Genomic DNA, 112,232 nt, shown 5'->3' on the forward strand with positions numbered 1-112,232 from the left:
ATGCCCGAGTAGGCGGCGAGGATGACGTCGGGCTGGGCGTCGGCGATGGCCTCGTAGTCGTAGCCGTTCGACTCGTCCATGAGAACGGGCGTCTCCGCGCCGAGCTCGGCCAGCTTGTCCTTCGTCCAGGGGAGGAGTCCGTCGCCGTCCTCGTCGCCGTAGATGATCTTGGGCATCGCGACCGGGACGACCCCGAGGGCCAGTGCGACGTCCTGGTTGCCCCAGTCGACGGTGACGACGCGCTCGGGCTTGGCGTCGATCGTGGTTTCGCCGAAGACGTTCTCGATCGTGACGGGGAATCCGGCGTCTCCGGACGCGGCTTGCTCCTCGCCCGGGGCGGCTGAGGTACCGGCGCAACCGGTGAGGACGAGGGCGGAGCCGGCGGCGAGGGCCGCCAGGGCGCGGAATCGGGACACGAAGAGCCTCCTGCGTGTTAGGTAAGGATAGGCTTAGTTTAGGTCAGACGTCGGGTGAGATTGCAAACCCGGAAGCCGATCGCCCGGGCCGTCGTCTTGACGCCGAGACAACGGCACCCGGGGCGTTCGACCAACCTCGGTGTCGGTGATCCGCTCGCGAAGACCGCGTAGGAGCAGCGTTGTCGGCGGGCTCGCAAGAGGTGCGCCGTATACTGGGTGGCTGGCCTCTCTCGGCCACTCACCCTTCCCCGACTGAACGGACGTTCGCTGTGCTCGCCGTGCACGACCTCGAGATCCGCGTGGGCGCCCGCGTGCTCATGTCCGACGTGGCGTTCCGCGTCTCCGACGGCGACAAGATCGGCCTCGTCGGGCGCAACGGTGCCGGCAAGACCACCCTCACCAAGGTGCTCGCCGGCGATCTGCTGCCCTCGAACGGTGGCGTCGACCGCTCGGGTGAGCTGGGCTATCTCCCGCAGGACCCGCGCTCGGGCGACCCCGAGATGCTCGCGCGCACGCGCATCCTCGACGCGCGCGGTCTCGGCTCGCTCGCTCTCGGGATGCACGAGGCGTCGATGGCGATGGGCGACGACGACGCCGCGGTCGCGGCCAAGGCGATGAAGAAGTACGCGCGCCTCACCGAGCAGTTCGAAGCCGCCGGCGGATACGCGGCGGAGGCCGAGGCGGCATCCATCGCTCACAACCTGTCGCTGCCCGACCGCATCCTCGACCAGCCGCTGAAGACCCTCTCGGGCGGTCAGCGTCGGCGCATCGAGCTCGCGCGCATCCTGTTCTCGGACGCGCAGACGATGATCCTCGACGAGCCGACCAACCACCTCGACGCCGACAGCGTCGTGTGGCTGCGCGAGTTCCTCAAGGGGTACAAGGGCGGCCTCATCGTCATCTCGCACGACGTCGAACTCGTCGGCGAGACCGTGAACCGCGTGTTCTACCTCGACGCCAACCGCCAGGTCATCGATGTCTACAACATGAACTGGAAGAACTACCTGCGCCAGCGGGTGGCCGACGAGGAGCGCCGCAAGAAGGAGCGCGCCAACGTCGAGAAGAAGGCCACGGCGCTGCAGCTGCAGGCTGCCCGGTTCGGCGCGAAGGCCTCGAAGGCCGCGGCCGCGCACCAGATGGTCGCGCGCGCCGAGAAGATGCTGTCGGGCCTCGACGACGTGCGCCAGGACGAACGGGTCGCCAAGCTCCGCTTCCCCAAGCCCGCGCCGTGCGGCAAGACGCCGCTCATGGCTTCAGGCCTGTCGAAGTCGTACGGATCGCTGGAGATCTTCACCGACGTCGACCTCGCGATCGACCGCGGCTCGCGCGTCGTCATCCTGGGACTGAACGGTGCGGGAAAGACGACACTTCTGCGCATCCTCGCGGGCGTCGACCAGCCCGACACCGGGCAGCTCGAGCCGGGCCACGGCCTCAAGATCGGCTACTACGCGCAGGAGCACGAGAACCTCGACGTCAACCGCTCGGTGCTCGAGAACATGATGTCGTCGGCGCCGCACATCACGGCGACCGAGGCGCGCAAGGTGCTGGGGTCGTTCCTCTTCGTCGGCGACGACGTGCTGAAGCCCGCGGGCGTCCTCTCGGGCGGCGAGAAGACGCGTCTGTCCCTCGCGACGCTCGTCGTCTCGTCGGCGAACATGCTGCTGCTCGACGAGCCCACGAACAACCTCGACCCCGCCTCGCGCGAGGAGATCCTCGGCGCTCTCGCGCACTACGAGGGCGCCGTCGTTCTCGTCTCGCACGACGAGGGCGCCGTCGAAGCGCTCAACCCCGAGCGCGTGCTCATCCTGCCCGACGGCGTGGAAGACATCTGGGGCCGCGATTACGCGGACCTCATCACGCTCGCCTAAGAGGAGTCGATCCCGGATGCCGTGACCCGCGGCATCCGCTCGCGCTCAACGGGCGTCGAGCAGGGCGTCCTCGTCGTCGGCATCGCGGTCCTTCGGGCGCTTGCGCGAGCGGTGGAGGGCCACCGGGTCGACGCGGCGTCGGTCGGGCGTCGCCGCCGAGGTCGCCGCTGCGGGGACGCTCTCGGGAAGCTCGTCGTCGTCGGCTTCCTCCCGGCGGAGCTTGCGCTCGTTGATGATGACGTACGTGATGAAGCCGAAGCCCATGACGGCGAAGAGGATCCACTGGATCGCGTACGACAGGTAGGGTCCCGGGTCGTTGCTCGGCGGATCGATGGGCAGGGGGGCCGTGGCCGGGGCGGGGGACTCCGACATGAGAAGGCCGTACGCGCCCTGCTCGAGCGGTCCCGTCTGCGCGGCGACGAGCCCGAGGTTGATCGTCGGCACCTGACCGGCCTCCGCGGTGCGGCCCGACGTCGGTGCCGCCTCGCCGGGGCGGAGGCGCACTTCCACGACCACGTTCCCGGACGGCGGGGCGGGGATCTCGTCGGGATCGGCCTGGCGGTTGCCGGGAGGGAGCCAGCCGCGGTCGACGAGGAAGACGCGTCCGTCGGTCAGGCGGAAGGGGACGAGCTGCTCGTACGCGGCCGAGCCCCCGTGCGCGCGGTTACGGACCAGGAGCTGCTCGTCGGCGAGGTACTGCCCCTCCAGGCGCACGGGGCGCCACTCGTCGGACGGGGTGAGGTCGGCACCGGGGGCGAGGAGGTCACCGAGGGCGACGGCGGGCGCGTCGTAGTTGTCGGCGACGAGCTGCAGCTGCTCGCTGCGCTCCGCGTTGCGGGAGAACTGCCAGTTCGAGAGGAAGGCGCACGCGATGGCGAAGACGATCGCGACGCCGACGTACATCGCCCAGCGGGCGAAGGCGGGCATCTCGCGGGCGCTCACGCGGACCCTCCGTCCTCGCGCGCGCTCCGCGCGGTCTTTCCGGGTCGTGCAGCCACGTCATCCAGCGTACGTCGCACGGGCGCTCAGACCGATTCGGCCGCGAGCGCAGCGACCTCGACGGGGAAGTCGCGCGCGGTGAGGAACTCCCGCAGGTAGGCGACGTGCTCGTCGCACGCAACCCAGATCTTGCGGCGGTCGGCGCTGTGGATCCGCGGATTGCGCCACCGGATCGCCCACACGGCGGTGTCGCGGCATCCGGCCCGGGAGCACTCGGCGGCCGCGTCGCTGGTGGGCGCGTCGGCGAGGGGAGGGTCGCCGGCGGGCGCGTCGCTCTCGGGCGCGTCGCTCACGGGCGTTCGTCGCGGGGCGCGCCGAGGCGCGGGGTCTCGGCGATGCGGATGACGACGGGGCCGTCGGGCGCGGCTGCGGCAGGAGCGGGTGCGGGGCGGGGGGCCTCGATCGCGCGCTCGGGACTGATCGCGGTGGTGTCGGCGGCGTCCTGACCGACGTTGGCGACGATGACCGCGAGGTAGGGGAGGAAGATCGCGCCCGCGGCGAAGACGAAGGTGTACCAGCCGTAAGGCGTGACGACGGCCATCGCGATGAAGCACGCGATGCGGATCCCCATCATCATCATGTATTTGGCGAAACGGCTGTCGGCGTCCTCCCGGGGAGCCTTGGGGAGAGACGTCGCGGATTGAGCGGCGCGGTTGGTCTTCACAGTGGTCTCAGGGTACGCCCGCGCGGACGAGGGTCGGCGCGTTCGGGCGACGGTCTTCTCGATGTCATGACAAGCGGAGGCGGATCGTCGGAGGATCCGTCACGCCGAACGCGGACGCGAGCGGTCAGACGCCGTAGCGCGAACCGGACGACCCGGCGGTGACCGCGACCAGGATGACGAAGCCGATGACGATCAGCGCCCCGAGCCCGAGGCTGATGTAGCCGATCAGCAGACCCGCGAGGCCCATGCCGCGCCCGCGCTCGCCCGAGGTCTTGATCTGCTTGAGCGAGATGTGCCCGGTGACGATGCCCACGATCTGCCCGATGACCGGGATGACGAAGATCCCGACGAGGGATGCCACGAGGGACACGATCGCGAGGGGGTTCGTGCGGGTGGGCGCGGTGCCGTACCCGTACGAGGCCGTGCCGTACGCAGACCCGCCGTATGCCGGGGCGCCGTACGCGGGAGCGCCGTACGCGGGGGCGCCGTACGTGGAGCTCGCGGTGCCGGTGGTGTCGTAGGGCGGGGTGGCGGGCTCGCCGGAAGCGGCAGCGGGGTACGCGGGAGTGCCGGAGGGCGACGCACCGTACGCGGCGGCGGCATCGGGGGCGTCGTACGAGGCTGCCGGGGCGGACTCGCCGTACGCCGAAGCCGTGTCGTGTGCCGGGGTGTTCACGTCGTCACGGCTCTCATCCGCATCCGTGCGCGCGGTCGCGTCGTGGTCCGACGCGTCGTCGCGCGGCGCGTAGGGCGATCCCGACGGGTCGGGAACGGGCGTGCCGGCCCCCGTCGCCTGCTCGGGCTGGTTCGGGGCGGGGGTGCGGTCGTCGCTCACGGTGGTCCCTTTCTTCGCGCTCCATCCAGCGTTTCAGCGGCGCTCGGCCCGTGTCAAACCACGCGACGCTGCCGGCCTGACGGCGCGGCGCCGTCGGGGAGACGGCGCGGCCGGGGGACGCGGCTGTCGGGGAGAGGGCGCGCGGTCGATGCGCGACGCTGTCGACGGGGCGCTGTCGATAGGCTGAGGCGGTTCCGTCTCTCGCAAGCCCAGGAGTTCCGCCATGTCTCAGGACCGCGTCGTCGTCGTCACCGGAGGGAACCGGGGGATCGGTCGCGCCATCGCCGAACGCTTCGTCGCCGAGGGGTGGAAGGTCGCCGTCACCGCCCGCTCGGGCGAGGGCCCCGAGGGGACGCTGACCGTGCGCGCCGACGTGACGGACGCGGCAGCCGTCGACGCCGCCTTCTCGCAGGTCGAGGCCGAGCTCGGTCCGATCGCGGTGGTCGTGGCGAACGCCGGCGTCACCAAGGACACACTGCTGCTGCGCATGAGCGAGGACGATTTCGACAGCGTCGTCTCCACCAACCTCGGTGGGGCGTTCCGCGTCGTCAAGCGCGCGTCGAAGGGCATGCTCAAGGCGCGCTGGGGCCGCGTCATCCTGATCTCCAGCGTCGTGGGGCTCTACGGCTCGGCCGGGCAGATCAATTACGCCGCGTCGAAGAGCGCGCTCGTCGGCTTCGCCCGCTCGCTCACCCGCGAGCTCGGCGGCCGCGGGATCACGGCGAACGTCGTCGCTCCCGGCTTCATCGAGACCGACATGACGGCGGAGCTGCCCGCCGACACGCAGGCGGAGTACAAGAAGAACATCCCCGCGGGCCGGTTCGCCTCGCCCGACGAGGTCGCGGGCGTCGTCACCTGGCTGGCCGGGGACGATGCGGCCTACATCTCGGGCGCCGTCATCCCGGTCGACGGCGGCCTGGGCATGGGGCACTGACCGTCCGCACCCACCGGATGCCCCTCGCGCGGCGCCTTTGAGGGGCGCAGCGCGACCGTGCTCACCGCACGGCGGTGAGGTGCTGCGTCACCGTGCTCACCGCACGGCGGCGGCGAGGCGCTGTGCGAATCGTTCGGGCTGCGAGAACTGCGGCCAGTGGCCGGAGTCGAGGTGCACCACCTCGGTGTCGCGTACGCGGGCGAACTCCCGCGCGAAGGCGTCCCAGTCGGCGAGCATGCGCGGAAGCGTCTCGGCGTCGAGGCGGCCGGAGAGCACCGTGACGGGGATGTCGTAGCGACGCTCGTCGGTGAGGGTCAGGGACGAACTCGGGACGCGCCCGGGCACGTCGACCACCTGAGCGGCCGCGCGGCGGCGGGTGTCGTCGTCGAGGTCGGAGACGTCGTCGTCGTCGAAGAACTCCCACCCCGGGAAGGGGACGACGCCGTCTTCGACCGGGAACTCCGAGATCATCGCGCCCGGTGGCGGGACGACGGTGTCGACGAGCACGATCCGCCGGACGCGCTCGGGGCGACGATCGGCGGCTCCCCACACGACGTTGCCACCGCCGGAGTGGCCGACGAGGACCACCGGGGCGTCGAGCCGGTCGATCTCGGAGACCACCGCGTCGACCCAGTCGTCGACGACGAGGTCGCCGACGGCCGGACCGGGCAGGGTGAGGGGAAGCGGGCGGTGGCCCGCGCGGCGGAGCGCGGGCAGCACTGCATCCCACGACGACGCGTCGAGCCAGAGACCGGGTACGAGGATGACGTCCATGACGGCAGCGTAGGACGCCCCTCCGACGTCGGCCAGGGGCGGCGTCGGCGCGGGGTCACGGCACGACGTCTCGCGGCCCGGGGTGCGGGGAATGCCCCTCGGATGCCGACGCGCTCAGCGGGGGAGGACGGCGATGACCTGCGCCAAGTCGACGTCGCCCACGACGAGGTCGGCGCGCTCGCGCACGGCGGGCTTGGCGTTGAAGGCGAGACCGAGGCCCGCGACCTTCATCATCTCCAGGTCGTTCGCGCCGTCGCCGATCGCGAACGTCAGTCGCAGGGGGACGCCGTGCTCGTCGGCCCAGCGGCGGAGCGTCTCGGCCTTGGCGGTGGCATCCACGATCTCGCCGTCGACCTCGCCGGTGAGCGCACCGTCGGCTGCGACGAGACGATTCGCGCGCCAGACGTCGACGCCCAGGCCGGGGGCGACGGTGTCGAGCACCTCGTGGAAGCCGCCCGAGACGACACCGACCACGCCACCCCGCTCGTGCACGGCGGCGACGAGGTCGTGCACACCCGGGGTCGGTTCGATGCGGGCGATGGCCCGGGCGAACGCGTCGGTCGACACGCCCGCGAGCGCCTTCACACGGGAGCGGAGGCTCGCGGCGAAGTCCACCTCGCCGCGCATGGCCGCTTCGGTGGCGGCGGCGACCTCGTCGCCGCGACCCGCCTCGTCGGCGAGGAGTTCGATGACCTCGTTGCGGATGAGGGTCGAATCGGCGTCGAGCACGACGAGGAAGCGAGCGGTCGAAGTCACGCGCTCGACCCTAGCGCGTGGCGTACCGGCCCGCGGGCGCCGGGCTGTCGCACGCCGTCACGGTCGGGGCCGGCCACGGACGGCGGCCGTAGGCTGGAAGCTTCCGCCGCCTCCTGAGAAGGGACCTCCCATGGCCGACGTCGAAAGCTTCACCCTGGACCACACCGCCGTGCTGGCGCCCTACGTCCGCCTGATCGGCACGGAGTCGGGCCCCCGCGGCGACGTCATCAGCAACTTCGATCTGCGTCTCGTGCAGCCCAACGAGCAGGAGATCCCGACCGGTGGCCTGCACACCATCGAGCACCTGCTCGCGAGCCTCGTCCGCGACCGCATCGACGGTCTCATCGACATCTCGCCCTTCGGCTGCCGCACCGGCTTCCACGTGATCATGTGGGGCGAGCCCGACGTGGAGGCGCTGGCGAGCGCCATCACCGACTCGCTGCGGGCCATCGCCGACGACGTCACGTGGGACGACGTCCCCGGGACCGACGCCTTCAGCTGCGGCAACTACCGCGACCACAGCCTGCACAGTGCGCGGGAGTGGTCGAAGGCCGTGCTCGAGAAGGGCATCTCGCGCGACGCGTTCGCGCGCGTCGGCGTCTGAGAGACCCGCAACGAGAGAGGGCGGTGACCGTGGTGGTCACCGCCCTCTCTCGTTTCGCGAGTCAGGCGTGGACGTGCACGTCTTTGCCGACGACCGTGATCCCCGTCTCGGTCACCGTGAACCCGCGTGCGAGGTCGCGTTCGCGGTCGACGCCGATCGTCGCCCCCGGCTCGAGAACGACGTTCTTGTCGAGGATCGCGCGGTGGATGCGGGCGCCCGCGCCGACCTGCACGCTGTCGAAGAGCACCGAGTCGGTGATCGTCGAGCCTCCGCCGGCGAGCGCCCACGGGCCGACCACGCTGCGTTCGAGGTGGGTCCCCGACAGCACCGAGCCGAGCGACACGATCGAGTCGATCGCGTTGCCGATGCGTCCGACCGAGTCGCGCACGAACTTCGCCGGCGGGGCGTTGAAGGTCTGCGAGTAGATCGGCCAGTCGGTGTTGTAGAGGTTGAAGATGGGCAGGGTCGAGATCAGGTCCATGTGCGCGTCGTAGAACGACTCGATCGTGCCCACGTCGCGCCAGTACGACTGGTCGCGCGGGGTCGACCCGGGCACGTCGTTGCGCTGGAAGTCGTATACGGCCGCCTCGCCGCGGTTGACGAAGTACGGAACGATGTCGCCGCCCATGTCATGGGCCGAGGTCGGCAGCTCGCCGTCGTGGGTGACGGCTTCGACGAGCGCGTCGGCGTCGAAGATGTAGTTGCCCATCGAGGCGAGCACCTCGTGCGGCGAGTCGGCCAGCCCCTCGGGGTTCTGCGGCTTCTCGAGGAACGCGCGAATCTTCGTGGGGTCGCTCGGATCGGTGTCGATCACGCCGAACTGGTTCGCGAGCGAGATCGGCTGACGGATGCCGGCGACCGTCGCGCGCGCATCCGAGGCGATGTGGGCGTCGAGCATCTGCTTGAAGTCCATGCGGTACACGTGATCGGCGCCGATGACGACGACGATGTCGGGCTTCTCGTCGCGGATGAGGTTCATCGACTGCAGGATCGCGTCGGCGGAGCCCGAGAACCACCGCTTGCCGAGGCGCTGCTGGGCGGGGACGGATGCCACGTACGCGCCGAGCATGGGCGACATGCGCCACGTCTGGGAGATGTGGCGGTCGAGGCTGTGCGACTTGTACTGCGTGAGCACGACGAGCTGGCGCAGACCCGAATTGATGAGGTTCGAGATGGCGAAGTCGATGAGGCGGTACTGGCCGCCGAAGGGGACGGCGGGTTTGGCGCGATCCGCCGTCAGGGGCATGAGTCGCTTTCCCTCGCCGCCGGCGAGGATGATTCCGAAGACCTTCGGCGCTGCAGGCATGGCACCACACTAGGGGGCGGAACAGGATGCCGGAACACGTCGTCGGCGTGCCTTCCGCTGTACTACGGTTCGTCTCATGCGCGTCGACATCGTGACCAAGGAGTACCCGCCGGAGATCTACGGGGGAGCCGGAGTCCACGCCACCGAGCTGGTCAAGGCGCTGCGCGCCGAGGGCACCGAGGTGCAGGTCCGCGCGTTCGGCGCGGAGCGCGACGAGGTCGATACGACGTCCTACGGCGTCCCCGCCGAGCTCGCCTCCGCGAACGGCGCGATCCAGACCCTCGGCACCGACCTCGAGATCGTCACCGACGTCGCAGGCGCCGAGGTCGTGCACTCGCATACCTGGTACGCGAACTTCGCCGGGCATCTGGCATCCCTCCTCCACGGGATCCCGCACGTCGTGACCGCCCACAGCCTCGAGCCGTTGCGGCCCTGGAAGGCCGAACAGCTCGGTGGCGGCTACGCCGTGTCGAGCTACATCGAGAAGACGGCGTACGAGGGGGCCGCGGCGGTCGTCGCGGTGAGTTCGGGGATGCGCGACGACATCCTGCGCAGCTACCCGTCGCTCGACCCCGCCAAGGTGCGGGTCATCTACAACGGCATCGACACCGAGGCGTGGCATCCGGTGACGAACGACGCGTTCCTGGAATCGGTCGGGATCGATCCGTCGCGTCCCTCCGTCGTCTTCGTCGGGCGCATCACCCGGCAGAAGGGCCTGCCGTACCTGCTGCGCGCGGTCGAGCAACTGCCGCCGGACGTGCAGGTGATCCTGTGCGCGGGCGCGCCCGACACCCCGCAGATCATGGCCGAGGTGCAGGAGCTCGTGCGCGGCCTGCAGGCGACCCGCGACGGCGTGGTGTGGATCGAGCGTCTGCTTCCGCGCGACGAGCTGTGCGCCATCCTCACCGCGGCGACGACGTTCGTGTGCCCCTCGGTGTACGAGCCGCTCGGCATCGTGAACCTCGAGGCGATGGCGTGCGGAGCGGCCGTGGTGGGCACCGCGACCGGGGGCATCCCCGAGGTCGTCGTCGACGGCGTGACCGGTCGTCTCGTGCCGATCGACCAGGTGCAGGACGGCACCGGCACGCCCGTGGACCCTGACCGCTTCGTCGACGACCTCGCCCGCGTGCTCACGGAGGTCGTGGCGGATGCCGAGACGGCCCGCGCGTTCGGCGAGGCGGGGCGCCAGCGCGCCGTCGACGCCTTCAGCTGGGGCGCGATCGCGCAGGAGACCGCGGCGCTGTACGCCGAGGTCGCGGGGGCGTCGCGGTAGCTCTGCACGTCGGCCGTGTGGCATCCGTGACGTGTGCTCGGGCAGGAGACCGCGGCGCTGTACGCCGAGGTCGCGGGGCGTCGCGTTCTCTCCACGGCCCAGCCGTGTGGCATCCGGGCGGTGTCGTCGCGCCCGTTAGGCTAGCTGCATGCCTCAGGTGCTCGAGTTCTCCGACGTCGTCGTCCGCCGGAACGCGCGGGACATCGTGTCCCACCTCGACTGGACGGTGTCGGATGACGAGCGCTGGGTCGTGCTCGGGCCGAACGGCGCCGGCAAGACCACCGTTCTGCAGCTCGCCGACACGCTGCTGCACCCCACGTCGGGGGCCGTGACCATCCTGGGCGAACGACTCGGGCGGACCGACGTCTTCGAGTTGCGTCCGCGCATCGGCTTCGCCTCGTCGGCGATGGCGCGACGCGTGCCGCCGAAGGAGACCGTGCTCGACGTCGTGCTGACCGCGGCCTTCTCGGTCGTCGGGCGCTGGCGCGAGGACTACGACGACATCGACGAGCGACGCGCGCTGCGCGTGCTGGCCGAGTGGAAGCTCGACCACCTCGCCGACCGCACCTTTGGAACGCTCAGCGACGGCGAGCAGAAGCGCGTGCAGATCGCCCGCGCCGTCATGACGGATCCGGAGCTGCTGCTGCTCGACGAGCCGACCGCGAGCCTCGACCTGGGGGCGCGCGAAGAGCTGCTGAGCCTGCTGTCGGGCTACGCGCAGGCGCCGACGACACCCGCGATGGTCATGGTCACGCACCACGTCGAGGAGATCCCCGTCGGGTTCACGCACGTGCTGCTGCTGCGCGACGGCGAGGTCGTGGCATCCGGACCCCTCGAAGAGGCCCTCACGGCCGAGAACCTCTCGGCGACGTTCGGTCTCGACATCACCCTCACGCACGACGCCGGTCGGTACGCCGCTCGCGCGGTGTGATCCCGGACGGCGGGGCCTCTCTCGGCGTCGGCCTCGGCTCGGGCCTGGTAGACTCTTCCGTTGGTGCCTCCGGCGCCGCAGACTTTGACGTCCTGGCAGAATCCAGGGCACCACTTCTCAAAGGACCTCCCATGCAGACTGACATCCACCCCACGTACAAGGCCGTCGTGTTCCGCGACCTCGGTTCGGGCGACACCTTCCTCACCCGTTCGACCGTCTCGAGCGACAAGACGATCGAGCTCGACGGCGTGGAGTACCCCGTCATCGACGTGGAGATCTCGTCGGCCTCGCACCCGTTCTACACGGGCAAGCAGCGCATCATGGACTCGGCCGGTCGCGTCGAGAAGTTCAACCAGCGCTTCAAGAACTTCGGCGGTCGTTGATCCTCAGCGGTTTCGCTTCGCGAGCCCCTCGTCCTTCGAGACGGGGGGCTTCGTGTTTTCCGTGGGCGGGCGTGGCCGGTGCGTGTTCGCCCGTCATGCGTCCCTCGCGGGCAGCAATGGCTTCGGCGGGTAGGTGCTGAGGACGAGCGACGTGGTCACCGGACCGAACCGCGCCAGGGCGTCGACCACTTTCTCCAGCCTCGCGGCGTCCGGGCAGTTGACGTCGAACAGCAGGCAGTCGTCTCCGGTCACGCGGACCATCGACGTGATGTCGGGCAGACGCTCGGCGAGCTCCCGGGCCTGAGCGAGCAGCGCATGCGTGGTGCGCAGCCGGATGACGGCGTGGATGACGAGCCCGACCGCAGCGGGGTCGATCACCGCGCGGTACCCCGCGATGACGCCCGCGCGTTCGAGGCGCAGGATCCGTGCGCTGGCGGCGGGCTGAGAAAGGCCGACCCGACGGCCCACCTCAGCTCCCGACAATCGCCCGTCGTTCTGCAGCAGTTCGAGGATGCGGCGGTCGATCGCGTCGAGTGATTCCATCGTTCTGGGTTCCGATTTCCTATACATCGCTTGCGAGAGATGAATTCATCGAGTGGATCCATCATGATCGCGGACAGGATGCCGCGCGCGGGCGCGGTGAGCGAGTGAAAAGGCGGCTTTCGATGGTTGCATACGTCGTCGTTCCCGGCATCGGAGGATCGGGCGCGCAGCACTGGCAGACCCTCTGGGAAAGACGGTGGGGTGAGGCGGCCGTGAGGGTGTCGCCCCGATCGTGGGATGAGCCCGACCTCGACGACTGGGTGGAGGCGATCGATCGAGCTGTCATCGACCGCGCCGCATCGAGCGAGGATGTCATCGTGGTCGCGCACAGCCTCGGGTGCTGGGCGGCGGCCGAGTGGGACGCGCGGGTGAAGCGCGCGACGGTGGCGGGCATGCTGCTCGTCGCGCCTCCGAACCCGGCGGGTGAGCGGTTTCCCCGGGCCGCCGCTCCGAGCTTCGCGGGCGTCGAGGCGCGACCGCTCACGTGCCCGAGCGCGGTGATCGCCGGCTCCGACGATCCGTACTGCTCGATCGATGTCGCGGAACGATTCGCGTCCGCATGGGGGAGCGCCTTCCGCAACGCCGGGGAGTTCGGGCACCTGAACGCCGCGAGCGGCCTCGGAGAGTGGGGATGGGGGAGAGCGGTGCTCGCTGACCGTGAGCGCGGATGGGGGTGCCTGCGCCGGGTGTGATGGGGGGCCTGCGTCGGGTGTGATGGGGGGCTGCGTCGGGTGTGATGGGGGGCCTGCGCCGGGTGTGACGGGGTGCCTGCGCCGGGCGCGCTGAGGGCGCTCCTCCGGTCAGCGCGCCGCGTCGGCCGTGTGGAACGACCCCACGGGGCGGTGGGGGCCCAGCTCGTCACGATGATCCGCCCACATCCGCTGGCGCGCGCGGGTCTCGCCGACGACCTCCGCGCTGAGGTCGGCGAACGCGACGTGCTCGCCCTCGCCGACCGCGGCGATGCGTCGGCCGAGCGGATCGAAGACGGCGGAGCCGCCGATGAAGGCGTGCGGCCCGCCGAGGAGGCCGCTGAAGACCACGTACATGCCGTTGTCGAGGGCACGGGCGGCGTAGTGGAGATCGCGACGGTGCTCGCCCCCGGGAAAATACGCGCCGCTGTTGAGGTAGACGTGCGCTCCGGCCCGGCCTGCGGCGGCAGCGTGCTCGGGGAAGTTCGCGTCGTAGCAGACCGAGAGGGCGAAGCGCAGGCCGTTCAGGACGAACGAGGCGCCATGATCGCCGGGTGTGAAGAGCGTACGTTCGCTGTCGTGCAGGTGCTGCTTGTCGTAAGCGGCGAGGGGGTCGCGACCGGGGGCGAGGATCACGTCGCTGAGGGCGCGGCATCCCTCGCGCTCAAGGGCGGTGTTGACGACGGCGACGACGCCGGTGCGGTCGACAGCGTCTTGCACGGGGGCCCACCACCCGTGTGGGCGGAGCTCGGGGAGGGCACCGGTGAACGCGCGGACGTCGTACCCGGTGACGGCGGCCTCGGGGAAGAGGGCCAGATCTGCTCCTCCCGCCGCGGCGTCGTCCACGAGGCGGGCGATGAGAGCGACGTTCGCGTCGATGTCGCCCGGAACGGCTTTCATCTGAATGGTCGCGATGCGGCAGGTCACGGGACCAGTGTGGCATTCCCGTGGTGCGGGCCCGTCCAGGAGACGGTGGGCGGCCGGGTAGGGCGCGTGCGCCGGCGGGGTGGTGTGGAGGCGGGCTGGTGTGGGCGCGGGGTGGTGTGGGCGCGGGGTGGTGCGGGCTCGGGGTGATGCGGAGGCAGCTTTGTGCGGGTGCGGGTGCGGGCCGCAGGGCGCGGGTCCGGGGCGGTGCACGGCGAGGGTGATGCTCGCCTCGCGCTCAGAACGGCGGCGGATCGGTGTCGTACGTGCCGCCGAGGGGGGATGTCCATCGCAGGTCGCCTGTGGCGGGATCGTGCGTCGGCGTCCACCGCGTCCCGTGTCGGAGGCGGTGGTGGTGGCGGCACTCGGGCGCGAGGTTGTCGGCATCCGTGGTGCCGCCGTCGGCCCAGGCGGTGAGGTGGTCGAGGTCGCAATCGCGTGCGGGCCGATTGCAGCCGGGGAAGACGCAGGTCGGTGAGGTCACGCCGAGCCATCGTCGGAGGGCCGCGGGAACGCGGTACGTCTGTCGATCGAGCACGAGTGGTGCTCCGGTGACGGGGTGTGTCAGCAGGCGCACCCACGAGCTCGCTTCACCGGCGAGACGGCGCGCGGTGTCGAGGTCGATGGGGCCGTAGCCGTCGAGGGTGGCGGGGCGGTCGTCAGCACCGAGGAGGGTGAGCGCGGGGATGGTGACGACGACGACGGTGGGCGAGGACGGGTGGGTTCGGACGGGCGGGGGTGCCGGTGGAGGTGCTGGCAGGGGTGCGGGAGCGGGCGGGTCTGCGGGCGCGGCAGTGTGTCGGGAAGTGGCGTCGACTTGGGGCCCGGAGTCGTTTCTAGGCGCGAGGGCGGTCGGAAGATCGACCGCAGCCGCATCGGGCGTGGGAGTCGTCACGAGGTCGGCGAGAACGTCGGCGCGCAGCTGAGCCAGCGTGCGCTCCTCGTCCGGTGCAGCGCATAGGTGCCGAGCGGCGAGATCGAGGCGCGTCATGATCCTGCGCGCCCGCTCGGCGGGGAGAAGGGCGTTGAGCGAGGCCATCCCGTCGAGTTCCGGCGTCATCCACACCCCGCGATCGCGCGCGGCGCGGCGATGACGGACGTCGATCGACTCGGCGTGCACGCGCTCGCGGAGAGCACGCGCGGCGACGGTGAACTTCGTGGGCGTCAATCTCGCCGCGGTCTCGGCGACGCCGTCGTCGAACGCGCTCCACGCCGTCTCGTCGTCAGGGAGGGAGGTCGCGAGCCGTGCCGCCTCGACGGCGTGGCGTTCCGACGTCCGTCCGGCGGCGAACTCGTCCCACAGCCGGGGGCAGCGCTCTCGGAGCGCCTCGACATGCGTGGCACGCGTGCGGATGGTCTGCTCCGACAGGCGCAGACGCACCGCCATCTCGGCAGCCGCCGCGCGCTGCGCGAGATCGACGCGGTCGCGTCGCACCGCGGGGGCCGTGCGGCCCCGCGGATCGCTCCACGCCAGGTCGAGGGTCGGGTCGGGGCCGACCCAGGGCGTCGGGTCTGCGGCGGCGTCGCGCAGGACCGCCGCGATGAGACGGCCCTCGTCGGCCGCGAGACGGTGGCGCTCGGCGGCGATCAGCTCGAGGTGGCCGAGGATCGCGTCGAGATCGGAAGCTGAGGCACTCGCGGCATCGAGAGGGGCCGCGAGCGCGTCGGGGAGGACGTCATCAGAAAAGAACGCGTCGCCGGAGTGCCGTTCCGCGCCGAAATCGAGCAGACGGGCCCACGCGACCTCGTCTTCGAGCTCATCGTCGGTGGGCCACGGAACTCCGTCCCACGACCGCGCAGCCGGTGACGGCCGGTCGGCGAGAGGGGCGGAGGTGTCCATGTCGAAACGCTATCGGGGACCTCCGACATTGCCGCGAAGGGCCGGAATCTCGGGGCGGGCGCGACGGTTGGATCGTCGACGAGCTGATGCCGCAGGGGGAGCGCGCCCCCGATTCTTCGACGGGCGGATGCCGCACACGCGAGAACGACGAAAAGAGGTGGTACTTCGGCGCGGTGGTGTCGCGTACGTGGGTGACCTGGGGGCGGTGCTGAGTACGGCGTCCGCGAGCCCTTTTGCGCGCTCGCCCGGCCTCGCTCGCTTCTCAGCGGATCGGCCACGCTCCGTCGAGCGGGGGAGCCGTGGCATCCAGGCGTCCGATTCTGACGAAGTACTCGGTGAGACTCGCCGCTTGGGCCCGGGCCCACGAGATCTGGCGCGTGTGCAGCTCCTCGAGCGTGGCGGGGAGCCAGGGGCCGAAACGGTCGGCGAGAGCGAGCGCGAGGCGCCCCGCGGCGACCGCGTCGGCGCACGCCTCGTGGGCAGACTCCAGCGGTACCGCGTAGTGCTCGGCCACGACCGACAGCGTGCGCTTGCCGCGGCGGTAACGGTCGTAGGTCTTGTCGACGACGAGAGGGTCGATCACCGGCGACGGGGCATCGATCGGCGGTACCCCGTGCCGGACGGCTTCGTGCTTGAGCATCGAGAAGTCGAAGGGGGCGTTGTACGCCACCACCGGGATCCCCGCGGCGAACAGGGCGCTCAGCGCCTCGACCACCTCGGCCACGACCCGTGGTGCCGGAGCGCCGTCGGCCCGCGCCCGCTCGGTGGTGATCCCGTGGATCGCGGCCGCGCCGTCGGGGATCTCGACCCCGGGATCGGCGAGCCAGTCGCGCGCGTCGACGACGTGGCCATGGGCGTCGATGACGCCCACGTGCGCCGTCACGATGCGATCCGTCTCGACATCGACGCCGGTCGTCTCGAGGTCGAAGACGCCGACGAGACGCGTCCATTCGGGAGCTTGGAAGAGCGGGAGCGGCTCGGCCTGCCACAGGGTCATGGGGTCACCGTAGATCGGAGGTCCGACATGGACGGCGAGGCGCGCAGAGGCGGGGGAGGGATGCCGGGGTCCGGGTGTTGTGGAGGGAGAGTGAGTGGTCTGCCGTGGGCGGGGAGGCGGGCAGGGACGGGGGAGGGATGCCGGGGTCCGGGTGTTGTGCAGGAAAAGTGCGCCCCCGGGCGACTGGGGTACCCAGGCGGATGTCGGAACCCCCACCTAAAATCGAACCCATGCCGAACCCCTACGCCGACCTGCTCGCCGCGATCCCCGTCGAGCGACGCGAGGTCGAGGTGCTCGGGGGCACGACGGCGTACTGGGTCTACGGGAACGACGACGCCGCCACCACGATCGTCGCCGTGCACGGCTTCCGCGGTGAGCATCACGGGCTCGATCCGGTCGTGGCGCATCTCCCCGGCATCCGGGTCGTGTCTCCCGACCTGCCGGGGTTCGGCGAGACGGCGCCCTTGGCGGGGCGTCGGCACGACCTGGAGGCCTACGCCGCGTGGCTGCGGGCGTTCGTCCACGCCGTCGCGCCAGGAGCGGTCGTTCTCGGGCACTCGTTCGGATCGATCGTGTCGTCCGCGGCGGTGGCGGCGGGCCTCGAGACGCCGAAGCTCATCCTCGTCAACCCGATCGGCGCGCCCGCGCTCGAAGGTCCGCGCGGTGTCCTGACGCGTCTCGCGGTGTTCTACTACCTCGCGGGGGCGAAGCTGCCCCGGGCGATCGGTGACGGACTGCTGCGCAACGGTCTCATCGTGCGGGTGATGAGCAACGCCATGGCCAAGACGCGCGACCCGGAGCTGCGGCGCTTCGTGCACGAGCAGCACGACGAGTACTTCTCCCGCTTCGCCGACCGCGACGTGCTGCACGAGGCGTTCGTGACGAGCGTCTCGCACGACGTCCGCGAGTTCGCGCCGCGCATCGCGCAGCCGACGCTCCTGATCGCGGCCGAGAAAGACGACATCACTCCGATCGAGGCCGAGCGGCACCTCGCGACCCTCTTCCCCGATGCGGAGTTGGTGGAGATCCCCGAGGTCGGGCACCTCATCCATTACGAGACGCCCGAGGCGGCGGCATCCGCGATCCGGACGTTCCTCGGCGACGAGTGACGCGAGCTCTGCCGCGCCAGAACCGCACTACGCCGTCTCGGCCTTCCGCTTCCGATAGGCGTTGACGTTCATGCGGTTGCCGCAGTTGCCGGAGTCGCAGTAGCGCTTCGAGCCGTTCTTCGAGAAGTCCACGTACACGCCGTCGCAGTCGTCGGCGTCGCACACGCGGATGCGGGCGTACTCGTCGGCGCGGATGACGTCGACGAACGCCATGGCCGTCTCGACGAGCATGCGCTGGGCGAGGTGGTCCGACGCCTCGGACGCGTGGATGTGCCAGTCGAACTCGTCGTGCCGCACGAGCTGCGGGAGGGCGCGTCCGTCGCGCAGCATCGCGTTCACGAGGGGCACCGCGTCATCGCGATCGACGTTCCACAGCGCTTGGATCCGGCGCCGGATGCCGCGCACGGCGGCCAGCTCGCGCTCGTCTCGCGCGCGCGAACCGGTGTAGGTGTGCCGCTCGGCGAAGTCGTCGAGCTCGGCCATAGTCGTGAGGGTGTCGACCCCGCTGACCTCGGTGTGAGGGAGGGTGTTGACCAGTTCGACGGTCGCGCGCAGCACCAGTTCGGTGTCACGGATGAAGACCATGTTGACTCCTGACATTCTCAGGTCGTACTGTCACGAGTGTACTCACTCTTGACTCCTGACAGCAGGCCCGCATGACCACGTCGTCCGTCACCCTTCCCCGTCCCGTCCGCCACGGCTCCGGCGCCGTCACGGGGCTGCTCATCGCCGTCGCCTCGGCGCTGGCGTTCTCGTCCAGCGGCCCCTTCGTCAAACCGCTCCTCGACGGAGGATGGTCGCTCGGCGCCGTGCTCCTCGTGCGCATGGGTGTTGCGGCACTCCTGCTCTCACCGGCGCTCATCACGGCGATCCGGCGGCAGCGCGGGTTCCTCCGGCGCCACGGCCTGCTCATCGTGTCGTTCGGCCTGACCGCGGTCGCCGGCTGCCAGCTGTTCTACTTCGCCGCGATGCAGAGGATGCCGGTGGCCGTGGCGCTGCTGATCCAGTACATCGCCCCGGTGCTCATCGTGATCGCCGTGTGGGTGCGCACCCGCCGCGCGCCGTCGAAGGCCGTGCTCATCGGCTCGGTCGTCGCGATGGCCGGACTCGTGCTGGTCGTCGACATCAGCGGGGCGCGCTTCGACCTGCTCGGCACGCTCTTCGCCCTGTGCGCCGCCGTCTGCGCGGCCGCGTACTTCGTGATCGCCGGTCGCGCGGGCGACGACCTCCCACCCCTCGCCCTCGCCGCCGGCGGCCTGCTCACCGGGACGCTCCTCATGGGCCTGCTCGTGGGGGTGGGCGTGCTGCCCTTCGCCGCGCCCTCGATCACGGTGTCGCTCGCGGGGCTCCAGGTTCCCGGCATCCTGCCCCTGCTGTGGGTCGGCGCGGTCGCGACCACCCTCGGCTACGCCCTCGGGGTGATCGCGGTGCCGCTCATCGGGTCGCGCCTCGCTTCGTTCGTGGGGCTCAGCGAGGTGCTGTTCGCGCTCGGCTTCGCGTGGCTGCTGCTGGGCGAGACGCCCGCGCCGATCCAGTTCGTCGGCGGGGCGCTGATCCTCGTCGGGGTGGTGCTGGTGCGACTGGATGCCGGGAGCCCGGCCGAGCCGACGACCGAGACGGCGAGCATCCCGGTGGTGCCGGCGCCGTAGCGCCGGGTCACCGAGCCACGAGGTCCGGCTCCGGGAGGAGCACGATCTTCCCGGGAGAGTGCGCCGACATCAGCATCTCGTGGGCTCGGGCGGCCTCGGTCAAGGGGAGTGTGGCGGATACGAGCACGCGGAGGGATCCCTCGCCGGCCATCTCCGCCAGTCGTCCTCGGGCGCCCTCGCGCACCGCAAACCCCGGGTCTTGGCCGGGACCGTAGCCGAGGAGCGCGATGCCGGTACCGTTGCGTCGGTCCGATCCCACGATCGAGGCGATGCGTCCCGGGTCGTCGACGACCGCCAGGGACACATCGAGCGCTTCGTCCGTTCCGGCGGCGTCGACGGCGGCGTCGACCCCCGTGGGGGCCGCCTGCCGGACGCGATCGAGAAGGCCCGGCCCGTAGGCCACGGGGGTGGCGCCGAGCTCCTGCAGCAACGCATGGTTGCGCGGCGACGCGGTGGCGATCACCTGCGCTCCGGCAGCGCGGGCGAGCTGAACGGCCATCAGCCCGACGGCTCCCGCTCCGCCGTGCACAAGGACGGTGTCGTCCGCGGCGACCGCGATCGCGCTCAGGGCATGGGCAGCGGTCGTTCCGGCCAGCAGAAGCCCCCCGGCCTCGGCCCAGCTGAGACCGACCGGTTTCGGGATCAGCGACGTGGCGGGGACGCACACGACATCGGCGTACGCCGCGGTCACGGGGTAGACGATCACCTCGTCGCCGATCGCGGCGGTGGTGACGCCGGCGCCGACCGCGTCGACGACGCCCGCGCACTCCAGGCCGAGCGCGGGAAGAGTCGCGTCGTTGCCGTGGAAGCTTCCGCTGTACACCTTCCGATCGATCGGGTTCACTCCGGCCGCTCGCACGCGCACGACCATCTCGCCGTGCTGCGGGACGGGCATGGGCGTGTCGGCGACGACGAGGACGTCCGGGTCTCCGAAAGCGGTGGGTCGAATGGTGCGGGGCATGGTTCCTCCGGGTTGTCGGTACTTCTCGAGTCTGAGTCGCCCCGTACCTTTCGGGAAGCGCAACGTCGGCAACCCACGTTTGCGTGCCGCACAATCGTGGTGTGGACGACATCGACCTCAACCTCCTCCGCGTGTTCGACGCGGTGATGGATGCCGGAACCGTCACCGGCGCGGCCGAGAAGCTGCACCTGTCGGTCGCGGCCACCAGCAGGGCGCTCGGAAGGTTGCGTCACGCGATGGGGGACCCCATCCTGGTCCGGGCCGGTCGCGGGTTCGCCCCGACGCCGTTCGCCGAGCGGAGCGTCACGCGCGTGCGTCGCATCCTGCACGAGACCGATCTGCTCCGGCGGGACACCGGCGGTGAGCCCCGGACCTGGCACCGCACCTTCGTCATCCGCATCAACGATGCGCTCGCCCCCGCGTTGATTCCACGGCTGCAACGGAGTGTCCAGCGAGAAGCGCCAGGCGTGCGCCTGCGGTTCGAGGCGCAGGAGTCGAAGACCGCGGAGGCGCTGCGCGACGGCTCGCTCGACCTCGATGTCGGCATCGTCATCCACCCCGCACCCGATGTGCTGTCGGAGGCGCTCTTCACCGATCGCTTCGTCGCCGTCGTCTCGGAGCAGAGCTCGTTGGGGCGCGCCGCGCACGTCTCGATCGACGACTTCTGCTCCGTCCCGCACGTCTCGGCGTCGCGTCGCGGGCTCGCGCGGGGGCCGGTCGACGACCTGCTCGAGGCCGGCGGGCGCCGACGCGAGGTCGCCGTCGTGGTGCCGAGCTATATCGTCGGCGCGCTGACGGTGCTGGGAAGCGATCTCGTATGCCTGCTGCCGTGGGTCCTGGCATCCCATCTCCGGGATGACGGGATGCCGCTACGTATCCTCGATCTCCCGCTCGAGCTGCCGACCGCGCCCGTGGAGCAGCGGTGGCACCGACGCGTCGACGACGACGAGGCGTCGCGCTGGTTGCGCTCCACCCTGGTTCATGTGGTGCGCGACATCGCTCCGGGTGACGCCCCGATCAGGGGTGCGTCCGCGCGAGGTCCATCAGAGGGGCCACGCGATAGCCGATGACCTCGCCCATCACGAGCGAGGTCTCGGTGCGCTCGACGCCCTCGATCGCGAGGATGCGCGCATCGGTGTCGAACAGGTGCTGGGTATCGCGGCACGCGACGCGCACGAGCAGGTCGACCTGGCCGCTGAGGCCGTGGGCCTGCAGCACCTCGGGGACCTTCGCGAGCTCCTCGCGGATCGCGGGGAGCTCGGCCTGACGCACCGTCACCTGCAGGAACGCCTCGATTGGAAAGCCCAGCGCCTCGGCCGACAGTGTGCGCTCGTACGACAGGAAGACGCCGCCGCGTTCGAGGCGGCTCATGCGGGCCTGCACGGTGTTGCGCGAGAGGCCGAGCTTCTCGGCGAGCGCGACGACGGTGGCGCGCGGGTCGGCGGACAGGGCGCGGAGGAGGTCGAGGTCGACCGCGTCGAGCTTGCTCATGGTGCGAAACATTAGCAGTGTCACCGCCCTCCGCAATGGGCACCTTGCTCAATATGACGGCGAGGTCTTGAGCGGGGTGCATTCCGCGCGTACGGTCGGCCTCGTCGGCGGAGTTGCCGACACCCGGACCGCCCCGGCTCTCACGAGGAGCCCCGGGCCGCACCTGGAGGGATGACGATGACGTACACCCAGACCACGCCGGAGCAGGGAGCCGCCGACCGCGGACCCACCGGCACCCGCGGCGACGTCGACGACGTCTCGCGCCTGCTCGAGCCCGACGGCTCGCGGATCCCGGATGCCGAGCTCGACCCGTGGATCGCCGACCTCTCGCCGCAGGAGCTGCGCGCCCTCCACCGCGACATGGTCCTCACGCGTCGCCTCGACGCCGAGGGCGTCGCCCTGCAGCGTCAGGGTCAGCTCGCCCTGTGGGCCCCATGCCGTGGCCAGGAGGCCGTGCAGGTCGGCACCGCGCACGCCCTCGCCCCCGGCGATTTCGTCTTCCCCAGCTACCGCGAGCACGGCGTGCTGCTCGGCCGCGGCGCCCAGCCCGCCGACTACGTGCTCGCCTGGCGCGGTGAGGAGCACTCCGCCTACGACCACACCACCATCAACGCGGCGCCCCCGCAGATCATCATCGGCGCCCAATCGCTGCACGCGACCGGCTGGGCCATGGGCGCGCAGCGCGACGGCTCGACCGACGTGGCCGTGGCGTACTACGGCGACGGCGCCACCAGCCAGGGTGATGTCAACGAGGCGATGATCTTCGCCTCGTCGTTCCGCGCCCCCGTGGTCTTCGTCTGCTCCAACAACCAGTGGGCGATCAGCGAGCCCGTCACCGTGCAGGCGAAGTACCCGATCGCGGGTCGGGCGCCGGGGTTCGGCATCCCGAGCATGCGCATCGACGGCAACGACGCCCTCGCGTGCGTCGCCGCGATGCGGTGGGCCCTCGACCGCGCGCGTCGCGGCGAAGGCCCCTCCTTCATCGAGGCGGTGACCTATCGCATGGGCCCGCACACCACGAGCGACGACCCCACGCGCTACCGTGACGCCGCCGAGGTCGAGGCGTGGTCGCAGCGCGACCCGATCGCCCGGTTGGAGGCCTACCTCCGTGCCGAGGGCGTGCTCGACGACTCCGCCCTCGACGAGGTGGCCCGCGCCGCCGACGCCCTCGCCGCCGACGTGCGCGCGGCCTGTATCGGCGCGACCACCCGTTCGCCCGAGACGATGTTCGACCACGTGTACGCCGAGCCGCACCCCGGCCTGGAGTGGCAGAAGGCGGAGTACGTCGCGTACCTCGCGGGGTTCGAGAAGTGACCGCGCTCAGCGTACGGGCGACCGACGCACGCACGGTGGATGGAAAGGAGATCTCGCGATGACCGCGCTGACCCTCGGTTCCGCGATCAACGCGGGCCTGGCCAAAGCCCTCGAGAGCGACGAGAAGGTCCTCCTCATGGGCGAGGACATCGGCGCCCTGGGCGGCGTGTTCCGCGTCACCGACGGCCTGCAGCAGCGCTTCGGCGCGCAGCGGGTCGTCGACACCCCGCTCGCGGAGGCGGGCATCGTCGGCACCGCCGTCGGCCTCGCCCTGCGCGGGTACCGCCCGGTCGTCGAGATCCAGTTCGACGGCTTCGTCTACCCGGCCTTCGACCAGATCGTCTGCCAGGTCGCGAAACTGCACTACCGCAGCAACGGTCGGATCCGGATGCCGCTGGTGATCCGCATCCCGTGGGCCGGGGGAGTCGGCGCGGCCGAGCACCACTCCGAGTCGCCCGAGGCGTACTTCGCCCACACCGCGGGACTGCGCGTGGTCGCCCCGAGCACCCCGCAGGACGCCTACGTGATGCTGCAGCAGGCGGTGGCATCCGATGATCCCGTCGTCTTCTTCGAACCCAAGCGCCTCTACCACTCGAAGGGCGAGGTCGACCTGGACGCCGACCTCGCCGACGCGCCGCCCCTGCACCTCGCGCGCGTCGCCCGCGAAGGCACCGACGCGACGATCGTCACCTACGGCGCCCAGGTGCGCACGGCCCTCGACGCCGCCCTCGCCGCGGGGGACGAGGGTGTCTCGCTCGAGGTCATCGACCTGCGCTCGCTCTCGCCGATCGACATGAACACCGTTGCGGCATCCGTGCGCAAGACCGGGCGCGTCGTCGTGACGCACGAGGCCGCACGTCAGGCGGGGATGGGCGCGGAGCTGATCGCGAGCATCACCGAGCAGTGCTTCGAGTACCTCGAGGCGCCTCCCCAGCGCGTGACCGGTCACGACATCCCGTATCCGCCGTCGAAGCTCGAGAAGCACCACGTGCCCGACCTCGACCGCGTGCTGCACGCCGTCGACCGGGTGCTCGAGCGCGACGCGCCGGGAACCGCACCCGGCGGCTCGCACGCATCGATCGTGGGCGGGGGTGCGCGATGATCGCCGAGTTCCTGCTCCCCGACCTCGGCGAGGGGCTGCCCGAGGCCGAGATCGTCGCGTGGCTCGTCGCCGAGGGCGATGTGGTGACCTTGAACCAGACGATCGCCGAGGTCGAGACGGCCAAGGCGGTCGTGGAGATCCCCTCGCCCTACGCCGGAACCGTGCAGGGCCTGCACGCGGCCGCCGGCGATGTGGTGGCCGTCGGCTCCCCGCTGGTGTCGTTCGCCGTGGGCGGGACGGATGCCGACGACCCGGCGCCGGCCGCGACACGGACGGAGCGTGCGGCGGCGACGGAGCGCGAGGACGCGGACGAGTCCGCGGCGCCTCCCGCGGTGGCGGCAGCGGCCGAGGCCGAGCGGGCGACGCCCAACCTGGTCGGTTACGGGGCCGCGCCGGTCTCGGGCAGTCGGCCGAAGCGCCGCGCCCGAGCCGCCGCCGGCACGGCGACCCTCGACGCCGACACGGCGGTCCGCGAGGCGGCGCCCCATGATGCGGTGCGCACGGGTCCCATCGACCTACCGCTCGAGCGTCCTCGCTCGACGCCTCCGGTGCGCAAGCTCGCGAAGGACCTCGGGGTCGATCTCGTCCTCGTCGCGGCCGCCCACCCCGGGGAGGCGGTGACGCGCGCGCACGTCGAGGAGTACGCGGCACGGGTGCCGGTGGCATCCGTCGCTCGCTCCGTCTCCGCGTCGACGGTCCCCCCGGCCGCACCCGCCTCCACCGCCGCTCGCCCGGATCCCGGCGAGCGGGTCACCCGGACGCCCATCCGCGGCGTGCGCAAGCACACCGCCGCGGCGATGGTGCAGAGCGCCTTCACGGCGCCGCACGCCACGACCTTCCTCACGGTCGACGTCACCGCCACGACCGAGCTGCTGGCATCCCTCAAGACCGACCGCGCCCTCGACGGGCATCGGATCGGCGTGCTGGCCGTCGTCGCCAAGGCCGTGTGCCTCGCCCTCGGGCGCACACCGGCGCTGAACGCGCGGTGGGACGAGGCCGCCGGCGAGATCCTCGAGCACCACTACGTGAATCTCGGCATCGCGGCCGCGACGGATCGCGGTCTCGTCGTGCCGATCGTGCGGGATGCCGAGCGCCTGCCGCTCGTCGACCTCGCCGACGCGATCGCCGAACTGGCCGGCACGGCGCGCGCCGGCCGCACGGCCCCGGCCGACATGACGGGCGGGACGTTCTCCATCACCAACGTCGGAGTCTTCGGGGTGGATGCCGGGACGCCGATCCTCAATCCGGGGGAGGCCGGGATCCTCGCCGTCGGCGCCGTGCGGCGCACGCCGTGGGAGCACCACGGCGAGATCGCCCTGCGCGACGTGCTCACCCTCAGCCTGTCGTTCGACCACCGCGTCGTGGACGGGGCCGAGGCCGCGCGATTCCTCACCGACGTCGCGGGCGTGCTGCGCGAGCCCGGACGGGCGATGCTGCTGCGGTGAAGGTTCCGGGCGCCGTCAGGCGGCGGCGCCCGGTTCTCGGCGCGGGCCGCGCGCGCTCGAGCGTGCGGAACACCCGGAGGGGGTGACCGGGGCCTCCGCTGTCGTGGACGCGCGATCCCGGAGGGGCGAGCGCGCTCAGGCCGTCAGTGCGGCCAGCGCCATGCGCGTGAGCGTCGGGCGCACGCGCGATGCGGGCACGCCCCGCACGCTGTGCGGGGTCGAGTTGATGAGGCCGAAGCACGCGAGGGCGCGCACCCGACGTTCGGCGGGGGACTCGGCACCCGGGGTCTGCGCGTGCCGGTCCCGCGCGTGTGAATCCGGGGACGCCAGCGCGTCGGTCCACACCTCGACGTACGCGTTCTGCAGGCGGCGCACCGCGCGGCGGTCGTCGGGCGCGAGGCGATCGAGGTCGCGGTCCTGCACGCGGATGACGTCGGCCTCGGCGAGCGCGAACGCGACGTGGAAATCGACGAGGGCGGCGAGGACCCCGGATGCCGGGCGGGCAGAACGGCTCGAGACGTCGGCGACACGCCGGTCGGGGGTGCCCGAGGCGCCGGGGGTCCCGCGGGTGGCCACGTCGGCGGCGGGCGCGGGACCATGCGCGGCCGCGACGGCGCGTCCGCCGGTGAGGAGGCGCTCGCTGACGTCGACGAGGATCGCGCCGAGCAGTGCCTGCTTGCTCGCGACGTGGCGGTAGACGGCGGGCCCGCTGACGCCGGCGGCCTCGCCGATGTCGCCGAGGGTCACTCCGTCGAATCCCCGCTCGGCGAACAACCGTGCGGCCGCGGCGAGCAGCGCCGCCCGGCGCTCGGCCTTGGCGCGGTCGCGCGCCGTGGACGGGGCCGTGGCGCGGGCTGCCGCCGGGGGAGTCGCCGTGTCGTCGGCGGCCGCGGCGCGGGAGGGGTCGAGAGGTCTTGTCATCGGCATCCGCTCGGGTTAGCCTGGGGACTCAGTTAGCCAACATTAACTGAAATCGACGGGGCTGTCGACGACGCGGCCACCGGAACGGAAAGCCGCCATGAGCACGACACCGGACTCCTCCGCAGCGACCGCGACCGCGGAACCCGCACCCGCGGAGGTCTCAGCCGCACCGCCCGCGGTCGACGCACCTCGGCGCGCCGACCTCGGCGCCCGAGGCACCGCCACCACGCAGCGCGATCTCGCCGCCGAGCTCCGCGCCACCCTCGCGCGCACCGCCCGCGGGGGATCCGAGGCCGCCCGGGAACGCCACTCGGCTCGCGGCAAGCTCCTCGCACGAGAGCGCGTCGACCGCCTCCTCGACGAAGGCAGCCCGTTCCTCGAGGTCGCCCCTCTCGCCGCCCACGGGCTCTACGACGGCGGCGCTCCGGCCGCGGGGGTCGTCGCGGGCATCGGTCTCGTGCACGGGCGCCACGTCATGGTGGTCGCCAACGACGCGACGGTGAAGGGCGGTGCGTACTTCCCCCTCACCGTGAAGAAGCACCTGCGCGCGCAGGAGATCGCGCTCGAGAACCGCCTGCCATGCGTCTACCTGGTCGACTCGGGTGGCGCCTTCCTGCCGATGCAGGACGAGGTGTTCCCCGACCGCGAGCACTTCGGTCGCATCTTCCGCAACCAGGCGCAGTTGTCGGCGCGCGGTGTCGCGCAGATCGCCGCGGTCATGGGCTCGTGCACGGCGGGCGGGGCGTACGTGCCGGCGATGAGCGACGAGAGCGTGATCGTGCGGGGCCAGGGCACGGTCTTCCTCGGCGGACCGCCCCTGGTCAAAGCCGCGATCGGCGAGGACGTCACCGCCGAGCAGCTCGGCGGCGGCGATCTGCACGCGCGCCGCTCGGGCGTGGTCGACCACCTCGCCGACGACGACGAGCACGCGCTCGAGATCGTGCGCGACATCATCGCGACTCTGCCCCCCACCCCGCCTCCGGTGTGGGAGATCGACGCCCCGCGGGATCCGTCTCGCGCGCCGGAGGATCTCTACGACATCGTCCCGGTCGACGTCGCGCAGCCCGTCGACATGCGCGCGATCATCGACACCCTGGTCGACGCCGACTCCTTGCACGAGTTCAAGGCGCTGTACGGCGAGAGCGTCATCACGACCTTCGCCCGCCTGCACGGGCATCCGGTCGGCATCATCGCGAACGACGGCGTGCTCTTCAGCGAGTCGGCCCTCAAGGCGGCGCACTTCATCGAACTCGCCGACCAGCGCGGCATCCCCCTGCTGTTCCTCCAGAACATCACCGGGTTCATGGTGGGGCGGGATGCCGAGGCCGGAGGCATCGCGAAAGACGGCGCCAAGATGGTCACCGCCGTCGCCACCACGCGCGTGCCCAAGCTCACCGTCCTCGTCGGCGGGTCGTACGGAGCCGGCAACTACGCCATGTGCGGCCGCGCGTACGACCCGCGGTTCCTGTGGAGCTGGCCCGCGAGCCGGATCTCGGTCATGGGCGGAGCGCAAGCGGCATCCGTCCTCTCCACCGTCCAGCGCGACCAGCGCGCCGCACGGGGCGAGGAGTGGACGGATGCCGAGCAGCGGGCGTTCGAAGACCCGATCCGCGCCCGCTACGACGAGCAGGGCGACCCGTATTACGCCACCGCGCGCCTCTGGGACGACGGCGTGATCGATCCCGTCGACACGCGCACGATGCTGGGGCTTGCTCTCGACGTCGTCAGCCGCGTGCCGCTGGCCGACCGGGGCTTCGGCCTCTTCCGGATGTGACCATGAGCGTTCCCGCTTTCACCAGCCCCGATCCCCGCACCCCTGACGTCACCACCCCCCGGCCGGAGAATCCCCCTTTCTCCTCCGTTCTCGTCGCCAACCGCGGTGAGATCGCCCGCCGCGTGTTCCGCACGCTCCGACGCCTCGGCATCCGTTCCGTGGCGGTGTACACCGACGCGGATGCCGGCTCCCCCCACGTGCGAGAAGCCGACCGCGCGGTGCGGGTGCCGTCGTATCTCGACGTCGACGCCGTGGTCGACGCCGCCGTGTCCAGCGGAGCGGATGCCGTGCACCCCGGCTACGGCTTCCTCAGCGAGAACGCCGGCTTCGCCCGCGCGTGCACCGCGGCCGGTGTCGTGTTCGTGGGCCCCGGTATCGAGGCGCTCGAGGTCATGGGCGACAAGATCCGCGCCAAGGAGCACGTCGCCGCGCACGGAGTGCCGATCGTGCCGGGCTTCTCGGCGGCGGGGTTGAGCGACGACGAGATCGCCGCCGCGTCCGACCGCGCCGGGTATCCGCTGCTCGTGAAGCCTTCCGCCGGCGGCGGCGGGAAGGGGATGACGGTCGCGACCGGCCCCGCCGACCTGGCCGATGCGCTCGCCACGGCCCGTCGGGTGGCCGCCGCCGCGTTCGGCGACGACACCCTGCTGCTCGAGCGGCTGCTGGAGCGCCCGCGGCACATCGAGGTGCAGGTGCTCGCCGACGCGCACGGCACGACGATCTCCCTCGGAGAGCGCGAGTGCACCCTGCAGCGACGTCATCAGAAGGTCGTCGAGGAGGCGCCCTCACCCGTGGTGGATGCCGCGACGCGCGCGCGCCTCGGAGAAGCCGCGGTGGCCGCCGCCCGCAGCGTCGGCTACCTGGGTGCCGGGACGGTCGAGTTCCTCGTCGCCGGCGACCGGATCGACGAGCCCTTCTTCATCGAGATGAACACGCGCCTCCAGGTGGAGCACCCCGTGACCGAGATGGTCACCGGGATCGACCTCGTCGAACAGCAGCTGCGCGTCGCCGCAGGCGACGCCCTCGACCTGCCCGAGATCCGACTCGACGGGCACGCGATCGAGGCGCGCGTGTACGCCGAGACGCCGGCGCGCGGATACCTCCCCGCCACCGGGACGGTGACCGCGTGGCATCCGGGACCCGCCCGCGTCGACAGCGCCGTCGAGACGGGGACCGTGATCAGCTCTCTGTACGACCCCATGATCGCCAAGGTCATCGCCCACGGCCCCGACCGTGAGACCGCCCTGGCGCGCCTCGACGCCGCCCTCGCCGAGACCGTCGTGCTCGGCGTCGACACCAACATCGCCGACCTCCGCGCACTCCTGGCCGAACCGGCGGTGCGCGCCGGCGACCTCGACACGGGCGTGCTCGACCGCAGAGGCACGCCCGAGTCTCCGGAACCGTCACCGGCTGCGCTCGCGGCGGTGGCGCAGCGGGTCGTGGATGCCGCCGCTCCGGCCGAGGGCTCGGTCTGGGGCCGCGTCGGGGCGTGGCGCGCCGGGGGAGCGCGGGCGCATCGGACGGTATGGCTGCAGGATGACGCGGGGCGCGTGCACACGGCATCGCCCGCCGCCGGTGCTGCGCGGGTCGTGGGCGGGCCGATCGAGTACTGGGCGCACGCCGAGGGCGCGGCCCATCGCCTGCGGGTCGTCTCGCGTCGGGACACCGCCGCGCGCCGCCGCGCGAGCGCGGGACGCGCACCCGGCGCCGTCGATCCCGAGCTCGTCGCCCCGCTGCCCGGCACCGTCGTCGCGGTGCACGGCGCGGACGGAGACGCCGTCGAAGCGGGCGCCCGACTCGTCACCATCGAGGCCATGAAAATGGAGCACACCGTGACCGCACCCCACCCCGGGGTGCTGCGCCTGCACGTCACCCGCGGCACCCAGGTCGCCCGCGACGCGGTGGTCGCGACGGTGAGCCCGGCGCCCGAGGTCCCTGCCCCCGAGGTCCCTGAGCCTGTCGAAGGGACCGGCACCCCCTCGGCCTCGGGGCCGTCGACGGGGTCCGCCTCCTCCTCCGCCGCATCCCCGGCATCCACCCCCATCCCATCCCACAAGGAGACCCACCCGTGAGCATCGACAGCCAGCAGGCCTTCACCGACGACGAGCGCGAGCTGAGCGCGATGGTGCGCGAGTTCGCCGACGAGGTGATCGCGCCGCGCTCGTACGAGGCCGATCGCGCGCACGAGCTTCCCCTCGACATCGTCGAGCAGATGGGCGAGCTCGGCCTCTTCGGCCTCCCGTTCCCCGAGGAGGTCGGCGGACAGGGCGGCGACTACGCGAGCCTGTGCGTCGCGATCGAGGGCGTCGCGCGCGTCGACCAGTCGATGGCGATCACCCTCGAGGCGGGCGTGGGCCTGGGTGCCATGCCGATCTACCGCTACGGTACCGCCGAACAGAAGGCGCAGTACCTCCCCGACCTCGTCGCGGGGCGGGCGCTCGCCGGGTTCGGCCTGACCGAGGCCGAGGCGGGCAGTGACGCCGGCGCCACGCGCACCACCGCGCGTCTCGAGGGCGAGGAATGGGTGATCGACGGCTCGAAGCAGTTCATCACCAACTCCGGCACCGACATCACCCGCTTCGTCACGGTCACCGCGGTGACCGGTCGCACGGGCGATCGCCCCGAGATCTCGACGATCATCGTCCCGAACGGCACACCCGGCTTCACCGTGGGCCCCGCGTACGACAAGGTCGGCTGGAACGCCAGTGACACCCACCCTCTCACCTTCGACGGGGTGCGGGTCCCTGCCGCGAATCTGCTCGGTGAGCGCGGCCAGGGCTTCAAGAACTTCCTGCGCACGCTCGACGAGGGCCGGGTCGCGATCGCCGCCCTCGCCACGGGCGCCGCGGAGGGGTGTCTCGAAGCCGCCGTCGACTACGCCCACAGCCGCACGGTCTTCGGCGAGCGCCTCTCGACGCGGCAGAGCATGCAGTTCCTGCTGGCGCGCATGCACGCGCGCGTGCACACGGCCCGCCTGGCGTGGGTGCATGCCGCCCGCCTGTGCGACGCCGGAAAGCCCTTCTCGGTGGATGCCGCCGTCGCCAAGATGACGGCGAGCGACGCCGCGATGGCCAACGCCCGGGACGCGACGCAGGTGTTCGGCGGCAACGGGTTCATCAACGAGTACCCCGTCGCGCGGCACTACCGCGACTCGAAGATCCTCGAGATCGGCGAGGGCACCACCGAGGTGCAGCTCATGGTGATCTCGCGCGCGCTGGGACTCACCGGTACCGTGGCCGCATGATCGAGCAGCGGGGCCTGTATCTGGAGGAATTCGTCGTGGGGGAGAGGTACGCGCACCGACCCGGCCGAACGGTGACCGACGCCGACAACGTCCTCTTCACCACCCTCACGATGAACCCGCAGGCGCTGCACCTCGACGCCGCCTACGCCTCGTCGCAGCCCTTCGGACGGCCGCTCGTGAACTCGATGTGGACCCTGTCGACGCTCGTCGGGCTGTCGGTCGCGCAGCTCACGCAGGGGACGCTCGTCGCGCAGCTCGGTCTCACCGATGTGAGCTTCCCCGCTCCGCTGTTCGTCGGCGACACCCTCACGGCCGAGACCGAGATCGTCTCGGTGCGGCCGTCGGCATCCCGCCCGGGTCAGGGGGTCGTCGTCATGGCGCACACCGGTCGCTCGCAGAACGACGAGGTCGTGGCGACCGCGACGCGCACGGTGCTGGTGTGGGCGCAGGAGGCGGCGGCGTGAGCGGCGTGCACCCCGACTCGCGCGCGGCGACGCGACCTTTCGCCCTGGGGCCCGCTCTGCTGTTCGTACCCGGCGACCGCCCCGAGCGGCTGGCCAAGGCCCTCGACCGAGCGGACGCCGCGATCCTCGACCTCGAGGACGCCGTCGCCCCGGACGCCAAGCCCGCCGCTCGCGAGGTGATGATCGCCGCCGATCCCGACCCCGACCGCGTCATCGTGCGGGTCAACGGCCCCGAGACGCCGGAGTTCGCGCGCGATCTCGCCGCTCTCGCGCAGACGCGCGTGCGCACCGTGATGGTCGCCAAGGCCGAGGACACGGCATCCCTCGCCCCCCTCGAGGGCTACGACGTCGTCGCCCTGTGCGAGACCGCGCGCGGGGTCGTGCACGCGGAGCAGCTCGCCGCCGTCCCGCAGGTCGTCGCGCTCATGTGGGGCGCCGAAGACCTCGTCGCGAGCCTCGGCGGCACCTCGAGCCGGTTCGCCGACGCCACCTATCGCGACGTCGCGCGCCTCGCCCGCGCCCGGGTCCTGCTCGCCGCGGGAGCTGCTGGCAAACGTGCGATCGACGCGGTACACGTCGACATCGGAGACCTCGAGGGTCTCTCCGCCGAAGCTCAGGATGCCGCGGCCTCGGGGTTCGCGGCCACCGCGTGCATTCACCCGGGCCAGGTCGAGACCATCCGTGCGGCGTACGCGCCGACGCCGGAGCAGCTGCGCTGGGCGCACGGCGTGCTCGCGGAGGCCGAGGGCGGCGCGTTCCGCTTCGAGGGGCGCATGATCGACGAACCGATCCTCCGCCACGCGCGCGCGCTGGTCGCGCGGGCGGGCTGAGCGGCGCTCGCCGGCGCGGCGGTGAGCGGGTCTCGGTCCCTTCGACGGGCTCAGGGACCTCTGGTCGCCGCTCCCGTGATCCAATCCGGCCTAGCCCGCGACGCCCGCGTACGCGAGCATCTCCCACGCGTCGCCGTCGAGGCGGAACGTGGTCGCCGAGCAGTTCGGCAGCCGCTCGCCCTCGCGGGGGAACTGCCCGTCGGTGGCGTGCATGATGACCTCGCGGATCAGCGCGCCGTGCGCGACGGCGATCACGTCGACGTCGGCGGGGGTGGATGCCACCACCTCGGCGATCGCGGCGAGGGCGCGCTCGCGCACGACCGGCCAGGCTTCTGCGCCGGGCACGTCGGCGGCGTGCCACGGTCCGTAGGTGTCGTAGAAGGTGGGGGCGTCCATCCCCTCGGCCTCGCCGTAGGAGCGCTCCTGGAGTCCCGGCATCCGTCGGCTCACCGTGGTGCCCAGGGCGGCGGCGATGACGTCGGCCGTCTCGGCGGCGCGCGACAGGTCGCTCGAGACGACGACGACGTCGCGTCCGGCGAACTCGGCGGCGAGCGTCTCGGCGATGCCCTGAGCCTGGATGCGACCCGTGTCGTTCAGGGGGATGTCGGTCGAGCCCTGGATGCGGCCCCCGTGGTTCCAGGCCGTCTCACCGTGTCGCACTAGAGTCAGGATCGTCACCGTCCGAGCCTAACCGGCGGCACGCGGTGAGGGTTCCGGGATCCCGGGGGCGACGGGCGGAAGCTCGCGGCGCGTCGGCGTCAGAGCAGGCCCGGCAGCCGTGCGGCGAACGCCTGGAGCACCTCGGTCGTGCTGCCGTCGATCTTCACGCTCGCGCGCTGATCGGCCCGCGTCTCGCCGCGGTTGACGATGACGACCGGCAGGCGCTTGCGGCGCGCCCGCTCCACGAGCCGGATGCCGGAGTTCACCACGAGCGATGACCCGGCCACGACGAGGGCGTCGCTGGTGTGCACGAGCTGCTCGGCCTCGCGGAACCTCTCGACCGGGATGTACTCGCCGAAGAAGACGACGTCGGGTTTGAGCGTGCCGCCGCACACGGAGCAGACGGGGACGACGAACCCGTCGGCGGACGCCGGCGTCACGTCGCCGTCGGGTCCGAGCTCGACGTTCTCGGGGAGGGTGATCCACGGGTTGTCGGCTTCGACGCGCTCGGCGAGATCGCGGCGGTCGAACACCTGCCCGCAGTGCAGGCACCCCACCCGGCGCATGGTCCCGTGCAGCTCGACGACCCGGCCGCTGCCCGCCCGCACGTGCAGACCGTCGACGTTCTGCGTCACGACGCCGTTGGCCACCCCTGCGGCCTCGAGCGCCGCGAGGGCCCGGTGACCGCCGTTGGGCTCGGCCGCCGCGAACACCTTCCACCCGAGATGGCTGCCGACCCAGTAGCGCCGGCGCGCCTCGGCGCTCGCGAGGAACTGCTGCGCCGTCATCGGCGTGCGCGTGGGGGCGCCCTTGCCGCGGTAGTCGGGGATGCCCGAGTCGGTGGAGACCCCGGCGCCGGTCAACACGGCCACCCGGCGGCCGGCGAGCACCTCGACAGCTCGATCGATGGATGCCGAGAACCCGGCATCCTCCGTCGTGTCGGTCATGCGCACCTCCATCGAGTCGAGTCTATGGCGGGGCGCCGACACCGGCTCACGCGCTCGTGATCCCCGCCGGGCCGGCCGGCGCCGCGGCCTCGCGTTCCCGAGACACCGACGGAGCGACCGCGGGTGCCGCGTTTCTCGCGCGCTCGGGGATCGGACCCCGACAGGAGGAGAAGGGGGCGGTGCTGGCACGATGGGACGATGCCCGTCATCCCGCTCGACTCCGCCGACGACCCGCGTCTCGCCGACTACCGCGACCTCACCGACGTGTCGCTGCGCCGCGTGAGCGAGCCCGCGGGCGGGCTGTACATCGCGGAATCGTCCAAGGTCCTCGACCGGGCCCTCCGCGCCGGACACCGTCCGCGCTCGGTCCTCGTGCAGGAGAAGTTCCTCGCCGACGCCCTCGCGCTGGTGGGGGAGGATGCCGAGGTCTACGTCGTCCCCGCCGAGATCGCCGAGCAGGTCACCGGGTACACCGTGCACCGCGGGCTGCTGGCCTCCATGCATCGGCCTCCGCTGGCATCCGTGGCCGACGTGGTGAGGGACGCGCGGCTCGTCGTCGTGCTCGAGGACATCGTCGACCACACCAACATCGGGGCGGCGTTCCGGTCGGCCGCCGCACTCGGGGCGGATGCCGTGCTCGTCACTCCGCGATGCGCGGACCCGCTGTACCGGCGCAGCGTCCGCGTGAGCATGGGCACGGTCTTCCAGGTGCCGTGGACGCGGCTGCCCGAGTGGACGGATGCCACCCCCCTCCTGCACGACGCCGGCTTCCACCTGGCCGCCCTCGCGCTGTCCGACGACGCGGTGGCGCTCGACGCGTTCTCGGCCGCGGGACACGAGCGCGTCGCCCTGCTGATGGGGTCCGAGGGAGACGGGCTCAGCCGCTACGCGCTCGCCGCGGCCGACACCGTGGTGACGATCCCCATGGCCGGAGGAGTCGACTCGCTCAACGTCGCCGCGGCGAGCGCGGTGGCGCTGTGGGAGCTGGGGCGCGGGCACCGCGGCTGAGACCGAGGACCGCGCGTCGGCTCAGCCGGTCGGGTCGTCGAACCCGCCGACGCGCATGCGGCGCTCCGAGGCGGCGGCGGCGCTGACGCGTTGATCCGGGTCGCCCTCGAGCACGGCGAGCATCTCGTCGGGCAGGTCGGGCTCGCCCACCAGGAACCACCGCTCGACGACGCTTCCCTCGGATGCCACGCGGCGGTCTCGCGCCTCGTCGCGCGGCAGGCCCTCGGATGGAGAATCTTCGCGCTCGATCGCGAGGTGCAGGTGGGGCGGGAGCGTGCCAGGCCCGGCGGTCATGGCGGGCGCGGTGAACAGCTGCACGACGACACCCTGCCCACGCCAGAGGAGCCAGTCGACCGGCTCGTCGTCCCACCGCGGGTCGTCGGCGCTCCAGCCCGACCAGTCCGGACCCTCGGTGTCGAAGACCCAGCGGTGCGGTTCGGCGTGCATCGTCGCGACGATCGAGAGCGCGTCGCGGCGCACGTCGAGCAGGTCGCCGTCGCGGAACACCGACACGTTCGGCGGCCAGGCCGACGACACGACGTCCCACCCGTCGGCGCTGAAGCGACCGCTTTCGACGTCGGGAGCCCACCCGGCGTCTGCGAGCGCGTCGGCGAGGGCGTCGGCGTCGCGCAGGAGCGTGTCGGCGTCCGCTGCTCGAAGCAGCGCGGTGACCGCGTCGGGGAGAGTGCGCACGGCGTCAGACCTGCGTCTCGCGCGGGCCCGCGGCATCCGGCCCCGGAGCGAGGGTCACCACGGGGAGCGGCTCCGGACGTTTGGGCAGGATGTGATCGCCCGATGACTGGTGACGCAGCCGTCGGAGGACCCAGGGTACGAGGTACTCGCGCGCCCACACGAAGTCCTTCTCTCGAGCGGCGCGCCAGGTCATGATCGCCTGGGTCTCGGCTTGCAGCGGCTCGAGGTCATTGGGGACGTTCAGCGCACGCAGCACCATGCGGGCGACCTCGTGATGACCGAGGGCGTTGTAGTGCAGACGGTCGTCGTCGAAGAAGCGCATGTCCTGCACCTCTTTGAGCCCCCACTGGTCGGCGACGACGCAGTCGTACCGATCGGCGATCGAGCGGATGTTCTCGTTGTAGATCGCGACCTTGCCCCGGATGCCGCGGAACACCGGGGTGAACTCGGTGTCGATCGCCGTGAACACCACGACCGTCGCCCCACCGCTGCGCAGGCGCGCCACGGCGTCCTCGAACTGGCGCGAGACCGCGTCGGGGTCGCTGCCCGGGCGGATCACGTCGTTGCCGCCCGCCGAGATCGTGATGAGGTCGGGCTTGAGCGCCAGCGCGGGCTCGATCTGGTCGGCCACGATCTGCGCGATGAGCTTGCCGCGCACGGCGAGGTTGGCGTAGGCGAAGTCGTCGACCTGCGCGCCGAGCACCTCGGCGACGCGATCGGCCCACCCGCGGTGACCGCCGTCGGGCAACGGGTCGCCGATGCCCTCGGTGAACGAGTCACCCAGGGCGACGAAGCGGCGCCACGGATGCGGACCGGCGTTGTCGGGCGTGGACGAGGTGCGGGGCGAGTGCGGATCGAGTGTCATCGAAACCTCCGTCTTCCACGGTACCCCCGGCCTCCGACACGGCAAGGAGGGATGCCGAGGACGGGCCCCGCCGCGACTCCGATGAACGCGATTCGTGCGCAGAAACGCTGCGTCGACGCGTTTCTGCGCACGGATCGCGTTTATGGCCGGTGGTGGGACGGATCCGTCCCCAGCCCGGGCATGTCGCACGCCGAGGTCGCCTATCGTTGATGTTCGCGCTCGCGAGGGATGGAGGTTCGATGCTGGAAGAAGAAGCCCGCACCCCGAACCTCTCCCACGCGGATGCCACGGCCCCGGCACCGCGCATCGCGAGTCCCGGTCCCGTGGCGAGTCCCGGCCCGGTCGCGAGTCCCGGTCCCGTGGCGAGCCCCGGCCCCGTGGCGAGTCCCGGCCCGGTCGCGAGTCCCGGTCCCGTGGCGAGCCCCGGTCCCGTGGCGAGTCCCGGCCCGGCCGCGAGCCCCGCCCCCGCCGCGCACGCCCCCGCCGTCGCGACCCCCGACGCCGCCTCCACGGCATCCGCCCCGATCGACCCCTCGCACGCCACCGCGCCCGTCGCCGACGACCCCGCTCCGGGGGCGACGCCCGACCCGGCGTTCGACGGAGCCGTCGACGGCACGGAGCCCCACTTCGGTTCTTTCGCCGCCGAGCACCTCTCGCCGTCGTTCCCGCAGCGTGCGCCGTGGGGGACCGCCCAGCGTCTGCGTGCCTGGCAGGCCGAGGCGCTCGACCTCTACTTCGGCCTCGACGGACCCGACGGCGAGGGCAAGGGCCCCCGCGACTTCCTCGCCGCGGCCACCCCGGGCGCCGGCAAGACGACCTTCGCCCTGCGTCTCGCGTCCGAGCTCATGCGGCGGCGCGTCGTCGACCGCATCGTCGTCGTCGCCCCCACCGAGCACCTCAAGACCCAGTGGGCCGAGGCGGCCGCGCGGGTCGGCATCCGTCTCGATCCGTACTTCTCGAACCGGCACGCCACGCCCTCGCGGCAGTACCACGGCGTCGCGGTCACGTACGCCCAGGTGGCGGTCAAGGCCGAGGTGCACCAGCGCCTGACGATGGATGCCAGAACCCTCGTCATCCTCGACGAGGTGCACCACGGGGGCGACGCGCTGAGCTGGGGCGACGCCCTGCGCGAGGCGTACAACCGCGCCACCCGGCGCCTGCTGCTGTCGGGAACGCCGTTCCGCAGCGACACCGCGCCCATCCCGTTCGTGGAGTACCACCCCAACGCCAAGGGCATCCGTCTCTCCCGCACCGACTACGCCTACGGCTACAAGCGCGCCCTCGAGGACGGCGTCGTCCGGCCGGTCTTCTTCCTCGTCTATGCCGGGCAGATGCGCTGGCGCACCAAGGCGGGTGAGGAGATGGAGGCCCAGCTCGGCCAGGACAACACCAAGGACATCACCTCGCAGGCCTGGCGCACCGCGCTCGACCCCAACGGCGACTGGATCCCCGCGGTCCTCCGCTCCGCCGATCGTCGCCTCACCGAGGTGCGAGAGACGGTCCCGGATGCCGGGGGACTGGTCATCGCGACCGACCAGACCGCCGCGCGCGCCTACGCCGCCATCCTCGAAGACATCAGCGGCGAGAAGGTCACCGTCGTCCTCTCCGACGAGGCGGAGGCCTCGGGCCGCATCGAGACGTTCTCGAAGGGCACGAGCCGGTGGATGGTCGCCGTCCGTATGGTGTCGGAGGGCGTCGACGTTCCGCGCCTCGCCGTCGGCGTCTACGCCACGAGCGCCTCGACGCCGCTCTTCTTCGCGCAGGCCATCGGCCGTTTCGTCCGCGCCCGCCGCCGGGGTGAGACGGCGAGCGTGTTCCTCCCGAACGTCCCGCAGCTGCTCGCGCTCGCCGGTGAGATGGAGGCGCAGCGCGAGCACGCCCTCGACCGCGACAGCGACGCGGACGACCAGTGGAACGCCGAAGAAGACATGATGGATGCCGCCGAGCGCGAGGACAAAGCCTCCGACGCGCTCGAGCAGGAGTTCGAGTACCAGGCCCTCGGCTCCCTGGCGCACTTCGATCGCGTGATGTTCGACGGGCAGGAGTTCGGTCAGCTGGCCGTGCCCGGGACGATCGAGGAGGAGGAGTTCCTCGGCATCCCCGGGCTCCTCGAACCCGAGCAGGTGCACGAGGTGCTGATGTCGCGCGCCACGCGGCAGTCGCGCCACCGCTCCACCCGCGAGGCGACCGAGAAGGAGAACGGCGTCGAGCCGCCGTCGGTCGACGAGGGGGGTCTTCCCGGTCCCCTGCACCGCACGCTCAAGGAGCAGCGCCAGCTGCTGAACACGATGGTCGGGCTCTACGCCCGTCAGACCGGGGAGCCGCACGGACTCGTGCACGCCGAGCTCCGGCGCCTGTGCGGCGGACCCGCCGTCTCGCACGCCACGGTGGCGCAGCTGCAGGCGCGCATCGACCTGCTGCGCAAGCGCGTGCGCTCCTGACCACCGGATGCCGCGCCGCGGCGCGCGCCGGAGCCGCCCCCTCTCGTGGGCACGAGACAGCACCCCGCCGACGTCTCGGCGACATCATGCAACCGAGATGTCAGCCACGTGCCGTCTCGACGCCGGAGGAGCCGTGAGACCTGGGTCTCGCGAGACCGCTTTCGCGCCCCCGAAATGCTGGCATCCGCCCCTCGGCATCCGCGTCGTTCCGGGCTTCGGAAGCCCGAAATGCTGGCAGTATCGATCGACGCGCCCGGGGGTCGGATTCCCGCTCACTACGGTGGGGACGACCCGAAGGAGCCCCCGTGACGACCTCCGCCACCCCCACCGCCCGCGACCGTCGCCGTTGGGCGCGTTATCTCGTCGACGAACGCGCTGAAGCCCGCGTGTACCGCGAGCTGGCGTCCCGTCGCACCGGCGAGGAGCGCGACATCCTGCTCGAGCTCGCCGAGGCCGAGGGGCGACACGAGCAGCACTGGATCGACCTGCTGGGGGAGACCCCGAAGCGCCTGCCCTCGCCCGGGATCGGCACGCGCCTGCTGGCGTGGATGGCCCGCCGTTTCGGGTCGATCTTCGTGCTCGCCCTCGCGCAGAACGCCGAGGCGCGATCGCCCTACGCCGACGAGCCCTACGCCACCGCCGCGATGGCCGCCGACGAGCGCGTGCACCACGAAGTCGTCCGCGGGCTCGCCGCACGCGGGCGTCGACGCCTCTCCGGAACCTTCCGCGCCGCCGTCTTCGGCGCCAACGACGGCCTGGTCTCCAACCTCGCCCTCGTGATGGGCGTCGGCGCCACCGGCGTGGCACCCAGCTTCGTGCTGTTCAGCGGCATCGCGGGCCTGCTCGCGGGCGCCCTGTCGATGGGCGCGGGCGAGTTCGTCTCGGTGCGCTCGCAGCGCGAGCTGCTCGAAGCCACGGAAGAGAGCGACTTCGCCGACTCCGCCCTTCCCCACCTCGACCTGGATGCCAACGAGCTCGCCCTCGTGTACCGCACGCGCGGTATGGATCCCGACGCCGCCCTCGACAAGGCGCGCGAGGTCGTCACCGCCGCCCAGGCCGGCAGCGCGCCCGTCGCCGCGGCCCCGGGGGAGTCCTCGCACGACGTCGTCGGCAGCGCGTGGGGTGCGGCGCTGTCGAGCTTCCTGTTCTTCGCCTCGGGCGCGATCATCCCGGTGCTGCCGTGGATCTTCGGCGTGAGCGGCTTCGGCGCCGTCGCCCTCGCCCTCGGCCTCGTCGGCATCGCGCTGATGGCCACCGGTGCGATGGTCGGTCTGCTCTCGGGCGCCTCGCCCCTGAAGCGCGGGCTGCGTCAGCTCGCGATCGGCTTCGGCGCCGCCGCGGTGACCTACGTGCTGGGTCTGCTGTTCGGGGTGTCCGCGGCCTGACCCGCGCCACCCGGCGCGTCGCCCCGGAGTCCACCGGCACGCCCGGCACCGTGGCATCCGGTGATAAACGCCCGCTGCACTGAGGCACGCTCTCCGCGAGCGTTTCTCCGTGCAGCGGGCGTTTATCGGGGTGAGTTCAGCCGCGCCGGTGCCGCAATCAGCCCCGTCCTGCCGCCGCCACCCGCGCGGCCTCGCGCACCGCGCTCACGTTCTTGCGTCCGGCGCGCGAACCGGCGAGCTTCGCGGCGATGTGCTCGCGCACGGTGACCGGCTCGTACAGCGCGGGCGCCTCCTGCGAGACGAAGCTCGGGAGCGGGGCGATCACGGCGTCCGCGTTGCCGTCGTGGAAGAACGCCGCCGACCGCCGCCGCTCGATGGTGCCGTCGATCACCGGGGGCTTCACCCGGTGCAGCGTCGAGAGCCACTTGTCGTTGGTCAGCCGGGCGGCCACATCTCCCAGGTTCACCAGCAGGGCGCCCTCGGCGGGTGAGACGTCGTTCCACGACCCGTCGAGTCCCAGCACCTGCAGGCCCGCGACGCGATCCGCCCATAGCACCGTCACCAGTCCGAAGTCGGTGTGCTCGCCCATGCCGGTCAGCTCGGCGCCCAGCTCGATCGAGCCGGGCGGCAGGGCGTAGTTGTTCATGCGCAGCACGTCGATCGAGTGGTCGGTGACGTCGCCGAAGAAGTCCTCCGGCACCCGCAGGGCGGCGGCGAAGATGCGGGTGAGGGTCTGCGCCACCCGACGCGCCTCGCCGTAGTAGGCGGTGACGGCGGCTTCGAAGCCGCCGGCGTCGTCGGGCCAGGTGTTCTCGGCGTAGTCCTCGACGGTCGCTGTCGTGCCCGGGTACTCGCGCCACGACGTGCCCACGTTGAACGCCTCGAAGAAGTCGTTCATGCGGGTGACCGGGTCGACCCCCAGGCTGTAGCTGAGCGATTCGCTCTTCGGTGGGCTGTACCCGCGGTTCTCGCCGCCGGGGCGCACGTACTTCTTCTTCGCCTCCAGTGGCAGCGCGAAGAACTCGTCGAGACCGCGCTGCAGGTCGTCGAGGACGACATTCGGGATGCCATGCCCCACGATCTGCATGAACCCCACCGTGCGGCACGCGTGGTCGATCGCCGCCACGACCGCCGATCGGGCGTCGAGCGAGCCGGGGCCCACCCATGCCGAGATGTCGATGGTGGGGACGTGGAGGCGAGCCATGCGTGATCCGATCTGCCGGGGACGCCTCGACGCTAGGCGCGCCATGTCACGCCGGTGTTTCCTCGGGGTCACGGCGTGAAGCTACCCGCGCAGACAACGACAAAGACCCCCGGGGATGAACCCCGGGGGTCTTTCTCATTCTGTGCGCGAGGGGGGACTTGAACCCCCACGCCCTATACGGGCACTAGCACCTCAAGCTAGCGCGTCTACCTATTCCGCCACCCGCGCATCTGGGTGTTTTGTCGCTTTCGCAACGAGGAACGACATTACCACGCCCCGGGCCCCGCCTCGAACCGACGGTGACGCCCGGGCGCGTCCGGGTCCGGAGATCACCCCGCATCACGTTCGTCTCATGACGACGCGCGTCGGGGGAGCGCCCCGGCCGCCGGTACCGTAGTGCGCATGCCCGAGCTCGAAACCGACGTCCCCGAGGTCGCCCGCATCGCATCCGACCTCATCCGCTTCGACACCTCGAACTACGGCGGGGGTCGCGCGAACGGCGAACGCGAGGCGGCCGAGTACGTCGGGGCCTACCTCGAGGGTCTCGGTCTCGACACGGCCTACTACGAACCTGTCGAGCGGCGCACCAACGTCTGCGCCCGCGTCCCGGGACGCGACCGCGACAAGCCGGCGCTGATCCTGCACGGACACCTCGACGTCGTCCCCGCCGTCGCCGAGGACTGGAGTGTCGATCCGTTCGCGGGAGAGATCCGCGACGGCATTCTGTGGGGCCGCGGCGCGGTCGACATGAAGGACATGGATGCCATGATCCTCACCTCCGTCGCCGACCTGCTGCGTGCGGGGGAGCAGCCCGAGCGCGACGTGATCGTGACGTTCTTCGCCGACGAGGAGAACGGCGGCGTCGAAGGATCGGCGCGCGTCGTCAAGGACCGCCCCGAGTGGTTCGCCGGCGCCACCGAGGCCATCAGCGAGGTCGGCGGGTATTCGATCTCCGTCGGCGACAGGCGCGCCTACCTGCTGCAGGTCGGCGAGAAGGCCCTCATGTGGATCAAGCTCGTCGCCCGCGGCCGGGCCGGCCACGGTAGCGGGCTTCACGTCGACAACGCGGTGACGAGCCTCGCGGCGGCCGTCGCTGCCCTCGGCCGCACCGAGTGGCCGATCCGGCTGACCGACACCACGAGTGCGCTTCTGGCGGGCCTCGCCGAGATCACGGGTGACGACGCGGGCGATCCCGACACCCTCGCGAAGCGCACGGGCGCGGCATCCAGCTTCATCCGCTCGACGTTGCGCACCACGACCAACCCCACGGGCCTGACCGCCGGGTACAAGCACAACGTCATCCCCGACCGCGCGGAGGCTCTCATCGACGTGCGCGTGCTGCCCGGTACGGAAGAGGCCGCTCTCGCCGACATCCGCCGCATCGTCGGCGACGGCGTCGAGATCGAGATCGTTCATCAGGACATCGGCCTCGAGGTGCCCTTCTCGGGCGGCCTCGTCGACGCCATGGTCGCGCAGCTCGGCCGTCACGACCCCGGCGTGCCGGTCGTGCCGTACCTGATGGGAGGCGGCACCGACAACAAGGCGCTGTCGACCCTCGGAATCTCCGGTTACGGATTCGCACCGCTGCGACTTCCCGCCGGTCTCGACTTCACCGGGATGTTCCACGGTGTCGACGAGCGCGTCCCCGTCGACGCGCTCGAGTTCGGTCGACGTGTTCTCGCCGACCTCCTCCGGACGTACTGAAGGACCGCATGCATATCTTCGAGGTCATCATCCTCGGGCTCGTCCAGGGCCTGACCGAGTTCCTCCCCATCTCCTCCAGCGCGCACCTGCGCATCGTGGGGGAGTTCCTGCCGTCGCAGACCGATCCGGGCGCGACGTTCACCGCCATCACGCAGATCGGCACCGAGCTCGCCGTCCTGATCTACTTCCGCAAGAAGATCGGCCGCGTCATCTCGCGCTGGTTCCTCTCGCTCAGCGGCAAGGTGCCGCGCAACGACCCCGACGCCCGCATGGGCTGGCTCGTCATCCTCGGCACGATCCCGATCGCCCTGCTCGGCGTGCTGCTGCAGAGCCTCATCCGCGACAACTTCCGGAGCCTGTGGATCACCGCGATCGTGCTGATCGTCTTCGGCATCCTGCTGGGTCTCGCCGACCACTACGGCAAGCGCCGTCGCGACCTCGACGACCTCACCTACCCGCACGGCATCGCCTACGGTTTCGCGCAGGCGCTCGCCCTCGTGCCCGGCGTCTCGCGCTCGGGGGCGACGACCACGCTCGGCCGCGCCCTCGGGTACAAGCGCACCGCCGCCGCGGAGTACTCGTTCCTGCTCGCGGTGCCCGCCGTCTTCGCCAGTGGTCTGTTCGAGCTCTACAAGAGCTTCGACGAGGGCACCGGCCCGTACAACCTCGGTGAGACCGCGATCGCCACGGTCATCGCGTTCGTGGTGGGCTACCTCGTGATCGCCTTCCTCATGCAGTACCTCAAGCGCGGCAGCTTCCTGCCGTTCGTGGTCTACCGCATCGCGCTGGGTCTGCTCATCATCGTCCTGCTGCTGACCGGCGTCATCCCCGCGGTGTCGACGGTCATGACCAGCTGATCCCGGGATGCCGTGACGACGGCGCCGTCCCTTTCGGGGCGGCGCCGTCGTCACGTGCGGGCGAGGCGGGTGCCGATGGCTTCGACGGGCTCAGCCACCTCGGTTCGGTCCGTGTGTCGGTGCGAGGTCCCCGAGCGTGTCGAAGGGACAGGGCGTTTCGCGACGGAGGCTAGCGACGCGGCGGGTCGTCGCGACCGGGCTTGGAGGGACCTTCGCCCCCGCGGCGCAGATAGCGCTCGAACTCCTGGGCGATGGCATCGCCCGACGCCTCGGGAGAGTCCCACGTGTCGCGGGTCTGCTCGAGCTGGCGGATGTAGTCGCTCATCTCCTCGTCATCGGCCGCGGCGGCGTCGATCGACGCCTCCCACTGGCGCGACTCGGATTCGAGGTCGCCGCGCGGAACGGTGATGCCGGTGATCGCCTCGAGCCTTTCGAGCAGCGCGAGCGTGGCCTTGGGAGAGGGGGTGTGTCCCGCGACGTAGTGCGGGACGCTGGCCCAGAGGCTGGCGGTCGGGATGCCGACCTGCTCCGAGGCGTGACCGATCGCGCTCAGGATGCCGACAGGCCCCTCGTAGAGGCTCCGTTCGAGTCCGAGCGACTGCCGCACGCCGTCGTTGTCGCTGCCGGCGAAGACCGAGATCGGGCGCGTGTGCGGTACGTCGGACATCATCGATCCGAGCGCGACGAAGCCGGTGACGTCCTCCCGCAGAGCGACGTCGATGAACTCCGCCGCGAACGCCTGCCAGGCGCGCGCGGGCTCCACGCCGACCAGCAGCCAGATCTCCGCATCGCCCGACCGCTCGGTCGGACGCAGCAGTGTGGCCTCGGGCCAGGTGAGCGTGCGCCGACCCTCGGCATCCAATCCGATCTGGGGGCGCGTGTACTGGTAGTCGAAGTACAGCTCGGGGTCGACCGTGTGCACGACCTCGTACTCCGCGTCGGCGCGCAGAAGCGCCGCCGCGGCGGACGCGGCTTCTCCGGCGTCGTTCCAGCCGTCGAAAGCGGCGACGATGATCCGGCGACCCAGTGCGTCCACGCAACCTCCTCTGCCCCGTCGGGGCTTCGTTCCAGGATAGGCGCACCCGCGCGGGGGCGGTCGGACCGGGCGACCCCGCGGGCGCGGGGGAGGAGCCGCGCCTTCCATAAGATGGAACGATGACTTCTTCCGCCCTCGCTGCGGTCCTGTGGGACATGGACGGCACCCTCGTCGACACCGAGCCCTACTGGATGGCTGCCGAGGTGCCGCTGGTCGAGCGGTTCGGGGGCACCTGGTCGCACGAACAGGCCCTGGGCATGGTGGGCCTCGCGCTCGAGGACTCCGCGCGCCTGCTGCAGAACGCCGGCGTGCCGTGGGGTGTCGACGAGATCATCGCCCACCTGACCGACGAGGTGCTGCGCCAGCTCGCGAGCACGGGCGTGCCGTTCCGACCGGGCGCGCGCGAGCTGCTCGCCGACCTCAAGGCGCACGGGGTCAAGACCGCACTGGTGACGATGTCGATGCGGCGCATGGCGCTGTCGATCGCCGAGCTCATCGACTTCCCCGCCTTCGACGTGGTCGTCGCCGGCGACGACGTCGAGCGGCCCAAGCCCCACCCCGATCCCTACCTACAGGCGGCCGAGGCCCTCGGTGTGGACATCCGCGACTCCCTCGCGATCGAAGACAGCCCCAACGGCCTGCGATCGGCGATCGCCAGTGGCGCGGTCTCGCTCGGCGTCCCCCTGATGGTCCCGCTCGAGGGCGTCGGAGCGCACGCGCTCTGGTCGAGCCTCGAGGGGCGGACCGCCGCCGATCTCCGCGCCCTCCACGACGCGCACACCCCGACCCGACTCCCCGAAACGCGAGTGAACCCATGAGCGAGACCCCTCACCTGAGCGGACCTTTCCGCATCGGCGACCGCGTGCAGCTGACCGGACCGAAGGGCCGCATGCACACGATCACCCTGCGCGAGGCGGGAGAGCTGCACACCCACAACGGCGTGTTGAAGCACTCGCTCCTGGTCGGGCAGCCCGATGGCAGCGTCGTCACCAACAGCTCCGGCCACGATTACCTGGCCGTGCGCCCCCTGCTGCGCGACTTCGTCATGTCGATGCCGCGCGGAGCGGCGATCGTCTATCCCAAGGACGCCGCGCAGATCCTGGCCCAGGCCGACGTGTTCCCCGGCGCGACGGTCGTGGAGGCCGGCGTCGGCTCCGGTGCCCTCTCCCTGTGGCTGCTGCGAGCGATCGGCCCGGCCGGTCGCCTGCTGTCGTTCGAGCGCCGCGAGGAGTTCGCCGAGGTGGCCCGCGCCAACGTCGAGACCTTCCACGGCGAGCACCCCGCCACCTGGGAGGTCGTCGTCGGCGATCTCGTCGAGAGCCTCCCGAACGCCGTGGCTCCGGCCTCCGTCGACCGCGTCGTGCTCGACATGCTCGCGCCGTGGGAGTGCATCGACGCCGTGGCCGACGCGCTGACCCCCGGCGGCGTCGTGCTCTGCTACATCGCCACCGCGACGCAGCTCAGCCGCGTCGCGGAGTACATCCGCGCGACGGGCCTGTTCACCGAACCGGATGCCAGCGAGACGATGGTCCGCGGATGGCACGTCGAAGGCCTCGCCGTGCGCCCCGACCACCGCATGGTCGCCCACACCGGCTTCCTCATCACCGCCCGTCGTCTGGCGCCGGGCGCGATTCCGCCCGAGGTCAAGCGCCGCGCGTCGAAGTCGAGCTACGGCGACGAGGACGTCGAGCTGTGGACGCCGGGCGCCGTCGGCGATCGCGAGATCACCGACAAGAACCTGCGCAAGCGGGTGCGCGAGGCGCAGAAGTCCGCGGAGGGCGTCCGCCAGTCGGTGGCGGGCGCGACCGCGCCCACGGAGGGTGCCCCCGCGCCGGAGTGACCAGGGTGGGGCGGCGGGTGAGAGCCGCGCGAGCACCTAAACTGTTCCGGTGCGCAGACTTCCCGCTCTCGTTGCCGTGACCGCTCTGGCCGGATTCGGCCTCGTCGGGTGCTCGGCATCCGCCGCCTCGTCGTGCCCGACGCCCACCGACGCGAGCATCTCCTCGGTCGTCGAGGCGACCGGCGATCTCGGCTCGGCGCCCACCGTCACGGTGCGCTCGCCCTTCCTCCCGGCGCAGGCCGGCACCGACACCCTGATCGCGGGCGACGGGCAGCGCATCACCAGCGACAAGCAGCTCGCGCTGGTCGACGTCACCGTGCTCGACGCGGCGACCGGTGAGCAGCTCGTCGCCACGAAGTACGACGCCGATCTCGCGACCGCGACGCCGCTCCCGCGCCTGACGCAGGCCGTGCCCTCGATCGCTCCCCTGCTGAACTGCGTGGCCGAGGGCTCGCGCGTGGCCGTGGCCATCCCGGGCTCCGACCTCGGGGCCGACGGGGCGAAGGCGCTCGGCGTCACCGAGGGCGACGGCGCGGTCTTCGTCTTCGACGTGCGCAAGGTGTTCCTGCCCGCTGCCGACGGGGCCGACCAGTACAACGCCGACTCCGGCATGCCCTCCGTCGTGCGCGCGCCCGACGGTCAGCCGGGTGTCGTCATCCCCGCCGGTGACGCCCCGACCGAGGTGCGATCGCAGGTCATCAAGAAGGGCGACGGCGATGTGCTGACGGCCGACTCCTCGGCCATCATCCACGTCCAGGGCGTCGCCTGGGGCGCCAAGACCACCTTCGCCTCCACCTGGAAGAACGGCGCCCCGGGCCAGGCGAAGGTCTCCGCGCTGCCCCCGGCCCTCGCCTCGGCTCTCGAGGGCCAGCCGGTGGGCTCGCAGGTCCTCGTCGTCGTGCCCGCCGACCAGACACAGCAGGACCAGCAGGCGCTGCAGGCCCCGGCGAACACCGCGCTGGTGTACGTCGTCGACATCCTCGGCACCATCGGCTGAGTCCGCGCCTCCCCGTCGTTTCGGGACCGGCCCGCCGTCGCCGTGCGCGCGCGGGCCGGCCTCGGCGGTTCGGCCCCGGCCCCGGCCTAGGATGGGCGGGTGCCCGCCGCTTCCCGCAACGCTCCCGAGGAGCGTCTGGTGAACCTCGTCGTCGCGCTCATGGCGACCGAGCAGGGCCTGACGAAGGACACGATCCTGTCGTCGGTGGCCGGGTACCGCGAACAGCTCGATGCGGGGGCTTCGAAAGACGCGCTCGAGAAGATGTTCGAGCGCGACAAGGAGAACCTCCGCGGGCTGGGCGTGCCCATCGAGACGATCGGCAATCGCACCGACCCCGACGACCTGCGCGAGGCCCGTTATCGCGTGCCGACCGCGGAGTACGCGCTCCCCGTCGACATCTCCTTCAGCCCCGCGGAGATCGCGCTGCTCAACCTCGCCGGCGGGGTGTGGGGCAGCGAGTCGCTCTCGGTCGACGCGCGCAGCGGCCTCCGCAAGATCCGCGCCCTCGGCATCGCCGTCGACGAGCCGATCATCGGCTACGCCCCGCGCATCCGGGTGCGAGACGCCTCCTTCGGCGCGTTGCAGCGCGCGATCGAGCAGTGCCGCACCGTCATCTTCACGTACCTGCGCCCGGGCGATGCGCAGCCGCGCGAGCGCCGTCTGCGTCCTCTCGCCCTCGTCGAGTACGAGGCGCGATGGCACGTCTTCGGCTTCGACGTGAACGTCGGCGCCGATCGCACGTTCCTGCTGTCGCGCATCGTCAGCGACGTCACCCTCACCCGGGAGAAGTTCCCGCCCGCGTTGCGCGAGGGGGCGGGGGAGCGCGCTCTCCGGGGACTGGACGACGTCGCCGCGCGTCAACGAGCTCTGCTCGAGGTGCACCCGGGCACCGAGGCCGCATTGCGTCTCGCACGGCGGGCGGAGGAGGCGCCGCAGGGCATCGTCGTGCCGTACGTCGATCTGCACGTCTTCGCCGACGAGTTGGCCTCCTACGGCCCCGAGGTGCGCGTGGTGGCCCCCGCCGACCTGCGCACCGAGGTCATCCGGCGCCTGCGGGCGACCCTGGAGCGGCACGGGGGAGCGGCATGAGCGTCGATCGTCCCGGGGGCGACCGCCCGATCGCGGCCCTCGATCGCGCCGCGCTCCTGCTGCAGCTCGTGCCGTACCTTCTGGGCAAGGGCGAGGTGAGCGTGGCGGATGCCGCGGCCGAGTTCGACGTCGCGCCCGAGCAGATGCGCGCGATGGTCGAGCGCCTGACCGTGATCGGCCTGCCCGGGGAGCAGGGGTACTGGCAGCTGCCGCACGACCTCTTCGACATCGACTGGGACCTGCTCGACCGCGACGACGTCATCGCCATCACGAACACGGTCGGGCTCGAACGCTCCCCGCGGCTGACGGCCCGAGAGGCGGCAGCGCTGCTCGCCGGTCTGCAGCTCGCCCGCAGCCTCCCCGGCGTGGGCGACACCGACGTGGTCTCGGGGCTGCTCGAGAAGCTCGCTCGGGGAGCGGCCGCCGCTCCGCCGCCCGTGATCGTCGCGCCCGGACCCGTCGACGGCGTCCGCGACGTGGTCGACCGCGCCCTGCGCGAGCGCGTCGCGGTGACCTTCGTGTATCGCGCCCCGGGTGCCGCTCCGGCCTCGCGCACCGTCGACCCGATCAAGGTGCACATCGCCAACGGCCAGTGGTACCTGCAGGGCTGGGATCACCTCCGCCAGGCCGTGCGCACCTTCCTCCTCGACCGCGTCAGCGAGCCGACCCTCACCGACATCGCGGCCGTCCACGGTGCCGACCCCGTGCCGGAGCTCTTCGCTCCGGGCGACGACGAGGTGGTCGCGCGTTTCCGCTTCCCGCGCGCCGTGGCGCCTTTGCTGGCGGACTACCTCGACCGCGCCGAGATCGAGGATGCCGACGACGACACGGCCGTGGCATCCCTGCGCCTCGCCGACGAGCAGAGTCTGAAACGGCTCGCGGCCCGCCGCGGGGGAGACGTGGAGCTGCTGGAGCCGCTCGGCGCGCGGCGCGCGGCGGCCGCGTGGGCGGCGGCGGGGCTGGCGCAATACATCGACGAAGACTGATCCGCCGGCGGTGTACCTGGACGCTACGGGGATTTCCCCGCGGGTCGGGTCGCCCGTCGTGTGCGCGGGTTAGACTGATGACTCGCCCGAACGAGACGAGGAGTCCTCATGTTCCAGGGATTGACCGGATGGCACCTGCTAGTCGTTCTGGCTGTCATCCTCCTTCTTTTCGGTGCCGCCAAGCTCCCCGCGCTCGCGAAGAGCGTGGGTCAGTCGGCCCGCGTGTTCAAGAGCGAGATGAAGGAGATGAAGCGCGACGACGAGGTCGCGTCCGCGCAGTCCTCCGACGTTCCGCGGCCCGCCGACAGCGGTACCGCGCCGTCCGTGGCACCCGAACCGCGCAGGTCGACCGACCCCACCGTCTGACGCGTGGCGACGGCACGATCGCCGCGGATCGACCTCCCCGAGGAACCGCGGCGCGATAAGCGCATGTCGATCGGGGCGCACCTGGTCGAACTGCGCAAGCGGTTGATGATCGCCGCGCTCGCCCTCGTGGTCGGCATGGTGGTCGCGTTCATCATCACCGATCCGATCATCCACCTGATCACCGAGCCGATCCGCGAGATCGCCGCGCGGCGAGGAGACGACTTCTCGGCGCTGAACTTCACCTCGGTGACGTCGGCGTTCGACCTGCGCATGCGGATCGCCTTCTCGATCGGCATTTTCCTGTCGGCACCGATCTGGCTCTGGCAGATCTGGGCGTTCATCATGCCCGGTCTCACGCGCAAAGAGATCCGCTACACGGTCGGCTTCGTGGCATCCGCGGTTCCCCTGTTCTTCGTGGGGTGCTGGGTCGGTCTGCTCATCGTCCCGCACGTGATCGAGCTCATGTGGGGCTTCACCCCCGAGGGCGGGGTCAACTTCTACAACGCCGTGGACTACTACGACTTCGTCTTCAAGCTGTTGATCGTCGTGGGCGTCTCGTTCGTGCTGCCGGTGTTCCTGGTCGCCCTCAACGTCGCGGGCGTCATGAGCGGCAGGGCGATCTTGAAGGGCTGGCGAGTCGCGATCCTCATCGCCGTCATCTTCTCGGCCCTCGCCACCCCCGCGGCCGACGTCGTGAGCATGCTGATGCTGGCCGGCATCCTGATCGTGCTCTTCTTCGCCGCGGCCGGACTGTCGTTGCTGTTCGACCGCCGCAAGGCCCGTCGCGTCGCCGCGGAGATGGCGCCGGGGCCCATCGCGTGACCTCCCCCAGCCCCGCGGAGCGCTTCGCCCGCGCGAGCGCTCGCTCGTCGCACCCGCACACCGCCGACTTCGCCGAGATGCAGCGGTTCGAGCTCGACGACTTCCAGATCGCCGGATGCCACGCCCTCGAGGACGGGCGGAGCGTCCTGGTCGCCGCGCCCACCGGTGCCGGCAAGACCATCGTCGGCGAGTTCGCCATCCACCTCGCGATGCTCGAGCCGGGCGACAAGGCGTTCTACACCACGCCCATCAAAGCGCTCTCGAACCAGAAGTTCCACGAGCTGCAGGAGGTGTACGGCGACGACGAGGTCGGCCTGCTCACCGGCGACACCAACATCAACGCCTCGGCGCGCATTGTCGTGATGACCACCGAGGTGCTGCGCAACATGCTCTACGCCGATTCACCGGCGCTGCGGGGCCTGCGATTCGTCGTGATGGACGAGGTGCACTACCTCGCCGACCGCTTCCGCGGCGCCGTGTGGGAAGAGGTCATCATCCACCTCCCGCCGTCGGTGAAGCTCGTGTCGCTGTCGGCGACCGTGTCGAACGCCGAGGAGTTCGGAGACTGGCTCGACACCGTGCGCGGCGACACCGAGGTCATCGTGTCGGAGACGCGTCCTGTTCCTCTGGAACAGCACGTGCTCGTGCGGGGCGACCTGCTGCCGCTGTTCGACGACCGCGCCGGCGTGGCCACGGCCCAGGTCAACCAGGAGCTGCTGCGCATCCGCGGCGGCAACGCGGGCGGGTACGAGAACAACCGGCGGGCCCAGGAGTACCGCTCCGCCCGCCACGCCGGAGGCCCGCGCCACGCGCATCAGCGCCGCGGCGGACACAAACCGCTGCGCGCGCAGCAGGGCCCGCGCATCGAGCGCATCGACCGTCCCGAGGTGGTCGAGCTGCTGCAGCGCAACCACCTGCTGCCGGCGATCTTCTTCATCTTCAGCCGCGCCGGGTGCGACGCGGCCGTTCAGCAGCTGCGCCGCGCGAACGTGCGTCTCACCTCGGCGGAGGAACGCGTCGAGATCCGCCAGATCGTCGACGAGCTGACCTTCACCCTCAAGGACGAAGACCTCGCCGTGCTGCATTTCTGGGAGTGGCGCGACAACCTCGAGCGCGGAATGGCGGCCCACCACGCGGGCCTGCTGCCGGCGTTCAAGGAGGTCGTCGAAGAGCTCTTCCGCCGCAAGCTCGTGAAGGTCGTCTTCGCGACCGAGACGCTCGCCCTCGGCATCAACATGCCCGCGCGCACCGTGGTGCTGGAGAAGCTCGAGAAGTTCAACGGCGAGGCCCGCGTCGCCATCACCTCGGGCGAGTACACCCAGCTCACCGGCCGTGCCGGCCGTCGCGGCATCGACGTCGAGGGCCACGCGGTCGTGCAGTTCACCGAGGGGCTCGACCCGCAGTCGGTCGCGGCCCTCGCCTCACGTCGCACCTACCCGCTCAACTCGAGCTTCCGCCCCACCTACAACATGGCCGTGAACCTCATCGACCAGTTCGGGCGGGCCCGCGCGCGCGAGATCCTCGAGTCCTCGTTCGCCCAGTTCCAGGCCGATCGCTCGGTCGTGGGTCTGGCGCGTCAGGTGAAGGATGCCGAGGAGTCGCTCGACGGCTACGAGAAGGCGATGACGTGCGACCGCGGCGATTTCCGCGAGTACTCCACGATCCGCCGCGAGCTCAGCGACCTCGAGAAGATCAACCGTCGCGACGCCACCGCGCCCCGGCGCCTGAGGGACGAGCGCCAGCAGCAGATCCAGTCGCTGCGCAAGCGGATGCAGCGGCATCCGTGCCACTCGTGCCCCGACCGCGAGGCGCACGCGCGCTGGGCGGAGCGGTACTGGAAGCTCAAGCGCTCCACCGACAAGACGCGGCAGCAGATCGATCAGCGCACGGGCACCGTGGCGCGCGTGTTCGACCGCGTCGTCGAGGTGCTCGCCGCGCTCGAATACGTGGCGATCGAGGCCGACGGCGCGACGGTGCTCACGCGCGCCGGCCGCACGATGCGCCGCATCTACGGCGAGCGCGATCTGCTGGTGGCCGAGTCGCTGCGCCAGGGCCTGTGGGAGGGGCTGGACGCCCCCTCGCTCGCGGCCCTGGCCTGCTGCCTCGTATACGAACCGCGTCGCGACGAGGCGGGGCCGGGGGAGCGAGGACTGCCCCGCGGCGCGTTCCGGGGAGCCCTGGATGCCACGCAGACGCTGTGGCAGGAACTCGACGACCTCGAACGCGACCACCGCCTCCCCGGCTCGGAGAGCCCCGCCTCGGGTCTGGCGCCGGCCATGCACGCCTGGGCGCGCGGGCTGCCGCTGGACAGCGTGCTGACCCTGGCCGACATGGCCGCGGGGGACTTCGTGCGATGGGCCAAGCAGACGATCGACCTGCTCGACCAGATCTCGCTCGTCGCGGAGCCGCCGCTCGCGAAGACCGCGCGCACCGCACTGGACGCGGTGCGTCGGGGCATCGTGGCGTACACGTCGGCATGAGCGGCACGACCCCGCCGCCGCGACCTCTGCTGCGTCTGGCCTTCGCCGCGCCGTTGTCGGTCGTGGCGGGACTCCTTCTCGTCACCGCCTATCCCGCGCTCGCGTGGTGGCCCCTCGCGTTCCCGGCCGTCGCCCTGGCCCTGCTGACGCTCATCGGCCGCCGGTTCTGGTCGGCCGTTTTGATGGGCTTCCTCTTCGGCGTGGCCTTCTTCTCGGTCAACCTGCTCTTCACGGCGCGTTACCTGGGACCCATCCCGTGGGCCGCGCTCTTCGTGCTCGAGGCGCTGCTGACGGCGGTGCTCGCGGTGCCGATCGCCCTGGCGTACCGGTGGGTGCCCCGAGTGGCCCCCGGGGTGCTCGGCCGCACGCTCGCGCTCCCGGCGCTGGTGGCGGGACTCTGGGTGCTGCGCGAACAGATCGTCGGCTCGTGGCCCTACGGCGGCTTCCCCTGGGGGCGCATCGGCGTGTCGCAGGTGAACGGGCCGTTCGCCGAGGTTGCGTCGTGGGTGGGGATGTCGGGCCTGTCGTTCCTCATCGTGCTGCTGTGCGCCATGGTGATCGAGCTCGTCCGTCTCCACCGTTTCCGCAAGCCGCTCGCCGCCGTCCCCGCCGCCGGGTTGCTCGTGGCGCTGCTGGTGCTCCCGCAGTTCCCGACCACGGCGGCCGGGTCGCTCCGCGTCGGCGCGGTCCAGGGGAACGGCCCGGCCGGGTACTTCGACCAGAGGGCGCGCAATGCCGTGTTGAACGCGCAGCTGGCGGCATCCGCCCCGCTCTTCGGCCAGCAGATGGACGTGCTCCTCTGGCCCGAGGGAGGCGTCGACTCCGACCCGACCGCGAACAGCTCGAACTCCGCGGTGCTCGAGGAGCTGTCGCGCCGCGTCGACGCGCCGCTGCTCGTGTCCGCGGTGACGGAGCGCGGGCCCGACCTGTTCAATTCGGCGCTGCTGTGGACGGCCGACGGGCAGTCCGGTGCGACGTACGACAAGCGGCATCCGGTGCCGTTCGGCGAGTACGTGCCCGACCGGGCGTTCTGGGAGCCCTTCGCACCCGACCTCATCGGGCTCATCGGTCGCGAGTACACGCCGGGCACGGCGAGTCCGCTCATCGACATCGATGGCGTGGGCGTGGGGCTGGCGATCTGCTTCGACGTCATCTACGACGACGTCGTGTGGGACGGGGCCGACGCGGGCGCCCAGGTCTACATGTTCCAGACCAACAACGCCGACTTCCGCGGCACCGACGAGAACCTGCAGCAGCTCGCCTTCGCGCAGATGCGCGCGATCGAGACGGGGCGTGCGGTCGTGAACCTGTCGACGGTCGGGACCAGCCAGGTCATCGCGCCCGACGGGTCGACGCTCGATGCTCTGCCGATCGACGAGGCCGGCCACATGCTGACCGACGTGCCCCTCCGCACCGGTCTGACGCCCGCGGTCGTGATCGGTCCCGCCGTGAAGGTGGTGCTCGGGTGGGGGAGCCTCGCCGGTCTTCTCGCGGCAGGGCTGTCGCTGGCGGTGCGCGCGCAGCGCACGAAGAAGACGCCGACCCCCACGGGGGCCGGCGTCTGAATTCTCAGGGCGTTTCCATCAGAACGCCCTGATCGGCACGTCAGGCGCTGAGCTTCTCGTTGCCCGCGCCACGACGGGCGCGCACGAAGGCGAGGCGCTCTTCGAGCAACTCCTCGAGCTCGGGGAGTGTGCGACGCTCGAGCAGCATGTCCCAGTGCGTGCGGGCGGCCTTGTCGCCCGAGTGGTCGACGGTCGCGGTGCTGTCGCCGATGCGCAGCAGCGCTTCGGCGCCGCACGTGCGGCACTCCCAGGACTCCGGAACCTCGGCGTCGGCAGCGAAGGTCAGGACGGTGTCGCGTCCACAGGTGCTGCAGGTGTAGGTGTGTTGTGCACGGTCGTGGAACACGACGCCGTCTTCGCTCTGGAGGCTCTGGGCGCCGAGTCGGATGCCGCGGAGACTGCGGTCTGCCATTTTGTGGTCCTCTCGTCGGTCACCATGTATAACGTCCGCACCTGTGCGCTTTATTCGAACGACGGGCATCGTGGCGCCTTTCACAGAGGATGCTCAGACAGCCGGAGTTCCCCGCGTGTTCACCTTCCGGAGGGCCGCATCGGCCCGGTCCGTGACGAGGCCGTCGACGCCCAGATCGAGCAGGCGTTCCATGTCGTCGTCGGCGTTCACCGTCCACACGTGCACCTCGACGCCGTGCGCGTGCGCATCGCGCACGAGGCCGCGCGTGACGATGCGCAGAGGCCCCTGCCTCTCCGGTACCTGCAGGGCGTCGAGCCCGTCGAGGAGGGCGCCCACGCGCCCCGCCCGTCGCAGGGCACGCGCGGCGAGCAGCCGCACCACGGTCGCCTGTCCCGGCGATGTCGCGGGGCGTTGCGCGGCTCCGGCTGCGCGCGCGGCGGCGAGCGCCTCGAGGCGGCGATCGTCGGAGAAACTCGTCACCAGCACCCGCTCGGCGTGCGGTGCGACCAGCCGCCCGACACCGTCAGCGGCGGCAGCCGCCTTGACGTCGAGGTTGAACCGCAGCTCGGGGAACGCCTCGAGGGCCTGCGCGAGGGTGATGAGACCGCCGCGGTCGGCCATGATCTCCTCGAGCTCGTGGAGGCGCACATCGGCGATCCGCCTCGGGTCGCCGGCCACGCGCCGGAGATCGTCGTCGTGGAACAGCACGACCGTTCCGTCAGCGCTCACGTGGCAGTCGGACTCGACGTAGGCGGCCCCGGCGGCGTGCGCCTCGGCGACAGCGGCGAAGGAGTTCTCGACGACGCCGTGGGAGGCGGCATCCGCCGTCACGAGTCCGCGGTGGGCCAGCACGCGCGGAGCGGCGGGGGACAGGTAGGGATGCCGCATCATCGGGGCGTGGAGGGGTCGGCGTCGGGCGAAAGCGACGCGGGGCCGTCCTCGCCGGGAGTGCGGGAGGTGAAGGCTCCGGAGAAGCCCTTGAGGGCTTCGGTGAACTCGCTCGGGATGATCCACAGCTTGCTCGCGGCGCCGTCGCTGATCTTGGGCAGCGTCTGCAGGTACTGGTAGGCAAGGAGCTTGTCGTCGGGACGGCCCTCGTGGATCGCCGTGAAGACGGAGTGGATGGCCTCGGCCTCGCCCTGCGCGCGCAGCACCGCCGCCTGCTTGTCGCCCTCGGCCTCGAGGATCGCCGCTTGACGGCGGCCCTCGGCCTCGAGGATCTGCGACTGCTTCGAGCCCTCGGCGGTCAGGATCGCGGCGCGCCGGTCGCGTTCGGCCCTCATCTGCTTCTCCATCGAATCCTGGATCGAAAGGGGCGGATCGATCGCCTTGAGTTCGACGCGCCCGACCCGGATCCCCCACTTCCCCGTGGCCTCGTCGAGCACGACGCGCAGCTGCCCGTTGATGTTGTCGCGACTGGTGAGCGCTTGCTCGAGGTTCAACCCGCCCACGACGTTGCGCAGGGTCGTGGTCGTGAGCTGCTCGACGGCGCCGAGGTAGTTGGCGATCTCGTAGGTGGCGGCGCGCGCGTCGGTGACCTGGAAGTAGACGACGGTGTCGATCGAGACGACGAGGTTGTCTTCGGTGATCACCGGTTGCGGGGGGAACGACACGACCTGCTCGCGCATGTCGATGAGCGGTCGCACCCGGTCGATGAGCGGGACGACGAGGTTGAGGCCGGGCGTGAGGGTCTTGTGGTAGCGCCCGAGACGCTCGACGACCCCCGCGCGGGCCTGCGGGATGATGCGGATGGCGCGCACGAGCACGATGACGACGAACGCCGCCACCACGATCGCGAGGACCCACCCGATGGTGGCCGGGATCGACGTTGCGAGGTTCATGACTGTCCGATTCTCATGGGGGTGCCTCCTGGCTTCGCGCGGACGACGGCCGTGGCGCCGTCGATGCGGACGACCTCGATGCGCGTGGCGGGGTCGAGTCGGGTGTCGCCGTCGCTGCGCGCGGTCCACACGTCGCCGTTCGCGAGCTTGACCTGCCCCGCGACGGCGGGAGAGACCCGCGACAGCACGAGACCCTCGAGCCCGAGGAGCGCTTCCACGTTCGACGGGCGGGCGTCGGCGCCGCGGTGCAGGCGTCGAAGGAGCGGAGGGCGCAGGAACACGAGGAGGGCGACGGCGGCGAGGGCGGCTGAGACGACCTGCAGCCACAGCGGTGCGCCGAGGACTCCCGCGCCGAGCCCGACCGCGGAGCCGCCGGCGAGCATGAGGAACGTCAGCTCGCCCGTGAGCATCTCGACGACCAGGAAGACCAGGATCAGCACGAGCCACCCGATCCAGGCCCACGTGTCGATGATGGAGAGAACGTCCATGTCGCACCTCCTGAGCCCGAACGTAGCACCGGGGAACGCCACCAGGGCCGCTTCCCGACGACCGCACAGGCTTCCCCGTCGGAGAAGCTTTCCCCGGCTGACCGGCTCCGCCGACCGAGGGCCTCCGCCGCTCGAGGAGCTACCCTTCCCGAGAGGGCGGCGGGGCGGTCGGTAGGCTGGGGAGTCGACCCACGATCTTCAGGAGTTCTCCCGTGTCCCAGACCCTCCCGTCCGGCTCGCTGAGCGGCAAGACCGCCCTCGTCACCGGTTCGTCGCGCGGCATCGGCGCCGACACCGTCCGTTACTTCGCCGAGGCCGGCGCCGATGTCGTCATCAACTTCCGCAACAAGGCGCCGCGGGCCGAGAAGCTCGCCGCCCAGCTGCGCGAGCTGGGTGTCGAGGCGCTCGTGGTGGGCGCCGACCTGACCGACCCCGAGTCGGTCGCGGCGATGTTCGGCGAGGTCGAGCGCACGTTCGGCGGCCTCGACATCCTCGTGCTCAACGCCTCGGGCGGCATGGAGTCGGGCATGGCCGAGGACTACGCCCTGCTGCTGAACCGCGACGCACAGGTCAACGTGCTCGAGACGGCGCTGCCGCTGCTGAACGACGACGCGCGCGTCGTCTTCGTCACCAGCCACCAGGCGCACTTCATCCGCTCGACCCCGACGATGCCGGAGTACGAGCCGGTGGCCCTCTCCAAGCGCGCGGGAGAAGACGCGCTGCGCGAGAAGATCCCCGCACTCGAGGAGCGCGGGATCGGCTTCACGGTGGTCTCGGGCGACATGATCGAGGGCACGATCACCGCGACGCTGCTCGAGCGCGCGAACCCCGGCGCCATCGCCGCCCGCCGCGACGACGCCGGCAAGCTCTACAACGTCGCCGAGTTCGCCGCCGAGGTCGCGCGTGCGGCCGTCGACCCGGTGCCCGCCGACAACACCCGCCTCGTCGGAGACACGGGTTCGTTCGGAGGCGAGTGAGCATGCGGCCGACCGACATCGAGTCCCTGATCGGGGTCGGTCGGCCCGCGATCTCCTCGGACGGCGCCTTCGCCGTCTTCGCGACCTCACGCCCCGACCTCGCCGCCGACCGTGCGGTGGGACAACTCTGGCGGGCCGATCTCGCCACGGCCTCGTCACGCCGTCTCACCCGTGGGGTAGAGGATCGGTCGCCGCGTCTCTCACCCGATGACGCCGTCGTCGCCTTCCTCCGCGGCGACGCGAAGGGGCGCCCGCAGATCTTCGTCGTCGGTGCCTCCGGCGGTGAGCCCGTGCAGGTCACCGACCGACCCGGGGGAGTCACCGACCTCGCCTTCTCGCCCGACGGCCGACGTCTCGCGTTCACGGCACGGGTGCCGGAGCCGGGGCGTTACGGCACCGTCGAGGGGCGGGATGCCGGTGCCGAACCCCCGCGGCGCATCACCGGCATCCGGTGGCACGCGAACGGCCTCGGGTATCTCGATCGCCCGACGCAGGTGTTCGTGGTCGACGTGCCCTCCACCGACGCGGAGCCGTTCTACGATCCCGCGCCCGCGATCGACGAGCCCGAGACGCGCGTCGTGGCCCACCCTGCGACGCAGCTCACCCGCGGCGACACGAGCTGGGCCGGCGTGGCCTGGACGCTCGACGGCGCCGAGGTGCTCAGCGTGCCCGACGTGATCGAGACTTCGCGGCGCGACCTGCGCGACCGCGTCGTCGCGATCGCCGTCGACGGGGGAGCGCAGCGCGAGGTGCTGGGCATCGCGGAGAACCTGTCGGTGTCGGCGGTCCAGACGGCGCCCGACGGAACGGTCTTCCTCCTCGCGCACGATGTCGGCGGCTCGGGCGTGGATTTCGTCGCGCCGGGCGTGGCGCTGTTCGCCCTCGACGGCGACGCACCACGCGTGCTGACCGACCCCGAGACGATCGACCTCGGCGAGGTGGGCAGCCACCTCTCGTTCGACGGCGACGACGTCCTCGTGCAGGATCGCACCCGCGGGCGGGTGCGCCTGCTGCGCGTGACGCGGACGGGCACCGTGACCGAGGTTCTCGGCGGCGACCTCGAGGTGAACGGTCACGCCGCGGCGGCGGGCCGGGTCGTGGCATCCGTCGCCTCTCCCGAGTCGTTCGGCGAACTCGTGATGATGCACGGGCGCGAGATGCGGGCGTCGACGAGGTTCGGGGCCGCGGCGTGCGACCGCGACGTCGTCGTGCCGATCGAGCACGAGGTGACCGGGCGCGACGGCTACCCCGTGCACGGCTGGGTCGCCGTCCCCGAGGGCGAGGGCCCGTTCCCGGTGATCCTGCAGATCCACGGCGGCCCCTACGCCGCCTACGGCGTGCACCTCTTCGACGAGACCCAGGTGCTGGTGGATGCCGGCTACGCGGTGGTCTACAGCAACCCGCGGGGGAGCGCCGGATACGGTCGCGCCCACGGGCGAGCGATCCGGCAGCGCATGGGGACGCTCGACTTCTTCGACGTCATGGACTTCTTCGACGCCGTCGTGACTGCCGACCCGCGGCTGGACGCGGGACGCGTCGGCGTCATGGGCGGGTCGTACGGCGGGTACCTGACGGCGTGGATCATCGCGCACGACCACCGCTTCGCGGGCGCGATCGTCGAGCGCGGCTTCCTCGACCCCGCCTCCTTCCCCGGTTCGAGCGACATCGGCTCGTTCTTCGGCCAGGAGTACGTCGGCACCGATCCGACGCAGGTCGCGGCGCAGAGTCCGATGGCCGTGGTCGACCGGGTGCGCACGCCGACGCTCGTGCTCCACTCCGAGCTCGACTTCCGCTGCCCACTCGAACAGGCCACGCGCTACTACGCGGCGTTGAAGCAGCAGGGGACCGAGGCCGAGATGCTCGTCTTCCCCGGCGAGGATCACGAGCTCACCCGCGCCGGGCGGCCGCAGCACCGCGTCCAGCGGTTCGAGGCCGTGCTCGAATGGTGGGGCCGGCATCTGCCGGTGACCTGACGGACGGCCCGGACGCGAGGGCATCCGAGCCGTCCGTCGGTCGGGGTCAGACGGCCTTGCCGAACTGAATCGCGCGGACGATCTGGAAGACGCCGAGGATGACGAGCGAGACGCCGATCAGCAGGAACAGCGTGACCGCCCCCAGCAGCGGCGAGAACAGCAGGACGACGCCGGCGACGATGCTGACGATCGCGAAGAAGATCGTCCACGCGCGCGCCTTCGATCCGTGGCCCGCGGTGGTGAGCGAGACGACGCCCTCGATGATCCACAGGATGCCGACGAGCGTGCCGATGAAGACGCCGAACCACGCGGCAGCGGCAGGCAGGTTGGTGAACGAGAAGATGCCGGCGACGATGAACAGCACGCCCAGCACGATGTAGCCGATGCGCGCCCAGCCGGAGCGCCAGAACAGACCGATACCGATGTTCACCACTCCGGCGATGATGACGTAGACGGCGATGATCCCGACGGCGACCTGGGCTGTGCGACCGGGCCAGAGCAGGATCAGCAGGCCGATGACGAGCGCCAGTGCGCCGCTCACGCCGAGGGCGGTCCGAACGGCTCCGACGGCGGGACTGGTCGTGGACGAGGGCGACATGGCGAGCCTTTCTGAGTGAACGCTGAGAACAGTGCTCACCCTAGACCCGGACGTGAAACCCGCGCGAACGTCCCGTCGCGGACGGTCACGCGGGGGAGTGGTCGAGCAGGAGCGCGACCGCGAACAGGACGGGCAGGCATCCGACCGTCGAGATGAACACGACGTCGCGCGAGAGGATCTCGCCGACGCCGTAGCGCTGTGCGAAATTGAACACGTTCTGCGCGGTGGGAAGTGCCGCGAGCACCACGACGATGAAGATCTGCTCCTCGGGCAGACCGAACAGCGACGCCACCAGCAGCGCGATCGCGGGCATGGCGATCAGCTTGAGCGCCGAGGCGATGACGACGTCCACGCGGCGCCCGGGCTCCGTCAACACCCGCTGGCCGTACAGCGACATGCCGTACGACATCAGCAGCACGGGGACGCACGCGCCCGCGATGAGGTGGAGGGGGTCGAAGACGATGGGCGGCAGGTCGATGCCGAGCAGCGCGACGAGGACGCCGAGCGCGGAGCCGATGAGCATCGGGTTCTTCGCCGTCTGCGCCAGGATGCGTCCGATGTTCCGGGAGCCCGAGGTCGCGGCATCCAGAATGCCCAGGGCGATCGGCATCAGCACGAGCAGCTGGAACAGGATGACGGGCGCCGAGAACGCGGCGTTGCCGAGCATGTAGAGCGAGATCGGGATGCCGATGTTGTTGCTGTTCACCTGCCCCGCCGACAGCGCGCCGATCACGGTCTCACCGACCGGTCGGCGCAGGATCAGCGCCGAGATGAGCACGGAGACGGCGATGATCGCGGCGGCGGTGATCATCGACACCGGCAGCAGGGCCGAGAACAGCGTCGCCACGTCCGCCCTGGCGAGCACCGTGAACAGCAGGAACGGCGACAGCACGAAGAAGGTCAGGCGGCTGAGGACGTGCCGCGCGTGCGGACCCAGCAGATCGATGCGCGCGATGACATAGCCCACGATCACGGCGAGGCCGACGACGGCGAATCCGGTGAGGATGCCGCTCACGCGTGGATCCCGGGACTGGACGTGGGGGAGAGAGGCATCCTCTCGAGCGTAGTGGGGACGCGGAGGCGGCCGTGACGCGGGTGCGGGGCGGAAGGAAGCTTCGCACGGAGCGGGGCGTGTCGGGTCACGGGCAGCGGCGCAAGTCCCGGGGGAGGCCGGGGACGCGGCTCTATCCTCGGCTCCTGACATCCCCGTCGGGGGCCTTCGACCGTCTGGAGCTCCGCGTGAACACCTACCCCGCCGACCTCACCGAGATCCTCGAGCGTGAACCGCTGCCGGCAGCCGGGATCGACTCGGACGACGTCGCGTACGAGATCGACGGTGTCGCGTATCGCGGATATCGCGCGCGGCCGGCCGGCGAGGGGCGGTATCCGGGCGTGATGGTCGTGCACGACTGGCTCGGTGTGACCGACTACGTGCGCATGCGGTGCGACATGCTCGCCCGGCTCGGTTACGCCGCGTTCGCCGCCGACGTGTACGGCGCAGACGTTCGACCGACCCCACAGGAAGCCCCGGCGGTCGCCGGGCAGTTCTACCAGGATCGTCCGCTGTGGCGGAAGCGCCTCGTCGAGGCCTTCGAGCAGTTCCGCGCCGACCCCTCGGTGGATGCCGACCGCACCGCGGCCATCGGCTATTGCTTCGGCGGTTCCTCGGTACTGGAGCTCGCTCGCACGGGCGCGGACGTCGACGCGGTCGTCAGCTTCCACGGGGGCCTGCTCACCGGGCCCGAGGGTGAAGCGGAGAACATCACCGCCAGCCTGCTGGTGCTGCACGGCGCGGCGGATCCCGTCGCGCCCGACGACGCGATGATCGCCTTCGAGAACGATCTGCGCACGGCGCCGTCGGTCGATTGGCAGCTCGTGTCGTACGCGAACGCGATGCACGCGTTCACGCTGCCGGATGCCGATGCTCCCGAGCAGGGCGCGCAATTCCAGGCCACCGCCGAGCGACGCAGCTGGGCGGCGATGACGGCGTTCCTGTCGGAGGTCTTCGGCTGAAGCAGGCTGCTTCGTGGCTGTTGCTGAGGTAAGCCGATAATGCACATTATGTCAGCTTGCGTCGATTGAGCGGATCCCCCGCGCCGAGGGAAACCCGTGCGCTGTCTCTCCGCCGGAGTCAGGATCCCGTGCGGATCCACTCCGACGTCACGCCGATCACCCGCGAGCCGTCGAGGTCGCCGAGCGACAGGCCCGCGAAGCGCACCGCGGCCTCGGATGTCTGCCACCGGAACTTGGGCTCCGACGTGGTGGCCGCCTCTACGACGGTTATCGCGGCATCCTCCGCCGACTGCGCGGCGGCGAACGACGCGGCCGTGCGGTCGAGGTAAGCCTGTTGCAGTTCGGTGTACGGGCCGGCCGGAGCACGGTGCACAGACTCGGTGAACGACGATGCCACGGCGGCGGGTTCGACGATCGCGACGTCGATGCCGAACGGCGCGACGACCGGAGCGAGGGACTGCATCAGCCCCTCGACCGCGAATTTCGCCCCGCAGTACGCGTCGGCGAACGGCTGTCCGACCGCTCCCCCGACGCTGGTGACGGTGACGATGCGTCCGTGGCCGCGTTCGCGCATACCGGGGAGCACCAGACGGGTCAGGCGGGCGACCGAGAGGTAGTTCGTGTCGAGCTGCGCGAGAAGATCGGCGTCCGACAGCTGCTCGAGCGTGCCGACGGCGCCCCGACCGGCGTTGTTGACGAGGATGTCGACGGGGCCGACGTCGTCGATCAGAGCCTCGGCCGCAGCCGCATCCGTCACCTCCAAAGCGCGGATGTCGAGCTCGACCCCCGCCCGGGCGGCGGCCTCGCGTAACGCGTCGGCGCGGGAGACGTCGCGCACCGTCGCGATGACCGCGACACCCGCCTTCGCGAGTCCGATGGACGTGTGCAGGCCGATGCCGCTGGAGGTGCCGGTGACGAGCGCAGTAGTCATGCGCTCATCCTCCTCCCCTCCGCGGGAGAGAGAAATGCGGTTCTCATCCAGCGAACGCTGACAGGCTGACGCGATGACGATCGATCGGGGGCACGGTCTTCGCCGCGCCATGAGGCGCCGTCCCCGGACGGCCGTGGCTCTCGCGGCGACCGGACTGCTGATGCTGTGCCTCGCGCTGCTGACGATCGTCATCGCCGTCGGAGCGCGCGGCGACGGGAGGACCGAGGTCGTCGTCGGATCGTGGGATGCCGACGCGATCCTCTCCGTGGCGGGACCGGCATCCGCTCTGCTCCTGCTCGTGGTCCTGTGCGCGATCCGGGCTCCGCGGTGGTGGCTGCTGCTGTTCGTACCGCTGCGCCTGGCGGCGGGCGTGGTGCTTCTCGGCGCGCTGCTCCTCGCGGCGTTCACGACAGGCGGAACCGTCGTGCCTCTCGTCGTGGACGGGTGCCGGAGCGGCTACGTGGTCAGCGAACGTCGGCCGTGGGACGAGACCGACGTGCGGGTGCTCCGAGTCGACGGGCTGACGGGAACGCTCGTCGCGAGCGGGACGGCTCGCGACGGCGGGCACCCCTTCGCCGACGGGGACTACCGGGTCGTGAGCGACGGCGAGAACCTGCGCGTGCGGTCGTCCCGCCTCACCGGTCCCACGTTCGTTCTTCCGGTGCTCGCCGGTCCGGTATCCGGTTCGTGCGGTCTGCCGGATGGGCAGGCGCCGCTTCCCACGCCCACGGCGGAGCCGGCGGCTCGACAGTCCGAGGAGGGGCCTGCGCCCGCTCCGCTTCTCGGTGACACGCGCGCTGAGGTGGCCCGCATGGTGCAGGTGACCCTGGATGCCGCGACCGCACCCGTCAGAGACGCGGACGGGGCGTTCGTCGAGGCCCCGGCGGCATCCGATCTGCCGTGCGACGGCACGACCGGGATCGCCCTCGTCTTCGCGACGGGCGACAACAGCGCCTCGTACGCGTCGATCCTCGCGGCGTGGGACGCCGAGGGCTTCTCCGCCGATCGCGCGATGCAGGAGGACCTCCGCGACAACGGCGTCGTGCGGCTCGCCGCGCGCGACAGGTCGACGATCGACGGACTGCTGCACCTCTCGCTGACGGCGCCGTGCCGTGCCTCGTGACACAGGCGCGGGCATACACGCGTGGGGGGTGACGGGGCACGTGCCGCGCGTGACGGACCAGCGGGCGCGGGGCGCCGCAGACGCCGGAGCCGCGCGTCAGGTCAGGGGTTCGAGAGTCACCCATCGGCCGCCGAACTTCGGCTCGCGGCCGTCGCCCGACGACGTGCGGGTCAACCGCCGCCGCACCCAGGGCGCGACGTGCTCGCGATAGTAGGCGGAGCCCTTCAGCCGCTCGGTCTCGGGGATCTCGCGCAGACGCCACCACTCCCCCGGCGGGGTGAGGCCGACGGACTCGATCACGCGGGCGGCGACGCGATGGTGGCCGCGAGGATTCATGTGCAGGCGGTCCACCGACCAGAACTCCGCGCCCGCCAGCTCCCGGTCGAACCAGTTGTAGGCCGTCAGCACGTCGGGCCGTGTCTCGAGGCGTTTCTCGACCGCGTGGGAGAGGCGGTCACCGCGCGCTTCGATGAGCTTGCCGAGCGGCAGCCCCGCCGAGGGGTTCGCACCGGAGAGCATGATGAGCTGCACGCCCTCCTCGTCGCAGCGGCGAACGACGTGGTCGAAGAGGTCGACGATGCGCTCGATGCCGGTCCGTGGGCGCAGCATGTCGTTGCCGCCGCCGTTGAACGACAGGTGGGTCGGCTTCAGCGCGAGCGCGGGCTCGAGCTGCTGCGCGACGATCGGCTCGATGAGCTTGCCGCGGATAGCGAGGTTCGCGTACTCGATCGGCTCCCCCGCGGCATCCGCCCACCCTTGGGCTGCGAGATCGGCCCAGCCTCGTACGGTGCCGTCGGGTAGTTCGTCGCCGACTCCCTCGGTGAACGAGTCGCCGATCGCGACGTAGCGCACGGATGCCATGCCCCGAGCCTACGCGCGCGACGCACAGGCGACGCGCAGTCGGTCGCCCGCCATGCTCACCGGTTCGGGGCGCATTCCGACGTTCGGGCGGATGGTTCGCGCGCCGAACGGTGGAATCCGCCCCGAATCAAGGGAACAGGCCTCCGTGAGCGGCTGCGCTGGGGAAAGCGGGGCTACGCCAGTGCCCGACCCCGCTGCTCGCGCAGGAAAAGCGCGGCGACGACGGCGACGGCGAAGAACGCCGCGAAGACGACGAAGAGCAGGGGCGCTCCCCCCAGCCCGAGCAGTGGCGGCACCGCGAGAGGGGCGAGGATGGATGCGATGCGCCCGACACCCGCGGCCCACCCCGCGCCCGTCGCGCGCAGGGCCGTCGGGTAGGTCTCCGGGGTGGCGGCGTAGAGCGCGCCCCACGCGCCGAGGTTGAAGAACGACAGGGCCATGCCCGCGGCGATCACCGCGACCTCGCCCGATGCCGTGCCGAACAGCACGGCCGAGACGGCGGATCCGGCGAGGAACGTCGCGAGTGTCGCACGGCGGCCCCACGCCTCGATCAGCCAGGCCGCGACGGCGTAGCCGGGCAGCTGGGCGAGCGTGATCACCAGGGTGAAACCGAACGAGCGCACGAGGTCGTAGCCCTGCGAGACGAGGATCGTCGGGATCCAGATGAACGCCCCGTAGTACGAGAAGTTCACGCAGAACCACAGCACCCACAGGCTCGCGGTGCGCGCGCGGAGGGCGGGTGCCCACAGTGCGCTCACGCGCGGCCGGGGGGCGGGAGGGGATGCCGCGACCCCCTCCGTCGACGCTTCGAGGGCGATGCGACCGGCGGCGGCCTCCAGGTCGCGCACGATCACGACCGCCTCCGCGTTGCGTCCGCGCGAGGCGAGCCACCTCGGGGACTCGGGCAGCCCCCACCGGACGACGAGCGCGTACACCGCGGGGATCGCGCCGAGGGCGAAGGCCCACCGCCAGCCGTCGGCGGACGACGGCACCACGAGGTAGCCGATCACCGCGGCGGCCGTCCATCCGACCGCCCAGAACGCCTCGAGGAAGACGATGAGACGCCCCCGCATGCGCGCCGGCGCGAACTCGCTGACGTAGGTCGAGGCCACGGGCAGCTCCGCCCCGAGGCCCAATCCGACGACGAAGCGCAGCACGAGCAGCGCCGCCAGCCCTCCCACGAGGGCGCTCGCGCCGGTGGCGACGCCGTACACCAGCAGGGTGAGGGCGAAGACGTGACGGCGGCCGAAACGGTCGGCGAGCAGTCCGCCGACGCTCGCCCCGATCGCCATTCCGGCGAACCCCGCCGACGCGATCCACGACGCCTGCGTCGGGGCCAGCTGCCACTGCACGCTGAGCGCGGCGATGACGAACGAGATGAGCCCGACGTCCATGGCATCCAGGGCCCATCCCAGCCCCGATCCGCCGAGGATCCTGCCGTGCCGCCGGGTGAACGGGAGGGCGTCGAGACGCTCGGACACCCGGACGGTGTCGGTGCTCGTGGTCACCGGGCGGCGGGAGCGTCGGCGAGCATGTCGTGCACGAGCGGCCGCACCTGCGTGCCGTACAGCTCGATGCTGCTCAGGAGGTGGTCGTGCGAGATCGACCCGCTGGCCATCTTGAGCTGGAAGCGGCTGTTGCCGAGGGCCCGCACGGTCGCGGCGATCTTGCGGGCGACCGTCTCGGGCGAGCCCACGTACATCGAGCCCTCGGGGCCGACGTCGTGCTGGAAGCGCAGGCGGTTGTACTCCGGCCAGCCGCGCTCGCGCCCGATGGTGTTGTTCAGCTCGGCGACGCCCTCGTACGCTTCTTCCCACGCCTGTTCGTCCGTGGCGGCGACGTGCCCGGGCGAGTGCACCGAGATGGGCATCTGCGGCTTGCCGAGCTCGGCGAGCGAGCGGCGGTACAGGTCCGCGTACGGACGGAACCGCGCCGCCGAGCCGCCGATGATCGCGAGGACCAGGCCGTACCCGTAGCGCGCCGTGCGCACGACCGACTCGGGTGAGCCCCCGACCCCCACCCACGCCTTCAGACCGTTCTCGGTCTTCGGGTAGACGTCGGCGTCCTGCAGGGCGGGGCGCGTGCGGCCCGACCACGTGACGGGCCTCTCCTGCAGGAGGAGCGAGAACAGCTCGAGCTTCTCCTCGAAGAGCACCTCGTAGTCGGCGAGGTCGTAGCCGAAGAGCGGGAACGACTCGATGAACGATCCACGCCCGAGGATCACCTCGGCACGCCCGTGCGAGACGGCGTCGAGGGTCGCGAACCGCTCGTAGACGCGCACGGGGTCGTCGCTGGAGAGGACCGTGACGGCCGTGCCGAGGTGGATGTCCCGCGTCCGCGCGGCCGCCGCGGCGAGGACGATCTCGGGGCTGGTGACGGCGAAGTCCTTGCGGTGGTGCTCCCCCACCCCGAAGAACGACACGCCCACCTGGTCGGCCAGTACCGCCTGGTCGACGACGTTGCGGATGGTCTGCGCATCGGACAGCAGCGACCCGTCGGGGCCGCGCGAGATGTCTCCGAAGGTGTCGAGGCCGAGCTCGAGAGGGCGAACGTCCATGGGGTCTCCTTGCATTCGGATGAATGAACTTTACGCGTGCTCGGGGTATTCCCCCGCATCGACGAGGGGCGCCGCCGCAGCGGCACCCCTCGGGGAATCAGGCGGATGCCAGAGCTGTGCGCAGCGTGTCGAGACCGACGCCGCCGATGTCGAGGGCCCGGGTGTGGAACTGCTTCATCGAGAAGTCCGCGCCGCGACGCTCCTGCTCCTCCTCGCGCACCTGCTCCCAGATGCGCTGGCCGACCTTGTACGACGGCGCCTGCCCCGGCCACCCGAGGTAGCGGTTGACCTCGAAGCGCACGAACTCCTCGCTCATGTTGACGTTCTTCAGCATGAAGGCGAGGGCGTAGTCGTGATCCCAGGTGCCGTTGCCGTCGAGGCGCGGCTTCTGCAGGTGCACGCCGATGTCGAGCACCACGCGCGCCGCGCGCATGCGCTGCCCGTCGAGCATGCCGAGACGGTCGGCGGGGTCATCGAGGTAGCCGAGCTGCTCCATCAGACGCTCGGCGTAGAGGGCCCAGCCCTCCGCGTGCCCGCTGGTGCCGGCCAGCAGGCGGCGCCACGAATTGAGTTCTGCGCGGTTGTACACGGCCTGAGCGATCTGCAGGTGATGGCCCGGCACGCCCTCGTGGTAGACGGTCGTGAGTTCGCGCCACGTGTCGAACGTGTCGACGCCCTCCGGCACCGACCACCACATGCGACCCGGTCGGGAGAAGTCGTCGGTCGGACCGGTGTAGTAGATGCCGCCCTCGTTCGTGGGCGCGATCATGCACTCCAGGCGACGGATGGGCTCGGCGATGTCGAAGTGCGTGCGACCCAGCTCCTCGACGGCTTTGTCGCTGGTGCGCTGCATCCACTCCTGCAGGGCCTGCGTTCCGCGGAGCTTGCGCGACTCGTCCTTCTCGAGGAAGGCCACGGCTTCCTCGACGCTCGCGCCGGGCAGGATCTCGTTCGCGATGGCCTCCTGCTCGGCGACCATGCGCGCGAGCTCCTCGACGCCCCACTCGTACGTCTCGTCGAGGTCGATCTCGGCCCCGAGGAAGCGGCGCGAGTGCAGCGCGTACATTTCGCGGCCGACGGCGTCGACGTCGCCCGCCACCGGGGCGAGCTCGCCCGCGAGGAACGTCGCGAGAGCGTCGTAGGCCACGCGTGCGGCGTTGGCGTTGGCGGACAGGTCGCGGGCGAGGGATGCCGGCAGCTGGCCTTCTTCGGGAGCGGCATCGCCGACGAACTCGGCGAAGAACCCCGTGTCCGACGTGTAGCGGGCGATCTGCGTCACGACCTCGGTCACCTGACGGCGGGCCGGCACGACGCCCTCGGCGATTCCGCGACGGAGCGTCGCGACATACCCGTCGATCGCAGCCGGGAGCGCCTTCATGCGCTCGGAGATCGTCGACCAGTCCTCGACCGTCGCGGTCGGCATGAGGTCGAAGGTGGAGCGGATGTCCTGCGCCGGCGAGGCGATGACGTTGAGGTCGCGCAGATGCGTCTTCGCCTCGTGCTGCTCGATCATCAGGTCGAGCTCGCGACCCAGATCCATCTTCGTGACCGTGTCGATCGCGTCGAGGGGCTCGGCGGTCTCGAGCGCGCTCCGCGTCGCGCGCGCATCGGACACGAGGGCCTCGGCCCCCTCGGGGCTGTAGTCGCCGAAGCGGCCGTTGTGCTCGAACCGGCCGATGTAGGTCGCCAGCGTCGGCTCGCGCTCGGCCAGGGTGTCCACCCACGCGTCCGCGATCGTGTCGATCGGCGTGGGGCTGCGGTGTGCGTCAGTCATCCTCCGAGCCTAGGGAAGGCTCAGCGATGGCGCACCCCGCCCCCGCCGGTGGAGGCGTCGGGGAGGAGGGGTGGCCGGGATCAGTGACCCGCTTCGTCCCAGTCGCCGCCGCGACCGATCTGCACGTCGAGGGGCACCGACAGGTCGGCCGCGTCGGCCATGCGCGCGCGCACGATGCCCTCCACGGCATCCCACTCCCCCGCCGCGACCTCGACGACGAGTTCGTCGTGGATCTGCAGCAGCACGCGAGAACGCAGTCCCGCGGATGCCAACTCGTCGCGGATGCGGAACAGCGCGACTTTCATGATGTCGGCGGCGCTGCCCTGGATGGGGGCGTTCAGCGCCGCGCGCTCCGCGTTCTCGCGCAGGACCCGGTTCATGCTGGTCAGATCGGGGAACGGCCGGCGTCGACCGAAGATCGTCTCGGTGTAGCCGTCTTGACGGGCCTGCTCCACCGAGCCCCGCAGGTAGTCGCGCACCGCACCGAAGCGGGCGAAGTACTCGAGCATGAGCTTCTTGGCCTCGGACTGTTCGATGCGCAGCTGCTTCGACAGGCCGAAGGCCGACAGTCCGTAGACGAGGCCGTACGACATCGCCTTCACCTTCGTGCGCATCGCGGGCGTGACGTCCTGCGGGTCGACACCGAAGACGCGTGCGCCGACGAACCGGTGCAGGTCTTCACCGGAGTTGAACGCCTCGATCAGACCGGGGTCGCCGGAGAGGTGCGCCATGATGCGCATCTCGATCTGGGAGTAGTCGGCGGTCAGCAGCGTCTCGTAGCCCTCGCCGACCTCGAACGCGGCACGGATGCGACGGCTCTCCTCGGTGCGGATCGGGATGTTCTGCAGGTTCGGGTCGGTGCTCGACAGGCGGCCGGTCTGGCTGCCCGTCTGCACGTACGTCGTGTGGATGCGTCCGTCGGCGCCGGTCGCGGTGTCGAGGGCGTCGATGATCTGCTTGAGCTTCGTCGCCTCGCGGTGGCGCAGCAGCAGGTCGAGGAACGGGTGCGGAGCGCTCTCCTGCAGATCGGCGAGGGCAGCGGCATCCGTCGTGTAGCCGCTCTTGGTCTTGCGCGTCTTGGGCAGCTGGAGCTCGTCGAAGAGCACCTCCTGCAGCTGCTTGGGCGAGCCGAGGTTCACCTCGTGTCCGATCGCCGCGTAGGCGTCGCGTGCGAGGACGTCGGCGCGCGCACCGAGCTCGGCCGAGAACCCGGACAGCTTCTCGTGCGACACGGCCACCCCGGCCAGCTCCATGTCGGCCAACGCCGTGAGGGTGGGCAGCTCGATGTCGTCGAGCACGGAGGCGACCTTCTCGGGCAGCGTCGCGCGCTGCGCCTCGGCGACGCGGCGGGTGAACCACGACAGCTGGCCGGGAGTCGCGCCCTCCGTCTCGGGGACGAGCTGGGTGGGATCGGCGACCGGCAGCTTCTCGTCGAGCTCGCGCTCCACGAGGTCGGCGAGCGACTTGTCGGGGAAGCTCGGGCGAACGAGCCATCCGGCCAGCAGCACGTCGAATGCCACGCCGCCCACCGTGACTCCCTCGCGGGCGAGGGCTTTGATCTGGGGTTTGGCATCGCAGAACACCTTGGGGGCATCGGATGCCAGCCACGGCGCCAGCGCGTCGCGGACGGCCGGACTCCACTCGGCCTCGACGGCCGCGTCAGCCGACGCGAGACCGATCGCCGTGGGCACGGAACCGGAGAGGCTGAGGGTGACCCCCACCTCGCCGCGCGCGTCAGTCGCCCACGCCGCGAGGGCCGCGGGGTCGAGGCGCTGCGGCGCGGGAGCGGTCGCGGTCGGGCGGACCTCTTCGACGACGCCACCCTCGGCGCCCAGCGCGTCGAAGACGCGCGGCAGCAGCGTGCGGAACTCCAGGCGGGCGAAGATATCGCGGACGGCCTGCGCGTCGAGCGGCTGGACGGCCAGGTCGTTCGGGCCGACCGGGAGCTCGACATCGCGCAGCAGGCGGTTCAGCGCGCGGTTGCGCCTGACGGCGTCGAGGTGCTCGCGCAGGTTGTTGCCGACGACGCCGGTGATCTTGTCGGCGTTGTCGAGGAGGGCCTCGAGCGACCCCCACTGGGTCAGCCACTTGACGGCGGTCTTCTCGCCCACCTTCGGCACACCGGGCAGGTTGTCGCTCGTCTCGCCGACCAGGGCGGCGATCTCGGGATACTGAGCCGGCGGGAGCCCGTACTTCTCGATCACCGCGTCGGTGTCGTAGCGCTTGAGCTGCGACACGCCCTGCACGTTGGGATAGAGCAGTGTGATGTCATCGGTCACGAGCTGGATGGTGTCGCGATCACCCGAGCACACCAGCACCGTGAAGCCCTGCTCCTCCCCCTGCGTGGCGAGGGTCGCCAGGATGTCGTCGGCTTCGACGTCTTCTTTCTTCAAGACCGGAACACCCATCGCGGCCAGGCACTCCTGCAGGAGCGGGATCTGCCCCTTGAACTCGGCCGGTGACTCGCTGCGGTTGGCTTTGTACTCCGTGTATTCGCGCGTGCGGAACGATTGCCGCGACGTGTCGAAGGCGACGGCGAGGTGCGTGGGCTTCTCGGCCTTCACGAGGTTCACGAACATCGACAGGAAGCCGTAGATGCCGTTGGTGTGCTGGCCGTCCTTCGTCGAGAAATTGTCGACCGGCAGCGCGTAGAACGCGCGGTAGGCCAGCGAGTGGCCGTCGACGACGAGGAGAGTAGGCTTTTCGGCATCCGTCACTCTCCCAGCGTAACGAGAACCACGGACACTCCCCCGGCTCGGCCCGATTCGCGGCCGTCCCGCCCGGTACGACGAAGGCGACGATGAGCAGCTCCACGACTCCCGACACCCGCACTGGCCTCGACTGGGCGCGCGAGCGCGGCATGGGGGCCCTCGCCGAGAAGATGGGCATCGAGTGGGTCGAGTTCTCGGTCGAGCGCAGCGTCGCGACCATGCCCGTCGAGGGCAACACCCAGCCGGTGGGTCTCCTGCACGGCGGCGCCTACGTCGTCCTCGGCGAGTCGCTCGGGTCGATGGCGGCCAATCTGTACGCCGGATCCGGCAAGCTCGCGGTCGGCATCGACATCAACGCCACGCACACGCGTTCGGCCACCTCGGGCATCGTCACGGGCGTCTGCACCCCGATCCATCTCGGCCGCTCGCTGACGGTCCACGAGATCGCCGTGAGCGACGAACAGGGCCGGCGCTGCTCGACCATCCGCATCACGAACATGATCAAGGACGCCCCGCAGCCCTGACCCGGGTTCGCGCGGGAGGACCCTGAGCCTGCCGAAGGGTCCGGGCCGAACGAGAAATGGATGCCACGCACGTGGCATCCATTCTCGAAAAGCGCTGCGGTCAGCCCTTCTTGGGCGCCAGCTGCTCGATGATCGCCTTGGCGACGTCCTGCATGGTGAGGCGGCGGTCCATGGACGCCTTCTGGATCCAGCGGAAGGCCTCGGGCTCGCTCAGGCCCATCTTCTCGTTCAGCAGACCCTTCGCGCGGTCGACGAGCTTGCGGGTCTCGAAACGCTCGACCATGTCGGCGACCTCGGCCTCGAGCGTGATGATCTGCTCGTACCGCGCCAGGGCGATCTCGATCGCCGGCAGCAGGTCGTTCGGCGTGAAGGGCTTGACCACGTAGGCCAGGGCGCCGGCCTCGCTGGCGCGCTCGACGAGCTCCTTCTGGCTGAACGCCGTCAGCAGCACGACGGGGGCGATGTGGTTCTTGCTCAGCTTCTCGGCGGCGCTGATGCCGTCGAGCTGCGGCATCTTGACGTCCATGATCACGAGATCGGGACGCAGCTCGGTGGCCAGTTGCACGGCGGTCTCGCCGTCACCTGCCTCGCCGACGACGTCGAAGCCGTTGTCGCGGAGGATCTCGACGATGTCGAGGCGGATCAGCGACTCGTCTTCCGCGACGACGACGCGACGCGGTGCGGTCGGCGCAGTGGCCGGGGCGGCTTCTTGATCAGTCACGAGACCATCCTAGAACGTGGATTCGCGCACCCACGGGAGACCGCGGATGCGATAGGGCGTACCGGTGGTGGGACTCGAACCCACACGTCTTTCGACAGAGCATTTTGAGTGCCCCGCGTCTGCCATTCCGCCACACCGGCAGGTGTTGCGTTCCCAATGTACCGGGCGGGAACGCAACACGACGCGCGCCGGGGTCTCCGGCGCGCGTCGTGAGGGTTCAGACTTCCTGGTACCCGGGGGCCGCGCCGTGCACGGCGTCGCCCACGCGGTGCACGCGCAGGTCGTTCGTCGAACCGGCGATTCCGGGAGGGGAACCGGAGATGACGACGACCTTGTCGCCGACCTTGGCCAGGTCGTGAGTGAGCAGGTAGTCGTCGACCTGCAGGAACATCTTGTCGGTGTGCGACACGTGCTCCACCAGGGTCGAGCGGACGCCCCAAGTCAGCGCGAGACGACGGCGGATGCCGGGCTCCGGCGTGAACGCGATCATCGGGATGGTCGAGCGCAGGCGCGACATGCGACGGGCGGAATCGCCCGACTCGGTGAAGACACACAGGTACTTCGCCTCGACGAAGTCCGCGACCTCGACGGCGGCGAGGGTGATGGCGCCACCCTGCGTGCGGGGCTTGTTGGTCAGCGGCGCGATGCGATCGAGACCGTGCTCCTCGGTCGACTCCACGATCCGGGCCATCGTCTCGACGACCACCACGGGGTAGGCGCCCACGCTGGTTTCGCCGGACAGCATGACCGCGTCGGCACCGTCGAGCACGGCGTTGGCGACGTCGGACGTCTCGGCGCGCGTGGGGACGGGGTTGGTGATCATCGACTCGAGCATCTGCGTCGCGACGATGACGGGCTTGGCCATGCGGCGGGCGAGCTCGACGGCGCGCTTCTGCACGATCGGCACGGCCTCGAGCGGAAGCTCGACGCCCAGGTCGCCGCGGGCGACCATGATGCCGTCGAACGCGTCGATGATCTCCTCGAGGTTGTCGACTGCCTGCGGCTTTTCGATCTTGGCGATGACGGGCACGTAGCGCCCCTCTTCGGCCATGATCTCGTGCACGCGCTCGATGTCCTTGGCATCACGGACGAACGAGAGGGCGATGAGGTCGGCACCGGCGTTGAGGCCCCAGCGCAGGTCGGACTCGTCCTTCTCGCTCAGCGCGGGGACGTTCACGGCCACGCCGGGCAGGTTGATGCCCTTGTTGTTCGACACGGGACCGCCGACGATGACCTTGGTGGTCACGACGGTGCCGTCGGTCTCGACGACCTCCACGCGCACCTTGCCGTCGTCGATGAGGAGGAAGTCTCCCGGGCGGACGTCCTGGGGCAGGCCCTTGAAGGTCGTGCCGACGATCTCCTTGGTGCCGAGGATGTCTTCGATCGTGATCTTGAAGATGTCGCCGGGCAGCAGGTCGTGCGGACCGTTCTCGAACTTGCCGAGACGGATCTTCGGGCCCTGGAGGTCGACGAGAGCGGCGACCGGGCGACCGGCGTCCTCTGCGGCCTTGCGCACGTTGGCGAAGTTGGCGTCGTGCACGGAGTAGTCTCCGTGGCTCAGGTTGAGGCGGGCGACGTCCACCCCGGCGTCGATGATGGCGCGAACCATCTCATACGACGACGTGGCGGGCCCGAGTGTTGCGACGATCTTGGCGCGTCTCATCCGTTTTCAAGCTCCGTGAGGATTTTCGGGAAGTGGCCGATCGGCCCTTGCCAGCTTAGGCGGGCAGGAGGCCGATGGCGACATCGGTCGGGCGCACCGGCGCGGGGAGCACCGTTTCGCCCATGAGGAAGGTGTCGACCTCGGCGGCGGCCGCGCGGCCCTCGGCGATGGCCCACACGATGAGCGACTGTCCGCGCCCCGCGTCGCCGGCGACGAACACGCCCGGCGTCGTCGTGGCGTAGGTCGCGTCGCGTTCGACGTTGCCGCGGTTCGTGAACTGCGTGCCGAGCTGGCTCTCCAGGTGCTCCCGCTCGGGGCCGGTGAAGCCCATCGCGATCAGCACGAGGTCGGCGGGGATCTCGCGCTCGGTGCCGCTCTTGGGCACACGACGGCCGTCGACGTACTCGGTCTCGGCCACGCGCAGCGCGCGCACCTCTCCTGCGGCATTGCCGAGGAACTCCACGGTCGAGGCGAGGAACGTGCGCTCCCCGCCCTCCTCGTGAGCGGATGCCATCTCGAACAGGTTCGGCATCATCGGCCAGGGCTGCTCGGACGGACGCTCGGAGGGCGGCTGCTTGCCGATCGCGAGGTTCGTCACGCTCAGCGCGCCCTGGCGGTGGGCCGTACCGATGCAGTCGGCGCCGGTGTCGCCACCGCCGATGACCACCACGTGCTTGCCGGAGGCGCTGATCTGCTGCGGGATCTGGTCGCCCGCGACGGCCTTGTTGCCCTCGACGAGGTATTCCATGGCGTAGTGCACGCCGTCGAGGTCGCGACCCGGGATGGCGAGGTCGCGCGGCACGGTCGAACCGGTGGCCACCACGACGGCGTCGTAGCGCGCGCGCAGGTCGCTCCACGAGATGTCTTTGCCGATCTCGACGCCCGCGCGGAAGCGGGTGCCCTCGGCCTGCATCTGGCGCAGGCGCAGCTCGAGGTGGCGCTTCTCCATCTTGAAATCGGGGATGCCGTAGCGCAGCAGACCGCCGATGCGGTCGTCGCGCTCGAAGACGGCGACGGTGTGCCCGGCGCGGGTCAGCTGCTGCGCGGCGGCGAGACCCGCGGGCCCGGAGCCGACGACGGCCACGGTCTTACCCGTCAGACGCTCCGGCGGCTCGGGCTCGACCCAGCCGTTGCCGAACGCCTCGTCGATGATCGAGACCTCGACCTGCTTGATCGTCACGGCCGGCTGGTTGATGCCGAGCACGCACGAGCTCTCGCAGGGCGCGGGGCACAGGCGCCCCGTGAACTCCGGGAAGTTGTTGGTCGCGTGCAGGCGCTCGATCGCCGCGCGGCCCTCGCCGCGCCACGTGAGGTCGTTCCACTCGGGGATCAGGTTCCCGAGCGGACACCCCTTGTGGCAGAACGGGATACCGCAGTCCATGCAGCGGCCGGCCTGGCGCTTGATGACGGCCGAATCACCCGGCTCGTACACCTCTTTCCAGTCCATGATGCGCACGGGCACCGGTCGACGCTTCGGGAGCTCCCGCTCCGTGGTCTTGAGAAAGCCCTTCGGGTCAGCCACCCGTCACCTCCAGAATGCGCGTCCAGACGACGTCGCCGTCGGGGTCCAGCCCCTCGGCCACCGCCTCCTGGCGGGTCTGCAGCACAGCGGCGTAGTCGCGCGGCAGCACCCGGACGAAGTTGTCCACCTCGGCCTCGAAGTCGTCGAGCAGACGACGGGCCAGCGTGGAATCGGTCTCCGCGACGTGCTTCTCGAGCAGGTCGCGGAGGATCTCGGCATCCCCCGATCCGAGGGCTCCGAGGACGAGCTCACCGGATGCGGTGGCCTCGCGGTTCACCTTGTCGCGGTCGAGCCTGTAGACGTAGGCCTGTCCGCCCGACATGCCGGCGCCGAGGTTGCGGCCGGTGGCGCCGAGGATGACGGCCAGTCCGCCGGTCATGTACTCGAGCGCGTGGTCGCCCACACCCTCGACGACCGCCGTGGCTCCGGAGTTGCGCACGAGGAAGCGCTCGCCCACCACACCGTTGAGGAACATCTGTCCCTGCGTGGCGCCGTAGCCGATGACGTTTCCGGCGATGACGTTCTCGCTCGCGGCGAAGGACGACCCGCGCGGCGGGCGCACCACGATCGTTCCGCCCGAGAGCCCCTTGCCCACGTAGTCGTTCGAGTCGCCCTCGAGACGCAGCGTGATGCCGGCGGGCATGAACGCGCCGAACGACTGCCCGGCCGAACCGGTCAGGCGCACGTCGATCGAGTTCTCCGGCAGACCGTGCTCGCCCCGCGCCTTGGTGACGTGGTGGCCCAGCATGGTCCCCACCGCACGGGCGGTGTTGCGGATGGGCAGGTCGATCGTGAGCTGGCCGCCGTGCGCGATGACGTCCTGCGCGCGCTCGATGAGCTGCACATCGAAGTGGTCGTCGAGCTCGTGATCCTGGTTGCGGGCGTGACGGCGCGGCTCGTCGTCGGCGAAGCGCGGTCCCTCGAGGATCGGCGCGAGGTTGAGACCGCGCGCCTTCCAGTGCTGGATCGCCTCGTTCGCATCGAGCAGCTCGGATCGGCCGACGATCTCGTCGATCGAGCGGTAGCCGAGGGCGGCGAGGTACTCGCGCACCTCCTGCGCGATGAACTCCATGAAGTTCACGATGTACTCGGCCTTGCCGGTGAAGCGCTGGCGCAGGACCGGGTTCTGCGTCGCGACGCCCACGGGGCAGGTGTCGAGGTGGCACACGCGCATCATGATGCAGCCCGAGACGACCAGGGGCGCGGTCGCGAAGCCGAACTCCTCGGCGCCGAGCAGGGCGCCGATGATGACGTCGCGGCCGGTCTTCATCTGTCCGTCGACCTGCACGACGACGCGGTCGCGCATGCCGTTGAGCATGAGCGTCTGCTGCGTCTCGGCCAGGCCCAGTTCCCACGGGGTGCCCGCGTGCTTGAGCGAGTTCATCGGGCTCGCGCCCGTGCCGCCGTCCTGACCCGAGACCAGGATGACATCGCTCAGCGCCTTCGCGACGCCCGCCGCGACCGCGCCGATGCCCGACTGGCTGACGAGCTTCGTGTGGATGCGGGCCGAGGGGTTGGCGCGCTTGAGGTCGAAGATGAGCTGCTTGAGGTCTTCGATCGAGTAGATGTCGTGGTGCGGCGGCGGCGAGATGAGACCCACGCCCGCGGTCGCGTGACGCGTGCGCGCCACCCACGGGTACACCTTCGTCGGCGGCAACTGACCGCCCTCGCCGGGCTTGGCGCCCTGGGCGAGCTTGATCTGGATGTCGTCGGCCTCGGTCAGGTACAGGCTCGTCACACCGAAGCGACCGGATGCCACCTGCTTGATGGCGCTGCGGCGCTCGGGGTCGAGAAGACGGTCGACGTCCTCTCCGCCCTCACCGGTGTTCGACTTGCCGCCGATGCGGTTCATCGCGACCGCGAGGACCTCGTGCGCCTCTTTCGAAATGGAGCCATAGCTCATGGCGCCGGTGGAGAAGCGCTTGACGATCGCCGAGACGGGCTCGACCTCGTCGATCGGCACGGCGGGCCGCTGGCCGGTGCGCAGGCCGAAGAGTCCGCGCAGGGTCTTCAGCTCGTGCGCCTGGTCGTCGATGAGCTGCGTGTACTCGCGGAAGATGTCGTACCGGCGCTCACGGGTCGCGTGCTGCAGGCGGAACACCGTGTCGGGGTTGAACAGGTGCGGGGCGCCGTCGCGGCGCCACTGGTACTCGCCGCCCGTCCACAGGCGCTCGTGCGCGCGCGCCGCGGCATCCTGGGGGTAGGCGTACTCGTGACGCGCGGCGTTCTCGGCCGCGATGACGTCGAGGCCGACGCCGCCGAGCTTGGTCTCGGTTCCGGTGAAGTACGCGTCGATGAACTCCCGGGAGAGGCCGACGGCTTCGAACACCTGAGCGCCCGCGTACGACGACACGGTCGAGATGCCCATCTTCGACATGATCTTCAGCACGCCCTTGCCGAGCGCGTAGATCAGGTTCTTGACGGCCTTCTCGGGCGTCACCCCGGTGATGAAGCCGGCGCGGACGAGGTATTCGACCGTCTCCATCGCCAGATACGGGTTGACCGCCGAAGCGCCGTAGCCGATGAGGGTGGCCACGTGGTGCACCTCGCGCACGTCGCCGGCCTCGACCACGAGACCCACCTTCATGCGGGTCTCCTTGCGGATGAGGTGGTGGTGCACGGCCGCGAGCATGAGCAGCGACGGGATGGGCGCGAGGTCCTTGTTGCTGTCGCGGTCGCTGAGCACGATGAACTCGGCGCCGTCCTCGATGGCCTGGTCGACCTCGGTGCACATCTGGGTGAGGCGCTTCTGCAGACCCTTGTGCCCGGCCTCGACGCGGTACAGGCCGCGGATCGTCACCGACGAGCGCCCCGGCAGGGCGGTGTCGATGTGCTGGATCTTGGCGAGCTCGTCGTTGTCGATGACGGGGAAGTCGAGCGTCACCGTGCGCGTGTGGTCCGGCCCCCAGTCGAGGAGGTTGCGCTCGGGGCCGAGACCCAGCGACAGCGAGGTGACGACCTCCTCGCGGATCGAGTCGAGAGGCGGGTTGGTGACCTGCGCGAACTGCTGCGAGAAGTAGTCGAACAGCAGGCGCGGGCGGTCGCTCAGCACCGCGACGGGAGCGTCGCTGCCCATGGCCCCGAGCGGCTCGGCGCCGCCCTGGCCCATGGGGGTCAGCAGGATGCGCACCTCCTCCTCGGTGTAGCCGAAGGTGCGCTGACGACGGGTGATCGAGGCGATGGGGTGCACGATGTGCTCGCGCTCGGGTAGCTCGCTGAGCTTGACGCGCCCCTTGTCGACCCATTCGCCCCACGGCTGGAGCGCCGCGAGGTCGGCCTTGATCTCCTCGTCCTCGACGATGCGGCGCTGGGCCGTGTCGACGAGGAACATGCGTCCGGGCTGCAGACGACCGCGGCGCTTGATGCGCTCGGGCGCGAAGTCGAGCACACCGGTCTCGGAGCCGATCACGACGAGGCCGTCGGTGGTCTCGGTCCACCGGCCCGGGCGCAGACCATTGCGGTCGAGCGTGGCGCCGACGAGCGTGCCGTCGGTGAAGATGAGCGCGGCCGGTCCGTCCCACGGCTCCATCTGCATGGAGTGGTAGTCGTAGAAGGCGCGCAGATCGGGGTCGATCGTGGCCTGCTTCTCGTAGGCCTCGGGGACCATCATCATGATCGCGTGCGGCAGACTGCGACCGGTGAGGGTCAGCAGCTCCAGGACCTCGTCGAAGGATGCCGAGTCACTGGCGCCCTCGGTGCAGATGGGCAGCAGCGGGCGCACGTCGCCGATCAGCTCGGACTCGAGCTGCGACTGGCGGGCGCGCATCCAGTTGCGGTTGCCCTTGACGGTGTTGATCTCGCCGTTGTGCGCGAGCATGCGCAGCGGCTGCGCGAGCGGCCACGACGGGAAGGTGTTGGTCGAGTAGCGCGAGTGCACCACGGCCAGCTCGGACGCGAATCGCTCGTCCTGCAGGTCGGGGTAGAACGGCTCGAGCTGCAGCGTCGTGACCATGCCCTTGTAGCCCAACGTGCGGCTGGAGAGCGAGACGAAGTACGCCTCGAGCTCGTGGCGCGCGCGCTTGCGGAGCCGGTAGACGCGGCGGTCGAGGGCGATACCCGCCAGGGCGGGCTGGTCGCCGACGGCGGGGCGCGACACGAAGAGCTGCTCGAACGCGGGGCGTGCCTCGTACGCGAGCTTGCCGAGGTTCTCGGGCTCGACGGGCACCTCGCGCCAGCCGAGCACCTCGAGGTTCTCGTGGCGGGCGATCTCTTCGATCCCGGCCTTCATCGCGACGCGCTCGTCGTGCCCGAGCGGCAGGAACACCATGCCGGCGGCGTACTCCCCCACCGGCGGCAGGTCGAAGTCGACCACGGCGCGCAGGAACGCGTCGGGCATCTGCGTCAGGATGCCGGCGCCGTCACCGGTGCCCGCGTCGGAGCCGATGGCGCCGCGGTGCTCGAGGTTGCGCAGCGCCGTCAGCGCCAGGTCGATGATGTCGTGACCGGCTTCGCCGCGGAGAGTGGCGACCATGGCGAGGCCACAGGCGTCTTTCTCGAACGACGGGTCGTACATTCCCTGTCGGGCGGGGAATGCTCCTCCGACGGTGTCGGAGCGCAGGCTGGAAGCCATATCAACCGTCCTCACGTTGATGCTTCGAATGGGACGACGTCGGCCCAGAGTGTTAGTTCGTGGCGGGGCTGCTTGTGGCGCTGGTGCCGACGGTGTCGTTCGTCGCGGGCGGCTCGCTCACGTCGACGAAGTCAGAGGGGTCGCCTGAGTCTACAGCCCCCGGAGCCTTCGACTCGCGCCCCGGGACGTACGGCGACGGCTCGAGACCGTGGTGACGGCGCGACTGCACGGCGAAGATGACGATGCCGAGGATGACGCCGAAGATCGCAGCCCAGACGTTCGTGCGCAGGCCCAGGATGATGTCGCTGGGGTCGATGCGGATGGACTCCCACACGATGCGGCCGGCGCTGTACCAGACCAGGTAGATCGCGAACTGCTTGCCCCACTGCAGCGTGAAGCGCTTGCCGACGTACAGGATGACCGCGGCGCCGAGCAGGTTCCAGATGACCTCATAGGCGAAGGTGGGGTGGAACAGCGTGCCCGCGGGCAGGCCGACGGGGATCGCGGAGTTCCCCGCGGCGATCTCGAGCCCCCACGGCAGGTCGGTGGGCTGGCCGAAGAGCTCCTGGTTGAACCAGTTGCCGAAGCGTCCCATGGCCTGGGCGATGATGAGGCCGGGCGCGAGGGCGTCGGCGAAGGTCCAGAACCGGATGCCGGTCCAGCGGCATCCGAGGATCGCGCCGATGGCGCCGCCGATGAGGGCGCCGTAGATGGCGATGCCCCCCTCCCAGATGGCCCACACGGACCCGGGCTGCGTGATGTTCCACGGATTGGAGCCGGGGCCGAAGTAGAAGCCCGCATGCGTGGCCACGTGGTAGATGCGCGCCACGATGATGGCGAGCGGCACCGCCAGGAGGCAGATGTCGATGACGACCCACTTCTCGGCACCGCGACGCGTCAGACGGGCGTTCGTGAGGAACACCGCGACGATGATGCCCGCGACGATGCACAGGGCATAGAAGTGGATGCGGAGCGGACCGAGATCGACGTAGGAGATCGTCGGGCTCGGGATGCTGGCGAGCACGCCGGAGGCGGCGCTCGAGAGGGCGAACGTCATGCAGACGAGTCTAGGCGCGCTGAACGGCGCCCGCGGACAGCTCCCTCGCGAGCGAGGAGAGGCCGTCGACACCGCCGTCGCGCAGCGCCTTGACCAGCGCGGTGCCGACGATCGCGCCGTCGGCGTACTCAACGACTCCGGCGACCTGCTCGGCGTTGGAGATGCCGATGCCCACGCACGCGTGCTGCGCCCCGAACGCCCGCAGCCGCTCCACGAGACCCCGGGCGGCGGCGTCGAGAGAAGCGCGCTCCCCCGTGATGCCCATCGTCGACACGGTGTACACGAAGCCCGTGGAGGCGTCGACGATCATCTTCAGGCGCTCGTCCGACGAGGTGGGAGCGGCGAGGAAGACGCGGTCGAGCCCCGTTCGCTCGCTCGCCGCGATCCAGGTCTCGCCCGCGTCGGGGGTGATGTCGGGCGTGATGAGGCCCGCTCCCCCGGCGGCGATCAGTTCGTCGGCGTATCGGTCGACGCCGTACTGCTCGACGAGGTTCCAGTACGTCATGACGAGGATGGGCACGTCGGTGCGCGCCGTGACCTCGCGGATGATCGTGAAGAGGTCGCGCATGCGGAAGCCATTGGCCAGCGCCGTCTGCGTCGCCTCCTGGATGACCAGGCCGTCCATGACGGGATCGCTGTAGGGCGGTCCGAGCTCGATGACGTCGGCGCCGGCCTCGGCGAGGGCGACGGCCGCCTCGATGCTCGTGGCGACGTCGGGGTAGCCGGCGGGCAGGTAGCCGACGAACGCGCCGCGACCGTCCGCGTGGGCGGCCTCGATCGCCGCGGCGACGCGCGAGGTCACAGCTCGACCCCCGCACCGCTGGCCGCGTCGGGCGCCGGCGCGACGTCGACCGGGGATCCGGGAGCGGATGCCACGGTCTCGGCGGCGCGCGTCTGCGCACGGCCCTCGGCGATCTCCGGCGCGTGCTCCGCGTCGTAGAGGTCGAAGTACCGGGCGGCGGTGTCCATGTCCTTGTCGCCGCGGCCGGAGAGATTGATCGCGATGACGGCATCCGGGCCGAGTTCGCGTCCGATGCGCAGGGCGCCCGCGAGGGCGTGCGCGGACTCGATCGCGGGGATGATGCCCTCGGTGCGCGAGAGCAGGCGCAGGGCCTGCATGGCCTCGTCGTCGGTGGCCGGGATGTACTGGGCACGGCCGATGTCGGCGAGCCACGCGTGCTCGGGGCCGACGCCGGGGTAGTCCAAGCCGGCTGAGATCGAGTGCGATTCGATGGTCTGACCGTCTTCGTCCTGCAGGACGTAGGTGCGCGCGCCGTGGAGGACGCCCGGGCGACCCCGACCGATGGATGCCGCGTGCTTGGGGGTGTCGACGCCGTCGCCCGCCGCTTCGACGCCGTAGAGGGCCACGCCCTCGTCGTCGAGGAAGGCGTCGAACATCCCGATGGCGTTGGACCCGCCGCCGACGCAGGCGAAGACGGCATCCGGGAGGCGACCGAGTCGTTCGAGGAACTCGGCGCGCGTCTCTTCGCCGATGATCTTCTGGAAGTCGCGCACCATTGCCGGGAACGGGTGCGGGCCCGCCGCGGTGCCGAAGATGTAGTTGGTGGTCTCGACCGACGCGACCCAGTCGCGGTAGGCCTCGTTGATCGCGTCCTTGAGGGTGCGCGACCCCGTCGTGACCGGCACGACCTCGGCGCCCAGCAGGCGCATGCGCGCGACGTTGAGCGCCTGACGCTCGGTGTCGACCTCGCCCATGTAGATCACGCAGTCGAGACCGAACAGCGCGGCCGCGGTCGCGGTGGCGACGCCGTGCTGACCGGCTCCGGTCTCGGCGATCACGCGCGTCTTGCCGAGGCGCTTGGTGAGCAGCGCCTGGCCGAGCACGTTGTTGATCTTGTGCGAGCCGGTGTGATTGAGGTCTTCACGCTTGAGGAAGACGCGTGCGCCCCCCGCGTGCTCGGCGAAGCGCGGCACCTCGGTGAGCACCGAGGGGCGACCCGCGTAGTCGTGCAGCAGGGCGCTCAACTCGGCGTGGAACTCCGGGTCGGCCATGGCCGACTCGTAGACCTCGGTGAGCTCGTCGATCGCGGCGATGAGCGACTCAGGCATGTAGCGCCCGCCGAAGTCGCCGAAGAACGGCCCCTTCTGGTCGCGCAGCTTCTGGACGGGAACGGTGGTCATGACGTCTCCTGGAGGAACGCGCGGAGGGTGGCGACGGGGTCGCCGGTCACGAGGGCCTCGCCGACGAGCACCACGTCGGCGCCGGCGGCGCGGTAGTGGGCGACGTCGGCGGGGGCGAGGACGGCGGATTCGGCGATCTTGATCGCATCGGCCGGGAAGCGGTCGGCGAGCGAGCCGAACAGGTCGCGGTCGAGCTCGAACGTCGAGAGGTTGCGGGCGTTGACGCCGATGAGCTTCGCCCCGAGCTGCGAGGCCCGTTCCAGTTCGTCGGCCGAGTGCGTCTCGACGAGGGCGGTCATGCCCAGGTCGGTGACGAGACCGTACAGCTCGCCGAGCCTCTTGTCGTCGAGTGCGGCGACGATGAGCAGCACCAGATCGGCGCCCGACGCGCGAGCCTCGAGCACCTGGTAGGGCGTGGCGATGAAGTCCTTGCGCAGCACGGGGACGCTCACCGCGGCACGGACGGCCTCGAGGTCGGCGAGGCTCCCCTTGAACTTGCGGCCCTCCGTGAGCACCGAGATCGCCGAAGCGCCGCCCTCCTCGTACAGGCGCGCCTGCCGCGCGGGATCCGGGATCGACGCGAGGTCGCCGCGCGAGGGGCTCGCGCGCTTGACCTCGGCGATGACCTTCACCCGGTCGGCGGGGGCCAGCATGGCCAGCGCGTCACGGGCCGGGGTCTGCGCGAGGGCGTCGCGTTCGACATCGGCGAGCGAGCGCGTCTGGGCGCGCTGCTCGGCATCCTCCACCGCTCCGGCCGTCAGATCGGCCAGCACGGTCAGTGCGCCTTCGGGTTGGACTTCGCGCCGTTCGCGCCGTAACCGGCCTTGGTCATGGCCCAGCCGACGATCGCGCCGACGACGAGCAGACCCACCGACGCCCACACCAGCACCGGCATGTCGAGCCAGAAGAACAGCGTGCCGAGCGTGAAGGCGACGAGCATGATGATCACGGCCGTCCAGGCGGCGGGCGAGTGTCCGTGGCCGGGATCGCCGATGGGGTTGCTCATGGGACTCCTAACAGTCGCGCGCGGGCGCGGGGGAAAGCGTCCGACTAGTCTATCGAAGCGCGGTGGGCCTCTCCCGCCGTCGTCTCGATGTCGCGAGGTCGGTCTCAGGCCGTGGGGTCGTCGCCGCGGGAGAGGTCGTCCCACGAGTCGATCGCGTCGTGGGGGCGACCGGTGGCGGTGCCGGCCTCCTCGGCCGTGCGGTACTTGCGGCTCGCGCCCGAGGCCCAGCGGCGCGCGGTGACGAGCGTGAAGACGGCCGCCGCGGCGAGGACGACCTGGGCCACCAGCGTCACAGCGGGCCAGGGGGTGAGTGACAGGCCGCTGACGAGCGAGGCGACGGCATCCGTTCCCGAGATCCCCGTCGCCTCGGTGACCGCCGCGGCCGTCGCCGAGACGGGGGTGGCGAACAGCAGCTGCGCGGTTCCGACGCCCACGAGACCCGCGATCAGGAGGCCGAGCACTCCGAACAAGTACCGCAGCACGGGGCCGACGATCGACAGGGCCGCGCCCAGGGCCAGGGCGGCGAGGCTGAGGGGGGTCAGCACGGGGAGGGCGTCCGCGCCGGAGACGGCGATGGTCTGCTGCGCACCGTCGTCGAGGGTGACGTCGATCCACGTCTGCGTCGACGCGATGACGCCGATCGCCCCGGCGGCGAGCATCGCGAGCACCGCCGAGGAGCGGGCGCGTCGCATCAGCGCTCCCCCACGACCGGGTGCAGGTCGTCGGCGTCGAAGCACGTGTGGTCGCCGGTGTGGCACGCGGCACCGATCTGGTCGACCTCGATGAGCAGTGTGTCGCCGTCGCAGTCCAGGCGCGCGCCCTTCACGATCTGGATGTGCCCGGAGGTGTCGCCCTTGCGCCAGTACTCCTGACGCGAGCGGGACCAGAAGGTGACGCGGCCGCTGGTGAGCGTGCGGTTCAGGGCCTCGGCATCCATCCACCCCATCATCAGCACCTCGCGCGTGTCGAACTGCTGGATGACGGCGGGAACCAGACCGTCGGCGTTGTAGGTGACACGGTCGACGCTCATCGGCGCACCTCGATCCCTTCGGCGGCCATGGCGTCTTTGACCTCTCCGACCGTCAGCTGACCGGAGTGGAACACGGATGCCGCCAGCACCGCGTCGGCCCCGGCCTGAACGGCGGGGGCGAAGTGTTCGAGCGCACCCGCACCGCCGGAGGCGATGACCGGGACCGCGGCGACCTGGCGCATGAGGCGGACGAGCTCGAGGTCGAAGCCCTGCTTGGTGCCGTCGGCGTCGATCGAGTTGACCAGCAGTTCGCCGGCTCCGCGCTCGACCGCCTCGCGGGCCCACTCGAGGGCGTCGAGGGTCGTCTCGGTGCGCCCGCCGTGGGTGGTCACCACGAAGCCGGACGGGGTGGATGCCGCCCGCTTCACGTCGAGCGAGAGCACGACGACCTGGGCGCCGAAGCGGTCGGCGATCTCGTCGATGAGCTGCGGACGGGCGATAGCGGCGGAGTTGACGCCGATCTTGTCGGCGCCGACGGCGAGGAGCCGGGCGACGTCGTCGCTCGAGCGCACTCCCCCGCCCACGGTGAGCGGGATGAAGACCTGCTCGGCCGTGCGGCGCACGACGTCGTAGGTGGTGGAGCGCTCGTCGACGGTGGCGGTGACGTCGAGGAACGTGACCTCGTCGGCGCCCTGGTCGAAGTAGAGCTTCGCGAGCTCGACAGGGTCGCCCATGTCGCGCAGGTCGAGGAAGTTGACGCCCTTCACGACGCGGCCCGCGGCGACGTCGAGGCAGGGGATGACGCGACGCGCGAGGGTCATCAGAGCCTCGCGGCGAGGATCTCGGTGACGAGGATCGCTCGCGCGCCGATCGCGTAGAGCGCGTCCATGACCTGGTTGACGTCGCGGCGCGGGCTCATCACCCGCACGGCGACCCACTCGGGGTCGCGCAGCGGCGAGATCGTGGGCGATTCCAGACCCGGGGCCACCGCGACGGCCTGCTCGATCAGGTGAGCGGGCAGGTCGTAATCGATCAGCACGTAGGTGCGGGCGGCGAGGACACCGCGCAGGCGTCGCAGCAGCGTCTCGGTGCCGTCGGCCTCCTGCGGACCGGCGATCAGCACGGCGTCGCTCTCGAGCAGGACCGGTCCGAAGATCTCGAGCCCGGCCTGGCGCAGCGTCGTGCCGGTCGAGACGACGTCGGCCACGGCATCCGCCACTCCGAGCTGCACGGCCGACTCGACCGCGCCGTCGAGCGGGACGATGTCGACGGCGATGCCGCGCTCGTCGAGGAAGGCGTCGACCAGGCCCGGGTAGGCGGTCGCGACGCGGAGACCCTGGAGGTCCTGCACGTCGGTGAAGCGGCCGGGGCGACCCGCGAAGCGGAACGTGGAGCCGGCGAAGCCGAGGGACTCGACCTCGCGGGCGCCGGGCATGCGAGCGTCGAGCAGCAGGTCGCGGCCGGTGATGCCGACGTCCAGCGCGCCGGAGCCGACGTAGGTCGCGATGTCACGGGGACGCAGGTAGAAGAACTCGACCTCGTTGACGGGGTCGACCGTGTACAGGTCTTTCGAGTCGCGTCGTCCGGTGTATCCGGCCTCCGAGAGCATCTCGGCGGCGGTTTCGGCGAGCGACCCCTTGTTCGGCACGGCGATTCGCAGCATGACGGGGGCTTTCGTGTTGTGTGAGCGTGGGGAGGGCGAGTGCGGCTCAGAGATGTCGGTAGACGTCTTCGAGCGACAGGCCCTTCGCGAGCATGAGGGTCTGCAGGTGGTAGAGCAGCTGCGAGATCTCCTCGGCCGCGGCCTCGTCGGACTCGTACTCGGCGGCCATCCACACCTCGGCGGCCTCTTCCACGATCTTCTTGCCGATCGCGTGCACGCCGGCGTCGAGTTGCGCGACGGTGCCGGAGCCTTCGGGTCGCTCGACGGCCTTGGCGCTGAGTTCCGCGAACAGGTCGTCGAAGGTCTTCACCCCTCCAGGGTATCGGGTCGACGGGGGTGGGGTTGTCGCGGGGTCACGGGGGCGGTGACAAACGCGCGATGCACGGGGGAACTCTCTCCGCAAGCGTTTGCCAGTGCAGCGCGCGTTTGTCGCGCGGGCGTCAGTGGCGGTGGCGGGCGGCGGAGGCGCGCAGCGACTGGATCGCGCGGTCGGGGTCGTCGGCGCCGAACACCGCGGAACCCGCGACGAACGTGTCGGCCCCGGCCTCGGCGGCCTGGGCGATCGTCGACTCACCGATGCCCCCGTCGACCTGCAGCCAGACGCTCGACCCGCGTCGTTTCGCCTCGTCGGCCAGCGCGCGCAGCTTCGGCATCGTCTCGGGCATGAACGATTGGCCGCCGAACCCCGGCTCGACGGTCATGACGAGGATCTGGTCGAACTCGTTGAGCGAATCGAACAGGTTCTCGACCGGCGTGCCGGGCTTGACGGCGACGCCCGCGCGCGCACCGATCGCGCGCAGCTGGCGGGCGAGGGCGACCGGGGATGCCGCCGCCTCGAGATGGAAGGTGACGGATGCCGCACCGAGCTCGGCGTACGCGGGAGCCCAGCGGTCGGGGTCGTCGATCATCAGGTGCACGTCCAGCGGCACGGGGCTCGTCTCCTGGATGCGACCGACCATCTGCGGACCGAAGGTGAGGTTCGGCACGAAGTGGTTGTCCATCACGTCGACGTGGACGAAGTCGGCTCCCGCGATGCGCGCGAGCTCGGCCTCCATGTTCACGAAGTCGGCGGCCAGGATGCTCGGGTTGATGCGCGGGGCGTCGGTAGGCACCCGACCATTATGGGCGTGTGACCCTGCGCGTGCCGGTTCCGTCGATGCCCGGGTCCACAAACGGCATTCGAGCTCAGAAACGCGCTGCGGGGCGTTTCCGGGCACGGATGCCGTTTATGCGTGCGTGGAGGCGCGGCGCGGCGCGGGGCGGCGCCCGGGCGCGTCAGCGCTTGCGGAGCAGGGCGATCGACATGGCATCCGTCCCGTGGCGGTGCGGCCACAGCTGCGCGCGGAGCGAGCCGTCGGCCTGCTCCGGCAGGTCGATGTCGTCGACCGCCACGGCGCGCACGACGGCGCGGGCGTCGAGCTCCTCCGCCGCGTCGCCGAGCGTCCGCGTCACCTCGGCCAGCACTCCGGAGGTCTCGGCCAGGTGCGGGGAGCACGTGACGTACGCCAGCACCCCGCCCGGCTTCAGGGCCTCGAACGCCGAGAGCACGAGCTCGCGCTGCAGCTCGGTGAGATCGGGCACGTCGGCCGGCGTCTTGCGCCAGCGCGCCTCGGGCCGTCGGCGGAGGGCTCCGATCCCGGTGCAGGGGGCGTCGACGAGGATGCGGTCGTACTCCCCCGCCGCGCGGGCCGCGCGCTCGCGCCCGTCCTCCTCGCTCACCTCGACCTCGAGGGGGACGGATGCCACGGCCTGCCGCACGAGTCCCGCTCGCGTCGGCGCGATCTCGTTGGCATCCAGTCGGGCCCCGTGGGCGAGGGCCTCCGCGGCCAGCAGGGCGGTCTTGCCTCCGGGGCCGGCGCACAGGTCGAGCCAGCGCTCCCCCTCGCGCACGGGCAGCGCCCGGCTGAGCGCCAGGGCGGCGAGCTGCGAGCCCTCGTCCTGCACGCGGACGCGTCCGCCCGTCTCGCGGATGAGGTGCTCGGGGTCGCCCCCGCGCGTGGTGAACGCCGTCGGCGCGAAGCGCGCGGGGGTGGCGTCGTCGGGGACCTCGGCGAGGCCCGGGAGGGCGATCATCGCCACGCGCGGAGCGACGTTGTCGGCCTCGAGCAGTCCGGGGAGCTCATCCGCGCGTCCCTCGGCGGTCAGAGCGCGACGCAGGGCCCGCACGATCCACACCGGGTGCGAGGTCGTCAGGCCGATGCGCTCGTCGTCGCTGCGTGCCCCCTCGGCGACGCGCTCCATCCAGTGTCCCGGGTTGTCGCGCGACACGCGACGCAGCACGGCGTTGGCGAACCCGGCGGCACCGCGCCCGCCCCCGTTCCGGCGGGCGAGCTCGACCGACTCGTTGACCGCCGCGTGCGAGGCGACGCGCGTGGACAGCAGCTGGTGCACGCCGAGCCGCAGCGCATCGAGGACGGCGGGGTCGATGCGGTCGATCGTGCGATCGGCGGCGATCGCGATGATCGCGTCGTACGTGCCGCGACGGCGGAGGGTGCCGTACGTCAGCTCGGTCGCGAGGCCGGCATCCTTGGCATCCAGACCCTGCCGGGCGATCGCGTGCGGCAGCAGCAGATTGGCATAGGCCTCGTCTCCCGAGACGGCCCGCAGCACCTCGAAGGCCGCCGCGCGTGCTCCCTGAACGCTCATGCGCCCAGCACCGGCTGGTCGGTGCGCAGCCCCCGGAACCAGTCGCCCGCGTTCATCGCGCCCTTGCCGGCCGGCTGCACCGTCTCGAGACGCAGCGGCGACGTGCCCGTGCCCACGACGACCTCTTTGCCGGATGCCGTGACCCGGCCGGGCGGAAGGGGCGGCGCGTCCGAGGCCGACGCGCGCAGCACCTTGAACCGGGCGCCGTCGAACGTGGTGTGGGCCCCGGGTTCGGGGGTGACGCCCGCGATCTGGTGCAGGAGCGAGGCTGCGTCGCGGGTGAGGTCGAGGGCGCCGTCGTCGAGGGTGAGCTTCGGGGCGAGGGTGGGCTCGCCCTCCTGCGGGGCCGCGACGGCGGTGCCGTCGGCGATCCCGTCGACGACGCGCGCGAGCAGAGGAGCGCCGATGTCGGCGAGGGCGTCGAGGACGTCCGCCGAGGTCGCCCCCGACGGGACCTCGTACCGCTCCTCGGCGAAGACGTCGCCGGCGTCGAGGGCGGCGACGAGCTGGAACACGCTGGCTCCCGTGACGGCGTCGCCCGCGATGAGCGCGCGCTGCACGGGGGCGGCTCCACGCCAGCGCGGCAGCAGCGAGAAGTGCAGGTTGATCCAGCCGCGGTCGGGGGTCGAGAGCAGCGGCTCGCGCACGAGACCGCCGTAGGCGACGATCACGCCGAGGTGCGGCTCGAGCGCGGCGATGCGGGCCGTGACGTCGGCGTCGAGACGATCGGCCTTGATGACGGGCAGGCCGAGCTCGTCGGCGGCCTGCGCGACCGGCGACGGCGTCAGGACGCGCTTGCGCCCGAGCGGGGCGTCGCTGCGCGTGACGACCGCGGCGATCTCATGGGGACCGGATGCCAGGGCGCGGAGCGACGGGACGGCGACGGCGGGGGTGCCGGCGAAGACGAGGCGCATAATTCTCCTCAGACTCTCGGAAGCGGGCGGGTGGGTGGGGGCGCGCTCAGAGGTCGGGCTCGGGGATGTCGAGGCGGACTCTGAGCGTACTGCGCGGGCGGGGACCGCGATCTTTGCGCGACTTGCGCGCCCGCAGAGCGTCGGCGATGACTCCCGCGCGCAGCGCCTCCGCGACCGCGCGGCCGTGGGCGTAGTCGAAGCGCACGAGCGCGCGGGCCGTCGCGGTGTCGGGGTCGGTCGAGGTGTCGACCGGCCCCAGGACGGCGAGGGCGTCGAGATCGGGCACCGTCTCGCGGAGGGAGGCGAGGAGCGTGTCGACGCTCCGGGCGTGTCCGTCGACGCTCGCCACGCGGACGGCCGGGGGCATCCGCAGCGGCGCGCGGTCCGCGAGCTCGGCGCGGGCGTAGGCCGGCTGCGTCCACGTCGCGAGCGCCCGCGCGACGGGCCCGGCGACGCCGACGAGGTGAACGGGCGCGCCGGGCGCGGCGAGGGCCGCGGCATTCGACCACCAGCGCAGGCAATGCTCCCCGATGCGCAGCGCCTCGTTCTGCAGCATGCGGTCGCCGTCGAGCAGGATCACGGCGCGGTACCCGCCGCGGGCGAGCGGCTCGGCGCCACGCGTCGCGATCACCAGGGCCGGGGCGGCATCCACCTCGGCGACCTGGTGCGCGCCGTCGGCGACGATCACGCGTGTGTTCGGGAAGGCCCGGCCGAGCTCGTCGGCCGTGCGCTCGCTGCCCGAGGAGGCCATGCGCAGTTTGACCGACCCGCAGTGACCGCACGACCACGCGTGCGCGCTGCGGCCACACCACGCGCACACCGGCGTCGCCCCGGGGCGGGCGGCACGGAGGGGACCCGCGCAGTGCGGGCACCGCGCGGGTCGGCGGCAGTCGGCGCACACGAGCGACGGCGCGTAGCCCGGACGCGCGACCTGCACGAGCACCGGTCCGTGCTGCAGGGCTTCGCGCGCGGCGGCGAAGGCCGAGGACGGGACGCGGGACTGCCGCTGCTCGCCCTCGCGCGTCGCACTCAGCACCACACGGGGGCTGGGGCGTCGTGCCTGGGGCACCTCGCGCACGTAGCCGACGTCGACCAGTCGCTGAACGTCGGAGGTGCGCGTGTGTCCGGCGAACACGAGCGCCGAGTGCTCGAGCTCCTGTCGCACGAGGGCGGCGTCGCGCGCGTGCACGCCCGGCGAGAGCGGTTCGGCGAGCAGCGAATCGCCGTCGTCCCACAGTGCGACCAGACCCGTGTCGTGCGCGGGGGCGTACACCGCCGAGCGACGTCCGACGACGATGCACGGGACGGGGGCGAGGGTGCGCAGATACTGCCCGTAGCGCGCGGGACCGGACTGGTCGGCGTCGTCGCGGACGATCGCCTCCGCCGGCACGAGCTCGGCCAGGGCCGCCAGCAGCTGCGCCTGGTCGCGGTAGTCGGGCACGACCAGCACGGCGCTCCGGCCGCGTGCCAGCGTGCGGGTCGCGGCGGCGGCGAGGAGGTCGGCCCAGGCGCCGCGCGGCAGCTCGGGGTGCGGGTGCGGCGGGGCGTCGACCGCGAGGCGCTCGCCCGCGTCGAGGGCGGCGCCGAGGCCGGGATACGCGCCGAGGACGCTGTCGGCGTGGTCGCGCGCGGCGGGGACGACGTCGGGCGTCTCGGGTGCGGGGGCCGCCGCCCACGCCTTCTCGGCGCGGACCATGCGCTTGGGGACCGCCAGACGCAGGATGTCGCTGACCGAACCCGCCGCGCGATCGGCGACGCGCCGAGCGAGCGTGTACAGGCGTGCCGGCAGCACGGGCGTCGTGGACACGACCGCCTCGACAGAGGAGAGCGGACGTTCGGTGCCGTCGTCGGCGACGACCTCGACGACGAACGCCTCCATCATGCGACCGGCGGACCGCAGGGGCACCTTGACCCGCACCCCCGGTGCCACGTCGGCGACGAGAGGGTGCGGGATGGCGTAGTCGAACAGGCGGTCGAGTTGGGGAACGGGCGACTCGAGCTGCACGCGCGCGACGCGGCGCTCGCTCATGAGCGCGCATCCTCGCCGCGGGCCCGCTCAGCGGCCGGGCGGCCGGCAGCCGGGCGGTCGGCCGCGGCCGCATCACCGCGCGGGCACCCACCGCGCGAGCCTCCCTGGCCCGCACCCTCGACGCGGGCGGGGTGCTCTCCCCCACCCACCGTCAGAGTCCGGCGGAGGTGCGCAGCTCGTCGACGCGGTCGGTGCGCTCCCACGTGAAGTCGGAGAGCTCGCGGCCGAAGTGGCCGTAGGTCGCCGTCTGCGCGTAGATCGGACGCAGCAGGTCGAGCTGCTCGACGATCGCGGCAGGTCGCAGGTCGAACACGTCGCGGATGGCCCGCACGATGACGTCGTCGGCCACGTGCGCCGTTCCGAACGACTCGACGTACAGACCGACGGGGTTCGCCTTGCCGATCGCGTAGGCGACCTGCACCTCGAGGCGGTCGGCCAGGCCCGCTGCCACCGCGTTCTTGGCGACCCACCGCATGGCGTAGGCCGCGGAGCGGTCGACCTTCGACGGGTCCTTTCCGCTGAAGGCGCCACCGCCGTGACGCGAGGCTCCGCCGTAGGTGTCGATGATGATCTTCCGGCCGGTGAGCCCGGCGTCGCCCTTGGGCCCTCCGATGACGAACGGTCCCGCGGGGTTGATGTAGTACTTCACGTCGGGCAGCTCGAGACCCGTCTCGGCCAGCACCGGGTCGATGACCGCCGCCTGCACCTCGGCGCGCAGGTCTTCCTGCGAGATGTCGGGGTGGTGCTGCGTGGAGAGCACGACCGAGTCGACGGTGCGCGGGGTGAAGCCGTCGTAGCCGAGGGTCACCTGCGTCTTGCCGTCGGGGCGGAGGAAGGGCAGCGCGCCGCTCTTGCGGACGGATGCCAGGCGCTCGGCAATGCGGTGGGCGGTCCACGCGGCCATCGGCATGAGCTGGGGCGTCTCGTTCGTGGCGAAGCCGAACATGATGCCCTGGTCACCCGCGCCCTGGAGATCACGGGGGTCGACGGAGCCGCGCTCGCGCTGCTCGAACGCCTTGTTGACGCCCGCGGCGATATCGGACGACTGCGCGCCGATCGACACGCTGACCCCGCACGACTCCCCGTCGAAGCCGGTGTCGCTCGAGGTGTAGCCGATGCGGTTGACCACGTCGCGCACGATCGCGGGGATCTCGACGTAGGCGCTCGTCGACACCTCGCCGGCGACGTGCACGAGCCCCGTCGTGACGAGGGTCTCAACGGCCACGCGACCGGTGGGGTCGTCGGTGAGGATGGCGTCGAGGATGCTGTCGGAGATCTGGTCGCAGATCTTGTCGGGGTGTCCTTCGGTGACGGACTCGGACGTGAACAGGCGCAGGTCGGTCAAGACGACTCCGGGGTGGTTGCGAGCGGGGAACGGGCACAAGTATGCCCCGGGCGGCGCCAGGCCGCCCGGGGCATCGTCACATCTGTGAACAGATCACTCGGCGGCGCGAAGGCGCAGCTTGTCCTCGTGGATCTCGTGCAGAGCGATCGTCAGCGGCTTGTCTTCGACGGTGGAGTCGACGAGCGGGCCGACGTTGTCGAAGAGGTTGCCCTCGTGCAGGTCGGAGTAGTAGTCGTTGATCTGACGCGCGCGCTTGGACGCGTAGATGACGAGCTGGTACTTCGAGTCGACCTTGTCGAGCAGAGCGTCGATGGGCGGGTCGATGATGCCCTTGTCACGTCCGGCCATGGGGAACCTCCTGGTTCGGCGGATGGGGTGGATGCGGCGCTGAAGCGCCGAAGCATCCTCTTATTCTAGCCGACGCCCGCGCGGCTCGTGCCGAGGGGTGTCGGGTGGTTCGGCGCAACCTGGTTCGGGGCGCGTTCTTCCGTTTGGGGCGCGAAATTTCGCGCCCCAAACGGAAAATCGCGCCCCGAACCCGGCGGGCGAGGCGCAGCGTGGCGCCGGACACGTGCCCGGTCAGTGCTGAGCGGCGGCGAGGGCGACGACCTGGGCGGCGGCGTGCGCCACCTCGTCGTTCACCACCCGGTAGTCGAACTCGTTCTGCGCGGCGAGCTCGACGCGGGCCGTGCGCAGGCGCCGGGCGCGCTCCTCGGCATCCTCCGTCCCCCTCCCGACCAGGCGCTGGACGAGCTCGTCCCAGCTCGGCGGCAGGAGGAACACCAGGGTCGCCGACGGGTCGGCCGCGCGCACCTGACGCGCGCCCTGCAGATCGATCTCGAGCAGGGCGGTGCCTCCCTCGGCGAGGACGCGCTCGATGGGAGCGCGCGGGGTCCCGTAGCGGTTCTTGTTGTGCACGACGGCCCACTCCAGCAGCTCCCCCGACGCGACCAGGCGGTCGAACTCCGCATCGTCGACGAAGTAGTAGTGCTCGCCCTCAACCTCACCCGGGCGCGCGGTGCGCGTGGTCGCCGACACCGACAGGTGGATCTCCGGGTAGTTCTCCTTGATGTGCGCGGCGACCGTGCCCTTGCCGACGGCCGTGGGCCCGGCGAGCACGATGAGGCGGCTGCGTCCGTCGCGCGGCCCCGGCTCGGGCCACCGCGTGTCGAGGAAGTCGCGGAGCGCGTCGCGCTGGCGGGTGCCGAGACCGCCGAGCCGCTTCACGGGCGAGATCCCGAGGGATGCCAGGATGCGGTCGCGCTTGCTCTCGCCGATCGCCGGGATCGCGGTGAGGAACTCGGTGACGCGCATCGCCCCGGCCGGCGACAGCGGGTCGGCCAGGCCCCGGCGCAGCAGTTCCTGCGGCGAGATCACGCGGGTGGAGACGTCGCGCTTCAGCGCGGCGCGTTCGCGCCGCGCCTCGACGGCGCGGCGCGAGGCGGCGGCACGGTCGACCTCGGGCGGACGACGGGTTTCAGCCATGCAGGGACTCCCGGTAGAGCGCGGCGCGCTCGTCGATGCGGGCGGCGAGGCGTTCGGGCCCGACCGCGAGGATGCTTCGGCTCTCGTTGGCGACGACGGCCGAGGCCACGTATCCGAAGAGTCGGCCGAGGTCGGCGGGCGCGGCTCCCTGAGCGCCGAAGCCGGGCGTGAGGATCGGCATGCCCGCGAGCGCCACGTCGCCGAGACCGAAGGCCGCACGGTCGACGGTGGCCCCCACCACGACTCCGACGGGACCGAGGGCACCCGGGGCGCCGACGTTGGCCTCGTTGACGTCGCGGGCGACCCGCGCCGCCACGTGCTCGTGGTCGCCGATGGCGAGGGCGTCGTCGACGATCGCGCTCTGCAGCGCGCGGGCCTCGGGGTTGCTCGTCGCGGTGAGGACGAACGCCCCCTTGCCGTGGCGCACCGCGAGTGACAGCGTGTCGCGCAGCGAGTCGGCACCCATGTAGGGCGTCAGCGTCACGGCATCCGCTTCGAGGGGAGAGCCGGGCTCGAGCCACGCGTGGGCGTAGCCCTCCATCGTCGTGCCGATGTCACCGCGCTTGGCGTCGGCGATCACGATGAGCCCCGCATCGCGGGCGGCGGCCATGACGTCTTCGAGGGCGGCGAAGCCGCGGGAGCCGTAGCGCTCGTAGAACGCCACCTGCGGCTTGACCACGCCGACCCTCCCCCGCGCGGCCTCGACCGTGCGCAGGCCGAACTCCCGCGCGCCCTCGGCCGTGGCATCCAGCCCCCACGCCGACAGGAGGGCGGCGTGGGGGTCGATGCCGACGCACAGGGCGCCGTGCAGGTCGAGGGCGGCGTGGAGGCGCTGACCGAACGTGTCGCTCACAGGCGTCCCGCGCGGTCGGTGGCGTGCTCCTGGAGGCTGCGCACCGCGAAGCCGTCCTTCATGGCGCCGAGAGCGCTCACCGCGGCGCCGAGGACGGCCATCGTGGTGAACAGCGCCTTGTCGGCGGCCACGGCGGCGGCGCGGATCTCGTAGCCGTCGGCGCGCGCGGTGCCGCCGGAGGGCGTGTTGACGATCATGTCGATCTCGCCGGCGTTGATCAGGTCGACCACGTTCTGCTGGCCGGAGCCCTGCGTCTCGGAGTACTTCTCGACGACCTTCACCCGTATGCCGTTGCGCGCGAGGATCTCGGCCGTGCCCTCGGTCGCCATGAGCTGGAAGCCGAGCTCCTGGAGGCGGTGGGCGGGCAGGATGACGGCGCGCTTGTCGGCGTCGGCGACCGAGATGAACACGGTGCCCGAGGTCGGCATGCCGCCGTACGCGGCTTCCTGCGACTTCGCGAACGCGGTCGGGAAGTCGCGGTCGATGCCCATGACCTCGCCTGTCGAACGCATCTCGGGTCCGAGGACCGAGTCGACGGTGTGCCCGTCGGCGGTGCGGAACCGCTTGAACGGCAGCACGGCCTCCTTGACGGCGACCGGCGCATCGAGCGGGACGCGCGAGCCGTCCTGTTCGGGCAGCAGTCCCTCGGCGATGAGCTCGGCGATGGTGTTACCGGCCATGATGCGGCTGGCGGCCTTCGCGAGCGGGATGCCGAGCGCCTTCGACACGAACGGCACCGTGCGGCTCGCGCGGGGGTTCGCCTCGATGACGTAGAGGACTCCCGCCGAGATCGCGAACTGCACGTTGAGCAGGCCGCGGACGCCGACACCCTTCGCGATCGCGAGCGTCGCCTCGCGGACGCGGTCGACCTCGGTGCGGCCGAGCGAGACGGGCGGCAGCGTGCAGGAGGAATCGCCGGAGTGGATGCCGGCCTCCTCGAGGTGTTCCATGACGCCGCCGATGTAGAGGTCGGTGCCGTCGTACAGCGCGTCGACGTCGAGCTCGATCGCGTCGTCGAGGAAGCGGTCGACCAGGAGCGGCAGACCGGGTCCGATGATCGCCTGATCGGCCACGCGCACGAAGTAGTCGCGCAGCGCCTCGGTCGAGTAGACGATCTCCATGCCGCGTCCGCCGAGCACGAAGCTCGGGCGCACGAGCACGGGGTAGCCGATCTCCTCGGCCACCTGCACGGCGCCCTCGACGTCGATCGCGGTGCCGTTGCGGGGTGCGACGAGGCCGGCGTCGTCGAGCAGGCGCGAGAACAGCTCGCGCTCCTCGGCGAGGTCGATCGCCTCGGGGCTGGTCCCGAGGATCGTGTATCCCGCGGCCTCGAGGCCCTTCGCCAGGCCCAGAGGCGTCTGTCCGCCGAGCTGGCAGACGACGCCGAGGATCGTGCCCGACTGGCTCTCGGCGTGCAGCACCTCGAGCACGTCCTCGAGCGTCAGCGGCTCGAAGTACAGGCGGTCGGACGTGTCGTAGTCGGTCGACACGGTCTCGGGGTTGCAGTTGACCATGACGGTCTCGTACCCCGCGTCCGACAGGGCGAACGAGGCGTGCACGCACGAGTAGTCGAACTCGACGCCCTGGCCGATGCGATTGGGGCCCGAGCCGATGATGACGACCTTCGTGCGGTCGGAGGGGCTGACCTCGGTCTCGGCGTCGTACGAGGAGTAGTGGTACGGCGTCAGGGCCGGGAACTCCCCCGCGCACGTGTCGACCGTCTTGTAGACCGGGCGCACGTCGAGCGCGTAGCGGGCCTCGCGCACCGCCGCCTCGTCGAGACCGCGGATTTCGCCGATCTGGGCGTCGCTGAAGCCGTGCTCCTTCGCGACGCGGAGGGTGTCGGCATCCAGCTCGTCGGCCTGCGCGATGAACTCCGCGACCTCATTGATCAGCACCATCTGGTCGATGAACCACGGGTCGATCGCCGTCGCGTCGAACGCCTGCTCGGGCGTCGCGCCCTTGCGCAGCGCCTGCTGCAGCACGACGATGCGGCCGTCGGTCGGGATCTTCGCGATCTCGAGCAGCTCGTCGACCGAGCGGGACTCCTCGCCCCAGTGGAAGCTGGAGCCGCGCTTCTCGAGCGAGCGCAGCGCCTTCTGCAGGGCCGTGGTGTAGTTGCGGCCGATCGCCATCGCCTCACCGACCGACTTCATGGTGGTCGTCAGCGTGGTGTCGGCGGCGGGGAACTTCTCGAAGTTGAACCGCGGCACCTTGACCACGACGTAGTCGAGCGTGGGCTCGAAGCTCGCCGGGGTGACCTTGGTGATGTCGTTGGGGATCTCATCGAGCCGGTAGCCGATGGCGAGCTTGGCCGCGATCTTGGCGATCGGGAAGCCCGTCGCCTTCGACGCGAGCGCGCTCGACCGCGACACGCGCGGGTTCATCTCGATGACGATGATGCGGCCGGTCTGGGGGTCGACGGCGAACTGGATGTTGCAGCCACCGGTGTCGACGCCCACCGCGCGGATGATGTCGATGCCGATGTCGCGCAGGCGCTGGTACTCGCGGTCGGTCAGGGTGAGCGCGGGAGCCACTGTGATCGAGTCGCCCGTGTGCACGCCGACCGGGTCGACGTTCTCGATGGAGCAGACGACCACCGTGTTGTCGGCGGTGTCGCGCATGAGCTCGAGCTCGTACTCCTTCCACCCGAGGATCGACTCCTCGAGCAGCACCTCGTTGGTGGGCGAGTCGTGCAGGCCCGCACCGCCGATGCGGCGGAGGTCGGCCTCGTCGTACGCGAAGCCCGAGCCGAGGCCGCCCATGGTGAAGGACGGACGCACGACCAGCGGGTAGCCGAGCTTCTCGGCTCCGGCCAGCAGCTCGTCCATCGAGTGGCAGATGACGGATGCCGCGACGTCGGCGCCCGCCTCGAGCACGAGCTCCTTGAAGATCTGGCGGTCCTCGCCGCGGTTGATCGCGTCGAAGTCGGCGCCGATGAGCTCGACGTCGTACTTCTCCAGGATGCCGCGCTTGTGCAGCTGAATCGCCGCGTTCAGGGCCGTCTGTCCACCGAGGGTGGGGAGAACGGCATCCGGCTTCTCCTTGGCGATGATCGACTCGATCACCTCGGGGGTGATGGGCTCGATGTAGGTCGCGTCGGCGAAGTCGGGGTCGGTCATGATCGTCGCCGGGTTGGAGTTGACGAGGATGACGCGCACGCCTTCTTCGCGCAGCACGCGGCACGCCTGGGTGCCGGAGTAGTCGAACTCGCAGGCCTGACCGATGACGATCGGGCCGGAGCCGATGACGAGGACGGAGGTGATGTCGTCGCGCTTAGGCATTGGTCTTGGTCTCCTGGGTCGCGATCACCATGTCGCGGAAGCGGTCGAACAGGTAGTTGGCGTCGTGCGGACCCGAGGCGGCCTCGGGGTGGTACTGCACGCTGAACGCGGGGATGTCGAGGGCGCGCAGGCCCTCCACGACGTTGTCGTTGAGGCCGATGTGGCTCACTTCGACCCGGCCGAAGCCGTTCGGGCTGTCGATGATGGCGTCGAGCGGCGCGTCGACGGCGAAGCCGTGGTTCTGCGACGTGATCTCGACGCGGCCGGTGGTCTTGTCGAGCACCGGCTGGTTGATGCCGCGGTGGCCGAACGGCAGCTTGTAGGTGCCGAAGCCGAGGGCGCGGCCCAGCAGCTGATTGCCGAAGCAGATGCCGAAGAAGGGCAGGCCGTCGCTGAGCACCTCGCGCAGGAGCTCCACGTGCTGGTCGGATGCCGCGGGGTCGCCGGGGCCGTTCGAGTAGAACGCCGCGACCGGCTCGATCGCGCGGATCTCGTCGATCGTGGCGGACTGCGGGAACACGTGCACGTCGAAGCCGCGCGCGGCGAGGTTGTCGATGGTCGACTTCTTCACGCCCAGATCGAGCACCGCCAGGTTGCCGATGCGCTCCGCGGTCGCGGGGGTCACCTCGACCTCGGTGACCGAGACCTCGGCCGAGAGGTTGCGGCCCGCCATGCCGGGGGCCTCGCGCACGCGACGCAGCTGCTCCTCCGCATCCAGGTTGGCGGCCTCGCCGGAGAAGACGCCGCCGCGCATGCTGCCCGAGGAGCGGATCCGGCGGGTGACGGCGCGGGTGTCGATGCCCGAGATGCCCACGATGCCGTCTTCGACGAGCGCCTCGTCGAGCGAGCGGTTCGCGCGCCAGTTCGACACTATGCGCGAGGGGTCGCGCACGACGTAGCCGGCGACCCAGATGCGCCGCGACTCGGGGTCTTCGTCGTTCACGCCGGTGTTGCCGATGTGGGGGGCGGTCTGCAGCACGATCTGGCCCGCGTACGAGGGGTCGGTGATCGTCTCCTGGTACCCGGTCATGCCGGTGGCGAAGACGACCTCGCCGAGGGTCTCGCCGCGTGCGCCGTAGGCGCGGCCGGTGTAGCGGGTGCCGTCTTCGAGCACGAGGACGGCCGGTTCCCGCGCGGAGAGCGCGGAAGGGATCAGGGAGGTCATGCGTCGCTTCCTGTCGAGGTGAGGGGGCGGATGGCGTCGGCCAGCGATTTGGCCGAGGCGTCCTGAGGACGGAGGTAGGTGTCGACGATCGTGTCGTCGTCGATGCGCCAGCTGACGCGCGTGAGGCCGCCTGCCTCGACCACGCGGTCGATGGCGACGGTGGCCTGAGCGGCGTCCACCAAGCGGTCACGGGTGAGCGCGATGCGGGGCTGGCCCGGGAGGTCGAGGGCGACGCCGGCCGAGGTGACCGTGACGTCGACGCGGGAGCGGAAGCCCAGGCCCTTGACGGCGAGACGCTCGAGCGGCTCGTCATGACGGGTCGTGGCGACGTACAGCCCCGGGAACACCGCCGTCTCGACGGCGTCCGCGGGCAGCTCCCCCACCGGGGCGGAGTAGCGCGCATCGCGCCGCGTTCGTCGCCACCACGCCCACGCGAGAACCGCGAGGAGCGCGACGGCGACGCCGATCATGACGAGCAGGGCACCCTCTTTGCTCACGCGAGCACTCCCGGGGTGTCGAGAACCGAACCTTCGACGACGGTGGGGATGCCGGAGCGCACGGTCCAGCGCACCTCTCCCGGGAGTTCTCGGCCGAGGTACGGGGAGTTCTTGCTCCGGCCACGCAGGTCGTCGAGCACGAACGTGCGCGAGGGGCGCGGGTCGTACAGGGTGAACGAGGCCGGCCGGCCCTCCGCGACGGAAGTGCCGTGCCCCTCGAGACGGCCGATCCGCGCGGGGGTCTTCGACATCACCCGCGCCACGTCGGCCCAGCTGAGCAACCCGGTGTCGACCATCGCCTGCTGCACCACGCGCAGGGCGCTCTCGAGGCCCACCATGCCGTTGGCCGCGGCCGACCACTCGCAGGCCTTCGCCTCGGTGGGGTGCGGGGCATGGTCGGTCGCCACGATGTCGATCGTGCCGTCGGCGAGACCCTCGCGCACGGCCAGGACGTCTTCCTCGCGGCGCAGCGGCGGGTTGACCTTGAACCGCGCGTCGTAGTCGCGCACGAGCTCGTCGGTCAGCAGGAGGTGGTGCGGGGTGACCTCGGCGGTCACGTTCACGCCGCGCTTCTTGGCCCAGCGGATGATGTCGACCGAGCCCGCCGTGCTCAGGTGGCACACGTGCAGGCGGGAGCCCACGTGCTCGGCCAGCAGCACGTCGCGCGCGATGATCGACTCCTCGGCGACCGCGGGCCAGCCGGTGAGGCCCAGCTCGGCAGAGACGGCGCCTTCGTTCATCTGCGCGCCTTCGGTGAGGCGCGGGTCCTGCGCGTGCTGCGCGACGACGCCGTCGAAGGCCTTCACGTACTCGAGGGCTCGGCGCATGATGAGCGGGTCGAAGACGCAGAACCCGTCGTCGCTGAAAACGCGCACACGCGCGCGGGAGTCGGCCATCGCGCCGAGCTCGGCGAGGCGCTCGCCCTTCTGCCCCACCGTCACGGCGCCGATCGGCTGCACGTGGACGTAGCCGGCGGCCTCGCCGAGGGCGAGCTCCTGCTCGACCACGCCGGCGGTGTCGGCGACCGGCGAGGTGTTCGGCATCGCGAAGACGGTGGTGAACCCGCCCGCCGCCGCGGCGCGCGAGCCCGTGAGGATCGTCTCGGACGCCTCGTAGCCGGGCTCGCGCAGGTGCACGTGCAGGTCGACGAGACCCGGGAGGGCGATGAGCCCGTCGGCGTCGACGACCGTGGCGCCCGCGTGCGAGAGGCCGGAGCCGGTCTCGGCGATGACGCCGTCCTTCACCAGGAGGTCGGTGGCATCCTGACCCTCGACGCGCGCGCCGCGCACCAGAAGGGTCTGGGGGGTGGCGTGGCTCATCGGAGGTCCTCTCTCTCGCTGTCGGGCCGCTCGCCCGCCAGCAGCAGGTACAGCACGGCCATCCGCACGGAGACACCGTTCGTGACCTGCTCGAGCACCGTCGAGCGCGGGGAATCGGCGGCTTCGGCGGAGATCTCCAGGCCCCGGTTCATCGGACCGGGGTGTAGAACGATGCTACCGCCCGGGAGGGCCTGCAGACGCCGCGCGTCGAGGCCGTACCGGCGGGAATACTCCCGTTCAGTCGGGAAATACGCAGCCGACATGCGCTCGAGCTGGATGCGGAGCATCATGAGCGCGTCGGGTCCGGCCGCGATCGCGTGGTCGAGGTCGTAGTCCACCTCGACCGGCCAGCTGCTGACGTCCTGGGGCACGAGCGTCGGCGGGGCGACCAGCGTGACGTGCGCGCCGAGGGTGTGCAGCAGCCACACGTTCGAGCGGGCGACGCGCGAGTGCAGCACGTCGCCGACGATCGTGACCCGGATGCCGTCGAGGTCACGGCCGCGGCTGTCGTCGCCGTGCAGGCGCTTGCGGATGGTGAACGCGTCCAGCAGTGCCTGAGTGGGATGCTCGTGCGTGCCGTCGCCCGCGTTGACCACGCCCGCGCTGATCCAGCCGCTGGTGGCGAGCGTGCGGGGTGCGCCGGAGGCTCCGTGGCGGATGACGACGGCATCCGCCCCCATCGCCTGCAGCGTCTGCGCGGTGTCCTGCAGCGATTCGCCCTTGCTGACGCTGGAGCCCTTCGCCGAGAAGTTGATGACGTCGGCGGAGAGACGCTTGGCCGCGGCTTCGAACGAGATGCGGGTGCGCGTGGAGTCCTCGAAGAAGAGGTTGACGACCGTCTTGCCGCGCAGCGTCGGGAGCTTCTTGATCTCGCGGCGCTGGGTGTCGGCCATGTCCTCGGCGACGTCGAGGATCTCGAGCGCGTCGGCGCGCGAGAGGTGCTGGGTGTCGAGGAGGTGCCTCATGACTCGATCGTCACCTCCTCGACGCCGTCGATCTCGGCGAGGCGCACGTTGACACGCTCGTCGCGGGCGCTGGGGAGGTTCTTGCCCACGAAGTCGGGGCGGATCGGCAGCTCGCGGTGGCCGCGGTCGATCAGCGTCGCCAGCCGCACCGCGGCGGGGCGTCCGATGTCCTGCAGGGCGTCCAGGGCGGCGCGGATGCTCCGCCCCGAGAACAGCACGTCGTCGATGAGCACGACGGTCTTGCCGTCGATGCCGCCGGCGGGGATCTCGGTCTTGCGCGGGGCCCGCGTGGGGTTGCGGTGCAGATCGTCGCGGTACATCGTCACGTCGAGGGATCCGACCGGGACGGCCGCTCCCCCGAACTCGCTGACGAGGGGGCCGATCCGGTTCGCGAGCGTGACGCCGCGGGTCGGGATGCCGAGGAGGACGAGTCCCTCCGGTCCTTTGTTGGACTCCAGGATCTCGTGCGAGATGCGCGTCAAAGCGCGGGCGATATCGGCATCGTGCATGACGGTGCGCGTATTCATCCGCCGCTCCCTTCTCCGCCTCACGGGACGGTGTTAAAGGTTGCTGTGGTTCATCGACCAGCTTAGCGGGTGGGCGGGGTGGCTACCTGACGGTGCCGCCGCGGACGCGTGGTCTCGATAAACGCTCGCTGCACTCGCAAACGCACTCGGCGAGCGTTTCTCAGTGCAGCGGGCGTTTATCGATGTAAGCGGAGCGGGGGCGGATGCCGGTGCGGCTGCGCCGCGGGCCCGGGACGACTCAGCCCGCGGTGACCTCGGCGGCGGCGCGCTCTCCGCTCGGGGTGGTGCGCACGCGCGACGAGCGGATGGGATGCCCCGTCGTCGTCAGGCAGCGACCCGTCTCCAGGTCCCACTTCCAGTCGTGCAGCGAGCAGGTCAGCACGCCGTCCTCGATCTTGCCGGTCTTCGTCAGGTCGGCGCGCAGGTGCGGGCACCGACGCTGCACGGTCCAGTCGCCGATCTCGGCATCCTCGGTCTGGTCCGACTGCTCGGCGTACCAGTTCTCGACGTACTCGATGCGGTCGCGCGAGAGGCACTTGAGGAACGTCGTGAGGAACTCGTTGAACTTGCCCGAGCGACCGACCTCGAACTGCATCGACAGGAAGATCGAGTTCGACCAGTCGATCTCGTGGTCGCGGATGTTCGTGGAGACGAGGTCGGCGGGGATCGTGTACCAGTAGATGCACTCCTCCCCCGCGTACTCGCGCAGCTTCGCCTTGGGGAAGTCGACGACCATGTCGAGCTCGCCGATGCGGAAGCGCACCATGCCGCCCACGCCGTTGCGGATCGTGCGGGCGCGACGCAGCAGCGGCTCCCACCACTCCTTGAGGGCGGCGAGCATCTCGGCGGGCGGGATGACCTCGGCACGCGTGGCCTCTTCGGCCCGCACCTCGGCCTGGCGGCTGTCGCGCTGCTCGGCGAGGTAGTTCCACTTGTCGCCGAAGACGCGCTCGATCTCGGCATCCGTGTACAGCGTCTGCGTCACCGTGACATCGGAGCCCTGCACTTCTACCTCGGTGCCGGGAAGGAACAGATAGCCCTTCTGGTCGGGGCGCTGCTCCTTCATGTGCGCGAGGAACTCGCGCTGGTCGGTGAAGATCGAGTCGTTCTCGAGGCCCGTGCCGTTGTAACGGAACAGCTCTTCGCGCAGGAACATGGGCGGGCCCGCCATCGGGAACACGTGCTCGGCGTCGACCTTGTCGATGTAGTACATCGCGCGCTTGTTCTGCGCGTCGCGCTTGAGCTGGGCGAAGTTCTGCTTGGCATCCTGGGGCAGGTCGTAGACCATCGGCCACCAGATGGCGCCCGAGACCTGGGTGAAGTACGCGTCGGGCTTGCCGAAGTCGAACAGCTTCTCGAGATCCAGCGGGTGGGAGTCGTTCTGATTGAGGACCGAGGCGGTGCCGTCGTCGAGCGAGAGCGACGAGTCGCCGATCGGACCATCGGAGGGGGCGCGCAGCGGCGTCACCATGAGCTTCAGGTCGCCGAACTGCAGAGGCACGCCCGCTTCGGTACGAACGAGGTTCGTGTAGCCGAGGGCGAGGAGGTCCTGCTCGAGGTCGTCGGTCGGGTACTCGGGCAGGAGCACCTTGATGTCCTTCGGCACGTACCGCTCGAGCAGAGCCGGATCGAAGTGATCGCGGTGACGGTGCGAGATGTAGAGGAAGTCCGCCTTGCCGAAGCGCTCCCAGTCGAGGGCACGATTGTCGGGGAACGGGAACCACGAGCCGAAGAAGCTCGGACCGAGGACGGGGTCGCAGATGATGCTGCCGCCGCGCGTCTCGATGAACATTCCCGCGTGGCCGAGGCCGGTGATCTTCATGCCGCTCCTGTGTCGTTGGCGAACCCGTCGAGTCTACGCGGGGCTCCGGGAAGAGGCCTGAGAGCAGCAGGGGTGTCCGCGTCAAGCCGTCCGCCCGCACAATCGCCGCGGGTAACGTGCGGACCCCCACGAAAGGTTTCTGATGCCCCTGGTGATGATCGACACGATCCGCGGCCAATACGACGAGTCCGAACTGCGCACGATGATGGATGCCGTGCAGGAGGCCGTCGTCGAGGCGTTCGGCGTCCCCGACACCGACCGGTATCAGATCCTCACGCAGCACGAGCCGTTCGAGCTCGTCGCCCTCGACACGGGACTCGGCATCGAGCGCAGCGAACGCCTCGTGATCGTGCGCCTGGCGTCGAAGCTGCGCACCGAGGACGCGAAGGTGGAGCTCTACCGGCTGCTCGCCCGGTATCTGGGCGGACGCGTCGGAGTCGCGGGGAACGACCTCGTCGTCAGCATCACCGAGAACGGCGACGCGGACTGGTCGTTCGGCCGCGGCGTCGCGCAGTTCGTCACGGGCGAGCTGGGCTGAGTCGAGGAGGCCTACGGACTGCCGTCGTCACGGCCCGAGCAGCGAGCGGATGTCATCGGCGTCCAGCGACGCCGCGAACGCCTCTCCGTCATCGATCACGGCGTCGAACAACGCGGCCTTGCGGCGCTGGAGGGCGCGGACCTTCTCCTCCACGCTGCCGGCGGCGATGAGCCGGTAGACGAACACGCTCCGCGTCTGCCCGATGCGGTGGGCGCGATCGACGGCCTGGTTCTCGGCCGCGGGGTTCCACCACGGGTCCAGCAAGAACACGTATTCCGCCTCGACGAGGGTCAGCCCGAATCCGCCCGCCTTGAGGCTGATGAGGAAGACGGGCGCGTCGCCCTCGCGGAACCCCTCGACCACCTCGCCCCGCCGCGCGGTGCTGCCGTCGAGGTGCGCGTACGCCAGGCCGGCGGCATCCAGGCGTTCCGCCGCGAGGTCGAGGAACGAGGTGAACTGACTGAACACCAGCGCGCGGTGCCCCTCGGCAGCCACTTCGACCAGACGATCCAGGAGGACGTCGAGCTTCGCCGAACCCAGGTGCGCGTCGCGTTCGTCGACCAGGCCCGGTGCGAGGGCGAGCATGCGCAGCAGCGTCAGCGACCGGAACACGATGAACCGCTGTCGATCGAGATCCTCGAGCAGCCCCAGCACCTTCTGCCGCTCGCGTTGCAGCACCCGGTCGTACACCTCCTGATGGGCCGGCGCGAGAGGCACCACGATCTCCTGCTCCTGCTTGGGAGGCAGATCGGATGCCACGACGTCCTTGGTGCGGCGCAGCAGGAACGGGCGCACGCGGCGACGCAGCCGCGCGAGCGTCTTGTCGCGGTGCGCGCTCGCCGCGGCGGCGGAGAGCGCCGTGGGCTGATCGGTCGGCAGCTGTTCGATCGCCCGGGTGTAGTCCTCGCGGAACTGCAGGATCGAGGGGAAGAGCCCCGGCGCGGTCAACGACAGCAACGCCCAGAGGTCGTCGAGGCCGTTCTCGATGGGCGTCCCCGTCGCGGCGAACACGGCGTCGGTGGACAGGCCCGCGATCGCCCGATGGATGCGGGTGGCCGGGTTCTTCACGAACTGCGCCTCGTCGAGCACGACCCCCGACCAGTGCGGTGCGGCGAACTCCGCGGCATCCGCCCGGACGATGCCGTAGGAGGCGATCACGACGTCGGCCGCGGACGCGATCGCGGCGACCGTGCGCTCGCGCCGCACCGCGGTGGCCTCGACCACGCTCACCCGGAGCCCGGGGGCGAAGCGGGCCGCCTCGTCGCGCCACGTGGGCAGCACCGACGTCGGTGCGACCACCAGCCACGGGCGCTCGTCGCCGCGGGCGCGGGTGTGCGCGATGAGGGCCAGCAGCTGCAGCGTCTTGCCGAGGCCCATGTCGTCGGCCAGGATCCCGCCGAGCCGGTGCCCGTGCAACAGCGCGAGCCACGACAGGCCCTCTCGCTGGTAGGGCCGCAGCACGGCGCGGAAGTCCGGCGGCGTCGACACCGCGGGGACCTGATCCACATCGTGCAACGCCCGGGCGAGACCGCGCCACTGCACCGCGGCCTCGGACTGATCGGCGAGGTCTTCGAACTCCGCCCATAGCGCGAGGTGCGTGCGCGGTAACCGAGGACCGGTCTCCCACTCGTCGAGGGCCGCGGCCTCGTCGAGCAGATCGCGCAAGCGCTGCAGCGATGGGTGGGCGAGGGAGAACCACGCCCCGTCCGAGAGCTTGATGCGTGTGCGGCCGCGCGACAGCGCAGAGAACAGCGTGCCGAACGGGATCGCGCGTCCGTCGATGGTGACCACGATCCCCAGGTCGAACCAGTCGCGATCGACGGACTCCACCGCGGTGATGCGCAGGTGGGGGTCTCCGCGCAGCTCGCGGAACGTCGGAACGGTGCCGCTCGTGCGCACGCGCACCTCGTCGACGACGTCGACGGCCGGCAGGACACGCGTCGTGAACGCCGCCGCATCGGCGTCGAGCAGACGCGCGCGCCCGACGACGGGGAGATCGGATGCCGCCATCCACGCCGTCTCGAAACGTTCGCCGATCTGCGCCTCGGCGCGCGCGTCGCGCTCGGCGAGGGCGGGATCGACGTCGGCAGCCGGCGCCCCGCCCAGTCGCCCGGCATCCGGATCTTCGCCGTCATAGGCGAAGCGGAGGGATCCGGGGTACACCCACTCCAAGCGGTACGAGACGTCGTCATCGGTGTAGCCGACCGTCACCTCGAGCGTCGGGCGGGGCGCGGGCGGCGCGGGGACGCCGGCGCCCACCGACAGCGGGGCGCGACGCGCGAGCCGCGGGTAGGCCTCGGCGAGGAACTCCCCCGCGTCCGTGCGCGGGATCTCGACCCCGTCGGTGCCGAGCAGGGCGGGCAGGGGCGCCGGCATCGCCACGGGCGCCAGCACGATCGGCACGGGATCGCGGTCGAGCGCGAAGGCGAAGATCCCCGAGCCCCCGAGGGGGCGGACGTGTGCGGCCGCGACGGGCGCGCCGTCGAGCGAGACGTCGGCCGACAGGCGCAGTGCTCCCCCGACCTCGGCGTCGATCGCCACCCGGGCCTCGGCCCCGGCGGCGAGGCGCACGCTCTGCTGCGCATGCATCGCGGTCAGCGGGATGCCGAGCTCCGCCGCCGCGGCCAGGTGCGGCCAGAGCAGCGGGGACTCGACCGTGTCGAGTGCGATCGTGTCACCGGGCGCGGCGAAAGGCCCCGTCGTGCGCATCGCCTGGGCCAGGGCGTGCAGCTCGGCGAACCAGCGCACCTGCGCCGGATCG

The 112,232-nt window shown here is 71.1% G+C and carries 102 protein-coding genes and 2 tRNA genes (2 of these 104 cut by a window edge); 38 read left to right on the forward strand and 66 right to left on the reverse strand.

Translation table 11 applies throughout. The features are described 5' to 3' along the window. On the reverse strand, positions 1-416 hold the 5' end (the start) of the coding sequence (locus ACFZA2_RS09170) for an iron-siderophore ABC transporter substrate-binding protein (RefSeq protein WP_391403547.1). Its footprint begins 616 nt before the window's first position; only the first 416 of its 1,032 coding nucleotides appear in the window; it begins with the start codon at positions 414-416; its stop codon lies beyond the left edge, outside the window. Between the two features lie 269 nt (positions 417-685). Between ACFZA2_RS09170 and ACFZA2_RS09175 the strand changes: the two genes are divergently transcribed. Further along, on the forward strand, positions 686-2,284 hold the full coding sequence (locus tag ACFZA2_RS09175) for an ABC-F family ATP-binding cassette domain-containing protein (RefSeq protein ID WP_136585782.1): 1,599 nt from the start codon (positions 686-688) through the stop codon (positions 2,282-2,284). A 45-nt stretch (positions 2,285-2,329) separates the two neighbouring features. On the opposite strand, the gene ACFZA2_RS09180 is transcribed toward ACFZA2_RS09175, so the two are convergent. From ACFZA2_RS09180 to ACFZA2_RS09195, 4 genes are all read right to left on the reverse strand, one after another. Next, complete coding sequence (locus tag ACFZA2_RS09180) at positions 2,330-3,211, reverse strand: SURF1 family protein (protein ID WP_391405262.1); 882 nt, start codon at positions 3,209-3,211, stop codon at positions 2,330-2,332. Positions 3,212-3,309: 98 nt separating this feature from the next. Beyond that, positions 3,310-3,576 (reverse strand): hypothetical protein, encoded by a 267-nt coding sequence (locus ACFZA2_RS09185; protein WP_391405333.1) that lies wholly within the window; start codon positions 3,574-3,576, stop codon positions 3,310-3,312. Beyond that, positions 3,573-3,947, reverse strand: a complete 375-nt coding sequence (locus ACFZA2_RS09190; protein WP_391403550.1) for a DUF3099 domain-containing protein — start codon at positions 3,945-3,947, stop codon at positions 3,573-3,575. Before ACFZA2_RS09190 ends, ACFZA2_RS09185 begins: the two co-directional genes overlap by 4 nt. A 124-nt stretch (positions 3,948-4,071) precedes the next feature. Beyond that, positions 4,072-4,782 (reverse strand): DUF4190 domain-containing protein, encoded by a 711-nt coding sequence (locus tag ACFZA2_RS09195; protein WP_391403553.1) that lies wholly within the window; start codon positions 4,780-4,782, stop codon positions 4,072-4,074. A 223-nt stretch (positions 4,783-5,005) separates the two neighbouring features. Here ACFZA2_RS09195 and fabG point away from each other — a divergent pair, with 223 nt between their 5' ends. Then, positions 5,006-5,716, forward strand: coding sequence for a 3-oxoacyl-ACP reductase FabG (fabG, locus tag ACFZA2_RS09200; protein WP_264630680.1), 711 nt, complete (start codon positions 5,006-5,008; stop codon positions 5,714-5,716). Between the two features lie 96 nt (positions 5,717-5,812). Here fabG and ACFZA2_RS09205 read toward each other — a convergent pair whose 3' ends face one another. Next, on the reverse strand, positions 5,813-6,490 hold the full coding sequence (locus ACFZA2_RS09205; RefSeq protein ID WP_391403557.1) for an alpha/beta fold hydrolase: 678 nt from the start codon (positions 6,488-6,490) through the stop codon (positions 5,813-5,815). Positions 6,491-6,604: 114 nt separating this feature from the next. Beyond that, complete coding sequence (serB, locus tag ACFZA2_RS09210; protein WP_391403560.1) at positions 6,605-7,246, reverse strand: phosphoserine phosphatase SerB; 642 nt, start codon at positions 7,244-7,246, stop codon at positions 6,605-6,607. 130 nt (positions 7,247-7,376) lie between these two features. Between serB and ACFZA2_RS09215 the strand changes: the two genes are divergently transcribed. Then, positions 7,377-7,850 (forward strand): S-ribosylhomocysteine lyase, encoded by a 474-nt coding sequence (locus ACFZA2_RS09215; protein ID WP_315995839.1) that lies wholly within the window; start codon positions 7,377-7,379, stop codon positions 7,848-7,850. A 61-nt stretch (positions 7,851-7,911) separates the two neighbouring features. Here ACFZA2_RS09215 and glgC read toward each other — a convergent pair whose 3' ends face one another. Beyond that, positions 7,912-9,156 (reverse strand): glucose-1-phosphate adenylyltransferase, encoded by a 1,245-nt coding sequence (gene glgC / locus ACFZA2_RS09220; protein ID WP_315995838.1) that lies wholly within the window; start codon positions 9,154-9,156, stop codon positions 7,912-7,914. Positions 9,157-9,232: 76 nt separating this feature from the next. On the opposite strand from glgC, the gene glgA reads away from it, so the two are divergent. The 3 genes from glgA (at position 9,233) to ACFZA2_RS09235 (ending at position 11,743) form a co-directional block, all read left to right on the forward strand. Then, the gene (gene glgA, locus ACFZA2_RS09225) at positions 9,233-10,429 is read left to right on the forward strand and encodes a glycogen synthase (RefSeq protein ID WP_391403564.1); all 1,197 of its coding nucleotides are present in this window, start codon (positions 9,233-9,235) and stop codon (positions 10,427-10,429) included. 148 nt (positions 10,430-10,577) lie between these two features. Beyond that, a complete protein-coding gene (locus tag ACFZA2_RS09230; protein WP_391403567.1) occupies positions 10,578-11,360 on the forward strand; it encodes an ABC transporter ATP-binding protein in 783 nt (260 codons plus the stop codon). A 131-nt stretch (positions 11,361-11,491) separates the two neighbouring features. Beyond that, a complete protein-coding gene (locus tag ACFZA2_RS09235) occupies positions 11,492-11,743 on the forward strand; it encodes a type B 50S ribosomal protein L31 (RefSeq protein ID WP_055837630.1) in 252 nt (83 codons plus the stop codon). 93 nt (positions 11,744-11,836) lie between these two features. Here the strand turns inward: ACFZA2_RS09235 and ACFZA2_RS09240 are convergent, their stop codons facing one another. Further along, positions 11,837-12,286 (reverse strand): Lrp/AsnC family transcriptional regulator, encoded by a 450-nt coding sequence (locus ACFZA2_RS09240; protein ID WP_391403572.1) that lies wholly within the window; start codon positions 12,284-12,286, stop codon positions 11,837-11,839. A 122-nt stretch (positions 12,287-12,408) separates the two neighbouring features. Between ACFZA2_RS09240 and ACFZA2_RS09245 the strand changes: the two genes are divergently transcribed. Then, positions 12,409-12,978, forward strand: a complete 570-nt coding sequence (locus ACFZA2_RS09245; RefSeq protein WP_391403575.1) for an RBBP9/YdeN family alpha/beta hydrolase — start codon at positions 12,409-12,411, stop codon at positions 12,976-12,978. Positions 12,979-13,086: 108 nt separating this feature from the next. Here the strand turns inward: ACFZA2_RS09245 and ACFZA2_RS09250 are convergent, their stop codons facing one another. From ACFZA2_RS09250 to ACFZA2_RS09260, 3 genes are all read right to left on the reverse strand, one after another. Next, positions 13,087-13,902, reverse strand: coding sequence for a carbon-nitrogen hydrolase family protein (locus ACFZA2_RS09250; protein WP_391403578.1), 816 nt, complete (start codon positions 13,900-13,902; stop codon positions 13,087-13,089). Positions 13,903-14,137: 235 nt separating this feature from the next. Continuing rightward, on the reverse strand, positions 14,138-15,739 hold the full coding sequence (locus ACFZA2_RS09255) for a DUF222 domain-containing protein (RefSeq protein ID WP_391403581.1): 1,602 nt from the start codon (positions 15,737-15,739) through the stop codon (positions 14,138-14,140). A gap of 262 nt (positions 15,740-16,001) precedes the next feature. Beyond that, the gene (locus ACFZA2_RS09260; RefSeq protein ID WP_391403584.1) at positions 16,002-16,736 is read right to left on the reverse strand and encodes an exonuclease domain-containing protein; all 735 of its coding nucleotides are present in this window, start codon (positions 16,734-16,736) and stop codon (positions 16,002-16,004) included. 230 nt (positions 16,737-16,966) lie between these two features. On the opposite strand from ACFZA2_RS09260, the gene ACFZA2_RS09265 reads away from it, so the two are divergent. Then, positions 16,967-17,845, forward strand: coding sequence for an alpha/beta fold hydrolase (locus tag ACFZA2_RS09265; RefSeq protein WP_391403587.1), 879 nt, complete (start codon positions 16,967-16,969; stop codon positions 17,843-17,845). A gap of 27 nt (positions 17,846-17,872) precedes the next feature. Here ACFZA2_RS09265 and ACFZA2_RS09270 read toward each other — a convergent pair whose 3' ends face one another. Then, the gene (locus ACFZA2_RS09270; protein ID WP_315995830.1) at positions 17,873-18,430 is read right to left on the reverse strand and encodes a CGNR zinc finger domain-containing protein; all 558 of its coding nucleotides are present in this window, start codon (positions 18,428-18,430) and stop codon (positions 17,873-17,875) included. Between the two features lie 71 nt (positions 18,431-18,501). On the opposite strand from ACFZA2_RS09270, the gene ACFZA2_RS09275 reads away from it, so the two are divergent. Next, positions 18,502-19,494: a DMT family transporter gene (locus ACFZA2_RS09275; RefSeq protein WP_391403591.1), complete on the forward strand. Its 993-nt coding sequence runs from the start codon at positions 18,502-18,504 to the stop codon at positions 19,492-19,494. Between the two features lie 7 nt (positions 19,495-19,501). Here the strand turns inward: ACFZA2_RS09275 and ACFZA2_RS09280 are convergent, their stop codons facing one another. After that, positions 19,502-20,455 (reverse strand): NADP-dependent oxidoreductase, encoded by a 954-nt coding sequence (locus ACFZA2_RS09280; RefSeq protein ID WP_391403594.1) that lies wholly within the window; start codon positions 20,453-20,455, stop codon positions 19,502-19,504. A gap of 101 nt (positions 20,456-20,556) precedes the next feature. Between ACFZA2_RS09280 and ACFZA2_RS09285 the strand changes: the two genes are divergently transcribed. Beyond that, a complete protein-coding gene (locus ACFZA2_RS09285; protein ID WP_391403597.1) occupies positions 20,557-21,525 on the forward strand; it encodes a LysR family transcriptional regulator in 969 nt (322 codons plus the stop codon). Here ACFZA2_RS09285 and ACFZA2_RS09290 read toward each other — a convergent pair. Further along, positions 21,473-21,946 (reverse strand): Lrp/AsnC family transcriptional regulator, encoded by a 474-nt coding sequence (locus ACFZA2_RS09290; RefSeq protein ID WP_391403600.1) that lies wholly within the window; start codon positions 21,944-21,946, stop codon positions 21,473-21,475. The genes ACFZA2_RS09285 and ACFZA2_RS09290 overlap by 53 nt on opposite strands. A gap of 177 nt (positions 21,947-22,123) precedes the next feature. Here ACFZA2_RS09290 and pdhA point away from each other — a divergent pair, with 177 nt between their 5' ends. The 3 genes from pdhA to ACFZA2_RS09305 are packed head-to-tail and all read left to right on the forward strand — an operon-like array spanning position 22,124 to position 25,807. Continuing rightward, entirely contained in the window at positions 22,124-23,260 is a 1,137-nt protein-coding gene (pdhA, locus tag ACFZA2_RS09295; RefSeq protein ID WP_391403603.1) for a pyruvate dehydrogenase (acetyl-transferring) E1 component subunit alpha, read from the forward strand. Between the two features lie 58 nt (positions 23,261-23,318). Then, positions 23,319-24,362, forward strand: coding sequence for an alpha-ketoacid dehydrogenase subunit beta (locus tag ACFZA2_RS09300; RefSeq protein WP_391403606.1), 1,044 nt, complete (start codon positions 23,319-23,321; stop codon positions 24,360-24,362). Further along, complete coding sequence (locus ACFZA2_RS09305; RefSeq protein ID WP_391403609.1) at positions 24,359-25,807, forward strand: dihydrolipoamide acetyltransferase family protein; 1,449 nt, start codon at positions 24,359-24,361, stop codon at positions 25,805-25,807. Before ACFZA2_RS09300 ends, ACFZA2_RS09305 begins: the two co-directional genes overlap by 4 nt. Positions 25,808-25,942: 135 nt before the next feature. On the opposite strand, the gene ACFZA2_RS09310 is transcribed toward ACFZA2_RS09305, so the two are convergent. After that, positions 25,943-26,734 carry a TetR/AcrR family transcriptional regulator gene (locus ACFZA2_RS09310; protein WP_391403612.1) on the reverse strand — a complete coding sequence of 264 codons (792 nt, stop codon included), beginning with the start codon at positions 26,732-26,734 and terminating at the stop codon, positions 25,943-25,945. 91 nt (positions 26,735-26,825) lie between these two features. Here ACFZA2_RS09310 and ACFZA2_RS09315 point away from each other — a divergent pair, with 91 nt between their 5' ends. Genes ACFZA2_RS09315 through ACFZA2_RS09335 form a run of 5 tightly spaced genes read left to right on the forward strand, consistent with a single transcriptional unit; the run spans position 26,826 to position 33,040 of the window. Further along, a complete protein-coding gene (locus ACFZA2_RS09315; RefSeq protein ID WP_391403615.1) occupies positions 26,826-28,502 on the forward strand; it encodes a carboxyl transferase domain-containing protein in 1,677 nt (558 codons plus the stop codon). A 2-nt stretch (positions 28,503-28,504) separates the two neighbouring features. Continuing rightward, the gene (locus ACFZA2_RS09320) at positions 28,505-30,574 is read left to right on the forward strand and encodes a biotin carboxylase N-terminal domain-containing protein (protein WP_391403618.1); all 2,070 of its coding nucleotides are present in this window, start codon (positions 28,505-28,507) and stop codon (positions 30,572-30,574) included. Continuing rightward, positions 30,571-31,746 (forward strand): acyl-CoA dehydrogenase family protein, encoded by a 1,176-nt coding sequence (locus ACFZA2_RS09325; RefSeq protein ID WP_391403621.1) that lies wholly within the window; start codon positions 30,571-30,573, stop codon positions 31,744-31,746. The genes ACFZA2_RS09320 and ACFZA2_RS09325 overlap by 4 nt, the downstream gene beginning before the upstream one ends. After that, complete coding sequence (locus ACFZA2_RS09330; RefSeq protein WP_391403624.1) at positions 31,743-32,210, forward strand: MaoC family dehydratase; 468 nt, start codon at positions 31,743-31,745, stop codon at positions 32,208-32,210. The genes ACFZA2_RS09325 and ACFZA2_RS09330 overlap by 4 nt, the downstream gene beginning before the upstream one ends. Continuing rightward, the gene (locus ACFZA2_RS09335; RefSeq protein ID WP_391403627.1) at positions 32,207-33,040 is read left to right on the forward strand and encodes an HpcH/HpaI aldolase/citrate lyase family protein; all 834 of its coding nucleotides are present in this window, start codon (positions 32,207-32,209) and stop codon (positions 33,038-33,040) included. The genes ACFZA2_RS09330 and ACFZA2_RS09335 overlap by 4 nt, the downstream gene beginning before the upstream one ends. Before the next feature lie 90 nt (positions 33,041-33,130). Here the strand turns inward: ACFZA2_RS09335 and ACFZA2_RS09340 are convergent, their stop codons facing one another. Then, positions 33,131-33,718: a histidine phosphatase family protein gene (locus tag ACFZA2_RS09340; RefSeq protein ID WP_391403630.1), complete on the reverse strand. Its 588-nt coding sequence runs from the start codon at positions 33,716-33,718 to the stop codon at positions 33,131-33,133. An 80-nt stretch (positions 33,719-33,798) separates the two neighbouring features. Beyond that, a complete protein-coding gene (locus tag ACFZA2_RS09345; RefSeq protein ID WP_315995818.1) occupies positions 33,799-34,647 on the reverse strand; it encodes a Sir2 family NAD-dependent protein deacetylase in 849 nt (282 codons plus the stop codon). Between the two features lie 198 nt (positions 34,648-34,845). Here ACFZA2_RS09345 and ACFZA2_RS09350 point away from each other — a divergent pair, with 198 nt between their 5' ends. Continuing rightward, positions 34,846-35,655 (forward strand): TrmH family RNA methyltransferase, encoded by an 810-nt coding sequence (locus tag ACFZA2_RS09350; RefSeq protein ID WP_391403634.1) that lies wholly within the window; start codon positions 34,846-34,848, stop codon positions 35,653-35,655. Positions 35,656-35,676: 21 nt separating this feature from the next. Here the strand turns inward: ACFZA2_RS09350 and ACFZA2_RS09355 are convergent, their stop codons facing one another. Further along, entirely contained in the window at positions 35,677-36,348 is a 672-nt protein-coding gene (locus tag ACFZA2_RS09355) for a hypothetical protein (protein WP_391403637.1), read from the reverse strand. 4 nt (positions 36,349-36,352) lie between these two features. Then, positions 36,353-37,213 (reverse strand): SGNH/GDSL hydrolase family protein, encoded by an 861-nt coding sequence (locus tag ACFZA2_RS09360; RefSeq protein WP_391403640.1) that lies wholly within the window; start codon positions 37,211-37,213, stop codon positions 36,353-36,355. A 239-nt stretch (positions 37,214-37,452) separates the two neighbouring features. Here ACFZA2_RS09360 and ACFZA2_RS09365 point away from each other — a divergent pair, with 239 nt between their 5' ends. Continuing rightward, complete coding sequence (locus tag ACFZA2_RS09365; protein WP_391403643.1) at positions 37,453-39,654, forward strand: DEAD/DEAH box helicase family protein; 2,202 nt, start codon at positions 37,453-37,455, stop codon at positions 39,652-39,654. Between the two features lie 305 nt (positions 39,655-39,959). Then, positions 39,960-41,039: a VIT1/CCC1 family protein gene (locus tag ACFZA2_RS09370; RefSeq protein ID WP_391403646.1), complete on the forward strand. Its 1,080-nt coding sequence runs from the start codon at positions 39,960-39,962 to the stop codon at positions 41,037-41,039. A 157-nt stretch (positions 41,040-41,196) separates the two neighbouring features. Here the strand turns inward: ACFZA2_RS09370 and ACFZA2_RS09375 are convergent, their stop codons facing one another. Both ACFZA2_RS09375 and ACFZA2_RS09380 read right to left on the reverse strand, forming a co-directional pair. Next, positions 41,197-42,243: an isopenicillin N synthase family dioxygenase gene (locus ACFZA2_RS09375; protein ID WP_391403648.1), complete on the reverse strand. Its 1,047-nt coding sequence runs from the start codon at positions 42,241-42,243 to the stop codon at positions 41,197-41,199. Positions 42,244-42,386: 143 nt separating this feature from the next. Next, positions 42,387-42,471 (reverse strand) — tRNA-Leu (locus tag ACFZA2_RS09380). 174 nt (positions 42,472-42,645) lie between these two features. On the opposite strand from ACFZA2_RS09380, the gene ACFZA2_RS09385 reads away from it, so the two are divergent. Together ACFZA2_RS09385 and ACFZA2_RS09390 are read left to right on the forward strand one after the other, a co-directional pair. Then, complete coding sequence (locus tag ACFZA2_RS09385; RefSeq protein ID WP_391403650.1) at positions 42,646-43,947, forward strand: M20/M25/M40 family metallo-hydrolase; 1,302 nt, start codon at positions 42,646-42,648, stop codon at positions 43,945-43,947. 8 nt (positions 43,948-43,955) lie between these two features. Beyond that, positions 43,956-44,804, forward strand: coding sequence for an undecaprenyl-diphosphate phosphatase (locus tag ACFZA2_RS09390; protein ID WP_363391405.1), 849 nt, complete (start codon positions 43,956-43,958; stop codon positions 44,802-44,804). A 169-nt stretch (positions 44,805-44,973) separates the two neighbouring features. Here ACFZA2_RS09390 and ACFZA2_RS09395 read toward each other — a convergent pair whose 3' ends face one another. After that, positions 44,974-45,840: a PAC2 family protein gene (locus tag ACFZA2_RS09395; RefSeq protein ID WP_391403654.1), complete on the reverse strand. Its 867-nt coding sequence runs from the start codon at positions 45,838-45,840 to the stop codon at positions 44,974-44,976. A 119-nt stretch (positions 45,841-45,959) separates the two neighbouring features. On the opposite strand from ACFZA2_RS09395, the gene ACFZA2_RS09400 reads away from it, so the two are divergent. From ACFZA2_RS09400 to lnt, 9 genes are all read left to right on the forward strand, one after another. Next, positions 45,960-46,658, forward strand: a complete 699-nt coding sequence (locus tag ACFZA2_RS09400; protein ID WP_391403658.1) for an HAD family hydrolase — start codon at positions 45,960-45,962, stop codon at positions 46,656-46,658. Then, on the forward strand, positions 46,655-47,680 hold the full coding sequence (locus tag ACFZA2_RS09405; RefSeq protein ID WP_391403661.1) for a tRNA (adenine-N1)-methyltransferase: 1,026 nt from the start codon (positions 46,655-46,657) through the stop codon (positions 47,678-47,680). The genes ACFZA2_RS09400 and ACFZA2_RS09405 overlap by 4 nt, the downstream gene beginning before the upstream one ends. A gap of 49 nt (positions 47,681-47,729) precedes the next feature. Beyond that, a complete protein-coding gene (locus ACFZA2_RS09410; protein WP_391403664.1) occupies positions 47,730-48,677 on the forward strand; it encodes an FKBP-type peptidyl-prolyl cis-trans isomerase in 948 nt (315 codons plus the stop codon). A 159-nt stretch (positions 48,678-48,836) separates the two neighbouring features. After that, positions 48,837-49,766, forward strand: coding sequence for a helix-turn-helix transcriptional regulator (locus ACFZA2_RS09415; RefSeq protein WP_391405265.1), 930 nt, complete (start codon positions 48,837-48,839; stop codon positions 49,764-49,766). Next, positions 49,763-50,752, forward strand: a complete 990-nt coding sequence (locus ACFZA2_RS09420) for a helix-turn-helix transcriptional regulator (protein ID WP_391403667.1) — start codon at positions 49,763-49,765, stop codon at positions 50,750-50,752. The genes ACFZA2_RS09415 and ACFZA2_RS09420 overlap by 4 nt, the downstream gene beginning before the upstream one ends. Positions 50,753-50,860: 108 nt before the next feature. Then, complete coding sequence (tatA, locus tag ACFZA2_RS09425; RefSeq protein WP_391403670.1) at positions 50,861-51,118, forward strand: twin-arginine translocase TatA/TatE family subunit; 258 nt, start codon at positions 50,861-50,863, stop codon at positions 51,116-51,118. Positions 51,119-51,181: 63 nt separating this feature from the next. Beyond that, positions 51,182-51,940: a twin-arginine translocase subunit TatC gene (tatC, locus tag ACFZA2_RS09430; protein WP_315995802.1), complete on the forward strand. Its 759-nt coding sequence runs from the start codon at positions 51,182-51,184 to the stop codon at positions 51,938-51,940. Further along, the gene (locus ACFZA2_RS09435; RefSeq protein ID WP_391403673.1) at positions 51,937-54,420 is read left to right on the forward strand and encodes a DEAD/DEAH box helicase; all 2,484 of its coding nucleotides are present in this window, start codon (positions 51,937-51,939) and stop codon (positions 54,418-54,420) included. Before tatC ends, ACFZA2_RS09435 begins: the two co-directional genes overlap by 4 nt. After that, positions 54,417-55,985 carry an apolipoprotein N-acyltransferase gene (gene lnt / locus ACFZA2_RS09440; RefSeq protein WP_391403676.1) on the forward strand — a complete coding sequence of 523 codons (1,569 nt, stop codon included), beginning with the start codon at positions 54,417-54,419 and terminating at the stop codon, positions 55,983-55,985. The genes ACFZA2_RS09435 and lnt overlap by 4 nt, the downstream gene beginning before the upstream one ends. A gap of 40 nt (positions 55,986-56,025) precedes the next feature. Here the strand turns inward: lnt and ACFZA2_RS09445 are convergent, their stop codons facing one another. The 4 genes from ACFZA2_RS09445 to ACFZA2_RS09460 all read right to left on the reverse strand — a co-directional run bounded on the left by ACFZA2_RS09445 (position 56,026) and on the right by ACFZA2_RS09460 (position 58,726). Then, on the reverse strand, positions 56,026-56,397 hold the full coding sequence (locus ACFZA2_RS09445; protein WP_391403679.1) for an RNA polymerase-binding protein RbpA: 372 nt from the start codon (positions 56,395-56,397) through the stop codon (positions 56,026-56,028). A gap of 93 nt (positions 56,398-56,490) precedes the next feature. Beyond that, positions 56,491-57,285 carry a glycerophosphodiester phosphodiesterase family protein gene (locus tag ACFZA2_RS09450; RefSeq protein WP_391403682.1) on the reverse strand — a complete coding sequence of 265 codons (795 nt, stop codon included), beginning with the start codon at positions 57,283-57,285 and terminating at the stop codon, positions 56,491-56,493. Continuing rightward, on the reverse strand, positions 57,285-58,238 hold the full coding sequence (locus ACFZA2_RS09455) for an SPFH domain-containing protein (protein ID WP_391403686.1): 954 nt from the start codon (positions 58,236-58,238) through the stop codon (positions 57,285-57,287). Before ACFZA2_RS09455 ends, ACFZA2_RS09450 begins: the two co-directional genes overlap by 1 nt. Continuing rightward, positions 58,235-58,726, reverse strand: coding sequence for an NfeD family protein (locus ACFZA2_RS09460; RefSeq protein ID WP_391403689.1), 492 nt, complete (start codon positions 58,724-58,726; stop codon positions 58,235-58,237). Before ACFZA2_RS09460 ends, ACFZA2_RS09455 begins: the two co-directional genes overlap by 4 nt. A gap of 212 nt (positions 58,727-58,938) precedes the next feature. Between ACFZA2_RS09460 and ACFZA2_RS09465 the strand changes: the two genes are divergently transcribed. Together ACFZA2_RS09465 and ACFZA2_RS09470 are read left to right on the forward strand one after the other, a co-directional pair. Then, entirely contained in the window at positions 58,939-59,703 is a 765-nt protein-coding gene (locus ACFZA2_RS09465) for an SDR family oxidoreductase (RefSeq protein ID WP_363391431.1), read from the forward strand. Between the two features lie 2 nt (positions 59,704-59,705). Then, positions 59,706-61,676: a S9 family peptidase gene (locus tag ACFZA2_RS09470; protein WP_391403693.1), complete on the forward strand. Its 1,971-nt coding sequence runs from the start codon at positions 59,706-59,708 to the stop codon at positions 61,674-61,676. Between the two features lie 46 nt (positions 61,677-61,722). Here ACFZA2_RS09470 and ACFZA2_RS09475 read toward each other — a convergent pair whose 3' ends face one another. Both ACFZA2_RS09475 and ACFZA2_RS09480 read right to left on the reverse strand, forming a co-directional pair. Then, positions 61,723-62,274, reverse strand: a complete 552-nt coding sequence (locus ACFZA2_RS09475; RefSeq protein WP_391403696.1) for an HdeD family acid-resistance protein — start codon at positions 62,272-62,274, stop codon at positions 61,723-61,725. An 85-nt stretch (positions 62,275-62,359) separates the two neighbouring features. Then, on the reverse strand, positions 62,360-63,289 hold the full coding sequence (locus tag ACFZA2_RS09480) for an AEC family transporter (RefSeq protein WP_391403699.1): 930 nt from the start codon (positions 63,287-63,289) through the stop codon (positions 62,360-62,362). A gap of 224 nt (positions 63,290-63,513) precedes the next feature. On the opposite strand from ACFZA2_RS09480, the gene ACFZA2_RS09485 reads away from it, so the two are divergent. After that, positions 63,514-64,287, forward strand: a complete 774-nt coding sequence (locus ACFZA2_RS09485; protein ID WP_391403702.1) for a dienelactone hydrolase family protein — start codon at positions 63,514-63,516, stop codon at positions 64,285-64,287. A 118-nt stretch (positions 64,288-64,405) separates the two neighbouring features. On the opposite strand, the gene ACFZA2_RS09490 is transcribed toward ACFZA2_RS09485, so the two are convergent. Beyond that, the gene (locus tag ACFZA2_RS09490) at positions 64,406-65,218 is read right to left on the reverse strand and encodes an SDR family NAD(P)-dependent oxidoreductase (RefSeq protein WP_391403705.1); all 813 of its coding nucleotides are present in this window, start codon (positions 65,216-65,218) and stop codon (positions 64,406-64,408) included. A 109-nt stretch (positions 65,219-65,327) separates the two neighbouring features. Between ACFZA2_RS09490 and ACFZA2_RS09495 the strand changes: the two genes are divergently transcribed. Then, positions 65,328-66,341, forward strand: a complete 1,014-nt coding sequence (locus ACFZA2_RS09495; RefSeq protein ID WP_391403708.1) for a hypothetical protein — start codon at positions 65,328-65,330, stop codon at positions 66,339-66,341. Between the two features lie 96 nt (positions 66,342-66,437). On the opposite strand, the gene ACFZA2_RS09500 is transcribed toward ACFZA2_RS09495, so the two are convergent. The 5 genes from ACFZA2_RS09500 to polA all read right to left on the reverse strand — a co-directional run bounded on the left by ACFZA2_RS09500 (position 66,438) and on the right by polA (position 74,250). Next, the gene (locus ACFZA2_RS09500) at positions 66,438-67,202 is read right to left on the reverse strand and encodes an SGNH/GDSL hydrolase family protein (RefSeq protein WP_391403711.1); all 765 of its coding nucleotides are present in this window, start codon (positions 67,200-67,202) and stop codon (positions 66,438-66,440) included. A gap of 173 nt (positions 67,203-67,375) precedes the next feature. After that, entirely contained in the window at positions 67,376-68,710 is a 1,335-nt protein-coding gene (locus tag ACFZA2_RS09505) for an MFS transporter (RefSeq protein ID WP_391403714.1), read from the reverse strand. Beyond that, positions 68,707-69,759: an LLM class flavin-dependent oxidoreductase gene (locus ACFZA2_RS09510; RefSeq protein WP_391403716.1), complete on the reverse strand. Its 1,053-nt coding sequence runs from the start codon at positions 69,757-69,759 to the stop codon at positions 68,707-68,709. Before ACFZA2_RS09510 ends, ACFZA2_RS09505 begins: the two co-directional genes overlap by 4 nt. 97 nt (positions 69,760-69,856) lie before the next feature. Then, on the reverse strand, positions 69,857-71,533 hold the full coding sequence (locus tag ACFZA2_RS09515; protein WP_391403719.1) for a DUF885 domain-containing protein: 1,677 nt from the start codon (positions 71,531-71,533) through the stop codon (positions 69,857-69,859). Between the two features lie 80 nt (positions 71,534-71,613). Further along, positions 71,614-74,250 carry a DNA polymerase I gene (gene polA / locus ACFZA2_RS09520; RefSeq protein WP_391403722.1) on the reverse strand — a complete coding sequence of 879 codons (2,637 nt, stop codon included), beginning with the start codon at positions 74,248-74,250 and terminating at the stop codon, positions 71,614-71,616. A gap of 83 nt (positions 74,251-74,333) precedes the next feature. On the opposite strand from polA, the gene ACFZA2_RS09525 reads away from it, so the two are divergent. Continuing rightward, entirely contained in the window at positions 74,334-74,768 is a 435-nt protein-coding gene (locus ACFZA2_RS09525; protein WP_391403725.1) for a hotdog fold thioesterase, read from the forward strand. A gap of 100 nt (positions 74,769-74,868) precedes the next feature. Here the strand turns inward: ACFZA2_RS09525 and ACFZA2_RS09530 are convergent, their stop codons facing one another. The 30 genes from ACFZA2_RS09530 to ACFZA2_RS09675 form a co-directional block, all read right to left on the reverse strand. Further along, positions 74,869-75,489 carry an ANTAR domain-containing response regulator gene (locus tag ACFZA2_RS09530; RefSeq protein WP_076675473.1) on the reverse strand — a complete coding sequence of 207 codons (621 nt, stop codon included), beginning with the start codon at positions 75,487-75,489 and terminating at the stop codon, positions 74,869-74,871. 59 nt (positions 75,490-75,548) lie between these two features. Further along, positions 75,549-75,629: transfer RNA gene (locus ACFZA2_RS09535), tRNA-Leu, on the reverse strand. A 77-nt stretch (positions 75,630-75,706) separates the two neighbouring features. After that, positions 75,707-77,152, reverse strand: a complete 1,446-nt coding sequence (pyk, locus tag ACFZA2_RS09540; protein ID WP_391403729.1) for a pyruvate kinase — start codon at positions 77,150-77,152, stop codon at positions 75,707-75,709. 55 nt (positions 77,153-77,207) lie between these two features. Then, entirely contained in the window at positions 77,208-78,674 is a 1,467-nt protein-coding gene (locus tag ACFZA2_RS09545; RefSeq protein ID WP_391403732.1) for a glutamate synthase subunit beta, read from the reverse strand. Further along, positions 78,667-83,244, reverse strand: a complete 4,578-nt coding sequence (gene gltB / locus ACFZA2_RS09550; RefSeq protein WP_391403735.1) for a glutamate synthase large subunit — start codon at positions 83,242-83,244, stop codon at positions 78,667-78,669. The genes ACFZA2_RS09545 and gltB overlap by 8 nt, the downstream gene beginning before the upstream one ends. A gap of 52 nt (positions 83,245-83,296) precedes the next feature. Then, positions 83,297-84,301, reverse strand: a complete 1,005-nt coding sequence (gene lgt / locus ACFZA2_RS09555; protein ID WP_363579010.1) for a prolipoprotein diacylglyceryl transferase — start codon at positions 84,299-84,301, stop codon at positions 83,297-83,299. A 10-nt stretch (positions 84,302-84,311) separates the two neighbouring features. Continuing rightward, complete coding sequence (gene trpA, locus ACFZA2_RS09560) at positions 84,312-85,103, reverse strand: tryptophan synthase subunit alpha (protein WP_391403740.1); 792 nt, start codon at positions 85,101-85,103, stop codon at positions 84,312-84,314. Further along, entirely contained in the window at positions 85,100-86,443 is a 1,344-nt protein-coding gene (gene trpB / locus ACFZA2_RS09565; protein WP_391403743.1) for a tryptophan synthase subunit beta, read from the reverse strand. The genes trpA and trpB overlap by 4 nt, the downstream gene beginning before the upstream one ends. Continuing rightward, positions 86,440-87,216 carry an indole-3-glycerol phosphate synthase TrpC gene (gene trpC, locus ACFZA2_RS09570; RefSeq protein ID WP_391403746.1) on the reverse strand — a complete coding sequence of 259 codons (777 nt, stop codon included), beginning with the start codon at positions 87,214-87,216 and terminating at the stop codon, positions 86,440-86,442. The genes trpB and trpC overlap by 4 nt, the downstream gene beginning before the upstream one ends. A gap of 2 nt (positions 87,217-87,218) precedes the next feature. Further along, positions 87,219-87,449, reverse strand: coding sequence for a DUF6704 family protein (locus ACFZA2_RS09575; protein ID WP_116239751.1), 231 nt, complete (start codon positions 87,447-87,449; stop codon positions 87,219-87,221). 104 nt (positions 87,450-87,553) lie between these two features. Further along, the gene (locus ACFZA2_RS09580; RefSeq protein WP_391403750.1) at positions 87,554-88,141 is read right to left on the reverse strand and encodes a Trp biosynthesis-associated membrane protein; all 588 of its coding nucleotides are present in this window, start codon (positions 88,139-88,141) and stop codon (positions 87,554-87,556) included. Next, positions 88,141-88,479, reverse strand: a complete 339-nt coding sequence (gene hisI / locus ACFZA2_RS09585) for a phosphoribosyl-AMP cyclohydrolase (protein WP_363391474.1) — start codon at positions 88,477-88,479, stop codon at positions 88,141-88,143. Before hisI ends, ACFZA2_RS09580 begins: the two co-directional genes overlap by 1 nt. Continuing rightward, positions 88,476-89,240: an imidazole glycerol phosphate synthase subunit HisF gene (hisF, locus tag ACFZA2_RS09590; protein WP_366376107.1), complete on the reverse strand. Its 765-nt coding sequence runs from the start codon at positions 89,238-89,240 to the stop codon at positions 88,476-88,478. Before hisF ends, hisI begins: the two co-directional genes overlap by 4 nt. After that, a complete protein-coding gene (gene hisG, locus ACFZA2_RS09595; RefSeq protein WP_391403755.1) occupies positions 89,240-90,082 on the reverse strand; it encodes an ATP phosphoribosyltransferase in 843 nt (280 codons plus the stop codon). Before hisG ends, hisF begins: the two co-directional genes overlap by 1 nt. A gap of 46 nt (positions 90,083-90,128) precedes the next feature. After that, positions 90,129-90,392 (reverse strand): phosphoribosyl-ATP diphosphatase, encoded by a 264-nt coding sequence (locus ACFZA2_RS09600; protein ID WP_094732978.1) that lies wholly within the window; start codon positions 90,390-90,392, stop codon positions 90,129-90,131. 130 nt (positions 90,393-90,522) lie between these two features. Beyond that, the gene (rpe, locus tag ACFZA2_RS09605; protein ID WP_391403759.1) at positions 90,523-91,194 is read right to left on the reverse strand and encodes a ribulose-phosphate 3-epimerase; all 672 of its coding nucleotides are present in this window, start codon (positions 91,192-91,194) and stop codon (positions 90,523-90,525) included. Positions 91,195-91,357: 163 nt separating this feature from the next. Further along, positions 91,358-92,728, reverse strand: coding sequence for an RsmB/NOP family class I SAM-dependent RNA methyltransferase (locus ACFZA2_RS09610; RefSeq protein WP_391403762.1), 1,371 nt, complete (start codon positions 92,726-92,728; stop codon positions 91,358-91,360). After that, positions 92,725-93,642, reverse strand: coding sequence for a methionyl-tRNA formyltransferase (gene fmt / locus ACFZA2_RS09615; RefSeq protein ID WP_391403765.1), 918 nt, complete (start codon positions 93,640-93,642; stop codon positions 92,725-92,727). The genes ACFZA2_RS09610 and fmt overlap by 4 nt, the downstream gene beginning before the upstream one ends. A gap of 46 nt (positions 93,643-93,688) precedes the next feature. Continuing rightward, positions 93,689-95,671: a primosomal protein N' gene (locus tag ACFZA2_RS09620; protein WP_391403768.1), complete on the reverse strand. Its 1,983-nt coding sequence runs from the start codon at positions 95,669-95,671 to the stop codon at positions 93,689-93,691. Between the two features lie 151 nt (positions 95,672-95,822). After that, positions 95,823-97,016, reverse strand: a complete 1,194-nt coding sequence (metK, locus tag ACFZA2_RS09625; protein WP_315995768.1) for a methionine adenosyltransferase — start codon at positions 97,014-97,016, stop codon at positions 95,823-95,825. Positions 97,017-97,109: 93 nt separating this feature from the next. Continuing rightward, complete coding sequence (gene rpoZ / locus ACFZA2_RS09630; protein ID WP_055837405.1) at positions 97,110-97,364, reverse strand: DNA-directed RNA polymerase subunit omega; 255 nt, start codon at positions 97,362-97,364, stop codon at positions 97,110-97,112. 231 nt (positions 97,365-97,595) lie between these two features. After that, a complete protein-coding gene (gmk, locus tag ACFZA2_RS09635; protein WP_315995767.1) occupies positions 97,596-98,501 on the reverse strand; it encodes a guanylate kinase in 906 nt (301 codons plus the stop codon). Next, on the reverse strand, positions 98,494-99,354 hold the full coding sequence (pyrF, locus tag ACFZA2_RS09640) for an orotidine-5'-phosphate decarboxylase (RefSeq protein WP_391403775.1): 861 nt from the start codon (positions 99,352-99,354) through the stop codon (positions 98,494-98,496). The genes gmk and pyrF overlap by 8 nt, the downstream gene beginning before the upstream one ends. Then, positions 99,351-102,638, reverse strand: coding sequence for a carbamoyl-phosphate synthase large subunit (carB, locus tag ACFZA2_RS09645; protein ID WP_391403778.1), 3,288 nt, complete (start codon positions 102,636-102,638; stop codon positions 99,351-99,353). The genes pyrF and carB overlap by 4 nt, the downstream gene beginning before the upstream one ends. After that, positions 102,631-103,803, reverse strand: a complete 1,173-nt coding sequence (gene carA / locus ACFZA2_RS09650; protein WP_391403782.1) for a glutamine-hydrolyzing carbamoyl-phosphate synthase small subunit — start codon at positions 103,801-103,803, stop codon at positions 102,631-102,633. The genes carB and carA overlap by 8 nt, the downstream gene beginning before the upstream one ends. Then, complete coding sequence (locus ACFZA2_RS09655) at positions 103,800-104,300, reverse strand: hypothetical protein (protein WP_363391499.1); 501 nt, start codon at positions 104,298-104,300, stop codon at positions 103,800-103,802. The genes carA and ACFZA2_RS09655 overlap by 4 nt, the downstream gene beginning before the upstream one ends. Next, positions 104,297-105,619 carry a dihydroorotase gene (locus tag ACFZA2_RS09660; RefSeq protein WP_391403786.1) on the reverse strand — a complete coding sequence of 441 codons (1,323 nt, stop codon included), beginning with the start codon at positions 105,617-105,619 and terminating at the stop codon, positions 104,297-104,299. The genes ACFZA2_RS09655 and ACFZA2_RS09660 overlap by 4 nt, the downstream gene beginning before the upstream one ends. Continuing rightward, entirely contained in the window at positions 105,616-106,584 is a 969-nt protein-coding gene (locus ACFZA2_RS09665) for an aspartate carbamoyltransferase catalytic subunit (RefSeq protein WP_391403789.1), read from the reverse strand. Before ACFZA2_RS09665 ends, ACFZA2_RS09660 begins: the two co-directional genes overlap by 4 nt. Then, the gene (gene pyrR / locus ACFZA2_RS09670) at positions 106,581-107,111 is read right to left on the reverse strand and encodes a bifunctional pyr operon transcriptional regulator/uracil phosphoribosyltransferase PyrR (RefSeq protein ID WP_391403792.1); all 531 of its coding nucleotides are present in this window, start codon (positions 107,109-107,111) and stop codon (positions 106,581-106,583) included. Before pyrR ends, ACFZA2_RS09665 begins: the two co-directional genes overlap by 4 nt. 238 nt (positions 107,112-107,349) lie before the next feature. Then, on the reverse strand, positions 107,350-108,933 hold the full coding sequence (locus ACFZA2_RS09675; RefSeq protein WP_391403796.1) for a Rieske 2Fe-2S domain-containing protein: 1,584 nt from the start codon (positions 108,931-108,933) through the stop codon (positions 107,350-107,352). 142 nt (positions 108,934-109,075) lie between these two features. Between ACFZA2_RS09675 and ACFZA2_RS09680 the strand changes: the two genes are divergently transcribed. Then, positions 109,076-109,471, forward strand: a complete 396-nt coding sequence (locus ACFZA2_RS09680; protein ID WP_391403799.1) for a tautomerase family protein — start codon at positions 109,076-109,078, stop codon at positions 109,469-109,471. Between the two features lie 27 nt (positions 109,472-109,498). On the opposite strand, the gene ACFZA2_RS09685 is transcribed toward ACFZA2_RS09680, so the two are convergent. Beyond that, positions 109,499-112,232, reverse strand: partial view of an SNF2-related protein gene (locus tag ACFZA2_RS09685; RefSeq protein ID WP_391403802.1) — the 3' portion only. The gene runs 263 nt beyond the window's last position; 2,734 of the gene's 2,997 nt are visible here — the last part of the coding sequence; the start codon falls outside the window, past its right edge — the gene reads right to left on this strand; its stop codon occupies positions 109,499-109,501.

The organism is Microbacterium sp. NPDC007973, assembly GCF_042958465.1.
Lineage (GTDB): Bacteria > Actinomycetota > Actinomycetes > Actinomycetales > Microbacteriaceae > Microbacterium > Microbacterium galbum.

Bases quoted from the DNA above. Each gene is read 5' to 3' on its own strand.
- ACFZA2_RS09180 (WP_391405262.1), bottom strand. From the start codon at position 3,211: ATGCCCGCCTTCGCCCGCTGGGCGATGTACGTCGGCGTCGCGATCGTC.
- fabG (WP_264630680.1), top strand. From the start codon at position 5,006: ATGTCTCAGGACCGCGTCGTCGTCGTCACCGGAGGGAACCGGGGGATC.
- ACFZA2_RS09205 (WP_391403557.1), bottom strand. From the start codon at position 6,490: ATGGACGTCATCCTCGTACCCGGTCTCTGGCTCGACGCGTCGTCGTGG.
- ACFZA2_RS09215 (WP_315995839.1), top strand. From the start codon at position 7,377: ATGGCCGACGTCGAAAGCTTCACCCTGGACCACACCGCCGTGCTGGCG.
- glgC (WP_315995838.1), bottom strand. From the start codon at position 9,156: ATGCCTGCAGCGCCGAAGGTCTTCGGAATCATCCTCGCCGGCGGCGAG.
- glgA (WP_391403564.1), top strand. From the start codon at position 9,233: ATGCGCGTCGACATCGTGACCAAGGAGTACCCGCCGGAGATCTACGGG.
- ACFZA2_RS09230 (WP_391403567.1), top strand. From the start codon at position 10,578: ATGCCTCAGGTGCTCGAGTTCTCCGACGTCGTCGTCCGCCGGAACGCG.
- ACFZA2_RS09235 (WP_055837630.1), top strand. From the start codon at position 11,492: ATGCAGACTGACATCCACCCCACGTACAAGGCCGTCGTGTTCCGCGAC.
- ACFZA2_RS09240 (WP_391403572.1), bottom strand. From the start codon at position 12,286: ATGGAATCACTCGACGCGATCGACCGCCGCATCCTCGAACTGCTGCAG.
- ACFZA2_RS09245 (WP_391403575.1), top strand. From the start codon at position 12,409: ATGGTTGCATACGTCGTCGTTCCCGGCATCGGAGGATCGGGCGCGCAG.
- ACFZA2_RS09255 (WP_391403581.1), bottom strand. From the start codon at position 15,739: ATGGACACCTCCGCCCCTCTCGCCGACCGGCCGTCACCGGCTGCGCGG.
- ACFZA2_RS09260 (WP_391403584.1), bottom strand. From the start codon at position 16,736: ATGACCCTGTGGCAGGCCGAGCCGCTCCCGCTCTTCCAAGCTCCCGAA.
- ACFZA2_RS09265 (WP_391403587.1), top strand. From the start codon at position 16,967: ATGCCGAACCCCTACGCCGACCTGCTCGCCGCGATCCCCGTCGAGCGA.
- ACFZA2_RS09270 (WP_315995830.1), bottom strand. From the start codon at position 18,430: ATGGTCTTCATCCGTGACACCGAACTGGTGCTGCGCGCGACCGTCGAA.
- ACFZA2_RS09275 (WP_391403591.1), top strand. From the start codon at position 18,502: ATGACCACGTCGTCCGTCACCCTTCCCCGTCCCGTCCGCCACGGCTCC.
- ACFZA2_RS09280 (WP_391403594.1), bottom strand. From the start codon at position 20,455: ATGCCCCGCACCATTCGACCCACCGCTTTCGGAGACCCGGACGTCCTC.
- ACFZA2_RS09290 (WP_391403600.1), bottom strand. From the start codon at position 21,946: ATGAGCAAGCTCGACGCGGTCGACCTCGACCTCCTCCGCGCCCTGTCC.
- pdhA (WP_391403603.1), top strand. From the start codon at position 22,124: ATGACGTACACCCAGACCACGCCGGAGCAGGGAGCCGCCGACCGCGGA.
- ACFZA2_RS09300 (WP_391403606.1), top strand. From the start codon at position 23,319: ATGACCGCGCTGACCCTCGGTTCCGCGATCAACGCGGGCCTGGCCAAA.
- ACFZA2_RS09305 (WP_391403609.1), top strand. From the start codon at position 24,359: ATGATCGCCGAGTTCCTGCTCCCCGACCTCGGCGAGGGGCTGCCCGAG.
- ACFZA2_RS09310 (WP_391403612.1), bottom strand. From the start codon at position 26,734: ATGCCGATGACAAGACCTCTCGACCCCTCCCGCGCCGCGGCCGCCGAC.
- ACFZA2_RS09315 (WP_391403615.1), top strand. From the start codon at position 26,826: ATGAGCACGACACCGGACTCCTCCGCAGCGACCGCGACCGCGGAACCC.
- ACFZA2_RS09320 (WP_391403618.1), top strand. From the start codon at position 28,505: ATGAGCGTTCCCGCTTTCACCAGCCCCGATCCCCGCACCCCTGACGTC.
- ACFZA2_RS09330 (WP_391403624.1), top strand. From the start codon at position 31,743: ATGATCGAGCAGCGGGGCCTGTATCTGGAGGAATTCGTCGTGGGGGAG.
- ACFZA2_RS09345 (WP_315995818.1), bottom strand. From the start codon at position 34,647: ATGACCGACACGACGGAGGATGCCGGGTTCTCGGCATCCATCGATCGA.
- ACFZA2_RS09350 (WP_391403634.1), top strand. From the start codon at position 34,846: ATGCCCGTCATCCCGCTCGACTCCGCCGACGACCCGCGTCTCGCCGAC.
- ACFZA2_RS09360 (WP_391403640.1), bottom strand. From the start codon at position 37,213: ATGACACTCGATCCGCACTCGCCCCGCACCTCGTCCACGCCCGACAAC.
- ACFZA2_RS09365 (WP_391403643.1), top strand. From the start codon at position 37,453: ATGCTGGAAGAAGAAGCCCGCACCCCGAACCTCTCCCACGCGGATGCC.
- ACFZA2_RS09375 (WP_391403648.1), bottom strand. From the start codon at position 42,243: ATGGCTCGCCTCCACGTCCCCACCATCGACATCTCGGCATGGGTGGGC.
- ACFZA2_RS09385 (WP_391403650.1), top strand. From the start codon at position 42,646: ATGCCCGAGCTCGAAACCGACGTCCCCGAGGTCGCCCGCATCGCATCC.
- ACFZA2_RS09390 (WP_363391405.1), top strand. From the start codon at position 43,956: ATGCATATCTTCGAGGTCATCATCCTCGGGCTCGTCCAGGGCCTGACC.
- ACFZA2_RS09400 (WP_391403658.1), top strand. From the start codon at position 45,960: ATGACTTCTTCCGCCCTCGCTGCGGTCCTGTGGGACATGGACGGCACC.
- ACFZA2_RS09405 (WP_391403661.1), top strand. From the start codon at position 46,655: ATGAGCGAGACCCCTCACCTGAGCGGACCTTTCCGCATCGGCGACCGC.
- ACFZA2_RS09415 (WP_391405265.1), top strand. From the start codon at position 48,837: ATGGCGACCGAGCAGGGCCTGACGAAGGACACGATCCTGTCGTCGGTG.
- ACFZA2_RS09420 (WP_391403667.1), top strand. From the start codon at position 49,763: ATGAGCGTCGATCGTCCCGGGGGCGACCGCCCGATCGCGGCCCTCGAT.
- tatA (WP_391403670.1), top strand. From the start codon at position 50,861: ATGTTCCAGGGATTGACCGGATGGCACCTGCTAGTCGTTCTGGCTGTC.
- tatC (WP_315995802.1), top strand. From the start codon at position 51,182: ATGTCGATCGGGGCGCACCTGGTCGAACTGCGCAAGCGGTTGATGATC.
- lnt (WP_391403676.1), top strand. From the start codon at position 54,417: ATGAGCGGCACGACCCCGCCGCCGCGACCTCTGCTGCGTCTGGCCTTC.
- ACFZA2_RS09445 (WP_391403679.1), bottom strand. From the start codon at position 56,397: ATGGCAGACCGCAGTCTCCGCGGCATCCGACTCGGCGCCCAGAGCCTC.
- ACFZA2_RS09450 (WP_391403682.1), bottom strand. From the start codon at position 57,285: ATGCGGCATCCCTACCTGTCCCCCGCCGCTCCGCGCGTGCTGGCCCAC.
- ACFZA2_RS09455 (WP_391403686.1), bottom strand. From the start codon at position 58,238: ATGAACCTCGCAACGTCGATCCCGGCCACCATCGGGTGGGTCCTCGCG.
- ACFZA2_RS09460 (WP_391403689.1), bottom strand. From the start codon at position 58,726: ATGGACGTTCTCTCCATCATCGACACGTGGGCCTGGATCGGGTGGCTC.
- ACFZA2_RS09470 (WP_391403693.1), top strand. From the start codon at position 59,706: ATGCGGCCGACCGACATCGAGTCCCTGATCGGGGTCGGTCGGCCCGCG.
- ACFZA2_RS09475 (WP_391403696.1), bottom strand. From the start codon at position 62,274: ATGTCGCCCTCGTCCACGACCAGTCCCGCCGTCGGAGCCGTTCGGACC.
- ACFZA2_RS09490 (WP_391403705.1), bottom strand. From the start codon at position 65,218: ATGACTACTGCGCTCGTCACCGGCACCTCCAGCGGCATCGGCCTGCAC.
- ACFZA2_RS09495 (WP_391403708.1), top strand. From the start codon at position 65,328: ATGAGGCGCCGTCCCCGGACGGCCGTGGCTCTCGCGGCGACCGGACTG.
- ACFZA2_RS09500 (WP_391403711.1), bottom strand. From the start codon at position 67,202: ATGGCATCCGTGCGCTACGTCGCGATCGGCGACTCGTTCACCGAGGGA.
- ACFZA2_RS09510 (WP_391403716.1), bottom strand. From the start codon at position 69,759: ATGGACGTTCGCCCTCTCGAGCTCGGCCTCGACACCTTCGGAGACATC.
- ACFZA2_RS09515 (WP_391403719.1), bottom strand. From the start codon at position 71,533: ATGACTGACGCACACCGCAGCCCCACGCCGATCGACACGATCGCGGAC.
- ACFZA2_RS09525 (WP_391403725.1), top strand. From the start codon at position 74,334: ATGAGCAGCTCCACGACTCCCGACACCCGCACTGGCCTCGACTGGGCG.
- pyk (WP_391403729.1), bottom strand. From the start codon at position 77,152: ATGAGACGCGCCAAGATCGTCGCAACACTCGGGCCCGCCACGTCGTCG.
- gltB (WP_391403735.1), bottom strand. From the start codon at position 83,244: ATGGCTTCCAGCCTGCGCTCCGACACCGTCGGAGGAGCATTCCCCGCC.
- lgt (WP_363579010.1), bottom strand. From the start codon at position 84,301: ATGACGTTCGCCCTCTCGAGCGCCGCCTCCGGCGTGCTCGCCAGCATC.
- trpB (WP_391403743.1), bottom strand. From the start codon at position 86,443: ATGACCACCGTTCCCGTCCAGAAGCTGCGCGACCAGAAGGGGCCGTTC.
- ACFZA2_RS09575 (WP_116239751.1), bottom strand. From the start codon at position 87,449: ATGAGCAACCCCATCGGCGATCCCGGCCACGGACACTCGCCCGCCGCC.
- ACFZA2_RS09580 (WP_391403750.1), bottom strand. From the start codon at position 88,141: ATGCGACGCGCCCGCTCCTCGGCGGTGCTCGCGATGCTCGCCGCCGGG.
- hisI (WP_363391474.1), bottom strand. From the start codon at position 88,479: ATGAGCGTCGACCGTGTCACCTACAACGCCGACGGTCTGGTTCCCGCC.
- hisF (WP_366376107.1), bottom strand. From the start codon at position 89,240: ATGACCCTCGCGCGTCGCGTCATCCCCTGCCTCGACGTCGCCGCGGGC.
- hisG (WP_391403755.1), bottom strand. From the start codon at position 90,082: ATGCTGCGAATCGCCGTGCCGAACAAGGGGTCGCTCGCCGAAACCGCC.
- ACFZA2_RS09610 (WP_391403762.1), bottom strand. From the start codon at position 92,728: ATGAGCGTTCAGGGAGCACGCGCGGCGGCCTTCGAGGTGCTGCGGGCC.
- fmt (WP_391403765.1), bottom strand. From the start codon at position 93,642: ATGCGCCTCGTCTTCGCCGGCACCCCCGCCGTCGCCGTCCCGTCGCTC.
- ACFZA2_RS09620 (WP_391403768.1), bottom strand. From the start codon at position 95,671: ATGAGCGAGCGCCGCGTCGCGCGCGTGCAGCTCGAGTCGCCCGTTCCC.
- rpoZ (WP_055837405.1), bottom strand. From the start codon at position 97,364: ATGGCCGGACGTGACAAGGGCATCATCGACCCGCCCATCGACGCTCTG.
- gmk (WP_315995767.1), bottom strand. From the start codon at position 98,501: ATGGCTGAAACCCGTCGTCCGCCCGAGGTCGACCGTGCCGCCGCCTCG.
- carB (WP_391403778.1), bottom strand. From the start codon at position 102,638: ATGCCTAAGCGCGACGACATCACCTCCGTCCTCGTCATCGGCTCCGGC.
- carA (WP_391403782.1), bottom strand. From the start codon at position 103,803: ATGACCTCCCTGATCCCTTCCGCGCTCTCCGCGCGGGAACCGGCCGTC.
- ACFZA2_RS09660 (WP_391403786.1), bottom strand. From the start codon at position 105,619: ATGAGCCACGCCACCCCCCAGACCCTTCTGGTGCGCGGCGCGCGCGTC.
- ACFZA2_RS09665 (WP_391403789.1), bottom strand. From the start codon at position 106,584: ATGAGGCACCTCCTCGACACCCAGCACCTCTCGCGCGCCGACGCGCTC.
- pyrR (WP_391403792.1), bottom strand. From the start codon at position 107,111: ATGAATACGCGCACCGTCATGCACGATGCCGATATCGCCCGCGCTTTG.
- ACFZA2_RS09675 (WP_391403796.1), bottom strand. From the start codon at position 108,933: ATGAAGATCACCGGCCTCGGCCACGCGGGAATGTTCATCGAGACGCGC.
- ACFZA2_RS09680 (WP_391403799.1), top strand. From the start codon at position 109,076: ATGCCCCTGGTGATGATCGACACGATCCGCGGCCAATACGACGAGTCC.